Origin of the sequence: Devosia sp. ZW T5_3 (genome assembly GCF_044987315.1) — a bacterium.
Classification (GTDB): domain Bacteria; phylum Pseudomonadota; class Alphaproteobacteria; order Rhizobiales; family Devosiaceae; genus Devosia.
This window is the reverse complement of sequence record NZ_JBJDRE010000002.1, coordinates 56136-169597: the sequence shown is the minus strand read 5'-3', so window position 1 is coordinate 169597 and position 113462 is coordinate 56136. Positions and strand designations below refer to the sequence as shown.

The 113462-nt window shown below is 62.9% G+C and carries 101 protein-coding genes and 2 tRNA genes (2 of these 103 cut by a window edge); 48 read left to right on the top strand and 55 right to left on the bottom strand.

Annotated elements, in window-relative coordinates:
* The 5 genes from ACI3KW_RS03295 to ACI3KW_RS03275 all read right to left on the bottom strand — a co-directional run.
* Positions 1-615, bottom strand: the start of a protein-coding gene (locus tag ACI3KW_RS03295; RefSeq protein ID WP_404846920.1) for an FAD-dependent oxidoreductase. It extends 750 nt beyond the left edge of the window; 615 of the gene's 1365 nt are visible here — the first part of the coding sequence; its start codon is at positions 613-615; its stop codon lies beyond the left edge, outside the window.
* Between the two features lie 21 nt (positions 616-636).
* Positions 637-1374, bottom strand: a complete 738-nt coding sequence (locus tag ACI3KW_RS03290) for an ABC transporter permease (protein ID WP_404847040.1) — start codon at positions 1372-1374, stop codon at positions 637-639.
* An 86-nt stretch (positions 1375-1460) separates the two neighbouring features.
* On the bottom strand, positions 1461-2264 hold the full coding sequence (locus ACI3KW_RS03285; RefSeq protein WP_404846919.1) for an ABC transporter ATP-binding protein: 804 nt from the start codon (positions 2262-2264) through the stop codon (positions 1461-1463).
* Positions 2265-2266: 2 nt separating this feature from the next.
* Positions 2267-3301, bottom strand: coding sequence for an ABC transporter substrate-binding protein (locus tag ACI3KW_RS03280; RefSeq protein ID WP_404846918.1), 1035 nt, complete (start codon positions 3299-3301; stop codon positions 2267-2269).
* A gap of 162 nt (positions 3302-3463) precedes the next feature.
* Complete coding sequence (locus tag ACI3KW_RS03275) at positions 3464-4327, bottom strand: LysR family transcriptional regulator (RefSeq protein ID WP_404846917.1); 864 nt, start codon at positions 4325-4327, stop codon at positions 3464-3466.
* A 97-nt stretch (positions 4328-4424) separates the two neighbouring features.
* Here ACI3KW_RS03275 and ACI3KW_RS03270 point away from each other — a divergent pair, with 97 nt between their 5' ends.
* Both ACI3KW_RS03270 and ACI3KW_RS03265 read left to right on the top strand, forming a co-directional pair.
* Entirely contained in the window at positions 4425-5351 is a 927-nt protein-coding gene (locus tag ACI3KW_RS03270; protein ID WP_404846916.1) for a dihydrodipicolinate synthase family protein, read from the top strand.
* A complete protein-coding gene (locus ACI3KW_RS03265) occupies positions 5351-6664 on the top strand; it encodes an amidohydrolase family protein (RefSeq protein ID WP_404846915.1) in 1314 nt (437 codons plus the stop codon). Before ACI3KW_RS03270 ends, ACI3KW_RS03265 begins: the two co-directional genes overlap by 1 nt.
* Here ACI3KW_RS03265 and fdxA read toward each other — a convergent pair.
* Both fdxA and ACI3KW_RS03255 read right to left on the bottom strand, forming a co-directional pair.
* A complete protein-coding gene (gene fdxA / locus ACI3KW_RS03260; protein WP_404846914.1) occupies positions 6643-6975 on the bottom strand; it encodes a ferredoxin in 333 nt (110 codons plus the stop codon). The two genes, ACI3KW_RS03265 and fdxA, sit on opposite strands and share 22 nt — an antisense overlap.
* A 96-nt stretch (positions 6976-7071) precedes the next feature.
* On the bottom strand, positions 7072-8103 hold the full coding sequence (locus tag ACI3KW_RS03255) for an ATP-dependent DNA ligase (RefSeq protein ID WP_404846913.1): 1032 nt from the start codon (positions 8101-8103) through the stop codon (positions 7072-7074).
* A 99-nt stretch (positions 8104-8202) separates the two neighbouring features.
* Between ACI3KW_RS03255 and ACI3KW_RS03250 the strand changes: the two genes are divergently transcribed.
* The 10 genes from ACI3KW_RS03250 to ACI3KW_RS03205 all read left to right on the top strand — a co-directional run bounded on the left by ACI3KW_RS03250 (position 8203) and on the right by ACI3KW_RS03205 (position 18925).
* Complete coding sequence (locus ACI3KW_RS03250) at positions 8203-8424, top strand: KTSC domain-containing protein (protein WP_404846912.1); 222 nt, start codon at positions 8203-8205, stop codon at positions 8422-8424.
* Between the two features lie 56 nt (positions 8425-8480).
* On the top strand, positions 8481-9047 hold the full coding sequence (locus ACI3KW_RS03245) for a helix-turn-helix domain-containing protein (RefSeq protein WP_404846911.1): 567 nt from the start codon (positions 8481-8483) through the stop codon (positions 9045-9047).
* Positions 9048-9114: 67 nt separating this feature from the next.
* Positions 9115-10299 carry a glycine C-acetyltransferase gene (locus tag ACI3KW_RS03240; protein ID WP_404846910.1) on the top strand — a complete coding sequence of 395 codons (1185 nt, stop codon included), beginning with the start codon at positions 9115-9117 and terminating at the stop codon, positions 10297-10299.
* A complete protein-coding gene (tdh, locus tag ACI3KW_RS03235) occupies positions 10299-11321 on the top strand; it encodes an L-threonine 3-dehydrogenase (RefSeq protein WP_404846909.1) in 1023 nt (340 codons plus the stop codon). The genes ACI3KW_RS03240 and tdh overlap by 1 nt, the downstream gene beginning before the upstream one ends.
* Before the next feature lie 140 nt (positions 11322-11461).
* Positions 11462-13042 (top strand): ABC transporter substrate-binding protein, encoded by a 1581-nt coding sequence (locus ACI3KW_RS03230; protein WP_404846908.1) that lies wholly within the window; start codon positions 11462-11464, stop codon positions 13040-13042.
* Between the two features lie 61 nt (positions 13043-13103).
* Entirely contained in the window at positions 13104-14432 is a 1329-nt protein-coding gene (locus ACI3KW_RS03225) for an NAD(P)/FAD-dependent oxidoreductase (RefSeq protein ID WP_404846907.1), read from the top strand.
* Between the two features lie 47 nt (positions 14433-14479).
* The gene (locus tag ACI3KW_RS03220) at positions 14480-15502 is read left to right on the top strand and encodes an ABC transporter permease (protein ID WP_404846906.1); all 1023 of its coding nucleotides are present in this window, start codon (positions 14480-14482) and stop codon (positions 15500-15502) included.
* A complete protein-coding gene (locus ACI3KW_RS03215) occupies positions 15499-16329 on the top strand; it encodes an ABC transporter permease (RefSeq protein ID WP_404846905.1) in 831 nt (276 codons plus the stop codon). The genes ACI3KW_RS03220 and ACI3KW_RS03215 overlap by 4 nt, the downstream gene beginning before the upstream one ends.
* Positions 16322-17929: an ABC transporter ATP-binding protein gene (locus tag ACI3KW_RS03210; protein ID WP_404846904.1), complete on the top strand. Its 1608-nt coding sequence runs from the start codon at positions 16322-16324 to the stop codon at positions 17927-17929. Before ACI3KW_RS03215 ends, ACI3KW_RS03210 begins: the two co-directional genes overlap by 8 nt.
* Before the next feature lie 84 nt (positions 17930-18013).
* A complete protein-coding gene (locus tag ACI3KW_RS03205) occupies positions 18014-18925 on the top strand; it encodes a homocysteine S-methyltransferase family protein (protein ID WP_404846903.1) in 912 nt (303 codons plus the stop codon).
* A gap of 4 nt (positions 18926-18929) precedes the next feature.
* On the opposite strand, the gene ACI3KW_RS03200 is transcribed toward ACI3KW_RS03205, so the two are convergent.
* On the bottom strand, positions 18930-20114 hold the full coding sequence (locus tag ACI3KW_RS03200; RefSeq protein ID WP_404846902.1) for a M20 family metallopeptidase: 1185 nt from the start codon (positions 20112-20114) through the stop codon (positions 18930-18932).
* Between the two features lie 235 nt (positions 20115-20349).
* Here ACI3KW_RS03200 and ACI3KW_RS03195 point away from each other — a divergent pair, with 235 nt between their 5' ends.
* Positions 20350-22773, top strand: coding sequence for a beta-glucosidase H (locus ACI3KW_RS03195; RefSeq protein ID WP_404847039.1), 2424 nt, complete (start codon positions 20350-20352; stop codon positions 22771-22773).
* A 7-nt stretch (positions 22774-22780) separates the two neighbouring features.
* On the opposite strand, the gene ACI3KW_RS03190 is transcribed toward ACI3KW_RS03195, so the two are convergent.
* The gene (locus tag ACI3KW_RS03190) at positions 22781-23782 is read right to left on the bottom strand and encodes an NADP-dependent oxidoreductase (RefSeq protein WP_404846901.1); all 1002 of its coding nucleotides are present in this window, start codon (positions 23780-23782) and stop codon (positions 22781-22783) included.
* 109 nt (positions 23783-23891) lie between these two features.
* On the opposite strand from ACI3KW_RS03190, the gene ACI3KW_RS03185 reads away from it, so the two are divergent.
* On the top strand, positions 23892-24491 hold the full coding sequence (locus tag ACI3KW_RS03185) for a TetR/AcrR family transcriptional regulator (RefSeq protein ID WP_404846900.1): 600 nt from the start codon (positions 23892-23894) through the stop codon (positions 24489-24491).
* Positions 24488-25318, top strand: coding sequence for an alpha/beta fold hydrolase (locus tag ACI3KW_RS03180; protein ID WP_404846899.1), 831 nt, complete (start codon positions 24488-24490; stop codon positions 25316-25318). Before ACI3KW_RS03185 ends, ACI3KW_RS03180 begins: the two co-directional genes overlap by 4 nt.
* Positions 25319-25333: 15 nt before the next feature.
* Here the strand turns inward: ACI3KW_RS03180 and ACI3KW_RS03175 are convergent, their stop codons facing one another.
* From ACI3KW_RS03175 to ACI3KW_RS03165, 3 genes are all read right to left on the bottom strand, one after another.
* Positions 25334-26266, bottom strand: coding sequence for an MYG1 family protein (locus ACI3KW_RS03175; RefSeq protein WP_404846898.1), 933 nt, complete (start codon positions 26264-26266; stop codon positions 25334-25336).
* Positions 26267-26424: 158 nt separating this feature from the next.
* Positions 26425-27654, bottom strand: a complete 1230-nt coding sequence (locus ACI3KW_RS03170) for an acyl-CoA dehydrogenase family protein (RefSeq protein ID WP_404846897.1) — start codon at positions 27652-27654, stop codon at positions 26425-26427.
* A gap of 17 nt (positions 27655-27671) precedes the next feature.
* Entirely contained in the window at positions 27672-29288 is a 1617-nt protein-coding gene (locus ACI3KW_RS03165; RefSeq protein ID WP_404846896.1) for an ABC transporter substrate-binding protein, read from the bottom strand.
* A gap of 358 nt (positions 29289-29646) precedes the next feature.
* Between ACI3KW_RS03165 and ACI3KW_RS03160 the strand changes: the two genes are divergently transcribed.
* Genes ACI3KW_RS03160 through ACI3KW_RS03150 form a run of 3 tightly spaced genes read left to right on the top strand, consistent with a single transcriptional unit; the run spans position 29647 to position 31868 of the window.
* A complete protein-coding gene (locus tag ACI3KW_RS03160; RefSeq protein WP_404846895.1) occupies positions 29647-29796 on the top strand; it encodes a hypothetical protein in 150 nt (49 codons plus the stop codon).
* A 21-nt stretch (positions 29797-29817) separates the two neighbouring features.
* Positions 29818-30918, top strand: coding sequence for an LLM class flavin-dependent oxidoreductase (locus ACI3KW_RS03155; RefSeq protein WP_404846894.1), 1101 nt, complete (start codon positions 29818-29820; stop codon positions 30916-30918).
* Complete coding sequence (locus ACI3KW_RS03150; protein ID WP_404846893.1) at positions 30915-31868, top strand: amidohydrolase family protein; 954 nt, start codon at positions 30915-30917, stop codon at positions 31866-31868. Before ACI3KW_RS03155 ends, ACI3KW_RS03150 begins: the two co-directional genes overlap by 4 nt.
* Before the next feature lie 92 nt (positions 31869-31960).
* On the opposite strand, the gene ACI3KW_RS03145 is transcribed toward ACI3KW_RS03150, so the two are convergent.
* From ACI3KW_RS03145 to ACI3KW_RS03130, 4 genes are all read right to left on the bottom strand, one after another.
* The gene (locus tag ACI3KW_RS03145; protein ID WP_404846892.1) at positions 31961-33022 is read right to left on the bottom strand and encodes an aldo/keto reductase; all 1062 of its coding nucleotides are present in this window, start codon (positions 33020-33022) and stop codon (positions 31961-31963) included.
* 63 nt (positions 33023-33085) lie between these two features.
* A complete protein-coding gene (locus tag ACI3KW_RS03140; protein WP_404846891.1) occupies positions 33086-34840 on the bottom strand; it encodes an ABC transporter ATP-binding protein in 1755 nt (584 codons plus the stop codon).
* Positions 34837-35805, bottom strand: a complete 969-nt coding sequence (locus ACI3KW_RS03135) for an ABC transporter permease (protein WP_262167922.1) — start codon at positions 35803-35805, stop codon at positions 34837-34839. The genes ACI3KW_RS03140 and ACI3KW_RS03135 overlap by 4 nt, the downstream gene beginning before the upstream one ends.
* Positions 35805-36791, bottom strand: a complete 987-nt coding sequence (locus ACI3KW_RS03130; protein ID WP_113120353.1) for an ABC transporter permease — start codon at positions 36789-36791, stop codon at positions 35805-35807. The genes ACI3KW_RS03135 and ACI3KW_RS03130 overlap by 1 nt, the downstream gene beginning before the upstream one ends.
* Positions 36792-37119: 328 nt before the next feature.
* On the opposite strand from ACI3KW_RS03130, the gene ACI3KW_RS03125 reads away from it, so the two are divergent.
* From ACI3KW_RS03125 to ACI3KW_RS03085, 9 genes are all read left to right on the top strand, one after another.
* Positions 37120-38160: an ABC transporter substrate-binding protein gene (locus tag ACI3KW_RS03125; protein WP_404846890.1), complete on the top strand. Its 1041-nt coding sequence runs from the start codon at positions 37120-37122 to the stop codon at positions 38158-38160.
* A gap of 12 nt (positions 38161-38172) precedes the next feature.
* On the top strand, positions 38173-39399 hold the full coding sequence (locus ACI3KW_RS03120; protein WP_404846889.1) for an acyl-CoA dehydrogenase family protein: 1227 nt from the start codon (positions 38173-38175) through the stop codon (positions 39397-39399).
* 13 nt (positions 39400-39412) lie between these two features.
* Positions 39413-40438: an ABC transporter substrate-binding protein gene (locus ACI3KW_RS03115; RefSeq protein ID WP_404846888.1), complete on the top strand. Its 1026-nt coding sequence runs from the start codon at positions 39413-39415 to the stop codon at positions 40436-40438.
* Positions 40435-41304, top strand: a complete 870-nt coding sequence (locus tag ACI3KW_RS03110) for an NAD(P)H-binding protein (protein ID WP_404846887.1) — start codon at positions 40435-40437, stop codon at positions 41302-41304. Before ACI3KW_RS03115 ends, ACI3KW_RS03110 begins: the two co-directional genes overlap by 4 nt.
* A 32-nt stretch (positions 41305-41336) precedes the next feature.
* Positions 41337-41987: an NAD(P)-dependent oxidoreductase gene (locus ACI3KW_RS03105; RefSeq protein ID WP_404846886.1), complete on the top strand. Its 651-nt coding sequence runs from the start codon at positions 41337-41339 to the stop codon at positions 41985-41987.
* 158 nt (positions 41988-42145) lie between these two features.
* On the top strand, positions 42146-43237 hold the full coding sequence (locus ACI3KW_RS03100; protein WP_404846885.1) for a rhodanese-like domain-containing protein: 1092 nt from the start codon (positions 42146-42148) through the stop codon (positions 43235-43237).
* A gap of 91 nt (positions 43238-43328) precedes the next feature.
* A complete protein-coding gene (locus tag ACI3KW_RS03095) occupies positions 43329-44927 on the top strand; it encodes an ABC transporter substrate-binding protein (RefSeq protein WP_404846884.1) in 1599 nt (532 codons plus the stop codon).
* Positions 44928-45045: 118 nt separating this feature from the next.
* On the top strand, positions 45046-46299 hold the full coding sequence (locus ACI3KW_RS03090; protein WP_404846883.1) for an acyl-CoA dehydrogenase family protein: 1254 nt from the start codon (positions 45046-45048) through the stop codon (positions 46297-46299).
* A complete protein-coding gene (locus tag ACI3KW_RS03085) occupies positions 46296-47603 on the top strand; it encodes an NtaA/DmoA family FMN-dependent monooxygenase (RefSeq protein WP_404846882.1) in 1308 nt (435 codons plus the stop codon). The genes ACI3KW_RS03090 and ACI3KW_RS03085 overlap by 4 nt, the downstream gene beginning before the upstream one ends.
* Before the next feature lie 497 nt (positions 47604-48100).
* Here ACI3KW_RS03085 and ACI3KW_RS03080 read toward each other — a convergent pair whose 3' ends face one another.
* Genes ACI3KW_RS03080 through ACI3KW_RS03070 form a run of 3 tightly spaced genes read right to left on the bottom strand, consistent with a single transcriptional unit; the run spans position 48101 to position 51628 of the window.
* Positions 48101-48916 (bottom strand): alpha/beta hydrolase, encoded by an 816-nt coding sequence (locus tag ACI3KW_RS03080; RefSeq protein WP_404846881.1) that lies wholly within the window; start codon positions 48914-48916, stop codon positions 48101-48103.
* A 10-nt stretch (positions 48917-48926) separates the two neighbouring features.
* Positions 48927-50384 (bottom strand): NAD-dependent succinate-semialdehyde dehydrogenase, encoded by a 1458-nt coding sequence (locus tag ACI3KW_RS03075; protein ID WP_404846880.1) that lies wholly within the window; start codon positions 50382-50384, stop codon positions 48927-48929.
* Entirely contained in the window at positions 50381-51628 is a 1248-nt protein-coding gene (locus ACI3KW_RS03070; protein ID WP_404846879.1) for an iron-containing alcohol dehydrogenase, read from the bottom strand. The genes ACI3KW_RS03075 and ACI3KW_RS03070 overlap by 4 nt, the downstream gene beginning before the upstream one ends.
* Positions 51629-51803: 175 nt before the next feature.
* On the opposite strand from ACI3KW_RS03070, the gene ACI3KW_RS03065 reads away from it, so the two are divergent.
* Both ACI3KW_RS03065 and ACI3KW_RS03060 read left to right on the top strand, forming a co-directional pair.
* Positions 51804-52487, top strand: a complete 684-nt coding sequence (locus ACI3KW_RS03065) for a GntR family transcriptional regulator (protein ID WP_404847038.1) — start codon at positions 51804-51806, stop codon at positions 52485-52487.
* Between the two features lie 64 nt (positions 52488-52551).
* Positions 52552-53142: a DJ-1/PfpI family protein gene (locus tag ACI3KW_RS03060; protein ID WP_262167944.1), complete on the top strand. Its 591-nt coding sequence runs from the start codon at positions 52552-52554 to the stop codon at positions 53140-53142.
* Positions 53143-53225: 83 nt separating this feature from the next.
* On the opposite strand, the gene ACI3KW_RS03055 is transcribed toward ACI3KW_RS03060, so the two are convergent.
* The 10 genes from ACI3KW_RS03055 to ACI3KW_RS03010 all read right to left on the bottom strand — a co-directional run bounded on the left by ACI3KW_RS03055 (position 53226) and on the right by ACI3KW_RS03010 (position 62845).
* Entirely contained in the window at positions 53226-54080 is an 855-nt protein-coding gene (locus ACI3KW_RS03055) for a sugar phosphate isomerase/epimerase family protein (protein WP_404846878.1), read from the bottom strand.
* A complete protein-coding gene (locus ACI3KW_RS03050) occupies positions 54077-55210 on the bottom strand; it encodes a Gfo/Idh/MocA family protein (protein ID WP_404846877.1) in 1134 nt (377 codons plus the stop codon). Before ACI3KW_RS03050 ends, ACI3KW_RS03055 begins: the two co-directional genes overlap by 4 nt.
* A gap of 12 nt (positions 55211-55222) precedes the next feature.
* Positions 55223-56275 carry a TIM barrel protein gene (locus tag ACI3KW_RS03045; protein ID WP_404846876.1) on the bottom strand — a complete coding sequence of 351 codons (1053 nt, stop codon included), beginning with the start codon at positions 56273-56275 and terminating at the stop codon, positions 55223-55225.
* A 34-nt stretch (positions 56276-56309) separates the two neighbouring features.
* Positions 56310-57386, bottom strand: a complete 1077-nt coding sequence (locus tag ACI3KW_RS03040) for an ABC transporter ATP-binding protein (RefSeq protein WP_404846875.1) — start codon at positions 57384-57386, stop codon at positions 56310-56312.
* Entirely contained in the window at positions 57386-58495 is a 1110-nt protein-coding gene (locus tag ACI3KW_RS03035) for an ABC transporter ATP-binding protein (RefSeq protein ID WP_404846874.1), read from the bottom strand. The genes ACI3KW_RS03040 and ACI3KW_RS03035 overlap by 1 nt, the downstream gene beginning before the upstream one ends.
* The gene (locus tag ACI3KW_RS03030) at positions 58488-58739 is read right to left on the bottom strand and encodes a hypothetical protein (RefSeq protein ID WP_404846873.1); all 252 of its coding nucleotides are present in this window, start codon (positions 58737-58739) and stop codon (positions 58488-58490) included. Before ACI3KW_RS03030 ends, ACI3KW_RS03035 begins: the two co-directional genes overlap by 8 nt.
* Positions 58736-59695 (bottom strand): carbohydrate ABC transporter permease, encoded by a 960-nt coding sequence (locus ACI3KW_RS03025; protein WP_262167955.1) that lies wholly within the window; start codon positions 59693-59695, stop codon positions 58736-58738. Before ACI3KW_RS03025 ends, ACI3KW_RS03030 begins: the two co-directional genes overlap by 4 nt.
* Before the next feature lies 1 nt (position 59696).
* Complete coding sequence (locus tag ACI3KW_RS03020; protein ID WP_404846872.1) at positions 59697-60587, bottom strand: carbohydrate ABC transporter permease; 891 nt, start codon at positions 60585-60587, stop codon at positions 59697-59699.
* A 73-nt stretch (positions 60588-60660) separates the two neighbouring features.
* Positions 60661-61974 carry an ABC transporter substrate-binding protein gene (locus ACI3KW_RS03015; protein ID WP_404846871.1) on the bottom strand — a complete coding sequence of 438 codons (1314 nt, stop codon included), beginning with the start codon at positions 61972-61974 and terminating at the stop codon, positions 60661-60663.
* A gap of 205 nt (positions 61975-62179) precedes the next feature.
* The gene (locus ACI3KW_RS03010; protein WP_404847037.1) at positions 62180-62845 is read right to left on the bottom strand and encodes a TetR/AcrR family transcriptional regulator; all 666 of its coding nucleotides are present in this window, start codon (positions 62843-62845) and stop codon (positions 62180-62182) included.
* Between the two features lie 101 nt (positions 62846-62946).
* On the opposite strand from ACI3KW_RS03010, the gene ACI3KW_RS03005 reads away from it, so the two are divergent.
* The 3 genes from ACI3KW_RS03005 to ACI3KW_RS02995 are packed head-to-tail and all read left to right on the top strand — an operon-like array spanning position 62947 to position 65425.
* On the top strand, positions 62947-64143 hold the full coding sequence (locus ACI3KW_RS03005) for a Tm-1-like ATP-binding domain-containing protein (protein ID WP_404846870.1): 1197 nt from the start codon (positions 62947-62949) through the stop codon (positions 64141-64143).
* A gap of 10 nt (positions 64144-64153) precedes the next feature.
* Positions 64154-64996 (top strand): phosphoenolpyruvate hydrolase family protein, encoded by an 843-nt coding sequence (locus ACI3KW_RS03000; RefSeq protein ID WP_404846869.1) that lies wholly within the window; start codon positions 64154-64156, stop codon positions 64994-64996.
* A gap of 15 nt (positions 64997-65011) precedes the next feature.
* Positions 65012-65425 (top strand): cupin domain-containing protein, encoded by a 414-nt coding sequence (locus ACI3KW_RS02995; protein ID WP_404846868.1) that lies wholly within the window; start codon positions 65012-65014, stop codon positions 65423-65425.
* Between the two features lie 661 nt (positions 65426-66086).
* Here ACI3KW_RS02995 and ACI3KW_RS02990 read toward each other — a convergent pair.
* Positions 66087-66163, bottom strand: a tRNA-Asp gene (locus tag ACI3KW_RS02990).
* A 288-nt stretch (positions 66164-66451) separates the two neighbouring features.
* On the opposite strand from ACI3KW_RS02990, the gene ACI3KW_RS02985 reads away from it, so the two are divergent.
* On the top strand, positions 66452-69163 hold the full coding sequence (locus ACI3KW_RS02985; protein WP_404846867.1) for an autotransporter outer membrane beta-barrel domain-containing protein: 2712 nt from the start codon (positions 66452-66454) through the stop codon (positions 69161-69163).
* 6 nt (positions 69164-69169) lie between these two features.
* Here the strand turns inward: ACI3KW_RS02985 and ACI3KW_RS02980 are convergent.
* The 4 genes from ACI3KW_RS02980 to ACI3KW_RS02965 all read right to left on the bottom strand — a co-directional run bounded on the left by ACI3KW_RS02980 (position 69170) and on the right by ACI3KW_RS02965 (position 71663).
* Positions 69170-69245, bottom strand: a tRNA-Val gene (locus ACI3KW_RS02980).
* Positions 69246-69377: 132 nt separating this feature from the next.
* Positions 69378-69650, bottom strand: a complete 273-nt coding sequence (locus ACI3KW_RS02975; RefSeq protein WP_035096919.1) for an HU family DNA-binding protein — start codon at positions 69648-69650, stop codon at positions 69378-69380.
* 205 nt (positions 69651-69855) lie between these two features.
* On the bottom strand, positions 69856-71055 hold the full coding sequence (tet, locus tag ACI3KW_RS02970) for a Tet(A)/Tet(B)/Tet(C) family tetracycline efflux MFS transporter (RefSeq protein WP_113120320.1): 1200 nt from the start codon (positions 71053-71055) through the stop codon (positions 69856-69858).
* A gap of 191 nt (positions 71056-71246) precedes the next feature.
* A complete protein-coding gene (locus tag ACI3KW_RS02965; protein ID WP_404846866.1) occupies positions 71247-71663 on the bottom strand; it encodes a helix-turn-helix domain-containing protein in 417 nt (138 codons plus the stop codon).
* A 66-nt stretch (positions 71664-71729) separates the two neighbouring features.
* On the opposite strand from ACI3KW_RS02965, the gene ACI3KW_RS02960 reads away from it, so the two are divergent.
* Positions 71730-73127, top strand: coding sequence for an MFS transporter (locus ACI3KW_RS02960; protein ID WP_404846865.1), 1398 nt, complete (start codon positions 71730-71732; stop codon positions 73125-73127).
* Between the two features lie 59 nt (positions 73128-73186).
* Here ACI3KW_RS02960 and lon read toward each other — a convergent pair whose 3' ends face one another.
* Positions 73187-75619, bottom strand: coding sequence for an endopeptidase La (gene lon, locus ACI3KW_RS02955; RefSeq protein ID WP_404846864.1), 2433 nt, complete (start codon positions 75617-75619; stop codon positions 73187-73189).
* A gap of 438 nt (positions 75620-76057) precedes the next feature.
* Between lon and rocF the strand changes: the two genes are divergently transcribed.
* Positions 76058-77038, top strand: a complete 981-nt coding sequence (rocF, locus tag ACI3KW_RS02950; protein ID WP_404846863.1) for an arginase — start codon at positions 76058-76060, stop codon at positions 77036-77038.
* 58 nt (positions 77039-77096) lie between these two features.
* Here the strand turns inward: rocF and clpX are convergent, their stop codons facing one another.
* The 4 genes from clpX to ACI3KW_RS02930 all read right to left on the bottom strand — a co-directional run bounded on the left by clpX (position 77097) and on the right by ACI3KW_RS02930 (position 80168).
* The gene (gene clpX, locus ACI3KW_RS02945; protein WP_113120316.1) at positions 77097-78374 is read right to left on the bottom strand and encodes an ATP-dependent Clp protease ATP-binding subunit ClpX; all 1278 of its coding nucleotides are present in this window, start codon (positions 78372-78374) and stop codon (positions 77097-77099) included.
* A 174-nt stretch (positions 78375-78548) separates the two neighbouring features.
* Complete coding sequence (locus tag ACI3KW_RS02940) at positions 78549-79175, bottom strand: ATP-dependent Clp protease proteolytic subunit (protein ID WP_262167975.1); 627 nt, start codon at positions 79173-79175, stop codon at positions 78549-78551.
* A 243-nt stretch (positions 79176-79418) separates the two neighbouring features.
* Positions 79419-79649, bottom strand: a complete 231-nt coding sequence (locus ACI3KW_RS02935) for a hypothetical protein (protein WP_113120313.1) — start codon at positions 79647-79649, stop codon at positions 79419-79421.
* 123 nt (positions 79650-79772) lie between these two features.
* Positions 79773-80168, bottom strand: a complete 396-nt coding sequence (locus ACI3KW_RS02930) for a YciI family protein (protein WP_404846862.1) — start codon at positions 80166-80168, stop codon at positions 79773-79775.
* Between the two features lie 133 nt (positions 80169-80301).
* Here ACI3KW_RS02930 and ACI3KW_RS02925 point away from each other — a divergent pair, with 133 nt between their 5' ends.
* Positions 80302-81558 carry a cytochrome P450 gene (locus ACI3KW_RS02925; protein ID WP_404846861.1) on the top strand — a complete coding sequence of 419 codons (1257 nt, stop codon included), beginning with the start codon at positions 80302-80304 and terminating at the stop codon, positions 81556-81558.
* A gap of 17 nt (positions 81559-81575) precedes the next feature.
* Here the strand turns inward: ACI3KW_RS02925 and ampC are convergent, their stop codons facing one another.
* The 4 genes from ampC to ACI3KW_RS02905 form a co-directional block, all read right to left on the bottom strand.
* Positions 81576-82742, bottom strand: coding sequence for a class C beta-lactamase (gene ampC / locus ACI3KW_RS02920; protein WP_404846860.1), 1167 nt, complete (start codon positions 82740-82742; stop codon positions 81576-81578).
* A gap of 153 nt (positions 82743-82895) precedes the next feature.
* Positions 82896-83957 (bottom strand): tRNA preQ1(34) S-adenosylmethionine ribosyltransferase-isomerase QueA, encoded by a 1062-nt coding sequence (queA, locus tag ACI3KW_RS02915; protein ID WP_404846859.1) that lies wholly within the window; start codon positions 83955-83957, stop codon positions 82896-82898.
* A gap of 125 nt (positions 83958-84082) precedes the next feature.
* A complete protein-coding gene (locus ACI3KW_RS02910) occupies positions 84083-84634 on the bottom strand; it encodes a DUF1643 domain-containing protein (RefSeq protein WP_404846858.1) in 552 nt (183 codons plus the stop codon).
* On the bottom strand, positions 84631-85533 hold the full coding sequence (locus ACI3KW_RS02905; protein ID WP_404846857.1) for a bifunctional methylenetetrahydrofolate dehydrogenase/methenyltetrahydrofolate cyclohydrolase: 903 nt from the start codon (positions 85531-85533) through the stop codon (positions 84631-84633). The genes ACI3KW_RS02910 and ACI3KW_RS02905 overlap by 4 nt, the downstream gene beginning before the upstream one ends.
* 183 nt (positions 85534-85716) lie before the next feature.
* Between ACI3KW_RS02905 and ACI3KW_RS02900 the strand changes: the two genes are divergently transcribed.
* Together ACI3KW_RS02900 and ACI3KW_RS02895 are read left to right on the top strand one after the other, a co-directional pair.
* Positions 85717-86190, top strand: a complete 474-nt coding sequence (locus tag ACI3KW_RS02900) for a hypothetical protein (protein WP_404846856.1) — start codon at positions 85717-85719, stop codon at positions 86188-86190.
* A gap of 344 nt (positions 86191-86534) precedes the next feature.
* The gene (locus ACI3KW_RS02895) at positions 86535-88010 is read left to right on the top strand and encodes an AMP nucleosidase (RefSeq protein ID WP_404846855.1); all 1476 of its coding nucleotides are present in this window, start codon (positions 86535-86537) and stop codon (positions 88008-88010) included.
* A 232-nt stretch (positions 88011-88242) separates the two neighbouring features.
* Here the strand turns inward: ACI3KW_RS02895 and aqpZ are convergent, their stop codons facing one another.
* The 3 genes from aqpZ to ACI3KW_RS02880 all read right to left on the bottom strand — a co-directional run bounded on the left by aqpZ (position 88243) and on the right by ACI3KW_RS02880 (position 91800).
* Positions 88243-88968, bottom strand: coding sequence for an aquaporin Z (gene aqpZ, locus ACI3KW_RS02890; RefSeq protein WP_404846854.1), 726 nt, complete (start codon positions 88966-88968; stop codon positions 88243-88245).
* 122 nt (positions 88969-89090) lie between these two features.
* Complete coding sequence (gene eno / locus ACI3KW_RS02885; protein WP_262167995.1) at positions 89091-90368, bottom strand: phosphopyruvate hydratase; 1278 nt, start codon at positions 90366-90368, stop codon at positions 89091-89093.
* Between the two features lie 136 nt (positions 90369-90504).
* A complete protein-coding gene (locus ACI3KW_RS02880; protein ID WP_404846853.1) occupies positions 90505-91800 on the bottom strand; it encodes an MFS transporter in 1296 nt (431 codons plus the stop codon).
* A 280-nt stretch (positions 91801-92080) separates the two neighbouring features.
* On the opposite strand from ACI3KW_RS02880, the gene ACI3KW_RS02875 reads away from it, so the two are divergent.
* A complete protein-coding gene (locus tag ACI3KW_RS02875) occupies positions 92081-93280 on the top strand; it encodes a hypothetical protein (protein WP_404846852.1) in 1200 nt (399 codons plus the stop codon).
* Positions 93281-93332: 52 nt separating this feature from the next.
* On the top strand, positions 93333-94523 hold the full coding sequence (locus tag ACI3KW_RS02870; protein ID WP_404846851.1) for a GTP-binding protein: 1191 nt from the start codon (positions 93333-93335) through the stop codon (positions 94521-94523).
* Between the two features lie 54 nt (positions 94524-94577).
* Here ACI3KW_RS02870 and ACI3KW_RS02865 read toward each other — a convergent pair whose 3' ends face one another.
* The 5 genes from ACI3KW_RS02865 to ACI3KW_RS02845 form a co-directional block, all read right to left on the bottom strand.
* Positions 94578-95129 (bottom strand): YidB family protein, encoded by a 552-nt coding sequence (locus ACI3KW_RS02865; RefSeq protein WP_404846850.1) that lies wholly within the window; start codon positions 95127-95129, stop codon positions 94578-94580.
* Positions 95130-95153: 24 nt separating this feature from the next.
* A complete protein-coding gene (locus tag ACI3KW_RS02860; protein ID WP_113120494.1) occupies positions 95154-95405 on the bottom strand; it encodes a GlsB/YeaQ/YmgE family stress response membrane protein in 252 nt (83 codons plus the stop codon).
* A 144-nt stretch (positions 95406-95549) separates the two neighbouring features.
* Positions 95550-97055, bottom strand: coding sequence for a tripartite tricarboxylate transporter permease (locus ACI3KW_RS02855; protein ID WP_113120495.1), 1506 nt, complete (start codon positions 97053-97055; stop codon positions 95550-95552).
* A gap of 9 nt (positions 97056-97064) precedes the next feature.
* Entirely contained in the window at positions 97065-97526 is a 462-nt protein-coding gene (locus ACI3KW_RS02850; protein WP_404846849.1) for a tripartite tricarboxylate transporter TctB family protein, read from the bottom strand.
* A gap of 65 nt (positions 97527-97591) precedes the next feature.
* Positions 97592-98572 (bottom strand): tripartite tricarboxylate transporter substrate-binding protein, encoded by a 981-nt coding sequence (locus tag ACI3KW_RS02845; RefSeq protein ID WP_113120497.1) that lies wholly within the window; start codon positions 98570-98572, stop codon positions 97592-97594.
* A 209-nt stretch (positions 98573-98781) separates the two neighbouring features.
* Here ACI3KW_RS02845 and ACI3KW_RS02840 point away from each other — a divergent pair, with 209 nt between their 5' ends.
* From ACI3KW_RS02840 to ACI3KW_RS02805, 8 genes are all read left to right on the top strand, one after another.
* Complete coding sequence (locus tag ACI3KW_RS02840) at positions 98782-100635, top strand: ATP-binding protein (protein WP_404846848.1); 1854 nt, start codon at positions 98782-98784, stop codon at positions 100633-100635.
* Positions 100632-101984: a sigma-54-dependent transcriptional regulator gene (locus tag ACI3KW_RS02835; protein WP_404846847.1), complete on the top strand. Its 1353-nt coding sequence runs from the start codon at positions 100632-100634 to the stop codon at positions 101982-101984. The genes ACI3KW_RS02840 and ACI3KW_RS02835 overlap by 4 nt, the downstream gene beginning before the upstream one ends.
* A 210-nt stretch (positions 101985-102194) precedes the next feature.
* On the top strand, positions 102195-103688 hold the full coding sequence (locus ACI3KW_RS02830; RefSeq protein WP_404846846.1) for an ABC transporter substrate-binding protein: 1494 nt from the start codon (positions 102195-102197) through the stop codon (positions 103686-103688).
* Positions 103689-103879: 191 nt separating this feature from the next.
* Positions 103880-104881: an ABC transporter permease gene (locus ACI3KW_RS02825; RefSeq protein WP_404846845.1), complete on the top strand. Its 1002-nt coding sequence runs from the start codon at positions 103880-103882 to the stop codon at positions 104879-104881.
* Positions 104878-105726, top strand: coding sequence for an ABC transporter permease (locus ACI3KW_RS02820; RefSeq protein ID WP_404846844.1), 849 nt, complete (start codon positions 104878-104880; stop codon positions 105724-105726). The genes ACI3KW_RS02825 and ACI3KW_RS02820 overlap by 4 nt, the downstream gene beginning before the upstream one ends.
* The gene (locus ACI3KW_RS02815) at positions 105723-106532 is read left to right on the top strand and encodes an ATP-binding cassette domain-containing protein (protein ID WP_404846843.1); all 810 of its coding nucleotides are present in this window, start codon (positions 105723-105725) and stop codon (positions 106530-106532) included. Before ACI3KW_RS02820 ends, ACI3KW_RS02815 begins: the two co-directional genes overlap by 4 nt.
* Entirely contained in the window at positions 106529-107275 is a 747-nt protein-coding gene (locus ACI3KW_RS02810) for an ABC transporter ATP-binding protein (RefSeq protein WP_404846842.1), read from the top strand. Before ACI3KW_RS02815 ends, ACI3KW_RS02810 begins: the two co-directional genes overlap by 4 nt.
* Positions 107276-107289: 14 nt before the next feature.
* A complete protein-coding gene (locus ACI3KW_RS02805; RefSeq protein ID WP_404846841.1) occupies positions 107290-108081 on the top strand; it encodes a DUF1684 domain-containing protein in 792 nt (263 codons plus the stop codon).
* Between the two features lie 283 nt (positions 108082-108364).
* Here the strand turns inward: ACI3KW_RS02805 and ACI3KW_RS02800 are convergent, their stop codons facing one another.
* The 4 genes from ACI3KW_RS02800 to ACI3KW_RS02785 form a co-directional block, all read right to left on the bottom strand.
* Positions 108365-109186: an HpcH/HpaI aldolase/citrate lyase family protein gene (locus ACI3KW_RS02800; protein ID WP_404846840.1), complete on the bottom strand. Its 822-nt coding sequence runs from the start codon at positions 109184-109186 to the stop codon at positions 108365-108367.
* Positions 109183-110394 carry a CaiB/BaiF CoA transferase family protein gene (locus ACI3KW_RS02795; protein WP_404846839.1) on the bottom strand — a complete coding sequence of 404 codons (1212 nt, stop codon included), beginning with the start codon at positions 110392-110394 and terminating at the stop codon, positions 109183-109185. Before ACI3KW_RS02795 ends, ACI3KW_RS02800 begins: the two co-directional genes overlap by 4 nt.
* Complete coding sequence (locus tag ACI3KW_RS02790; RefSeq protein WP_404846838.1) at positions 110394-111452, bottom strand: ABC transporter ATP-binding protein; 1059 nt, start codon at positions 111450-111452, stop codon at positions 110394-110396. Before ACI3KW_RS02790 ends, ACI3KW_RS02795 begins: the two co-directional genes overlap by 1 nt.
* Positions 111453-111540: 88 nt before the next feature.
* A protein-coding gene (locus tag ACI3KW_RS02785; RefSeq protein ID WP_404846837.1) for an ADP-ribosylglycohydrolase family protein crosses the window boundary here: on the bottom strand, positions 111541-113462 show its 3' portion. The gene runs 178 nt beyond the window's last position; 1922 of the gene's 2100 nt are visible here — the last part of the coding sequence; the start codon falls outside the window, past its right edge — the gene reads right to left on this strand; its stop codon occupies positions 111541-111543.

The window sequence follows — 113462 nt, the reverse complement described above, 5'->3', positions numbered from 1 at the left end:
GGCGGCGACGTCGAGGTCGCCAGTCGTGTCGATGACGACACTGCCCATGATGGCCTCGAGCCCCGCCTTGGTCTGGCAGACCACGCCGGTGATCCGGCCGTCTTCGACAATGGCCGAGGAGAACCAGCTATGGAGGCGGATCTTGACCTTGGCGTCGGTCAGCAGGTCGTAGGAGGTTTGCTTGAAGGCGTCGGGATCGAAGGCGGCGGCATAACAGACCGGGTGCGGATTGGGATTGCTCTGGACGTGAAAATCGAACAGGCCCCAGCGCGCCCAGCGTTGCCAGGCTTCCGGCGTATCGCGGAATTCGATGGTGCGATCATTCTCGCTCGGCACCACGGCCAGACCCTTGCGCTCCATGCGCTCGATCATCTCGACGCAGATGCCTTTGACGGTGATTTCGGCGCCATTGATCATGTCATCGAGCACCAGAACCATGCCGCCGGCTGCAAGGCCACCGACATAGGGGTAGCGCTCCAGCAGGGTCACGCTGGCGCCGTTGCGGGCTGCCGAAATGGCCGCCGAGATGCCGGCTGGGCCGCCACCGACGACGACGACATCCGACCGATCCACGACATTGACCTGCCGGGACGGCAAAACGATTGGGGATTGCATGATGTAAATTCCTCCTCGCGCCTATTCGGACGCGGCCGGCTTCCACCGGACGATGCGGCTTTCCGCCAATGAAACGAGTGAGAACAGGAGCACGGCAAGCAATGCCGCGATCACCACGGTGGCGTAGAGCAATGCCGAGCGGAAATTGAAGGTGGCGTCGATAATGAGCGCCCCCAGCCCATAGGTGGACCCGATCCATTCGGCCACGATGGCACCCATGACGCAGCTGGTTGCGGCAATGCGCAGAGCTGCGAAGAGGAACGGCAGAGAGGCCGGAATGCGCACCTTCCAAAGGACCTCATTGGGACTAGCGGAGAGCACCCGCATCAGGTCCAGCATCGCTGGGCTGGCGGACTTGAGTCCCTGGACCATGTTCACCAGCGTTGGGAAAAAGCAGATCAGCGCCGCAATGATGATCTTGGGGGTGAGGCCATTGCCGAAGATGAGCACCAGGATCGGTGCCAGTGCGATAATCGGGATGGCCTTGACGAAGACCGCCAGCGGATAGACCGCCCGCTCTGCCGTGGGGCTATGCACGAACCAGATGGCCAACAGGATGGCAAAGAGGTTGCCGAACACAAAGCCCAGCGCGGCTTCGAGCATGGTGGGCTGGACATTGCGCCAGAGCGTGCCGGCATTTTCGTAAAGTGCCACGGCAATGGCCGTGGGACTGGGCGCCATGAAGGTGGGTACGTTGAAGACGGTTACGCCCACCTGCCAGACTATGAGCAGGCCGGTTGCGGTGAGAATGACCGGCATGCTGCGCTGCAGACCTTCGCCGAAGCGATGGATGAAGCCTTCGTTCGGCTCAACGCCGCTCGCGGCGGGGTTGGAGAGTGCGTCGGTCATAGACATTCCTCCAGCATCGAGCGCAGGCGCGCGGTGACGGTGATGAATTCGACGGTGTCGCGAATGGCCAAAGAGCGGCCGGTCGGGAAATCGACCTTCATGAAGTCCTTGACCCGGCCCGGATGCGCCTTGAGCATCAGCACGTGCTGGCCCAGAAACGCGGCCTCCGGGATGGAATGGGTCACGAAGACAATCGTGGTGCCCGTCTCCTGCCAGATGCGCAGCAGTTCTTCGTTGAGCTTGTCGCGGGTGATTTCGTCCAGCGCGCCGAATGGCTCGTCCATCAACAGGATGCGCGGTCTTGTCACCAGCGCCCGGGCAATGGCGACGCGCTGGCGCATGCCGCCGGAAAGCTCGTGCGGCAAAGCGTTTTCACGCCCGGCCAGGCCCACCATGGCCAGCAACTTGTGCGGGTCATCAAAGCTGGCGCCGTTTTTCTTGCCGACCTCGATCGGCAATCGCACATTGTCGATGACGCTGCGCCAGGGCAGCAAGGTGGCGTCCTGGAAAACGAAGGCGAAATCGCGGCCTTCGCGGGCTTGCCGGGGCGAGCGGCCCAGCACCGAAATATCGCCGCCGCTGGTCGGCACCAGATCGGCTATGGCCCGCAGCAAGGTGGATTTGCCGCAGCCCGAGGGCCCCAACATGGTGACGAAGCCGCCTTCGGGAATGTCGAGCGATACGTCGGACAGCGCGGTGACTTCGCCCCTGCCCTCGCCGAACCGCACGGAGACGTTTCGGATCGAGATTGCGGGATGGGTTGCGCCCGTTTCCAAATTCTGTTCCAGAGCTGCCAACATGGTCAGCTCACCGCCTTGCGCGCATCGACAGTGGCGTCGAGCACCGAGAAGGTGACGATGTCGTCGAGCGTGGGCACAGTGCCGGAGAATTGCCCCAGATCGGCGTAAGTCTTGATCTGTGCTTCCCAGAGCGCCCGGCTCATGGTGCCCCAGCCATCGGCCTTGGTGGTTTCACCGAAGGAATAATTGGACACCGCCTCGACCGCCAGCAGCTCGGGTGCGCGCTGCATGTTGGGATAGGCTTCCACCAGCATGTCCACGCCCTCTTCGTGGTTGTCGCGCACATAGGCCCAGCCCTTGGCGGCGGCCCGGGTGAAACGGGCGAGCACGTCGCCATGATTGGCGATCTGGTCGTCGGTGGCGAAATAGACATTGGCGTAGAGCTGCAGCCCCGCATCCCACAGCATCAGCTCGACGGCATCGGGGCCAAGGATCTGCATGGCTTCGACATTGGTGTTCCAGCCGGTCACCACATCGGCCTGGCCGGTGAGGAGCTGGTTCATGTCCGCGCCCATATTGACGATGGTGACCTGATCCTCGGCAATGCCATTGGCGGCCAGCAGCGCGCGCAGCAGGATGACGGCGGAGGGCTGGGTGGCGACCGTCTTGCCGATCATGTCCTGCGGCGTGCGGATCGGGTTCTTGCCCAGCGAAAAATAGGAGAAGGGGTGCTTCTGGTAACCCGCGAGGAATGCCTTGATGGGAATGCCGGCCGAGCGCGCCAGCATGATGGCCGGGCTGGAAGAAGTCAGGCCCAATTGCGACTGGCCGGCAGCGACGCCGGCAACGCCATCGATATTGGGACCGCCGGGAACGATTTCGAGCTCGACGCCTTCCTCGGCAAAGAAGCCCTTCTTGATGGCGGCGACTTCACCCAGAATGCCGTTGGAGGCGAGCCAGCCGAGCTGCATCCGCACCTTGGCGACATCCTGTGCCAGACCCGCCTGCACGCCGATCAGGCTATGGGTGGCGGCCATGCCCCCCAGCGCGGCGGTGCCAAGCACAAAACGGCGACGATTCATCGTAAAAATGGACATGAGCTGCGTTCCCTGTTGCAGTGTCCCCGGCTTTCCCTCTCCGGGTTGTCATCGCGACGTCACCGATGATGGCTCAGGATGCCGTTCTCAAGAAGTTCAAAAATTCGTGGTTTTAATTGCCGAAAAGGCAACGCTCGGAGCAATTTCTGCTTCGGTCGGGGATTAGCGCGCTGTCACGGCTTCGAGCAGCGCTTGTACGAGACGCTGACGCGGCGTACCGCGGCGCCAGACCAGGCCGACATTGCGCTTGGCGGTGATCTCTTCGAGCGGCAGCGCGACGATGTTGGGACAATTGGGCCAAGGCTTTGGCCAATCGGGCACGATGCCGACGCCCAGGCCCTGATCGACCATCACCGCAATGGCTTCGAGGGCGTCGAGCTCCACCAAGTCACGCGGCACGATGCCGGTGCGGCGAAGATAGATATCGACAAGGCGTCCGCCCCAGCTGGCTCTATTATAGCGCAGGAAGGGCTGGGTGCTCAGCAGATCGGCAATGCTGCGGGCGGCCAGTTCGCGATGCGCCAGCAGCACAAGCGGCTCGCGGCGGATGGTTTGCCACTGCATGGATTTGGGCATGACGAAAGGCGGCTGCACGACAATGGCCGCATCGAGCTCCCGGGTGCGGACCCGGTCGAACAGATCGGGGCTCGCGCCGGGCGCCAGGACCAGTTCGAGCCGGGGCGCCGATTGGCGCAGGCCGAGCAGCGTCGTGGGCATCATGCCGGTCAGGGCCGTGCTGATGCAGCCCAGCGTGAGGCGGCCGGCGGGCTGATCGGGCTGCGCCGCGATCTGCAGATTGGCGACCTCGCCCAGGATGCGCCGTGCCGGCTCAACCAGTGCGGCGCCGGCGCTGGTGGGACTAACGCGCCGGCCGGCCCGCGCCACCAATGGCACGCCGATCTCGGTTTCCAGGGCACGCATTCTCTGGCCAACCGCAGCGGCGGTGATGCCGAGGCGACGCGCTGCCTCCGCCATCGAGCCCTGCTCGACGACGCAGACGAAGGTTTCAAGGAATTGCGTGTCCATCAATAAACATTAGCTATCGTCTCAAGATATGGGAAGACAGTTTTACCAGCAGCGATATGTGTGGATACTGCGCCGCACCACTATCCGAGGAATGTCCATGTCCCTGTCCCCGCAAACCAATGGCGTCTACGCCATCGCCGCCACGCCCTTCCAACCCGATGGCGCACTCGACACCGCTTCGGTCGACAGGCTGACCGACTTCTATGTGCAGTCCGGCGCGACGGGGCTCACCATTCTGGGCATTATGGGCGAGGCGCCCAAGCTCGAGCCCGAGGAATCGCTGCAGATCACCCGGCAGGTGGTGGGCCGGGCCGGTGTGCCGGTCATTGTTGGCGTGTCGGCGCCCGGCTTTGCCGCCATGCGCTCGCTGGCGCGCAATGTGATGGACCTCGGCGCCGCCGGCGTCATGATCGCGCCGCCGCCTGCCCTGCGCACCGACGAGCAGATCATCACCTATTATGCGCAGGCGGTGGAAGCCATTGGCGAGGACATTCCGTTCGTCATTCAGGATTATCCGCTGACGCTGACCGTGGTGATGACGCCCAATGTCATCCGCACCATCGTCAACAATCATGCCTCCTGCGTCATGCTCAAGCACGAGGACTGGCCGGGGCTGGAAAAGATCAGTAAGCTGCGCGGCTTCCAGAAGGCCGGCGAAATGCGGGACATCTCGATCCTGTGTGGCAATGGCGGTCTGTTCCTCGATTTCGAAATGGAACGCGGCGCCGATGGCGCGATGACGGGTTATGCCTTCCCCGACATGCTGATTGATGTGGTCAGCATGCAGCAGCGCGGCGAGCGCGATGCGGCCCATGACCTGTTCGACGCCCATTTGCCGCTGATGCGTTATGAGCAGCAACAGGGCGTGGGGCTGGCGGTGCGCAAATATGTGCTGCAGAAGCGTGGCGCCATTGCCAGCGATGCCCAGCGCAAACCCGGCAGCAGCCTCACCGCCGCCGCCAAGGCCGAGATCGAGTATCTGCTGCAACGCCTCGCCCGCAAAGATCCGCGTGCAGCGCTGTAATGGCCGCGCGCATCGAGCGTGGGGATAACGGGCGCTGGATCATGCCGGCGCCCATCAATGCGCATGACCACGGCTATGGCATCAGGACGCTCGATTTCGGCGCATTGGACGATGCGCTGGAGCCCTGGATTCCACATATGCGGTTGCGGCCGCGCACCGATCCCTACCTTGAGGCGCTGGTCGGCTTTGCCCGCCTTGCCCGGCAGGGCGTGGGCGCGACGATGCATTGCCACAATTCGCTCAATGCCGACCGCCTGGTGGAAGAGGCACGGGCGGTCTGCAGGGCGGCGGGCGACGTGGGCATCAGGCTGGGGCTGAGCTGTCCTTTGCTCGATTTCGACGCCTGGGCCTATGACGGCGGGCCGGAGCGGTTGCGGGCCCATATGTCGGCGGATGAGTGGGAACTGGTCGGCGCAACGGCGCCGCGCTATCGGCCGATCGAGGAGCAGCTTGCGTCGGTGCGGGCTATCGTCGAAACTTGCTCGAGCGATATGGTCAATGTGCAATTGGGACCGATCGGGCCGCAATGGTGTTCGGACGCACCGCTCAAGGCGATCGCGGACCTGTCGGCGGAGACGGGCCTGCGCATTCATATGCATCTGCTGGAGAGCCCCCGGCAGCGGCGTTGGTTGGACCGTCGCTTTCCCCAGGGAGTGCTGACTTTTCTTGATGAAATCGGGTTTCTCTCGCCGCGCCTCAGCGTCGCGCATGGGGTGCAATTGCGGCCGGATGAATATGGCTTGATGATCGAGCGGGGCGTGCAGCTGGTGTCCAATCCATCCGCCAATCTGCGACTGCGCTCGGGCATTGCGCCGGTGGCGGAAGCGCGGCGCGCGGGGCTTGCGGTCGCGGTTGGACTCGACGGCACCGGGCTTGATGATGACCAGGACTGGTGGCGCGAGTTGCGGCTGTTCCACCTGCTGCATGACGGCGATGGGCTTGAGCCTGAGCTGACGCCGCAGGAAACCCTGGATCGGGTTTTTGCCGCCGGTCGAACCGTGCTTGGGCTATCAGGCGACGGCGATAAAGTCGAACTGGACAGAGCGGCGCTACTGGCCGATGCCATGTTCGACGACCTCGATCCCGCTGCGGTGATCCTGACGCGGGCGACCGGGCGGCACGTGGTCGCCATGAGCGTGGCGGGTCAAAGTGTCATCGAAGATGGCAAGTTGGTGCGGGTGGACTATGAGGCGGCCCGACGTGAATTGCGGCAACAGGCGCTACTGGATCGGTCGCGGCTTTTGGCGGAGCGGGACAAGGTTCGGATCTTGGTCGAGGCGACCCGCCGCTATTATGCCGATTGGGGCTGGTGAGCGGCCACGACCGGGTGGTCGAGCGCCGTCGAGCGCGATTTCTCCCAACCGCCGGGCGAGCCCATATTGGTCACTTCAGGACCGAAAAAGTCCCGGTTTACGGCGATATAGCCCTTCTTCGTTTCGGGGATATCGCCTTCCCAGGAAACGGCATCGACCGGACAGACCGACAGGCATAGGCCACAATTGATGCACTCGTCGGGGTGGATGTAGAACATCCGCCCACCCTCATAGATGCTGTCCACCGGACAAACCGAGGCGCAGGCGCCGTCCTTGATATCAATGCAGGTCTCGGTGATCACATAGGTCATGGCTTAGGTCTCCCCGAGCCATAATGGTCACGTCAGCCGTTCGATAAAAGCGCTGAATATCGTACGATCGATTGCCGAAATGGCAACGCAGGCGGGTCACGCCGCGCTCAGCGCCGCCTTGATGAGAGCGTCGGGCGCGATTGGGGCGGCGAGTTGATCGAAGGTGCAGCTTTGTGGCGCCTTGTCGGGCCGCCAGCGCAGGAAGCGTGTGCCGTGGCGAAAGCGGTCGCCGGTGATCTGGTCGTAGGAGACTTCAGCAACCAGTTCGAGCCGCAATGGCTCCCATTGGCTGGATCGCTCGGTGGACCAGCGGCTGGGGCCGCCCGGGGCTTTTCCGGTAAAGCCGGGTCCGCCTTTCAGGTCTTCGAGTTTTCTGGTCAGTGCCGGTTTGTCCTCGTTGGTGAAGGCCGAGGTGAAGCCGACATGATCGAGCTTCCCTTCCGCGTTGTAGAGCCCGAGCAATAGTGAGCCGACCAGCTTGCTGCCGGTGCCATAGCGGAAGCCGCCGACGACGCAATCGGCCGTGCGGATGCGCTTGATCTTGAGCATTGCGCGCTCGCCGCTGGCATAGGGCTCGTCCAGCCGCTTGGCGACGACGCCATCCAGCTCATGGGTCAATTCGGTGAACCAGCGTTTGGCGGCGTCGCGATCGATGGTAGCGGGTGAGAGGCGCAACCTGCCGCCGGACGGCAGGCCTGCTACGAACTCCTCAAGGGCCGACCGGCGGTCAGCCAAAGGTCGGTCGAGCCAACGCATTCTGCCCTGATGCAGCAGATCGAATACCACCAATATTGCCGGCGTGGCGGCAGCGAGTTTGCGCACCCGGCTCTCGGCTGGATGCAGGCGCTGCTGCAGGGCATCGAACGAAGCGACGTCGACGATGGGCACGATCAGCTCACCGTCGAGGATCAGGCGTTGCGCTGGCAGGCCGTGGACCAGGGTTATGATTTCGGGAAAATAGCGCCCCAGCGGTTTGCCCGACTTGCCCCAGAGTTCCACCGCGCCACCGTCCTTGACCGCAATGCAGCGAAAGCCGTCCCATTTGGGCTCGAATTGCCAGCCCTCCTCCTTCGGCAGGTCCGAAACCAGCCGTGCTTCCATTGGCGGGACAAATTCGAGGGCTGGCATGGTCCGATCTCCTTGTCGCCGGCTGCCCAACAGGCACTCGCCGGGCACCCTGATTGCAACCTTCCCGGAGCAATCCGGTTGCAATTGCAGGAGCAGCCCATGCCATCCACCATAATTCAAAAGAGCCAGTACGATCCCCAGACACGAGTACTCTCGATCTGGTTGGTGACGAATGGAAAGCGGTACGACTATCTGGACGTGCCGGCTGAAATTTATGATGCTTTCCGAGCAGCCTTTTCCAAGGGCCGGTTCTTCAATCGGCATATCCGATCCAGTTTCCCCGTTCGCGAGGGTGATATTGCTTCGCCTGCCAGGCACTAAAATAGTGGACACGCCGCCTCGATATCCGTCATATCGGAAACATAGCGAGGAGCGTGATGGTGAGTTCTAGCCCAAAGATCGGCCCGGTCATCCAGAGCGAGCGCAAGGCCAGACGGTTGACGCTTGAGGCACTGGCGGGGATGTCTGGGGTGTCGAAATCGATGCTGAGCCAGATCGAGCGCGGCGAGGCCAATCCCACTTTCGCGGTGCTGTGGAGCCTGACCCAAGCGCTGGGGCTGGAATTTTCCGACCTTATAGCGGGTGGCGCCACGGCCAATGAACATGACGTGATTGAAGTCACGCCTGCCCCGCATACGCCGGAGATCAGGAGCGGAGACGGGCTGTGCCGGCTCAAGATATTGAGCCCGCCAAGATTGGCAGGCCATACGGAATGGTATGCCGTCGAGATCGCGGCAGGCGGGCGGCTGGACAGCGAAGCCCACGCCAAGGGCGCGGTGGAGCATTTTACGGCCTGGACCGACGGCATCGTCATCAGGAGCGGCCGGGGTGAAGCGGACGTGAAGCGCGGCGAGACCGCGCGCTACCCTGCCGACGTGCCGCACACCATTTCGAATTCCGGAACCGAGACCGCTACGGGCCTGCTGGTTCTGCTCTATCGCTAGGCCCTAGAATTCCATTGTTGCGGCATTGATTCCGTTATATTGGAATATCCATCAGGAGGAGGTTCCATTGGATTCCGGTTTTCTCAAGCATCTGCAAGGCGAACTCGACGGCATAGCTGAGGCCGGCATGCTCAAGCGTGAGCGGCAAATCACCGGGCCACAGGGCGGCCGCATCGCGGTGGGCGATCGTACAATGGTCAATCTATGCGCCAATAATTATCTCGGCCTCGCTGATCACCCCGAGATTGCTGCCGCCGCGATCGAGGCCATCCAGCACTATGGTTTCGGCATGGCGTCGGTGCGCTTCATCTGCGGCACGCTGGACCTGCATCGCGAGCTTGAGCAGGCCACCGCAAAATTCCTCGGCAAGGACGATTCAATCCTCTTCGCCGCGTGTTTCGATGCCAATGGCGGGCTGTTTGAAAGCCTGCTCGGGCCGGAAGATGCCATTATTTCGGACGCCCTCAACCACGCTTCGATCATCGACGGCGTGCGCCTGTCCAAGGCCAAGCGCTACCGCTACGCCAGCAGCGACATGGACGACCTCGAGGATCAGCTGAAGCTGGCCGTGTTGGAGGGCAGCCGCTTCCGCCTGATCGTCACCGATGGCGTGTTCTCGATGGATGGCCATATCGCCAAGCTGGCCGAAATCCGAGCGCTCGCCGACAAATATGAAGCCATCATCGCGGTCGATGATTGCCACGCCACCGGGCATCTCGGACCCAAGGGCCGCGGCACGGGTGCGTTGACGGGTGCTGAGGTGGACATCATCACCGGCACGTTCGGCAAGACACTGGGCGGCGCCATGGGCGGTTTCATCGCCGGACCGCAACAGGCCATCGACCTGCTGCGGCAGCGGGCGCGGCCCTATCTCTTTTCCAACGCGCTGGCGCCGGCCGTGGCTGCCGGATCGTTGAAAGCGCTCGAGCTCGCCGACAAGGCCGATGATCTGCGTGCAACGCTGATGGCGCATACGAGGCGCTTCCGCGCTGGGCTTGCCGAAGCCGGGTTCGACCTGCTCGACGGCGAGACGCCCATCATTCCGGTGATGCTTGGCGAGGCGAGCAAGGCGCAGGATTTGGCCGCGGCGCTCGACAAGCGCGGCGTTTATGTTGCGGGCTTCTTTTTCCCGGTCGTGCCCAAGGGCAAGGCGCGCATTCGCACCCAGATGTCGGCGGCGCTGACCCAGGACGATGTGGACTTTGCCATCGGCGCCTTTGCCGAGGCTGGACGGGAATTGGGGATCATCTGATGAAAGCGCTCGTCAAGGCCAGGCCGGAACGCGGCATCTGGATGGAAGACCGGCCGATCCCCGAGATCGGGCCGGAGGATGTGCTAGTGAAGGTGCACAAGACCGGCATCTGCGGCACGGATATCCATATCTATAATTGGGATGAATGGGCGGCCAAGACCGTACCGGTGGGCCTGATCACCGGGCACGAATATGCCGGCGAAATCGCCGCCATCGGCGCCGATGTGCGCAACCTGAAGGTCGGCCAGCGCGTGTCCGGCGAGGGCCATGTGGTGGGGATGAAAAGCCGCGCCAGCCGGGCGGGCAAATTCCATCTCGACCCCGAAACCAAGGGCATTGGCGTCAACCTGCCGGGTGCCTTTGCCGAATTCGTGAAAATACCAGCATTCAACATCATTTCCCTGCCCGACGGCATCGATGACGAAATGGGCGCCATCCTCGATCCGCTCGGCAATGCCGTGCATACGGCGTTGGCCTTCGACATTGTGGGCGAAGACGTGCTGGTGACGGGCGCCGGTCCGATCGGCATTATGGGCGCCGCCGTGGCCCGCCATGTGGGCGCGCGTCGCGTCGTGATCACCGACGTCAATCCCGAGCGGCTGAAACTAGCGGCGGAAGTGGCCGATGTCGTACCGGTCAACATCGCCAATGAGGACCTGCGCGAGGTGATGTCTAGGCTCGGCATGAAGGAGGGCTTCGATGTCGGGCTGGAGATGAGCGGCTCGCCCGCGGCGCTGGACCAGATGATCGACCACATGGTGATGGGCGGACGCATCGCGCTACTGGGCGTGCCCGCACGGCCGTTCAACTTCGACCTGGGCAAGATCGTGTTCCGGATGATCACGCTGCGCGGCATTTATGGGCGGGAAATGTTCGAGACCTGGCACAAGATGCTGGCCATGCTGGAATCGGGGCTCGATGTCCGCAAGGTGATCACGCGCCGGATGAGTGCGGACGATTACGCCAAGGCGTTCGAGCTGGCCGCTGGTGGCGAAAAGGGCAAGATCGTTTTGGAGTGGTAGGCCGCCCTGCCCCACAAGTGCATTTTTTCCCGTCCATTTGCCAAAAGAGCATGGGTTTCCGTGCGCCCGGCTGTCACAAACAGTAGAAAGAACCAGGTCCGCGCTGGTCTGCTGCGGTTTTTCCCACGGGTGATAGGTTTATGACGAATTGGTCCGACTCTGGCGCGTTCGCGTCGACACGGCGTGACTTTCTGCGGTCTGCTGGCGCGCTGACGCTCGGCGCGGCGGCCAGCGGGCTGCTGTTGCCGGCCAGCGCGATGGCGCAGACGGCCACGCCGAAAAAAGGCGGTCATCTGATCCTGGGGCTCGACACGGCGTCCAGTTCCGATCGCCTGGACCCGGCCTATTACACCGAAGCCTACCTCTATACGGTCGGTTTCCAGCTCTACAACACAGTGCTGGAACTGGACGAAAGCGGCAAACTGGTGGGCGCCCTGGCCGAAAGCTGGGAAGCGACCAAGCCCGATGGCAGCGCCTGGGTGTTCAAGCTCAAGAAGGGCATTCAGTTCCACAATGGCAAGGAGCTGACCGCTGCCGACGTGGTCTATTCGCTCAACCACCATCGCGGCGAAGACAATCCTTCGGGCGGCAAGGGACAGCTGATCCCGGTTACCGACATTGTCGCCAGCGCGCCCTATGAGGTCACCATTACGCTCAATGCCGGCAATGCCGACTTCCCCTATGCGCTGGTCGACTACCACTTCGGCATCGGCCCCGATGGCGGCGATTTCGACAAGGGCGTGGGCACCGGCGCCTTCATCCTTGAAGACTTCCAGCCCGGCGTGCGGGCACTGACCAAGCGCAATCCGAACTACTGGCATCCCGACCGCGCCAATGTGGATTCGGTTGAAACCATTGCCATGAACGATACGACGGCGCGCGTGGCTGCGCTGATCAGCGGCTCGGCCCATATCATCAACCGCGTCGAGCCGCGCACGGTGGGGCTGCTGTCCTCGCGGCCGGGGATCAAGATTCACGGGGCCAAGGAGAACACCATGTTCACCTTCCCCATGCTGACCAATGTCGCCCCGTTCGATAATCCAGACCTGCGGCTGGCGCTCAAATATGCCATCGACCGAGAGGCTATCCAGCAGAGCCTGCTGGTCGGCACCGGGGCCATCGGCAATGACAATCCGATTGCTTCGTGGAACCCGTATTTCGCAGCTGATATTCCACAGCGCGCTTATGATCCCGAGCAGGCGGCGTTCCATTTCAAGAAATCGGGCTTTTCCGGCTCGCTGCCGCTGTCGGTTTCCGACAATGGTTTTCCCGGCTCCGCCGATGCGGCCCAGCTTTACCAGACCGCGGCTGCTGCAGCGGGCATCACCATCGATGTCAATCGCGTGCCCTCCGATGGCTATTGGGATGAAGTGTGGCTCAAGCACCCATTCTGCGCGTCCAATTGGTCGGTGCGCCCCACGGCGGATGCCATGCTCTCGCTGGTGTTCCAGTCCGACGCGCCATGGAATGAAACGGCCTGGAAGAACGAGAGTTTCGACAAGCTACTGGCGGCCGCGCGGGTCGAACTCGACGAGACCAAGCGCAAGCAGATCTATCACGATCTGCAGCTTCAGCTGGTGAACGAGGGCGGCGAGATCATTCCCGTCTTCGCCGATAACCTGTCCGGCGCGTCCGACAAGGTGGCCGGTTTCACCAATGTGCCGGGCGGCGGCGATCTGTCTGGCTATCGCGTAGCCGAAAAGGTCTGGCTCGAAGCCTGATCTGTTCCGGGCCTGGCGCAAAGTGCCGGGCCCTTCGTTCTCTCGCATTCAGGACTTTAAAATGGCGCCTCGTATCGTGCCGGTGGAAACGGACACGGCGCTGCCATCGGCTGCCGATGTCGTCATTATCGGCGGCGGCATTATCGGCATATCGACGGCGATGTTTCTGGCCGAACAGGGCCTGCGCGTCACTGTCTGCGAAAAGGGCGCGGTGGCGGGCGAGCAGTCCAGCCGCAATGCCGGCTGGGTGCGCCAGCAGGGCCGCGACCCGCGCGAAGTGGCGCTCTCCATGGTCAGCCTCGATCTCTGGCGCGGCATTGACGCACGCATTGGCGGCGATACCGGGTTTCGCCAATGCGGCAGCCTTTATGGGTTTCGTACGGAAGCCGAACTGAGCCGCTATGATGCCTGGGTCGCCAAAGCCAAAGAGTTGGGCCTTGCGAGCCAGGTGCTGGATCGCGACGGTGTTGCGGCAATAGCGCCGGGGTTGGAGCGGGACTATCCGATTGGCCTCTATACCGAAACCGATGGTCGCGCTGAACCGCAAAAGGCCGTGCCGGCGATCACCGCCTATGCGCGCCGACTTGGCGTCACCGTGCTTGAGAATTGCGCGGTACGGGCGGTCGAAAAAAGTGGCGCAGCGATCAGCGGTGTCGTGACCGAGCGTGGGTGCATTGTGGCTCCAAAGGTCGTGCTGGCGGGTGGCGCCTGGTCGAGCCTGTTCTGCCGCTCGCTTGGACTGCGGCTGCCCCAGCTTAAGGTAATCGTCTCCATGCAGCGCACCGAGGCGCTGGCCGCTGGTCCCGATGCGGCGATCTGGGTGCCGGGCATTTGCTCGCGCCGGCGCGACGATGGCGGCTACACGATCGAGAATGGCGGCAAATATGTTGCCGATATCGTGCCGGACAGCTTTCGCTTTCTGCTCGACTATCTCCCCACCGTGCGCCGTGAGGGCAAGGCGATGAGCCTGCGGCTGGGGCGCCGGTTCTTCAAGGAATTGGGCTACCTCACGCCCTGGGGCGCCGATGGCATCAGTCCGTTCGAGAAGGAACGCATTCTCGATCCATTACCCGATCCTGCCGTCATGGCCGCCGTGCCACGGCTGATGGCCGAGCAGATGCCGGTGTTTGCTGGGCTTGCTATTGCCGAGCAATGGGGCGGCTGTGTCGATGTCACGCCCGACGCCATTCCAGTGATTTCGCCGGTCGAGCAAGTGCCCGGCTTTTTCCTGTCGACCGGCTATTCCGGGCATGGCTTCGGGCTGGGGCTGGGCGCGGCGCGGCTGACGGCCGATCTGGTTTCGGGTCGTGCGCCGGTGGTTGATCCGCACGACTTCCGCTTCTCGCGCTTCAGCGAGAAGGGCGGCGTGCGTCTGGAAGGATTGCCTTGACCCGACCTACGCTGATAGCCCATGCGCCAGGATTTTGAGAGAGAGTGATGACCGACACGCCCCCGGTGGCCCCTATCCAAGGCGCGCCCTTAATCCCGGTTCGGCGTCGTCGCCCCTGCGGGCTGGCCTGCATGCTGATCCGGCGGGTGCTGATGGGGCTCGTCGTGCTCTGGGCCATTTCGGCGCTGATCTTTGCCGGCACGCAAATCCTGCCCGGTGATGTCGCCACCGCCATGCTCGGCCAGCAGGCCACGCCAGAGGCGGTCGAAGGCATCCGCAAGGAGCTTGGCCTCGAACGCCCTCCCGTCGTGCGCTATGTGGCCTGGCTCAGTGGTGTGTTGCACGGCGATCTGGGCCGCAGCACCAGCAATAAGCAGGACATCGCCACCAGCATTGCGCCGCGCCTGGCCAATACGATGTTCCTGGCGAGCGTCGCCGCCGCCATCGCCGTGCCGCTGGCCATCCTGCTCGGCCTCATCGCTGCCCGCTTCGCCGGCACCTTGGCCGACCGGGTGATCAATATCGTCACGCTGGCCGCCATATCGCTGCCCGAATTTTTCGCGGGCTATCTGCTTATCGCATTCTTCTCGATCACGCTGGGCTGGTTCCCCAGCGGCTCGACGGTTTCCGATGGTATGGGCTTGTGGCAGCGCCTTTCGGCCATTGCCCTACCCACTGCCACGCTGGTCATCGCCGTGCTCGGCCATATGATGCGCATGACTCGCGCAGCGCTGCTCAATGTCATGTCGGCGCCCTATATCGAAACCGCCGAACTCAAGGGCTTGTCCCCCTGGCGGGTGATCTGGAAACACGCTCTGCCCAATGCGCTGTCGCCCATTATCAATGTAGTGGCGCTCAACATGGCCTATCTCGTGGTTGGGGTCGTGGTGGTCGAGGTGATCTTTGTTTATCCCGGCATGGGCCAATACATGGTCGATCACGTCTCCAAGCGCGACGTGCCCGTGGTGCAGGCCTGTGGGCTGATTTTTGCGGCGGTCTATATTCTGCTCAACCTGGTCGCCGACATTGCTGCCGTCATTGCCAATCCGCGCCTGAGGCATCCGCGATGAACCGCAAGCTTCGTCCATCGCCACTGGTCGCGGTGGCCTTCCTCGTGCTGGCGCTCTTCATCGGCATTGCCGCCTTTGCGCCATGGGTCGCCCCCTATGATGTGTCCAAAGTGGTCGGCGGCGTGTGGGAACCGCCCTCGGCCATCGCTCTGCTCGGCACCGACAATCTGGGGCGTGACCTGCTCTCGCGCATCATCTGGGGTGCCCAGGTCACGCTGAGCATTGCCGCTCTCGCCACGCTTATCGCCTTTATCGTCGGGGTGGCGCTGGGGCTATTGGCTGCGATGCAGCGCGGCTGGGTGGATCAGGCACTTTCGCGTGGCAATGATCTGATGATGGCCATCCCCACGCTGATCTTCGCGCTGGTGGTTTTGGCCGTGCTGCCCAAGAATGTCGTCGTGCTGGTCCTCGTTATGGCCGCGCTCGATGCCACGCGCGTCTTCCGCGTCAGCCGCGCCGTCGCCACCGACATTGCCGTGCTTGACTACGTCGAAGTCGCCCGCATGCGCGGCGAGGGCTGGGGCTGGATCATGCTGCGCGAAATCCTGCCCAATGCGGCCGCGCCACTCCTCGCCGAATTCGGTATGCGCTTCGCGTTCGCGGTGCTGTTCCTGTCGACGCTCTCTTTCCTGGGCCTGGGCATCCAGCCACCCGTGGCCGATTGGGGGAGCCTCGTCAAAGAGAACAAGGATGGTCTGCTGTTTGGCATTTTTGCCGCGCTCATTCCCGGCGGCGCCATTGTCCTGCTGGCTGTCTCGGTCAATCTCATCGTGGACTGGGTGCTGACCCGGGCGGCGCACCTGCGCGGGGAGCTTGGCAATGGTTAGTGCCCTGCTCAGCGTCAGCGATCTCGTCATTGCGGCGGGCGAGACCATTCTGGTCGACAAGGTATCTTTCGACCTCGAACCGGGTCGCGTGCTCGGGCTGATCGGGGAATCGGGCGCCGGCAAATCCACTATTGGCCTTGCCGCCCTCGGCTATGGCCGCCGTGGCGTGCGAATTACCGCGGGCCGTGTGGTCCTCAACGGGCAGGACATCCTCCAGCTCGGCAAAGCCGGGGCACGCGACCTGCGCGGCGCAGCCGTGACCTATGTCGCCCAATCCGCCGCTGCCGCATTCAACCCCGCCCATCCACTGCTCGATCAGGTCATCGAAGCCAGCGTCTGGCACGGCATCATGAGCAAGGCTGACGCCATTGCGCGGGCAAAAAGCCTGTTCGCCATGCTCGACCTGCCCGATCCCGAGCATTTCGGGCAGCGCTATCCCCATCAGGTCTCGGGCGGCCAATTGCAACGCGCCATGACCGCCATGGCACTCTGCTCCAAGCCGCAATTGGTGGTGTTTGACGAGCCTACCACGGCGCTCGATGTCACGACGCAAATCGAAGTGCTGGCGGCTATCAAGCATGCCATCGCCACCACGCACACTGCCGCGCTCTATATCTCGCACGACCTTGCCGTCGTGGCGCAGATTGCCGATGACATTCTGGTGCTGCGCCACGGCAAGACGGTGGAATCCGGCACCAGCGAGCGCCTGTTCACCGCTCCCGCCGAGGATTACACCAAGCGCCTGATGTCGGTGCAATGGGCCGAAAAGGCCGTCGCTGCCAAACCGGCTGAACGGCTGCTCTCGGTCAACAATATCCATGCCGGTTATGCCTCAGGCGCGGACGTACTCGGCGATATCAGCCTTGATGTCGGCACTGCCGAAACCCTGGCCGTGGTCGGGGAATCCGGTTCGGGTAAATCGACCCTGGCGCGGGTGCTGATGGGCCTGCTGCCGGCACGGTCCGGCACCATCGCGTTTGAGGGCACCGAACTGGCCCCCGCGCTGGCCAAGCGCACGCGCGAGCAATTGCGCAATGTGCAGATGATCCACCAGATGCCCGATATTGCGCTCAATCCGCTGCAAACCGTTGGCACCACTATCGGGCGGCCGCTGGACTTTTATTTCGGCCTCAGCGCCAAGCAGAAGAGCCAGCGTGTCGCCGAGTTGCTCGACCAGATCGAACTGCCTGCCAGCATGCTCAGCCGCTATCCGGGCCAGCTTTCGGGCGGCCAGAAGCAGCGTGTGTGCATTGCCCGCGCATTGGCGGCCAAGCCGCGCCTCATCATCTGCGACGAGCCGACCTCGGCGCTCGATCCGCTGGTGGCAGAGGGCATTCTGGCGCTGCTGATGCAGATCCAGCGCGACACCGGCACGTCCTATCTGTTCATCACCCACGATATCGCCATCGTGCGCGCCATCGCCGATAGTGTGGCGGTGATGCATCGGGGCCGCGTGGTTCGCTATGGCCGCAAGGCCGAAGTGCTGTCGCCGCCCTTCGACGCCTATACCGCCCAATTGCTCGAATCCGTGCCGGAGATGAAAATCGGCTGGCTCGATGGCGTATTGCAACGCCGCCAGGCCAATCTGGCGCAGAGTTGAGCCCGTTGCTTTCGCTTGGCTCAATCACCATTTTCCCTATTCGCCGCGCTGCCGCGATACGACCCTTCTGGAAGGAAACCTAGCATGACACGACGCGGACTTCTCCTCGATGGCGGCATGGGGCGTGAGTTGGAGCGCATTGGCGCGCCGTTCCGCCAGCCTGAATGGTCGGCTTTGGCCCTGATGGAAGCGCCTGAGTTCGTCACCCAGGCGCATGCCGGCTATATCGAAGCGGGCGCGGATGTCATCACCACCAATAGCTATGCCGTGGTGCCCTTCCACATCGGTGAGGAGCGCTTTGCCGCCGATGGCAAAAGGCTCGCGGCGCTTGCCGGGCGCCTGGCGCGCGAAGCCGCTGACGCGGCCAAGGATCGCAAAGTGCTGGTCGCCGGATCGCTCCCGCCAGTGTTCGGCTCCTATCAGCCCGACCTGTTCAACCCGGAATTGGCCGGCGCCTATCTCGACGTGCTGGTTGGCGGCATGGCGCCGTTTGTCGATGTCTGGCTGGCCGAAACACAGAGCAGCTTGGCCGAAGCGCGCGCGGCTCACGCCGCGATCGCCAGCACCGGCCTGCCGTTCTGGATTTCCTTCACCCTGCGCGATGACGTTTCCCCCGCCGAAATGGGCGAACCCCAATTGCGCTCCGGGGAAACCGTGGTTGCCGCCGCGGAGCTGGCAGCGTCGCTGGGTGCCTCGGCCATGCTGTTCAATTGCAGCATGCCCGAAGTCATGACCGCCGCCATCGACGCGGCCTCCAAGACCTTTGCCCGCCTGGGTGTTGATCCCCAGATCGGCGTTTACGCCAATGCCTTCCCGTCCCAGCAGGACGACGAAGAGGCCAATGCCGTGGTCACCGAAATCCGCGACGACCTCAACCCGGTGGCCTATGACCAATGGGCCCAGCAATGGGCCAAGGCCGGCGCCAGCATTATCGGCGGCTGCTGCGGCATCGGCACCGAGCATATCCACACGCTCGGCAAGCACCGCACCTGGTAGAGCGCTAGGCCAGCAGCTTCGCCGCAGCCAGCGACAAGGCCACCACACCCAGCCCGATCGAGCGTTCGTCGGGCTGGTAATCGGAATTGTGCAATCTGTCGTCGCGTCCCTCCTGGGACGCGCCGATACCCAATTGGAACGCCGGCACCCTCTCCCCGATCAGGGCGAAATCCTCGGCGCCCAGCGACGCCCTGCCCTGCTGCACCACATCGCCATAATGCTCGCGGATCGCTGCCATGGTGGTTTCAAGGATATGCGTATCGCTGACCAGCGAGGGCACGCCGCGCACATAGCTGATCTCGCATTCGACCCGCAGCGATGCCTCCAGCCCCTGACATTGCCGCCGCAACGCTGCCTCAATTAGATTGCGCGAGTGCTTGTCCTGGGTTCGCACCGTGCCGCGCAGCATGCAGGAATCGGGAATGATATTATGGGTATCCCCGGCCTGGATCGCGCCGATGGTCAATACGGCCGGATGCATCGGATCGACCTCACGGGACACGATGGTTTGCAGCTGCAGCACCAGATGCGCCGCTGCAACAATCGGGTCCACCGTCTGATGCGGCCGTGCCGCATGGCCCGAAGACCCGCGAATGACTATGTCGAATTCGTCCGAGGAACCGTTGGTGATCCCGGTCACGAAACTGAAGGTCCCGGTCGCCTCATCAGGGTGATTGTGGAAGCCGAGCGCCATATCGACGCCCTCCAGCACGCCATCGGCAATCATCGCCGCCGCGCCGCTTTCCGAGGTTTCCTCGGCTGGCTGGAACATCAGCTTGATGCGGCCCGAAAGCTGGGGCGCGACCTGCTTGAGCACCGCGCCAATTCCGATCAGCGTGGCGGTATGCAGATCATGCCCGCAGGCATGCATGCGTCCGGCAATGGTTGAGGCGTAAGGCAGGCCGGTCTGCTCGTGAATGGGCAGCGCATCCATATCGGCGCGGATCAACAGAGTCGGCCCCGGCCGGCCGCCTTCGATCACCCCGACCACGCCGGTTCGCCCGATCCCGGTCTGGTGGATGATCCCCAGCCGGGCCAATTCCCGCGCGACTGTCGCGCTGGTGCGCACTTCCTCGAAGGCCGTCTCGGGGTGGGCATGAATATCGCGCCGGATCTCGATCAGCCGCGGCTCCTCATCGGCCGCAATCTTTTCGACCAGACCTGCCAGGTCGTTGAAACCACCACTCACGATTCGATCCTCATCACACAAGCGCGGCATGTCGTAACGATTGGCGCCGCGTTTGACGAGTGCGCGCGATGCTGACCGGAACCTGCCGGAACTTTGCAAAAGCGTTGCTGGTATCGATCTTCCGGCGGCATCGTCGGCCACGTATAAGGCCGGGGATGGATCGTGCAGATGCACCCAAGGCGTCGGGGAGAATATTTTGAGCAATTCCGAACGGATCGAGCAGCTGCTGGCCGCCATGACGCTGGAGGAGAAGGTTTCCCTGCTTTCCGGTGAGGATTTCTGGAGTGTGCCGGCCGTTGAGCGCCTCAATATCGGTAAGCTGCGCGTTACGGACGGCCCCAATGGCGCGCGTGGCGGCGGTTCGCTGATCGGCGGGGTGAAGTCGGCCAGTTTCCCGGTGGGCATCGCCCTGGGCTCAACATGGAATGTGCCGCTGCTCGAAGAGATCGGCGCGGCGCTGGCCGACGAGGTCAAGTCCAAAGGCGCGCATATGCTGCTGGCGCCTACGGTGAACATCCACCGCTCGGTGACCAATGGCCGCAATTTCGAGTGCTATTCGGAGGATCCATTCCTCACCGCCGAACTGGCCGTGGGCTATATCAAGGGACTGCAGAGCCAGGGGATCGGCGCCACGATCAAGCATTTCGTGGGCAATGAAAGCGAGATCGAGCGCACCACCATTTCAAGCGAAGTGGGCGAGCGGGCGCTGCGCGAAATCTATCTCATTCCCTTCGAGGCGGCGGTGAAGAAGGCCGGAACCTGGGGCGTCATGAGTTCCTATAACCGGCTCAACGGCACCTATACCTCGGAGCATAACTGGCTGCTGGGCACCGTGTTGCGCGATGAATGGGGCTATGATGGCATCGTCATGTCCGACTGGTTCGGCAGCCATTCCACGGCCGAGACGGTAATTGCCGGGCTGGACCTGGAAATGCCCGGTCCCACCCGCGACCGCGGCCAGAAACTGGTGGATGCGGTCAATGCCGGCAGCGTCGATGCGGCGATCGTGGACCAGCGGGTGCGGGCCATGCTGCGGCTGATGGAGTGCGTCGGCTCGCTCGATGATCACCGCCCGCATGCCGAACGCGCCGATGACCGGCCGGAAACCCGTGCACTCATCCGCCGGGCTGGGGCCGAGGCCGCCGTGCTGCTCAAGAATAACGGGATGCTGCCGCTGGCCGGTGAAGGCAAGATCGCCGTGATCGGCCCCAATGCCAGGACCGCGCAGATCATGGGCGGCGGCAGCGCCCAGCTCAACGCGCATTATCGCATTTCGCCCTGGCAAGGGCTGGTTTCGGCCCTTGGCGAAGAGCGACTGAGCTACGCGCAGGGCTGCACCAATGAGCGTTTCCAGCCGGTGCTGCGCGGGGATTTCACCGTCGAATATTTCGACAACGAAAAACTGGCGGGCACCCCGGTGCACATCGGCACGCAGGAAGAAGCGCAGGCCTTCTGGATCGGCAATGTGGGCGACGGCAAGGTCGACCCGCTGCATTTCTCGGCACGGATCACGGGCCAGTTCAACCCCGAGGTGAGCGGCGAGCATCGCGTGGGCATCTATTCGGCCGGCTTCGCCAAGGTGTTTGTCGATGGCAAGCTGATTGCCGACGCCTGGACCGACTGGAGCAAGGGCCGCACCTTCTTTGAGGAAGGCTCTGACGAAGTCATCGGCTCGGTGACCCTGGAGGCCGGACGCAGCTATGAAGTGGTGATCGAATTTGCCACCAAGGCATTCGCCACGCTGGGCCTTGCCGCCTTTGCCTGCGGCATTGGATATCCCTTGGGCGACGAGGCCATTGCCGAGGCAGTGCTGGCGGCGCGCGACGCCGATGTCGCATTGGTCTTTATCGGCCGCAATGGCGAGTGGGATACCGAAGGCAGCGACCTGCTGTCGATCGAGTTGCCGGGACGGCAGAACGAGCTGGTGGCGGCGGTGGCCCAGGCCAATCCAAACACCATCGTCGTGCTGCAGACCGGCGGACCGGTGGAAATGCCTTGGATCGGTTCGGTCGCGGCAGTGTTGCAGGCCTGGTACCCTGGGCAGGAAGCCGGCAATGCCATCGCCGATGTGCTGACGGGCGTCGCCGAACCCGGTGGGCGCCTGCCCCAGACCTTCCCGGTTCGCTGGGCCGACAATCCGGCGCATAGCCAGGACCGCGAAGTCTATCCGGGGCTCGAGGGCAAGGTCCGCTATGAGGAAGGTATCTTCGTGGGCTATCGCCATTATGACCGGCTGGGCTTGACGCCACTATTCCCCTTTGGCTTCGGGCTGAGCTACACCAGTTTCACGCTGTCCGACCTTGTGGTGGACGATAGCCGGTTCGAGAGCGATGGCGAGGTCAATGTGAGCCTCGCCGTGACCAATAGTGGATCGCGGACCGGCTCGGCCGTCATCCAGCTTTATGTCGGTGACGAGGTCTCGTCCGAATCCCGCCCGGCCAAGGAACTCAAGGCATTCCACAAGGTGCAACTGGCGCCGGGCGAAACCGGCAAGGTGACCCTGAAACTTGACGCCCGCAGTTTCGCCTATTTTAGCGAGACCGGCCACCACTGGGTGGTGGAAGCTGGCGCATTCACGCTGCGGGCGGGCCTATCCTCTGCCGACCTGCCGCTGAGCGCCAGCGTGGAGCGGAAGACACCAATGGTGTTGCAGGTTTAGGTAGCGCCTACCTGACCTTGATGACCACCTTGCCCTTGGCACGACCCTGTCCGATATAGGCCAGCGCCTCGTTGGTCTGTTCGAACGGGAAGACGCCATCGATCACCGGGCGGATGATGCCGGCCTCGATGAGCGCCGTGATTTGAGCCAATTGTGCGCCATTACCGGCCATGAACAGGAAAGAATAGCGGAGACCGGCGCGCTTGGCTTGCCGCCGGATGCCGGCGCTAAGCAGGCGCAGGACCAGTTTCAGCAGCGGGTTCAGATGTTTTTCGCGGGCGAATTCGGGATCGGGCGGGCCGGAGATCGACACTGCGGCGCCACCGGGCTTCAGTACTCGCAGCGACTTTTCAAGCGTCTTGCTATCCTGGCTGTTGAGGACGACGTCATAGTCCGAAAGCACCTGCTCGAAGTCATCCTTGCGGTAATCGACGACGGTATCGGCACCGAGGCTTTTGACCAGATCGGCATTGGCCGCGCTGGTCGTGGTGGCAATTGTTGCGCCCAGATGCTTTGCCAATTGAATGGCGAAGGTGCCAACGCCGCCTGAACCGGCCTGAATGAAAACCTTCTGGCCTTTGCGAAGGCCCGCCCGTTCGACCAGCGCCTGCCACGCGGTCAGCCCCACCAGCGGAATGGAGGCGGCCTCTTCCATGTTGAGGTTTTTTGGCTTTAGCGCCACGTCCGCCTCGTCCATGGCGATATATTCGGCGAACGTGCCGATCCGCCCATCGCGCGGCCGGGCATAGACTTCATCACCCACATTGAATTTTTTGACCTTTGCACCCACGCGGATGATCACCCCGGCCACGTCATGGCCGACGATGAAGGGCGGCTTATAGGGCACGATGAGCTTGAATTCCCCGTCTCGCAGCATGGAATCCAACTGGTTCAAACTGGCGGCATGGACCTGCACCAGCACGTCATTCGGCCCGACCTGCGGCTCTGGGACATCGCCAAGCCGGAGGGGAGCTTTCTTGGCATAGCGATCAACGATGAAGGCTTTCATTTTCGTGGCTTTCCGAAATGTAACGAGCCCCATCGGGTTCGCCGCTATTGTATTACGCTCATTTAGTAATATTATGATCATATTGCAATAGTCGATCCAAGGAGATCCCATGCGTTACGAGAAGGGCCGAAAAGACGCGTCGCGCCAGCGGATCATGGATGTAGCGACGGAGAAGTTCCGCTCGGAGGGCATTGCTGCATCAGGGCTTGCCGGCATCATGAACGCGGCGGGGCTGACCAATGGTGCGTTTTACCCCCACTTCCCGTCCAAGGCGGCGCTGGTGCGCGAAACCCTCGCGGCAGCGCTCACGGGTCAGTCGGATCAGACGCGCGACCTGCTGGAGGCCGGCGGGGTGTCATTGGCCATCGACGCATATCTCTCGCCCGACCACCGCGACAATCCGGGCACCGGATGCGCTTCGGCTGCGCTGTTGCCGGAAATCGCGCGCGAGCCTGCCGAGACACGCCAGGTTTATACCGAGCATGTCCTGAAGCTCATCCGCCTCGTCGCGGCACAGCTTCCAGGCGATGCCAGCGAGCGCGAAGATGTGGCCTTTGGCATTTTTGCGACCCTGATCGGCGCGCTTGAGCTGTCGCGCGCCGTGGAGGAGGCCGAACTCTCGGACCGCATTCTTGTCGCTGGTGCGGCGGCGGCAAAGCAAATGCTCGCGCCCCATCAAGGCCAGCCAGCCAAGGACAAATTGTCATGAAGCATCAGGACGTACCGACCAGCACGATCAATGTCGGCGGCACGATATTCGCTTATCGGGAGCTCGGACCCAAGACAGGCGTGCCGGTGATCTTTCTCACCCATCTGACGGCGGTTCTGGACAATTGGGACCCGAGGGTGGTCGATGGCATCGCGGCAAAACGCCATGTCATCACCTTCGACAATCGCGGGGTCGGCGCATCGGCGGGCAAGGTTCCCGATACGATCGAGGCCATGGCCCGCGACGCGATCGCCTTCATCCGGGCGCTCGGCTTCACGCAGATCGATCTGCTGGGGCTTTCGCTGGGCGGCTTCATCACCCAGAAAATTGTGCAGCTGGAGCCGCAGCTCGTTCGCAAAATCATTCTGGCGGGCACCGGGCCAGCCGGCGGCAGCGGCATCGACAAGGTGACCCAGATCACCATCTTGGACATGGTCCGCGCCGCATTGACCTTCAAGGATCCCAAGAACTACCTGTTCTTTACGCAGACCCCCAATGGCAAGAAGGCGGCGAGCGCGTTCCTGCAGCGCTTGAAGGAGCGGACCGCCAATCGCGATAAAGCCATCTCGCTTGGCGCCTTCTACCGGCAGCTCAAGGCCGTGCATGCCTTTGGACTGGAGCGGCCCGCCGATTTATCGCGAGTGCTGCACCCTGTGCTCGTGGTGAATGGCGATCAGGATCGGATGGTGCCCACCAGCAACTCGATCGACATGGCAAAGCGCTTTCCCAATGCCGAACTGGTTCTCTATGCAGATGGCGGGCACACGGCGATTTTCCAGTATCACGAGGCATTCGTGAACAAGGCGCTGGAATTCCTCGAGGCCTAGCGATGTGACTTTGCCTCAGCTGGCGATGGCTTCCAGGGCGCCCGCCTCCCGCACCGCAACCTCGGCCATGGCCAGAGCCGCTTCGCGGGTCTTGGCGGCGGCGATGAAGCGGCCATTGTGGCAGAAGCTCGCGCCGGCCACGCCGCAGGCAGCTTCGAGATCGCCATTGGTCAAGCCGGCCCAGGCGGCCGGCAGATCTGCCCGCACTTCAAAGCCTTCATCGGCCTGCCGGATCGTGGTGAGGCACCAATCCTTGTCGCGCGGATGCACGACGAATAGCAGGTGATCGGCACCGGCCTTCACGATAGCGGGACGGAACGGCATGCCCATGGGCAGTTCCAGTACACGCCCCTGCCCTGCGGTCTCGATGGCCCGCTCCACCAACGCCTCGGCCCGCAACTTTGCAGCGCTCCGGGCTATTCTGGCTTCAACGAAACTGCGGGCAATGGCGAGGGCGGCGTGGAAGCTGCGATCCTCGGCCTCGGGGTCAGTCTCGTCAAAAACCGGTTTGAGGGTTTCTAGCAAGGCTGGCAAGGTTAGCCCCGCCAGCGGCCCCGATGGGCTCAGCGCACCATTGTCCACCAGATCGATCGGCAGCACGAAGCTGCCGTCGAACGCCGCATGCACCACTTCGATATGGGCCTCAGGAAGGCCTGAAGCGGCAAGATAATCGCGGCCGAAATGCTTCCAGATCAGGCCAAACGAGGAATAAGGCTGACCATCCTCGCGTAGCGGAGCGCCGCGCTGATGGTGATCGAATATCTGCGCCGCTGCATCATAGGCGCCGCCCACATCATAAATGACGCGATCGGCTCCGGCCGTGATCCACTCCGGCGCCCGGCTGCGGACCAGCCGCGCCTGCGGAAAAAGCCGGGTCAGGATGACGCTGGACAGCAATTCATCGGCATGGAAGCCACCGGAATGGGTGACGAGGAAATCTGGAATCATGCCGGAATGCGCCTTGTGTTCGCGGAGGGGCCGCTTGTGCTGCGCACCAGATAGCGTTGCAGGCGCCGAGCGGCAATGTGCAGCCGGCACTTTTCTCGCCTCAGTTCGGGAGAAGCCCCTGCGAAAGACAAGCAGGCCTGGCCAGATCCGTATGAGCGCTAGAAGACCTTGCCTTCCTTGAGGTGGGTCGTCGTGCCGTTCAGCAGGTAATCGCCGACGATGCGGGATTTGTGCAGCAGCGGATTGTGATTGAGCACGGTGCGGATATTGCGCCAGTGGCGATCGAAATTGTATTTGCGCGAGGTGACCGAGCCGCCACCCAGTTCGAACATGCGCTCGGCAGTGCGAGGGCCGAGCTGGCCCAATACGATCTGCACCCGTGCCGTGGTGAGCGCGCTGGCGAGCAGCGACGCTTCGATCTGGGCCTCGTCATTCGTCGCGAAGGCCGCGACGGTGTGATCGAGGGCGCGAGCGCCTTCGGCCAGCAGGGCATCGATAGCCAGGGAATTGGCGGCGATCTCGCCGATTACCTGTTGCACGAAATGGTCTTGGCGGGCGGTTTCCGCCATGCTGTGGGCGGCCGAACGGGCCTGCTTGCGCACATAATCCAGGCCATCGGCGAGCACATTGCGCACGGCGCCGCCGGCGCTGGCCGCCAGGTGAAGCTGACGGAGCGTCGAGCAGTGACGACCGACGAGGTTTTCGAGGCTGCGGCGGGCGAATTCGTGCGGGAACACTTCGACATTGTCGAGGATGACGCCGCCGCTAGCGGTGAGGCGCTGGCCCATACCGTCCCAATCGTCCAGAATCTGAATGCCCGGACGATCGACCGGCAGCAGCACACCAACAATCTGTCCGCCTTCATCGAGTGCGCTGAACGAGGCGAAATCGGCAAAGGCCGTGCCGGTGGCGTACCATTTTCGGCCATTGAGGCGGAAGCTGTCGCCCTGGCGAACAATGGTAGTGGTAACCTCTCCCGGCCGGGCCGTGCCCTGTTCGGTATGGGCGCCGGCAAACAGCTTGCCGGCCAGGATCAGCTCGATGGCCCCGGCGTCCCGCTGGGTGGGCGCGCTGAGGACGACGTTCTCGACATAGTTGAAATGCGAACGCAGTGCATGGGCGACATTGGAGTCGGCCGCACCAATGGCAGCGATCAGTTCGATATAGTCGACCACCGAGCCGCCCGGCCCGCCCAGCGCGACTGGAACGCGCAGCGCGCTGAGCCCTGAGTCCCGGAACAGGCGGAAAGCCTCGAATGGCAATTGCCGGTCGAGATCGCGCTGGGCCGCACCCTTGGCGATCTCGGCCACCAAGGCCGGCACTCGCGACAGCAATTCCTCACGCGAGGGCCGGGGTTGGATTGGGCGTTCTTTGAGGAGGGAGGTCATGGTTCAGCGCGCCCCGATCATTGCTGCAGCCAGATATCGGCGCCGTTGCTCCATAGGTCTTCGACGCCGACCTTCAGGTTTTGCACGCGCTTGTCGTAGATGGTGAGCACGGCGGGCGTGACGATATCGAGCGTGGGCAGATCTTCCACCACGATGCGCTGGAACTGGTTGAACAGCTCGACGCGCTTGGCCTGATCAACCTCGACCGCCGCCGCTTCGAGCAGGCGATCGACTTCGGGGTTGGAATATTTCGAGCCATTGGTGAAGGGCACGCCGGGCTTGAAATTCTTGGACCAGTAGAGGCGCTGGATGCCCACGGTGGGATCATAAAGATTGCTCATGCCCTCGATGGCGATGTCGAAATCGCGATCGGTGAACACGCGCTTGACGAAAGTGGCGAAATCCTGCGTGCGCAGCTCGACCTGGATGCCGACCTTGGCGAGGGCTTGGGCGAAATATTCGGCGGTCTGCTTGGGCGGGCCCGAGGGCTGGGTCGGGTCGATGAACAGCTTGAAGCGCCAGCCATCGGCGCCCTTGGGATAGCCGGCCTCGTCGAGCAGGGCATCGGCCTTGGCCGGATCGAACGCGTATTTGGGCAGATCGGGCGTGAAGAAGCGGGTGAGATCAGGGCTGACCGGGCCATCAAGGCGGGTGGCGTAGCCGAGATAGATGGTGTTGACGATGAAGTCCTTGTCCACCGCATGGGCAATGGCGTGGCGCACCTTGATATCGGCCAGATAGGGATTTTCGAGATTGAATTCGGCGCGGGCAATGCTGGGCGAATAAGGCGCAGGGCGGGTATCGACCACCAGGTTCGGATTGGCCTTGAGGCGCTCGACATCGGTCAGCGGAATATTGGTGGTCGAAACCTGAACTTCGCCGGTTTCGATGGCAGCGACGGCAGCGGCCGGATCGATGATGAAGCGGAAGATGATCTGGTCGAGATGGGGCTTGGGAGCGCCCCAATAATTCTCGTTACGGGTGAACAGGGCATGGCTGCCGCGCACCCACTCGACGAATTTATAGGGTCCGGTGCCGATCGGCGCCGCATTGTGCGGGTTCTCGGGAATATTGGTGCCTTCATAGAGATGCTTGGGCACGATCGGCGCTTCGAAGCTGGCAAAGGCGCTGAGCAGGAATGGCGCGGGCTTGGAGAGGATCAGCTCGACCTCGTTGGGTGCCAGCACATTGGCCTGTTCGACCGAGGCAAAGGTGGCGCGACCGCGGGGATGATGCTCCTTGAGCGCCAGGATGGAGAAGGCGACGTCTTCGGCGGTGAAATCCTCGCCATCATGCCATTTCACGCCCTCGCGCAGCTTGAACCAATAGCGCAGGCCATCCTCGGCGACGGTCCATTCGGTGGCCAGCAGCGGCTGCGGATTGAAATCCTCGTCATAGGTCAAAAGGCTCTCGGTGGCCTTGCCGCTGATGTAATAGGCGGCGCCGGCGCTATGGGCGATGAGCACCAGCACGGGAGGCTCGGTGCCGATATTGATGGAGATGCTGCCGCCCTGCACGGGCTCGCTCTGTGCAAAGGACGGCCCGGACCAGGCAGTGACCGCCGCGATGGCGGCCGTGGACAGCAGGAACGCGCGGCGAGTGAGCGGCAATATGCGCGGGTTGCGGATCGACATCAGAAGTATTCCCCGTTGATGCGGCCTGGCTCAGGCACGGGCCGCAGATGATCTTGGCCACCCAAATCGGGGAGGCGGCTTAAAGCATATAATCTCTAGTAATTTAATCGAGATACTAGATTGCTGCCGTTTCCATGCCGGAGAAAAAGCGCGGGTGCGACGCGGCACCTGGGGAGAATAATATGGCGGCGAGGCGTGCCGAGGCGGGGTTGGCGACCCGAGGCACCACGCGCCGTTCAGGCGAAAGATTTTCTGCGTCCTGGCAGAGTGCCGAAATGCCGCTCCGCGTCGGCGTCCGAAAACGCAATCGACAATCTCTATCAATTGAATAGACTTAATCCAGCATGAGGTGAAACCTATGACTGTGATCGAAACCGGCAAATCGCGCATCGCGATCAATCCCCGCATTGTCATGCGCAGAAAGGCTGCCGAACTGCTGGTGCTGGCCGGCACGAGCCTGGCCTTTATCTTCGCGCTCGCCATCGCCTTCGGCTTCATCAGCGGCTGAGCCAATCTCCAGGAGCTTCCAATGGCATCCGAATTTATCGGTCACACTTCCAATCGCGAGGGCTCCGACATCGTGCCCACGAGCGGCCCGGTGATCGACAAGACCTATATCCGCAATCACGTGCAGGCGGCGGAGGCGGCCGGGATCGACCGGTTGCTGATCGGGCAGTTTGCGCAATGGCCGGATAACAACCAGATCGCCGCCTATGTGTTCGGCCAGACCGAGCGGATCGGCGCCCTGCTCGCGCATCGCCCGGGCCTGATGGCGCCGACGCTGGGCGCGCGGCAATTGGCGACGCTGGACCAGTTTTCCGAGGGCCGGGTCTGGGTCCACATCATCACCGGCGGCTCCGATGCCGATCAGGCGCGGGACGGCGATTTCGAGGATCACGACACCCGCTATGCCCGCACCGACGAATATATCGAGGTACTCAAGAGGGTCTGGGAGAGCGACGCTCCGTTCGACCATGAGGGGCGGTTCTACAAGTTCAAGGGCGCTTTCAGCCAGGTAAAGCCGTTCCAGAAGCCGCGCATTCCGATTTCGTTCGGCGGCTCATCGGACGCGGCCATCGCGGTAGCCGGCAAGCATGCCGATATCTATGCGCTATGGGGCGAACCGCTCGATGGCACGCGCGAAACCATTGCCAAGGTGCGCGCCGCCGCCATTGCCAATGGCCGCGATCCCAATGCCATCCGCTTCACCCTGGCCTTCCGCACCATTGTCGCCGATACCGAGGACCAGGCCTGGTCCAACGCCGCCGATATCCTCGAAAAGGTCAAGGCTGGCGTGGCGCGGCAGGCGGGCGGCAATGGCGAGAAGCTGCCCGCCAATGTCGGATCGGTCCGCCTGCGGGAAGCGGCCAAGCGCGGCAAGGTGCTCGACAAGCGGCTATGGACCGAAGTGGCCGAAGCCAGCGGCGCGGGCGGCAATTCCACCGCTTTGGTCGGCAACCCCGAACAGGTGGCCGAAGCCATGCTCGACTATTACGATGCCGGCATTTCCAACTTCCTGGTGCGCGGCTTTTATCCCACCGCCGACACGGTGACCTATGGCCGCGATGTCGTGCCGCTGGTCAAGGCCGGCATTGCCGAACGCGAAGCAAGGAAGGTTGCCGCAGAATGAGTACGCCGCTCGACATCGTCGATATCCATACCCATCTCTGGCCACCCGCCTGGGGCCCGGGCGGTAAATATGCCAAGCCCGCCGGTTCGTTCTCGCCCGAGATCTACCGCAAGATCACGACACCGGCGGCGCTGGTCGATGAATTCAAGGCGGCCAGGGTGTCGCTGGCAGTGGTCACAGCGACTATCGAAAGCCTGTTCGGCGCCGAGGGCCCGGTGGATTTCGGCGCTATCGCCGAGGCCAATGACTGGCTTGCGAGCCTGGTCGCGACCGAGCCGTCGCTGGCAGCCTTCGCCGTCACTGACGTGTTTGCGGGCGAGGCAGGTGCGCGGGAAGCCGAACGGGCCATCGTCGATTTGGGGCTCTCTGGCCTCGTCATCGATTCCTCGCGTGGGGGTAAGTTCCTGGCCGACCCATCGGCCCGGCCGACGCTCGAGGTTGCGGCGCGTCACCGCGTGCCAGTCTTCGTGCATCCGGTGGCCCATCCCAATTCCGATGTGCTGATCGCCGGGGCCGGCATGCTGGGCAATTCGCTGGGCCGCGGCTTGATGAATGGGGTGGCATTCCTCTCCGTCATCCAGTCGTCCATTCTCGACGACCTGCCCGATCTGCATCTGGTGTTCGCGACGCTGGGCCTGGGCGGTATCGTGCAGGCGGCGCGTGGTGGCATCTATGGTCGCACAGAGCGGCAGCGGCAACCGCGCCCCAATATCTATTTCGACACGATGGGCGCCGATCCGGCCATCGTGCGCCTGCTGGTGGGCTTCTTTGGCGCCGAGCGCGTGCTGGCCGGCACCGATTGGCCGATCCTGCCGGCGCTGCAGGCGGAAAGCCTGGGCGCCAACCTTGCCGAAGCCGGTCTGAACGAAGCCGAGCAGCGGCTGGTCGCCGGTGGCAATGCGCGGCGCCTCCTGGCCCTGCGCAAGACGCAGGCGCAGGCCGCCGAATAAGCGGATAGTTCGCAGTTTCGCGCCGGCAAGGCAGCATAGCAAAAAGGCCCGCGGATTGCTCCGCGGGCCTTTCATATTCATACGTTTGGCGCTTACGCGACCTTCTGGATCCGGCTCAGGGGAATGACCTGGGCGGTGCCGGCGGCGGAGCGGGCGACGCGGCCTTCAACGGGGTGGCCCGGATCGGTGAAGCCGGGCGTCGAGGGATGGCCGGTGGCCACCAGGCGATCGACCAGCGCTTCATCTTCGGCATCGAGCTTGACGTCGAGCGCCCGGATATAGCCATCCCACTGCTCTTCGGTGCGCGGACCGGCAATGGCCGAGGTGATGAGCTGGTTGTTCAGCACCCAGGCCAGCGCGAAATCGGCGGCGGCGATGCCCTTGGCTTCGGCGTGGGCGGCAACTTGCTTCGCGATGGCGATGGATTCCTCGCGGAACTCCACGTCGTGCATGCGTTTGTCGCCGCGGCCGGCACGGGTGTCGGCGCCAGGCGCCTCGCCGATATTGTATTTGCCCGTCAGGATGCCGCGCGCCAGCGGGCTATAGGAGACATTGCCCAGGCCATTGCCCACGGCGGCCGGCAATTGCTCGGCCTCGGCGGTGCGATTGACGATGTTGTAGAGCGGCTGGCTGGCGATCGGGCGGTCAATGCCGAGCTGGTCGGCCAGATGGGCCACTTCGGCAATGCGCCAGCCGCGGAAGTTCGAGACGCCGAAATAGCGCAGCTTGCCGGCCTTGATCAGGTCGGCGATCGCCCGCACCGGTTCTTCCAGCGAGGCGTCGAACACGGCGCGGTGAAAATAGATGATGTCGATATAATCGGTCTTCAGATTGCGCAGGCTGTTCTCGACCGTTTCGAAGACCCATTTGCGCGAATAGCCGCCCTTATTGGGCTTATCGCTGCGGGAATTGACGAATTTGGTGGCCACGACCCAATCGTCGCGATTGGCCTTGATCCCTTGGCCGACGACCTGCTCGGACTTACCGTCGTGATAGACATCGGCGGTGTCGATGAAATTGATGCCTTGGTCGCGCGCCTTGTCGATGATGCGGAACGCAACATCGTCGGGTGTCTGGTTGCCAAACATCATACTGCCGAGGGTGATTGGCGACACCTTGAGGGCGCTGCGCCCGAGGTAACGGTAGTCGACCATTGCTATTCTCCGTAAGCTAAGCGACGCGGCTGCGTCTTGTGAGGATAGAAGCGAAATCTGCCGTTAAGTGGCGGCGAGTTCGCGTGCTGCACGCGGATGGGCCACGCGGGCGCCACCCTTGTCATTGGCCGCGGCGATCAGCGCGCGGGTATAGTCGGTTTTCGGCGACCGCCAGATGGTCCTGTGGTCGCTCTCCTCGACGATCCGGGCATCCTTCATCACGATCACCCGGTCCGAAATGTATTGGACCACGGCGAGATCGTGCGAGATGAAGAGATAGGATAGACCCAGCGAGGTCTTGAGGTCGACCAGCAGATTGAGAATCTGGGCCTGGATCGAGACGTCGAGCGCCGATACCGGTTCGTCGCAGATGACGAGCGACGGCCGCAGGATCAGCGCGCGGGCAATGCCGATGCGCTGGCGTTGCCCGCCGGAAAATTCATGCGGATAGCGATCGGCGACATTTGACGGCAGGCGGACATGCTCGAAGGTTTCGTTGAGGCGGCGGCGGCGTTCCGCAGCGTCCCTGACGCCGTGCACGATCAGTGGCGCCTCGAGGATGTCGCGGATGGTCTTGCGCGGGTTGAGCGAGCCAAACGGATCCTGGAAGATCATCTGCAGGTCGCGCCGCACCGGCTGCAGCTGATTGGGCGAGAGCGCGGTAATGTCCCGCCCCTGGAAGACGATGCTGCCCTGCTGGGTGTTGACCAAGCGCATGATAGCCTTGGAAAGGGTCGACTTGCCGCTGCCGGATTCGCCCACAATGCCGAGGGTTTCGCCCTTGGCGAGGGTCAGCGAGACATTGTCGAGTGCCCGATTGGCGCGCTGTCTGGTCTGGTAGGTCACCGAGAGGTCGCGCACGGCCAGCAGCGGTTCGGCAGTGGCAGGCGTTGTTGGCAGGCGTTTCGCCGGCGGCTTCACGTCGTAGACATTGCGGCCATCAGCGCCGCGCGCCACGCGCACCTCGGCGAGCGACTGGGCGGAGTAATGCACCTCCTCGTCGAGCCGGATCGAAGCTTGCGTCAGGCCACTCGTATAGGGATGCCGGCCAGGCCGGAACAGGTCGGGCGTCGCCAGCTCTTCCAGCTTGTCGCCGTGATACATGACCACGACCCGATCGCTCCAACGCGACACCAGGCCCAGATCGTGGGTGATGAGCAGCAGGCCCATGGACAGCTTGTGGCGCAATTCATCGAGCAGTTCGAGAATCTGCGCCTGGATCGTGGCGTCGAGTGCGGTGGTGGGCTCGTCAGCGATGAGCAGCTTGGGCTTGCAGGCAACGGCCATGGCGATCATCACGCGCTGGCGCTGGCCACCAGAGAGCTGATGGGGGAAATCATCGACGCGTTTGGCCGGCTCGGGGATTTTCACCAGATCAAGCAGTTCGATGGCCCGTTCGCGCGCCGCCTTGTGCGACAGTTTTTCATGCAGGCGCAACACTTCGACGATCTGGTTGCCGATGCTCGCCACCGGATTGAGCGAGGTCATCGGCTCCTGAAAGATCATGGCGATGTCGCGGCCGCGCACCTTGCGCATGTCACGTTCGGAGAGGGCCAGCAGGTCCTGGCCTTCGAAACTGATGCGGCCATTGGGAATGCGGGCATTGCGCGGCAGCAGGCGCATCAGCGCCAGGGCGCTCAGCGATTTGCCGGAGCCGGATTCGCCCACCACGGCCAGCGTCTCGCCGCGGTCGATGTGAAAGTTCAGCCGTTTGACCGGATCGGTTGTGCCGAAGCGGATGGTGAGATCTTCGACGTCCAGCAGGCGGCTGGTATTGGCCGGGCGGGATTGCGCTAGTGTCGGGGTGATCGCGTTCATGCCCGTTCCTCCGAAAAGCGTGGATTGAGGGCGTCGTTGAGGCCATCGCCGATCAGGTTGAGCGCCAGCACGGTGAAGACGATGGCGAGACCCGGCAGCAACGTCAGATACCAGGCGGTGCGGATCAGCTCACGGCCGCTGCCGATCATCGAACCCCAACTGACCACGTTTGGATCACCCAGCCCCATGAAGCTCAGCGCCGATTCCATCAGGATGGCCGTTGCCACCATGACCGAGGCGGTGACGATCAGGGGCGGCAGGGCATTAGGCAGCACTTCCTGGAAGATGATGCGCGCATTGCCGAAGCCCAGGCTGCGGGCGGCCATGACGTAATCCTTCTCGCGGATGGCGCGGAATTCGGCACGGGTCAGGCGCGCCACCATGGGCCAGCTGACAATGGCGATGGCGATGGTGACGGTCAGTGCGGAGGGCTGGAGGATGGCCACCAGCACGACAAGCAGGACGAAGTTCGGCAGCGTCTGGAAGATCTCGATGATGCGCACCAAAACGTCATCGACCCAGCCGCCGAAATAGCCGGCAGTTGCCCCGACCAGTACGCCGACGGTGAGGCCCAGCGCGGTGGCGGCAAGCCCCACGAACAGGGAAATGCGCGAGCCGTGGACGATGCCGGCCAGCACGTCGCGGCCCATGGAATCGCTGCCCAGGGGATAGGCGGCGTCCTGCCCGGGCCACAGGAAAGGCTTGGTCACCATGCCCAGCGGATCGCCGGGGAAGATAAGGGGGGCAATCAGCGCGATGACGACCATGATGCCCAGAAAGACCAGGCCGAATAGCGCGTTGGGATTGCGCAGGAACAGCCGGAGTTCACGCCAGCCGGCCGGGACGGTAACGGTGGCAGTGAGCGTGGTGCGTGCATCGGGGGCCCGCAGATTGTGCCATTCGGGCTTGGCCGGGGCCTCCGGCCTGGCCGGAACGGCGCCAACGCCGAGATCGGTCGTGGACATCAGTGTTCTCCAATCCGTGGGTCGAGCCAGGTCTGCAGCAGGTCCACCACCGCATTGGCGAAAATTACCAGCAGCGAGGACAGCAACAGAATGCCCAGCAGAACCGTGTAGTCGCGACCCATCACGGCCTCGAAGGCGAGACGGCCCAGACCCGGCCAGCTATAGACCGTCTCCACCACCACAGCCCCGCCCAGCATACCGCCGATATGCATGCCGGCCATGGTGGTGATGGGAATGAGCGCGTTGCGCAACACGTGGCGCAGTGTCACCGCAACGGGCGAAAGCCCCTTGGCGTAGGCGGTGCGAACGAAGTCCTGGCTGCGGACCTCCAGCATGGCGGCGCGGGTCAAACGGGCGTAGATGGCGACGTAAAACAGCGCCAGCGAAGTAGCCGGCAGCACCATATAGCGCGCCTTGTCGACAATGGCGGCCCAACCTGTGAGGTTGGAGCCGATGGTCCCTGCCCCGCCGCTGGGCAGCCAGCCCAGCGTTACCGAGAACAGCACGATCAGCATCAGGCCGATCCAGAAGCCGGGAATGGAATAAAACAGCAGCGAGAAGATCGACAGCAACCGGTCCGGCAGACGGCCGGCGAAGAAGGACATGACCGAGCCCAGGGCGAGGCCGATCAGGATGGCGATGGCCAGCGCCATAGCCATCAGGGTCAGCGTGCCCGGCAGGCGCTGGCCGATCAGGTCCATGACCGGCATGCCATAGCGCGGCGAAAAACCGAGGCTGAAATGGGCAAGATTGTTGAGATAATTGGCGAGCTGGACCAACACGGGATTGTCGAGCCCGAAGCGGGTCCGCAATGCCGCCATGGATTCTGCGGTGGCAGACCCCGCCTCGCCCGCCATCACGTCGGCCGCGTCGCCAGGGGCCAACTGCAGCAGGAAGAAGTTGAGGATGATGATCCCCAGAACGGTGGGGATCGCCTGCAACAACGTTCGCCGCAACGATCGGGCGGTTCTGGCCAGCGCTGACATAAGCAAGCTCTCTTGATGTGCTTCGAATGGCCGGGAACGGCCGGTTGCTGCGACAAGCCGGGGCGGTTCGCAGCTCCTGAATTTTATTGTTGACTAACTTTATAGGCTTTGTCAAACGTGTTTCAGAAAATCCATCCTGTCATTACGGCTTTTCAGGAACTAGCTTCCTCAATCAGGCGAATATGATCTTCTGTAAGCAAGTTTTTGCCAATCCAAGGATGGGTGAGCAATTTTCAACTCTCTGCACTGCAGGGCTTGGAAAATGCTCTTCCGGCTGGATTGAGACGCAGCGGCCGGTAGCGACGGCCATCACCGACGGAGAGGCATGATGACGCTCAAGAATGCAATTTCGGAAATCTGGTACACGCGCTGCCCGGTGCCCACTCCGGTAGGACTCGCGGTGCAACTAGGCCTGCTTGATGAGACCTTTGCGCGCGAAGGCATCAAGCTCAACTCGATCATCGACAGCAAGGATCGCGCCGTTCGGTCCAGCCATTTCGATCACCACTTGAGCTATTCCTTCCGTCACGGCGGCAATGTGCCGCCGATCCGCGCCCGTTCGGAAGGCAACCCAACCCGGCTGGTCGGCATCACGTGGACCGACGAATTCCAGGCCATCATCACCCTGCCTGAGACCGGCATCAAGACAACCAAGGACCTCGTCGGCCGCCGCTTCGGCGTGGCGCGCCGCCCGGAGGGCATTGTCGATTTCATGCATGCGACCGCGCTCAAGGGACTGGTTTCGGCGCTATCGCTGGAAGGGCTCTCGCACAAACAAGTCGAGATCGTCGATATCCATCTGACCGATTCCGTGCTGGACGGGCGCGAGGGGCCGCAGCTCTATGGTCTGCGCAATCGCCAAGCTTATGGCGCCGAAATCGCGGCGCTGCTGCGCGGCGAGGTCGATGCAATTTATGTGAAGGGTACGCCGGGCATCAGCGTGGCGAACCTGTTTGCTACCCATACCGTGGCCGAGTTCGGTTTCCATCCCGATCCAAAGATCCGCATTAATTCTGGCTCGCCCCGGGTTCTGACTGTTGACGAGCGCCTCGCCGAGGACCGGCCGGACCTCGTCACCAAGCTGATCGGCACGCTGCAGCGGGCCAGTGCCTGGGCTGAAACGCATCCCGACGACGTGCGTCGCTTCGTGGCCAGGGAAGTTGGAGCCTCCGAGGAAGTGGTCGCGGCCGCCAACGGCCCCGAGCTGCATCGCCATCTCGGCATCGGGCTTGAGCCCGAACTCATCGACGCCATCGGCCACTACAAGGATTTCCTGCATGAATGGGGGTTCCTCAAGGCCAATTTCGACATCAACGACTGGGTCGATCGCCGCCCCTATGACGCGCTCGACGCCCGCGCTGTCGCCTGAACGGAGCCTGCCATGACCACGGATTTCGCGCCCTACCTGGAACAGGCCGAGCAACTGGGCAAACGGTTTGCCCTGACCGCCCGGCATTATGACGAAACCGGCGATTTTCCTTTCGCCAATTTCGATGCGCTCTATGAGGCGGGTCTGTTGGGTCTGGTGACAGCCACCGAGCATGGCGGGCTGGGCGGTGGGTTGAGCGAGGCGCTGACGGTGGTTTCGTCCGTGGCGCGAGGCGAACCCTCCACCGCCCTGGTGCTGGCCATGCATTACAGCCAGCACTATTCCATCCGCGCTTCGGGCAAGTGGCCGGACCACTTGATCGAGCGGGTGACCAAGGCCAATCGCGACGGGGTGGCGCTGCTCAATGCCGCTCAGGTCGAGCCTCGCGTCGGCTCGCCCTCGCATGGCTCGCCACCCGAGACCATCGCCCGCAAGGTGGGCAATCAGTGGCGCATCACGGGCCACAAGACCTATGCCACCGGCATTCCGCTGCTGAAATGGGTTGCCGTGCTCGCCATCACCGACGAGCCCGAGCCACGTCTTGGCTCGTTCCTGGTGCCGACCGATGCCGATGGCATTCGCGTCGAGAAGACCTGGAATGCCACCGGCATGCGCGCCACCAACAGCGATGACCTCATCCTCGACGATGTTGCGATCCCACTTGAAGACGTTATTGACATCGCCCCGGCCAGCGAAGGGCTCAGGCGCGATGAACGTCAGGGTGCCTGGTATTTTTCGCTGGTGCCGGCGATCTATGATGGCGCGGCGCGTGGGGCCCGCGACTGGCTGATCGAATTCACCACGACCCGCGCCCCGGCAAGCCTGGGCGCACCACTATCCACCCTGCCCCGCATTCAGGATGGGTTGGGTCAGATCGAAGTCTGGCTCACCACCAACCGGCGCCTGCTGCGATCGATCGCCGAGGATTATGACAGCGGGCGTCCATTCGGCCCCGACGCCGCGGCGGTCAAGCATGTGGTGATCGAGAATGCCATCGCGGCGACGACGCTGGCGCTCGATCTGGGCGGCAATCCCGGCATCAGCCGCGACAATCCGCTGGAGCGGCACCATCGCGATGCCCTCTCCGGCAAGGCGCATGCGCCGCAGAACAACATGATCCGCATCATTCTGGCCAAGGCGGCATTGGGCCGGCACGCCGCGGCAGGCACCTCGCCGCTTGAGCCCGTTCCGGTGCGCACGCACCAGCCACCCCGCCTCGCCGTCGTCGGCAGCGCGTGATCGGAGCCCCCTGATGAGCCAATCGGTCTGGTATACCCGCTGCCCCGCGCCTACCCCGCTTTCCATCGCCTACCAGCTCGGCTGGGTGGAACAACACTTCAAGGAGGCGGGTGTCGGCGTCCGCTCGATCCGCGATAGCAAGGAGCCGGCGGTGCGGGAGAGCCATTTCACCCATGCGCTGGATTTCTCGTTCCGCCAGGGCGGCAATATTCCTCCGCTCTGGGCCCGTTCGGGCGGGCGGGAAACGCGAGTCGTTGGCGTAACCACAACCGACGAATTCCAGGCCATCATCGCCCTGCCCGGTTCCGGTATCGCCAAAGGCAGCGACCTCAGGGGCCGCCGCATTGGCGTGCCGCGCAAGCCGGGCGAGCGCATCGATTTCCAGCGCGCCACCGCGCTCAAGGGCATTGTCTCCGCGCTTTCGCTCGAGGGGCTGTCTCACACCGATGTGGAACTGGTCTATCTCGACAGCCCGGAAGCCAGTTTGATCGAGACCGGCAATGCGGCCTTCCTCGGTCTCAAACGCCGCTATCCCTATGGCGAAGAGCTGCTAGCCTTGGCCAGCGGCCGGATCGACGCCTTTTTCGTCAAGGGCGCCGAGGGACTGGTGCTGGCCAACCATATTGGCGCAGTCGTCGTGTCCGAATTCGGCTTCCATCCCGATCCGCGCATTCGCGTCAACAATGGCACGCCGCGTCCGCTGACAGTCGATGCGCTCTTTCTCGAGCAGCGCCCGGACCTCGTGGCTGATCTCGTCGCCATTGTCGGCCGCGTTGCTGACTGGGCGGAGGCCCATCCGCATGATGCGGTACGACTGATCGCCAACGAGATCGGTGTCGGCGAGGACGCCGTCTGGGCCGCCAACGGGCCAGATGTGCATCGCCATCTTGCTCTGACCTTGGATGACGAGCAGGCAGTGGCCTTCGCCCATTTCAAGACCTTCCTGCTCGAATGGGGCTTTATCCCGACTGATTTCGACGTGGCAGGCTGGTTCGCCCCGGCTCCCCTGGAGGCGGCCACACGCCGCAACGCGGCATGAGCGTCCCGATCCTGGTGACCGGGGCCACCGGGCGGTTGGGTCAATTGGTAACCGCAAGGTTGCTGGAACAGAGCCAGCGTGTCCGGGTCTTCACCCGGAGGCCCGAAACGGCACGGGCCTTGTTCGGCGCCAGGGTCGAGATTGCCCCAGGCGATTTCGCCGATCGGGATTCGTTGCATAAAGCGCTGGCCGGCACCCGCAAGCTTTTCCTGCTGTCCCCGATCAGCGAAAGGTTGGCCGAGGAACAGATCGCCGCGGCCGGCGCCGCCGCCATTGAGGGCGGCTCGCGCATCGTCAAGATTTCGGGGTCCGACTGGACCATCGATCCGCCCGGCGTCTCGATTTCGGGCGACGCCCATGCGGCGGTCGAATGGCATCTACGCGGCCTCAATATCGAACATGTCTGCATCCGTCCCAATGCCTGGATGCAGGTCGCACTCCTCAACACGATCAGGCAGGCTATGACCCGCCAGGTGCTCAATGCGCGACATGGCACAGCCCGCGTCGCCTATATCGACGCCCGCGACATTGCCGATGTGGCCGTGCATCAATTGCTGGCGCCACGAGTCGCGGACAAGCCGCTGATCATCACCGGCAGCGAAGCCGTTTCGATCCGCGATATCGCCGGGATTCTGGCGCGCGTTTTGCACCGGCCGATCGGAGTTGCCGAGACTTCGGGAAGCGTCGCACCGCTGCTGGGTGATGGGTTCGAGCATCGCGCCGTTGCCCAGTTCGGTACGCTGATCGCCGCTGGTCGGGCGGCCACGGTAACCCGCGTAGTGCCCGAACTGCTCGGCCATGCGCCACGCACGGTCAAAGCCTTCATCACCGAACATTTCGCCGCCGACGCGGCGCTTGCAGGCTAGCGGTTCGCGGCCGAATTAGAGAAAGACCCATCATGTCCATCGTCGTCTTCGGCGCATCCGGCAATATCGGCAGCAATATCCGCAAGGAGGCGTTGTCGCGAGGCCATCGCGTTACCGCGGTTACCCGCTCGGCCAAGCTGGCGCCGGAGCCTAACCTGACGGCGCTTTCGGCCGATATCGCCAGTGCCGACGATGTTGCGAAGATCGCCGCCGGCCACGACGCGGTGGTCAGTGCCTATAGCCCGGGCCTGCGCAACTATTCTGCGGAAGACGCAGCCGAGTTGATCCGCAAGGCGCATGATGGCTTGTTCGCGGGCGTCAAGCAGGCAGGCGTCAAGCGACTGATCATCGTGGGTGGCGTGGGGAGCCTCGAGGCCAGTCCGGGCGTCGATGTGGTCGATAGCGATTTCTACCCGGCCGGCCACAAGGCGCATACTTTGCGCAATCGCGAAATCCTGCGCAGCCTCAAGCGGGGCGAGCATGACCTGGACTGGACCTATGTGTCGCCGCCGCTCACCATCAAACCTGGCGCGCGCACCGGGCGCTTTCGGCTCGGCGGCGATCAATTGCTGCGCGACGATGACGGCGAAAGCCGGATTTCGGAAGCCGACTTCGCCATCGCCGTGCTCGATGCGCTGGAGCAGAACACCTTCATCCGCCAGCGTTTTACCGCGGCGTATTAAGCGTAGGTCTAGCGCAATTGATCGGGACTTTCCGGGTCAATGACGAAATGCACGTTGCGCCGAAAGGCTTGCTTTCCGTGACTGACAGAAAATCATTCTTTTGAATTCCGTCAAGTAGCCGGATGCTCGAGGCAGCATTTGACCACAGGAGCTCCGGCATGACCCATCGCACGATCAGCAAGCAGACCCTTATCGACTGGCTCGACGATGGCGCCGAATTGGCAGTCCTCGACATTCGCCCCGCCGCTGATGTCGGTTACGCCTCGCCGCTTTTCGCCACCAATCTACCGGCCGACCGGCTCGACGCCGAAATCGACCGCTTCATCCCGCGCCGCGTCGTGCGCACGGTACTGGTCGATGACGGCAAGGGCACGGCCCAAGCCGCCGTCGCCCGCCTCGCCGCTGCCGGATGGAGCAATATCCAGGCCCTTGAAGGCGGCATTCCCGCCTGGATCGAAGGTGGCCTCGACAATCTGCCAACTTTCGACATTCCCGGCGTCCCCTTCGTCACCAAGGTCCGCGACGAAAAGGGCACCCCGGTCGTCACCGCCACCGAACTCCAGGCCCTGCGCGACAAGGGCGAAGACGTAATCGTGCTCGATAGCCGCACGCTGCCCGAATACACCAGGGAGCACGTCCCCGGCGCCGTCAGCGTCCCCGGCGCCGAACTGGTCCTGCGCTTCAAGGATCTGGTCCCCTCGGCCAGCACCAAAGTTCTGGTCTCCTGTGCCGGCCTGCCCCGCGCCATCCTCGGCGCCCAGACGCTGATCGATGCCGGCGTGCCCAATTTCGTCGCCTATCTCGATGACGGCACCAAGGGCTGGACCAATGCGGGCCTCAAGCTCGAAATCGGCAAAACCGCCGCCTATGGCGAGGCCAGCGACACGGCCAGGCAATTCGCCGCCGGGCATATCGAAACCCTCTCCAAGCACGATAGCCTGCTCTATATCGATCAGGCCAATGCCGACGCCTGGGTGAGCGACAAGAACCGCACCACCTACTTCCTCGATGTCCGCACCCCCGAAGAGTTCGCCGCCGCCCATCTGCCGCGCTCGATTTCCTCCGAAGGCGGCCAATTGCTCGGCGTCGCCTATCGCACCATCGCCGTGCGCGGCGCCCGCGTCATCCTGGTCGATGACCTGCTCGGCGTCCGCGCCAAGACCGTCGCCCATTGGCTCCAACGCCGCGGCTACGAAATCGCCATCCTGCTGCACGATTTCAAAGAAGCCAAACTCAGCGCCGTCGCCTGACCCCTGCCGCAAGAATTGCTTTGCCCAACCGCAAAGCAATTCTTCCTCGCGCGTCGGCCGCTACCCTTACGTCCCTCCCGGAGATTTCCCCATGTCCTCGCTCTGGACACCCCGCCGGCGCCATTTCCTCGGCCTATCCGCAGCCGCCCTCGGCGCCGGCCTGCTGGCCCGCCCCACCCTCGCCCAATCGCCCCAGCATGGCGGCACGCTCGTGCTGCTATCCGGCAGCGAGCCGCCGACCCTCACCGGCATCGTGCATACGGGCGTCACCGATTTCACCGGCAAGCACAGCGAAGGCCTGCTGACCTATGATTTCGATCTCAACCCATTGCCGCTGCTGGCCACGAGCTGGGATGTCGCGCCCGACGGGCTGACCTACACATTCGGCCTGCGCCCCAATGTCAAATGGCATGACGGCCAACCCTTCGCCGCCGCCGACGTTGCCTTCTCGCTCGCTGCGATCAAGGACGGCCACCCGCGCGGCCGCGTCACCTTCGCCGCCGTCTCCGATATCCAGACTCCCGACGATCTGACCGTCATCCTCAAGCTCGCCAAGCCAGCCCCATACCTGCTGACCGCCTTGGGTTCGTCGGAAACCCCCATCGTGCCACGCCACCTCTACGAAGGCACCAAGGTCGATGAAAATCCGCATAACAATGCCCCGGTCGGCACCGGCCCCTTTATCTTCAAGGAATGGGTGCGCGGCAGCCATGTCGAGTTCGTCCGCAACGAAAATTATTGGGATGCGCCAAGGCCCTATCTCGATCGCCTGATCATCCGCTTCATCACTGACCCGGCCGCTCGCGCCATCGCGCTGGAAACCGGCGAGGTCCATATCGGCGCCAGCACACCTATTCCGCTCAGCGATCTGGCCCGCTTCGAAACCCTGCCCAATATCGCCATCGAGCGGCGCGGCTATGGTTACAAGAACAACCTCTCGCGCATCGAATTCAACTTCGAACACCCCTTCTTCAAGGATGTGCGCGTTCGCCAGGCCTTCGCGCATACCATCGACAAATCGGTCATCCACCAGACCGTCAATTACGGCTATGGCTCGGTGATCGAGGGCCCCATCGTCCCCTCACTCGCCAAATATTTCGTCCCCAACCTCAAGACCTACGCCATCGACACGGCCAAGGCCGAAACCCTGCTTGATGCCGCAGGCTTCCCGCGCGGCGCCGACGGCATCCGCCAGCGCATCACGCTCGATCCGCTCGGCGGGCAGGACCTCTACAAACGCGGCGGCGAATATATCAAGCAGGCCCTGGCCAAGGTTGGCGTCGAGGTCTCGCTGCGCTCGCAGGATTTCGCCACCTATATCAAGCGCGTCTATACCGATCGCGATTTCGATTTCACCTATCACGGCATGAGCAATCTGTTCGATCCCACCGTGGGCGTGCAGCGCCTCTACTGGAGCAAGAACTTCAAGCCCGGCATCCCCTTCACCAACGGCTCCGGCTACAACAGCCCCGCCGCCGATGCCCTGCTGGAAGCCGCCGCCATAGAAACCGATCCGGCCACCCGCTTCCAGCAATTTGCCGATTTCCAGGCACAAATCCTCGAAGATCTGCCCGACATCAACGTCGTCAGTTCCCCTGACCTCACCCTCTACGACAAGCGCGTCGCCGACCATACGACCGGCGCCGAAGGCATCGCTGGGGGCCTCGCCTACGCCCACTTCACCGCCTGACTCAGGCGGGAAGAATTCCTTTGCCCAGCGCAAAGGAATTCTTTCTCGCGCGTCGCGCAAAGCCTGACATTGTTTACCAGCCGCGCGGCTTGCCGCCGGCGCATCCCGGATCATTGCCATGACCAATATCAGCCAAGCCTGGGGCGCCGGCCCATCCGACCGCTTCGAAACCCTCGCCGCGCCATTCCGCCCCATCTTCGCGCGTATTCGCGAGCGGGCGGTGACCCGCGATGTCGAACGCATCCTGCCGCACGAGGAGATCGGCTGGCTGCGCGATGCCGGATTTTCAACGCTCCGCCTGCCCGTGGAGCATGACGGCCTGGGTTTCACGCTACCGGAACTTTTTGGCCTGCTGATCGAGCTTTCCGAAGCCGACCCCAACATCACCAATGCCTTTCGCAGCCATCTCGGCTTCACCGAGGACGTGCTGAACGCGCCCGCCAGCCCGTGGCGCGATGCCTGGCTCAAGCATCTGGGCAACCGCGAGATTATCGGCAGCGGCTTTTCCGAGCTTGGCGAAGGCAAGATCGGCACCTGGTCGACGCGGCTGGTGCGCCACGGCAACGGCTGGTTGCTCAATGGCGAGAAATATTACACCACCGGCTCGCTTTATGCCGACTGGATCACGCTGGGCGCGGCCGATGGTGAGGGCAATCCTATCGGCGCGCTGGTGCCGACCGGCGCGGAGGGCGTCGAAATCCTCGATGACTGGGATGGGTTCGGGCAGGCGCTCAGCGCCAGCGGCACGGCGCGGTTCAAGGACGTGGCCATCAGCGATGACCTGTTGAAACCCACCGCCCTGCGCTTTCCCTATTCCGGCGGCTTCTTCCAACTCGTGCATCTGGCGAGCCTGGCCGGAATTGGCCGGGCAGCGGCGGGCGACCTGTCGCGCCACGTGGCTGAACGCAAGCGCGTTTATGGCCGGGGGAATGCTGCACGGACAGCCCAGGACCCGCAGGCGCTGCAAGTGGTCGGCAAGGTGCGCGGTGCGGCCTATGCCGTTGGAGCCATTACCCTTAAGGCGGCCGAAGCGTTGCAGCGCTCCTATCAAGCCCACCAATCCGGCGACGCCGATGCGAGAGCCGAGGCCGACCGCAATGCCGATCTCGAGGTCAGCCAATCGGTGACGGTGGTCACCAGTCTCATTCTCGACGCCAGCACCATCCTGTTCGATGCATTGGGCGCCTCGGCGGCCAAGCGCAGCCACGGGCTGGACCGACACTGGCGCAATGCACGCACCATCGCCTCGCACAATCCCCGCATCTACCACGATCGCGTTGTCGGCGACTTCGCCGTCAATGGCACCACGCCCGCCCCGCATGGCGGCATCGGCGTGGCCGATACCACGCAGCAAGCGAAAGCAATCGCATGACCACGACGACACGCCGGCTCAATCTCAATGTCGGCATCAACACTACCGGCTATCTCGGCAATGCCTGGAAATATCGGACCGGTACCAAGCACGACATCAACGACCCGGACTATTACCGGCGGCTCACCGAACTCGCCCATCAGGGTGTGTTCGATGCGGTGTTCTTTTCCGATCATCCGGCGCTCGCCACCGATCCGAACGGGCGACCCTTCCACACTATCGACCCGCTGATCCTGAGCACGGCGCTGGCTGCGCAAGTGCCCGATATCGGCTTCGTCGTGACTATGTCGTCAAGCTACAATTCGCCGTTCAATCTGGCGCGGCGGACGCAGTCGACCGACATTATTTCCGGCGGTCGCCTGATCATCAATATCGTCTCCTCGTTCAATCCGGCCGTCGCCGCCAATTTCGGTAGCGAGCCGCTGCCGCCCCGGGCTGCGCGCTACGCCAGAGCTTCGGAATTCCTCGACGTAGCCAAAAAACTCTGGGCCAGTTGGGATCCGGCGGGCGAGGGCGAGGTGCCGCCCGAGCGCTTCTGGGATGCGTCGAGCGCCCATGCCATCGATCATGAGGGCGAGTATTTCACCATCAAGGGCCCCCTCAATGTGCCGCGCGGGCCGCAGGGCCATCCGGTAATCGCCCAGGCCGGCGCCTCCGAGGGCGGCATCGACCTGGCGGCCCGGCACGGCGAGATCATCTATTGCAACATACTGTCGCGTCCAGCCGGACGCGCCTTCGGCAAGAAGGTGAAGGACCGGGCGATCGCTTTGGGTCGCGACCCCGCCGGTATCCGCATTGTGCCCGGGCTCGTCGTTATCTTGGGCGAAACGCGTGAGGAGGCCCTGCGCAAACACGAATTGTTCAGCGGCGCCGGCTCCGAGGACGGGCTGCTGGCGCGCTTTGCCAAGGAGAACGGCATTGATCCGGCCGATTTTGATCCCGATGCGGTGCTTGATGGGGCAAATTTCATCCCCGACCAGAACCGCCTGATGGCAGTCGGCATGGGTCTGGGTCTGTCGGAATTGCTGACCCACGAAAAGCTCACCGCCCGCCAGGCCGTGCGGCGTTCGGAGGGGCACCATCGCCTGCTGTTGGGCACGCCGGAGGAAGTCGCCGACGCGATCATCGATTTCTGGGCCGACGGCACGGTGGATGGCTACACCCTGCAGCCGCCCCGCGCGCCGGACGATATTGCCGAATTCGTCGAAAAGGTCATACCGATCTTGCAGGACCGCGGCGTTTATCCGCGCAGCTATGAGGGCAAGACCATCCGCGACCGCTACGGCCTGCCCTACCCGGCCTAACCTGCGACAAAATCCGGGCCTCTGCGCGCTAATCGGCCAGCATCATGCCGGGGAGGCTGCTGAACCACGTATTCAGACATCGCAGGCCTCAGCGTACAGCGAAGCCCCTCGCTCGACCGACCTCCCCCAAGGTGCGAGGCTGATTACTTCACCTATTTGCCCGACAACGCCCTGTGCGAAGCCTAGGGATGCACGGCTGTATCAACGTGCTATACGCATTTTGCCGGACTCGGCCTATCCACCGGTCCGGCATCCCTATGATCACAATTTCGTCTGGCAAAGGGGCCGGGCGTTTTCCCAACCCAGACGGAGTTTGTGGAAGTCTCAATCTTTCGCTTTCGCCGAGGAAACCATGCCACGCACCAAGCTTACCGGCCAAGAAATCGTCCAGCCGTAGAAACGAATCCTGCGGCGGCGGCATGACGGCTTGCGTTGATTGGCGCACTCGAGTTCCCAAATGCGTTTGCAGGAAGGAACGCAGGCGAGGGGGCGCGGCGTCAGGATTTGCTGGCAACTATTTTGGTCAACTCGATACCGGCCAGCGAATTTGAATCGCCCAGATCGCGAACGCTGTCCATGTGATGCCGCCCCACGATCAGGCGGAACGAGACGTCGAGCCCTTGGCGGCCGAGGCGCCTGGTGAACGCGCCGGCCTGATCGTGAAAGGGTGGTGTTTCGCGTGAGCCGACCAATACTGAAACGCTCGTCCTGGTATCATAGGTCTGGCGCAGCGGCGAGAAGCGGCGCACTTCCTCGTCGGTGAGGGCGATCTCGGCTTGCAGGAATGACTTCTGCAACGGCGCCAGGTCATAGAGCCCGCCCAGCAGCAGCGCGGCCTGGATGCCCGATGGGGCGCCGGAGCGGAACAACATGGAAGCAAGCTGGGCCCCGGCCGAATGGCCGCTGACCGTGAAGCGGGACGGATCGCCGCCGAAGCCGCCGATATTGTCCAGGACCCATTGCTTGGCCCGGCCAACCTGATCAACGATCGTGGCCATCCGCACGCCCGGCATCAGCCCATAGTCCACGATGACCGCGATAGCGCCCGCCTCGGTCACCGTCTCGGCGACGAGCGAATAGTCCCGCTTGGAAAACATGCGCCAATAGCCACCATGAATGAACATGTGGACCGGCAGAGGACCGCTCGCTCCGGGCGGCACGAAGATATCCAGCGTTTCTGAGAGGCCGTTGCCATAACCCGCTTCGCTCATCGGCAGGCGCTCACGCGCCGCAGCACTGCGCGACACGATATCGGCGACGACCAGGTCGAAATCTGGCTGATGTCCACGTATTCGGAAGGGATCTTTCTCCATCTCGGCCTCTCTAGAAGCTCGTGGCGATGTATTTCGCCTCCATAAACTCGGCGATGCCATGATGCTGTCCGCCTTCGCGGCCCAGGCCACTCTGCTTGACACCTCCGAACGGCGCGGCAGGGTCGGAAACCAGTCCCCGGTTAAGGCCGATCATGCCGGCCTCGACCCTGCCCGCAACCCGCAGACCGCGGCCGACATCGCCGGTGTAGATGTAGGCCGCAAGGCCGTATTCGGTGTCATTGGCGCGGGCGATGACCTCGTCCTCGGTCTCAAAGCGCGAGACCGGCGCCACCGGGCCAAAGATTTCCTCCGATGCCATGTCAGCATCCTGCGGCACCTCGGTCAGCACCGTGGGTTGATAGAAAAAGCCGCGCTGGTTCGGGATCTGGCCACCGCATATGATTTGGGCGCCACGCTTGACCGCGTCCGCGACCAGGCGGTCGATCTTGTCGACGGCTTTTTTGGTGATCATCGGGCCGCAATCGGTCGCCGCGTCATAGCCGGCGCCGATCTTGAGGGCCTGCATGCGTCCGGCAAGCCCGGCGACAAATGCGTCATGGATGCCCGATTGCACATAGATGCGGTTCGCGGCGGTGCAGGCCTCCCCCGCATTGCGCATCTTGGCGATCATCGCGCCATCAAGGGCGGCGTTCAGGTCCGCGTCGTCGAACACGATGAATGGCGCATTACCGCCCAATTCCATGGCGCAGGAAATGACGTGCTTGGAGGCTTCGGCGAGGAGCGCACGGCCGACACCGGTCGAGCCGGTGAACGACAGCTTGCGTACACGGGGGTCGGCAAGGATAGCGGCGGTTAGCGGGCCGGGTGTAGTTGTGGTGATGACGTTGACGACGCCGGGTGGCACCCCCGCTTCTTCGTAGATGGCGGCAAGGGCGAAAGCCGTCAGTGGCGTCTCGGACGCCGGTTTGAGGATGACCGTACATCCCGCTGCGAGCGCCGGCGCGATCTTGCGCGTTGCCATGGCAGCGGGGAAGTTCCACGGCGTGATGAGCAGGCAGATGCCGATGGGCTGGTAGTCGACAATGATCCTGTTGGTTCCGGCCGGGGCGGTTCCAAACTCGCCAGTGATGCGGACGGCCTCTTCCGCATTCCAGCGGAAGAACTCGGCCGCATAAGCAACCTCGCCGCGAGCGTCGCGGAGCGCCTTGCCATTTTCCATCGAAATGAGCGTGGCGAGCATCTCGGCTCGCTCGGTCATCAGTTCGAAACAGCGACGCAGGATTTCGGAACGTTTGCGCGGGGCGGTATTGCGCCAGCCCTCGGCGGCGAGCGCGGCCGCTTCGACCGCCGCGCTTGCGTCTTCAAGCGTGGCGTCGGGAACGGAGGCGAGGACCATCTCCGTGGACGGATCGACAACGTCGATAACCTTGCCGCCTTGGGCGGGCCGCCATTGACCGTTGATGTAAAGCCCCTTTGCGCAGGCCTGGATATCGGGCGCGGTAGTCATGGTGCAGTTCCGTTCTGCTGGGCCGCCGCGGCTGCGAAATCGCCGTCATATGCGGCCTGGATCAGGCCGGTCATGGCGGCAAGATCAATGGGGCGGGGATTGTTCTTTATGAGCCGCTCGATGCCGATCGCCTGCTGAGCCGTCCACTCGATTTTATCGCTTTGCAGCCCGAGTTCCGACAGCGTGCGCGGAATCTTGATGGCGGCAAATATCCGCGTCACCGCGTCAATAGCAGCCTGGGCGTTCTCGCCGTCGCTCCTGCCTTGGGTGGCCAGCCCGAGTGCAGACGCCACTTGAGCCAGTTCTGGTGTGCATGCAGGTCTATTGTAGGTCATCACATAGGGCAGCAGCGCCGCTACCCCCAGGCCATGCGCGGTGTGCGTCAATGCGCCGAGTGGATACTGGATGGCATGCGCCGCCGCCGTGCCGGCCGTACCGAATGCGCAGCCTGCCGCGGTTGCCGCCATCATCACATCGGCCCGCACGTCCTCATTGCCGCCATCGGTGAACGCCGTGACCAGGCTCCGGCCGAGCAGCTTGATCGCCAGAAGCGCGAAATGATCGGTGAATGCGGATTTGCCGACAAAGACATGGCGTTGCGCCAAGTCCGCAGCGGGCTCACGACGGAGCGCGGTAAAGGCCTCGATCGCGTGCGTCAGCGCGTCGGCGCCGGCGATGGCGGTCAGCCCCGCGGGGCAGGAATAGGTCAGTTCAGGATCGCAGATTGCGGCTGTCGAGATCAGGTATGGGCTCGATATCCCCACCTTCAGCGTCCGCTCGGGGTCAGAGATCACGGCGACGGGCGTCACCTCCGAGCCAGTTCCGGCAGTCGTCGGCACCAGGATGACTGGCAACACCGGTCCCGGAACCTTGAACTCCCCGTAATAGTCCTGGAGCCGGCCGCCATGCGTGAGCAACAGGGCCGAGCATTTGGCAAAGTCGAGGCATGAACCGCCGCCGATGCCGATGACCATATCGGGGGCGAACTCCCTCGCCTGCTCGGCGCCTTCAGCTACGCTGTCGCGCGGTACGTCCGGCAAAATCGTGTCTTGGACAAGAATTTCGATGGAGGCGGCGCGCAGGCTGTCCATCATCACGGTGAACACCGGCGTGGCGGCAAAGCGTTCATCGGTACAGACCAACGCTCGTCTGCCGGTGCGCGCCGCAACACTGGCAAGGGCAGAGCGCTGGCCTTTGCCGAACAGGACTTCGCGCGGAATACGCAGGACGCCGTAGAGGGACATCACAGCCGCTCCTCGCGTCTACATCTGGCGATTTCCGCCTGCACAAACTGCCCCTGAAACCAGCCCAAGATCCCCTCCCCGGTGACCCATACATCAAATCCTATAGGATATAGCATTGCTTGCTGTCGAGTCTCGTGCTAGCAGTTTTTTCGATGAACGGCGGTATTTCCATCTGATGGCTACGAGCGACATACACGGCGAAAACACTGCACTGGCGCGCCCCGCGAGCCTGGCGGGCGGGGTATACGAAGCTATTTTCGCGCAACTGATGTCACTGAAGATTGCGCCGGGAGCGCGCATCACCGTCGATAGTCTGGTGCGCGAAATGAACGTGTCGCAAACCCCGATCCGCGAGGCGTTGGGGCGCCTTGAGGGTGAGGGCCTCGTGCTCAGAACCCACCTCGTGGGATACCGCGCGACGCCGCAGATCACCCGCAACGGTTTCGACGAACTTTATGAACTCAGGCTCGCGCTCGAGCCGGACGCCGCCGCCAAGACTGCAGCCGGCATGGACGATGCCCGCCTGTCAGCAATGCGAACCCTGGCAAGCGGCATGGCTGGGAACGCTGGCGCTGACGAGCAATTGCGCTATTCGGATTTCGCGCGGCAGGATGCCGAGTTTCATGATCGCGTTCTCCAGTTTGCCGGTAACGGCCTGATCCGCGAGACGCTGCGCCTGCAGCATGCCCACTTCCACATCTTCAGGCTGATGTTTCACTGGCGGGTGACCGCTGAGGCGCTCGACGAACACGATGCGATCATGACCGCGTTCGAGCAGCGTTCGCCAGAGGCGGCGCGCGAAGCGATGCGTCGGCACATCATCAATTCAAGGGCTCGGCTGTTGCCGGCCTTCGACTAATTCAAATCTGCGGATGAACAAGACAAGCGAGTGGTACTCGCTGGGACAACAAGGAGGAATTGTTATGCCCGCCAAGAAAATCTTGATGCTCACCGGTGAGTTCACCGAGGAATACGAAATCTTTGTCTATCAGAAGGGCATGGAGGCGGTGGGCCACACGGTCCATGTCGTTTGCCCCGACAAGAAGGCAGGTGATCGCATCAAGACCTCCCTGCACGATTTCGAGGGTGACCAGACCTATACCGAAAAGCCCGGTCACTATGCCGACATCAATAAGACGTTCTCGGAAGCCGAGGCCCAGGTGGCCCAGTATGACGCCGTCTACTGCGCCGGCGGCCGTGGCCCGGAATATATCCGTACCGACAAGCGCATCCAGGCGCTTGTTCGCCATTTCCATGAGACGAACAAGCCGATCTTCACGATCTGCCATGGCGTTCAAATCCTCATCGCCGTCGACGGCGTGGTGCGGGGCAAGCGCGTGGCGGCCCTGGCGGCGTGCGAACCCGAAGTGACGCTTGCGGGTGGCACCTATGTCGACCTGTCGCCCACCGACTCGCTGATCGACGGGACCATGGTGTCGGCCAAGGGCTGGACGGCCCTAGGCGCCTTCATGCGCGATTGCCTCAAGGTTCTGGGCACCGAGATCAAACTCTGAGCTGTGCTCTCAAAGAAAAGCTCCCCCACAATGTGGGGAGTTTTGTCATGTAGCCACCGGACGGAGGGTGCGACCAGTTTGGGTCAGGCCGCGTCCCAACCATCGCGCATAAGGCGATAGCCTTTGCGATAAACGTCCTCGGGTGTCTCGAAGAGCGGACGCCAGATTTTCGTCGCCGCGGCAAGATCGGGCAGCGCCGAACCGAAGGATTCGATGGTCATCCAGCGATCGTAGCCGGCTGACTTGAGCGCCTTGAATACCGACGCGAAGTCGATGTGGCCGGCGCCCGGAACCCCGCGATTGTTCTCCGAAATGTGGACGTGATTGATCTGCCCGAACGTCGTGGGGATGACATCGACTATCGAATCTTCTTCGATATTGAAATGGAACGTGTCGTAGAGGTAGCCGACATTGGCGGCGCCGACCCGCTTGATGAGGTCCGCGGCCTGGGCGGCCGTGTTGAGGAAATAGCACTCGAAGCGGTTGAGCGGCTCGACCGATATCTCGATGCCGGATTTGGCCGCATAGACGCCGGCCCGTTTCAACACCTCGGCGACGCGATCGATCTCCCCGGGCTGCGGACCCCGGCCGGTGAACTGGCCGAGCGGCTGATGAAAGGGGCCGGCAAACATCGTGCCCCCGAGCGCCTCGGTGCAGTCAGTCAGCCATTTAAGGTGGCCCAGGGCCCCTTCCCGCTCGGCTGCATCGGCGCTGACCGCGCTTTTGCCGCTACCCGGCATGATGCCGACGCCCTGCCCGACCAGACCGATATCCCTCAGGCGTTGCCCCAGCTTGCGGAAATGCTCTGGATCCCCCTCGAACATCGGAACCTCGACCCCGTCATAGCCGGTGGCCTTGAGGTCTTCGATGATGGCCATGTGCTCATCGGTGACGTGCGTGGCCCATAGCAGCAGGTTGAAGCCGAGCTTGACGCTCAAAGCTGCACCCACTTGCCCGACGTGCCCGAGGCGATGATCGCGTCACAGATGCGGTTGGTTTCGAGCGCGTCGCGGAAGGTCGGCGCGGCCGGCTTGCTGGTCCTCAGCCCGTCGAGGAAATCGGCCACCTGGTGGGTGAAGCTGTGCTCATAGCCGATGATGAGGCCCGGCACCCACCACTTGCCCAGATAGGGGTGATCGCCATCGGTCACCAGAATATTGGTCCAGCCCCGCTGCGCGCCTTCGACGCTGTGGTCGAAAAATTGCACGCGGTTCAGGTCGTGCAGATCCCAGGCCAGCGAGCCCTTCTCGCCATTGATCTCGAGCGTGTAGCCTGCCTTGTGGCCGCGGGCATAGCGCGTCGATTCAAACGTGCCAAGCGAGCCATTGCCGAAGCGCGCCAGCACTGCCGCCGCATCGTCGATGCCCACCGCTTGCTTCTTGCCGGTCTCGGCGTGCATGCGCTCCTTGATGAAGGTCTCGGTCATGGCGGTCAGCGAGGTGATGCCGCCATTGATCCAGATCGCAGTATCGAGGCAATGCGCCAGCAGATCGCCGGTAACGCCGGACCCTGCCGCCTCGACATCGAGCCGCCATGTCGCGGCACCGCCCTGCGGCACGTCCGGTGAGATGGTCCAGTCCTGGAGGAATTTCGCGCGGTAGTGGAATATCTGGCCGAGCCTGCCGGCCTCGACCATGTTCTTGATCAGGCTCACCGCCGGCACGCGGCGGTAATTGTACCAGACCATATTGGGCACGCTGGCCTGCTCCACCGCATCCACCATCGGCTTGCCTTCGGCCTCTGTGCGCGCCAGCGGCTTTTCGCAGAGCACCATCTTGCCAGCCTTGGCAGCGGCGATGGCGATTTCAGCGTGCAGGTCGTTGGGCACGCAGATATCGATCGCGTCGATATCCCGGCGCTCGATCATCGCCCGCCAGTCGCTCTCCTGGCTCTCATAGCCCCATTGTTCGGCAAAATGGCGGAGCTTGGAGACGTTACGGGCCGCGGCCGCCTTCAGCACCGGGCGATAGCCAGTGTCGAAGAAGTGCGAGACATTGGCCCAGGCATTGGAATGGGCGCGGGCCATGAAGCCATAGCCCACCATGCCCACATTGAGTTGCTTGGTCATCAGGTCGCCCTCCTATTCGCGCCAGCCGTGCGAGTCACGCACCTGCACCATCTGGCCCAGGATTTTGTTCCAGGTTTCCTGCGACTCCATCACGGCGTTGGGGAACATGCAGCCATCCCAGCAGATGTGACGCATCGTCTTGGTCAGTTCACCCTTTTCGTCCCGCAGCCAGTAGCCGGCATGCTTGACGACATCGAGCCGACCATTGGGGTCGTCGACCTGGCAATGGCGGCCGGTCTTTTCATGATCGCCCGACCCGAACGTGGTGCCGTCATTCTGGGCGACGTGGAAATCGAGCGTCCATGGACGGAGCGCGTCGGCGACCTTCTTGTAGGCCGCGTCGAGGGCCGCCTTGTCGGCCCAGTCGAAATCGGGCGGCAGAATACGATCCTTCTCGGCGTTGGCACCGAGCACGAACAGCATCGAATGCGCCATGTCGGCCTGGTAGCCGACGACGCCGGGCATGCCGACCATTTCGAGCAGCTTCACATTCTCGCGCCACGAATGCATGCCGCCCCAGCAAATCTCACCTTCGGCAACGATGAATTCGCCATGGGCCTGCGCAATCCTGCCCGCTTCCCGGAAAGTGTCGGCGATCTTGCGTGTATTGCCCTCGGGGTCCTGGTCCCATGCCTCGACGCCGGTCGAACTGTCGACGCGGATGCCGCCACTCGGGCGAATGCCGATTTCACGCATCCACTGCCCGATCTGGCAGGCTTTTTCCACCTGACTGAGGAAACGCTTCACCTCGTCGGCATCCCCCATTGCCGAGCCGCCGCCAGCCCCGCCCCAGATGGGAGCGACGAATGAGCCGACCTCGAGGCCGAAGCTGGCAATATGGTCGGAGACGCGCTTGATGTCGTCCCGGCTGGAATCGATCGAGATATGCGGATCGGCAAGCCACAGGTCGACACCGTCAAACTTCTGGCCGCCGGCTTCGGCGCCGGCGGTCAGCTTGAGGAGTGCGTCGAGAGCAATGATCGGCTCTGAATCCGGGGCGCCCTTGCCGACCACGCCGGGCCAAGTTGCATTGTGCAGCTTGGGATAGCTGTTATTGGATGCCATGCTACTCCTCCCAGAGTATGTGCGGCCACCCTTTTCAGGCAGCGTTGTGCGCCAGGTTCATGCCCGAGCTTGCATCAAAGAAGATGACCTTTTCCGGGTCCCAGGTGAAGCGCACATCTTCATTGACCTGAAGATGGGCCTGCTTGGGCACCGTTGCATGGAAGAACTTGTCGTCGACACGCAGCGTGATGATCTTTTCCACGCCGTGGTTCTCGATGTCCTGTACGCGCGCCGCCACGGGTGCCCCGCTTTCGAGATGCAGGTCCTCCGGGCGCACGCCAAACAGCAGCGGCCGTCCTTCCCCGGCGCCCGCCTTGGCGACCCCGAGCGGCAGGCGGGCTCCGATAGCGCTGGCCGCGTCGCCTGAAACCTGACCATCGATGAGATTCATCGGCGGCGAGCCGACAGCCCGGGCGACGAATGTGTTGACCGGGTTGTTGTAGATTTCATAGGGGGTGCCGACCTGGATGAGCTGGCCGTCGGTGAGCACGCCGATCTTGTCGCCCATGGACATGGCCTCGACCTGGTCATGCGTCACGAACAGGAAGGTGGCGCCCAGATTGACCTGCAGGCTCTTCAGCTCGGTGCGAAGGACTTCGCGCAGCTTGGCGTCGAGTGCCGAAAGCGGCTCGTCCATCAGGAACAGCCGCGGCTTGCGCACGATCGCGCGGCCAATAGAGACGCGCTGCATCTCGCCACCTGACAGGCGATCCGTCTTGCGATCCAGAAGATGCTCGATGCGCAGCGTTTTTGCGACACGGGCGATTTGCGCATCGATCTCGACTTGCGGGGTTTTGCGGATCGGCGACTTGAGGGGAAAAGCCAGGTTTTCCCGCACGGTATAGCGTGGGTAGAGCGAATATTGCTGGAGGACCAGAGCGACGTCGCGTTCGGCGGCACCCCAGTCGTTCACTTCCACTCCGTCGATGAACACCTGACCGGAATCGGGTTTCTCGAGACCAGCGACGACACGCAACGTGGTCGTCTTGCCCGCACCGGTTTGGCCGAGCAGCACGAAGAACTCGCCATCGGCGACCTCGAGGCTGAGGTCCTTGAGGGCGGTATGGGTGCCAAAAGTCTTGGTGATATTCCTGAGCTGAATATTGGCCATCAGAACCTCACTCCCAACGAGCTGCCGGATGTTACGTCAAAGAAGTGCGCCTGCGCGGGATCGATGCGTGCCCATACCTTCTGGCCGGGCGCACTGACAAAAGCGCTCTTGGTGCGCGCACGCAGAATGCCGTCGCCAACCTTGAGGTCGACAATGTCATGGGAGCCAAGCGGCTCGATAATGCCGGCAACCAGTTCGACATAGCCGTCCTTGGCATCGCGCGAAATCAGGACGCCCTCGGGCCGCACGCCGAGCATCAACTTGTCTTTCTGGGCGTTGGCTGCACTCAGTTTTCCGGAGAGTTCGGCGGGGAAATCGAAGGCAACGGCGGTGCCGTCGAGGCCGACCTGCACCCGCCCTGCCGCTTCGCGGATATCGGCGGTTTTCATGTTCATCACCGGACTGCCCACGAATTGCGCGACAAACATGTTCGCCGGGTATTCGTAGACATCGGCCGGCGTGCCCAATTGCTGCAGGATGCCTTCATGCATAACCACGATGCGGTCGGCGAGCGCCATGGCCTCCACCTGATCATGCGTCACATAGATCGATGTGGAGCCGTTCTCGACGTGAAGCCGCTTCAGCTCGACGCGCATGGTCTCGCGCAGCTTGGCATCGAGCGAGCCGATCGGCTCGTCGAGCAGGATGCCTTTGGGGCGGCGGACCAGCGACCGGCCAATCGCCACGCGCTGCATGTCTCCACCCGACAATGCCGATGGGCGGCGCTTGAGCAGGTGGTTGATCCCGAGCGATCCGGCCACCGACTTCACCGTGGTGTCGATTTCCGCGCGGTTCATCCGCACGGCTCGCAATGGGAAGGCCATGTTCTCATATACGGTCAAATGCGGGTAGAGGGCGTAGTTCTGGAACACGAAGGCCACGTCGCGTTCCGCCGCACGCAGGGTCTGCACCGGCTTGCCATCGATCAGGATATCACCTGAATCGATGTCCTCAAGACCCGCAATGGCCCGCAGGGTCGTCGTCTTGCCGCAGCCCGATGGGCCCAGGAACACGACGAACTCCTTGTCCTTGACGGTCAGGCTGACATCGCGAATGACGTGCACCGGCCCGAAATGCTTGTCGACGTTACGAAGTTCTATCTCAGCCATGACCGGCCCCCGTCTTTACGGTCTGCGACAGGGTCACCGGTCCGGTGTCGTCCTCATCCATGCGCTCGACTGGCGGCGCAATATGCACGGACACGTTGAAGGCAATGAGCCCTATCAGCATGACGAGAACGCTCCAGCTGTGCAGGAACGCCACCCACGGCTGACAGAGGAACAGGATGCCCAAAATGCTGACCACGATCGAGGCCGGCCCGAGGAACTTCTGATTGAATACAGCAATGTTCATTTGCGGATTGCACCAAAGCTCATGCCGCGCAGCAGATGGTTGCGGAGCAGGAAGGTAAATATGGCGACAGGCAGCAGGAACAGCACCGTGCCGGCGGCGATGACGGTCCAGTCCTGCAGTCCGGTCCCGACCTGGCTGGGAATGAACGGCGGGGCGGTCTGCGCCCGGCGATTGGAAAGGATCAGCGCGAAGGCGTATTCGTTCCAGGCCGTGATGAAGCAGAACACAGCCGTTGCGGCGATGCCGGTTGCCGCTTCGGGCAGGACGATCTTGAAGAAGGCCTGCATGCGCGTGTAACCGTCGACCAGCGCGGCTTCCTCGTATTCCTTGGGAATCTCGTCGATGAACCCCTTCATCAGCCACACGGCAAAAGACACGTTGAACGCGGTGTAGAGGATGATGAGGCCGATATGGGTGTCGTTGAGCCCGACCGCCCGGTACATCAGGAACATCGGGATGGCGACGACCACCGGCGGCAGCATGCGGGTCGAGAGAATGAAGAACAGCAGATCGGCCTCTCCCTTGACCCTGAAACGCGAGAAGCCGTAGGCAGTGATCGTGCCGAGGGACACCGCGAGAAGCGTCGAGGTGATCGCGATGATCAGCGAGTTCGCGAAGCGACTGGGATAGGCCGAGAACACCACGTCGCCATTGCCGTCGCGGGCGAGCCGCTCGCCGCCATCGAGAACCAGCTTTTCCCACCAGGGAGCAGCTTCATAGACCTCGGGCGTCACCGGCGCGGTCAGTTGTGCGCGCTTGGTGAATAGTTTGACGAACGGGGTGATCTGCGGCTCGAACACCACGGTGGGCGGCACCGACGTCGCCAGCACCAGTGGCTTGAACGCCGTCGTGGTGATCCAATAGATCGGCGACAGGAAGATCAGCGTGATAACGATGACCGCGCCGATGGCGATGCGGTTGCCCAGACGCCCGGCGCGCGTTGAAACGATGGCCATTCTAGCGCTCCTTCGCCTTGTTGAGATACTTGACGTAGATATTGGTGATGCACAGCACCATGATCAGGATGATATAGGCGAGGGCCGATGCGGGGCCGGTCTGCCACTGCTGGAAGGCCATCTTGTAAAGGCGCGACGAAATCAGCTCGGCCTGCGGCTGGCCGGTCATGACGAAGGCGATGTCGAACGTCTTGAAGGCCTCCATGGTGCGAAAGATCACTGCAATAAGCAGGATCGGCGCGACCAGCGGCAGCGTGACGCGGAAGAAGGTGTAGAACCGCCCGGCACGGTCGATCGAAGCTGCCTCATAGAGGTGCTTGGGCACGGCGCTGAGGCCCGCCAGCGACAGCAGCATGACAAAGGGTGACCACATCCAGATATCGGTAATGGCCACCGAATAGAGTGCCAGGTTCGGATCGGTCAGCCAGGCAACCTTGCCCAGGCCCAGCGCATGGTTGAGAATGCCCCAGGACGGATCGTAGATCAGCTTCCAGAACAGGCCCACGACCACCGGCGACAGCATCATCGGCAGCAATAGCAGGGTTGTCAGCAGCCCCTTGCCCGGAATGGGCCGGTTGAGCAAAAGCGCCAGACCAAAGCCGACGATAAACTGGCCGGTCACGGAGACGACCACATACCAGAGCGTTGTCGCAAAACTGCGCCAGATCACCGGATCGGCCAGCACGTCCACATAGTTCTTGAGCCCGACGAAATTGACCGGATCCTTGCTTGAGGCGCGAAAATCGGTGAACGAAAATCCAAGCGAATAGAGCAATGGAAAGACGTTGAAGATGATAAGAAACGCTACGGTCGGAATGACGAACAGGTTTCTGATGGTGATGTCGCTCCACCCCCGCGCGGCGGCGCGTGAGTTCGAACTGAGCGGTGTCATCATGTGATTCAATGCACGATCCCCCGGTTAAAATGCCCGGGGAGGCAGTGCCTCCCCGGGCAAAAATTTGTGACTATTCGGCTGGATAGCCGGCTGTCTTGAGGGTTTCGACCCAGGTCGCCGCGAGCTTGTCGAGGGTTTCCTGCGCCGTGCCGTTGCCGTTCACGACATATTCGAACAGCCCCTGCTGGCCCTCATCGAGCAGCTCGGCATATTCAGGCAAAGCCCAGAAGTCGCGGACCTTGAACATCGTCTCGTAGAATGCCTTGTTGTAGGGGGTGGCATTCTGGAACTCGTCCGACTTCAGGATCGCGGCCGAAGCCGTGTAGCCGCCAAGTTCGGCCCAGCGCTTCTGGGTCTCGTCCTTGACCAGCCAGTCGAGGAACTTCATCGCCTCGTCCTGGTTCTGGCTATACGAGATGAGCGAAATGCCCTGGCCACCGAGAGCGGCAAAGTCATCCCCACGCGGGCCGGGCGGGTTGGCGAAGAAGCCCATATTGGCGGCATGTGGATTGGTCGCTTCGTTAAGTAGCGAGGGGAAGAACGCAAAGAAGTTCATGCCCATTGCCACCTGGCCCTGCGCAATCGCCGTGTTCACTTCGGCGAAGAACGCATTGCCCCAGCCCGGAGGGCCGAAACCGAAGAGCTTGCGGTAGTCCTCAAGGCCCTCAACGGATTCCGGCGAGTTCAGCAGTCCGCTCACCTTGTAGCTGGCATAGTCGCCGAGCGAGCCGCCATAGGAGAAGATGAAGTTCTCGACGCCCATCATGAGAGCATCGCCCGTGGGCTGGGTATAAATCGCGGCGCCGTAACGGTTCTCGGCGGGGCGGTTGAAGAACTCCGCGATGTCCAAAATCTGCTTCATGGTGGTGGGCACGGCAAGGTCGTAGCGGTACTTGGCCTTGAAGTTGCTCATCTCGGTGGGGTCTTCGAACCAATCCTTGCGATAGGCCCAACCGACGGCGTCGCCTTCGAGCGGCACCGACCAGTAATGGCCCGAGCTATCTGGGTATTCGGAATAGAACTTCATGGTCGCCGGAGCCATGGCTTCGGTCAGGTTGTGCTTTTTGACGAAGTCGGTGAGTTCCACATAATGGCCACCGGTCGAGGCCGCCCCTAGGAATTGGCTGTCGCCGACCACGAGATCATAGGCCGAGCCCTGAGCGTTGAGTTCAGTGAACAGCTTGGTCTGAAAGTCTGGCCAGGGAACCGTATCGACGGTAACCGTCACGCCGGTCTCGGCCTGATATTCATTCACGAGTTCCTGCAGATAATTTGCAGGGTCCCATTCGGCCCACAGAATGGTGAGTTCCTGAGCCTGTGCGGAAACCGCACCTATCGTCATCAAGCTTGCACCGGCCAACAGACCGGCAATGGTCTTGCGCATAGTTTCATCTCCTCCCTCGGGATGCACTGTCTCGCTGCTAGCGAGAATTTTGCTGCGTAATGATCAGGCACTACGACAAGACGACCCCTCCCTAAGTCGTGCTTCCGCCTCCTCAGTCTCCGGCGGCGTCGAAGCCCGACTATTATTGTCGGTTGCCTCTCCCCCGCCCTTCGCACTGGCCACGCCGCCTTTGGCGGTCATTGGCTCAGCGCGGCTTCTTTTCTCCCGCGGCCTCTGCTTCGGCCGCGTTGACCAGAGCCAGGGCCGCCCATTGCGCGACAGCCTCTGCCTCCGCTGCGGCCAGCCCCCAGATATCCCGCAGGACGATGATCACCTCGACGCCAAAGACCAGCGACAAGGCCTGTGACAGCCGCAGCCGCTGTGCGCGCGACAGCGCGTCCTCCATCGGCTTGGTGGCCCGCATCAACAGGTCGACACGATGGCCACGCGTAAACTGCGGCTCGGCGCCCAGCGTCCCCACCTGCCGCCGCGCCCACTGGTCCAGCGAGAGCTTGAGGGCGGCCTTAAACGTTGCCTCGAATTCGTTGATCCGCGGCATCGATGAGGCCAGCAGATCCTTCACCCTGGCGCGGGCGTCGTTCTCGTCCGTTTTCCAGTCAAGGATCGGCCCGAGGGCCTCATCGACAACTGCGTGGACAAGCACGGCCTGGCTCGGGAAATACCGATAGGCCGTTGCGCGTGAGACCCCTGCCGCCTCGGCCACTTCACTGACCGAAGGCGTGGCGCCCGATTGCATGAGGGCCGTGGCGGATTGGAGCATGAGCCGGCGAGTGCGTGCCCTTGGCCCGCGCTCCGTCGCCTCCCCCTTTTTCGCGTCGGCCGTTTTGGCTCGTTGACGTAAGACTGGCATACCAATATGATACATGCATCTCATTTTTGAGCAATAGCCGAAAACTTGCAGGAACAATAACGGCACGACGCTCCATCAAGAGGGCCAGGGCGGGGGAACGAATGGGCCATATCTTGGTGGTGGGCACCGCCGACACGAAAGGCGAAGAGCTCGCCTATCTGGCGTCATGCGTGCGCTCCGCAGGCGGGCATGCACTGGTCATCAATGTTGGTACGCGGGCTCCAACCATCGCGGTCGATATTGCAGCAACCACCGTCGCCGCTGCCCATCCGCAAGGCATAACCGCCGTTTTGGGGAGCGACGACCGGGGCACCGCGGTGGCGGCCATGGGCGAGGCTTTCGCGCGCTATGTTGCGGGCCGTTCCGACATTGCGGGCATGGTGGGCATCGGCGGCGGCGGCGGCACATCGATCGTGACGCAGGGTATGCGGCAATTGCCGCTCGGCATTCCAAAGCTGATGGTATCGACGCTCGCGTCGGGCGACGTTTCGGGCTTTGTCGGCGTGTCGGACATCGTCATGATGCCGGCTATCACGGATATGGCTGGCCTCAACCGACTAAGCCGCAGCATTCTCAACAATGCGGGCCAGGCGATCGCGGCGATGGTGGCTCACCCAGTTGAGCAGGCCCAAAACAAGCCGGCTTTGGGGCTCACGATGTTCGGCGTCACCACGCCTTGCGTGACTGCCATCGCCGCGCAGTTGCGCGACGATTACGACTGCCTGATCTTTCATGCCACCGGCACCGGCGGACGCACAGTGGAAAAGCTCGCCGATAGTGGCCTGCTGCATGGCATGCTGGACATTACCACGACTGAGGTCTGCGACCTGTTGTTCGGCGGCGTCCTACCGGCGACCGAGGACCGGTTCGGTGCCATCGCCCGCACCAGACTGCCCTGCGTGATGTCGGTCGGCGCCGTGGATATGATCAATTTCTGGGCACCCGAGACAATGCCGGCCCACTATGCCGGCCGGCGCATCTACCGGCACAATCCCAATGTCACGCTGATGCGCACGACGGTGGAAGAGAACGTCGAAATTGGCCGCTGGATCGGCGACAGGCTGAACCAGTGCCAGGGCCCGGTGCATATGCTGCTACCCCAGAATGGTGTGTCGACGCTCGATATCGAAGGCGGCGCGTTCTGGGACCCGGCGGCGGATGCGGCCCTGTTTGATGCGCTGGAGCAGACCGTCCACCACACAGCGAGCCGCCGCGTTACGCGTCTGCCGTTCCACATCAATGCCCCTGAATTTGCCGATGCGGCCGTTCGCTCGTTTCGCGAGATTTCCCCCAACTAAGAGAGCCTTTATGCCCGTCATCGACCGCAAAACCATCCTTGCCAATTTCCGCTCGATGATCGAGGCCGGTGTGCCCATCATCGGTGGTGGCGCGGGAACGGGCATTTCCGCCAAGGCGGAGGAAGCCGGCGGCATCGATCTCATCATCATCTATAATTCGGGCCGATATCGCATGGCGGGCCGAGGCTCCGCAGCCGGACTGCTCGCCTATGGCAATGCCAATGAGATCGTCAAGGAGATGGCGGTCGAAGTGCTCCCGGTCGTCAAGACCACGCCCGTGCTTGCCGGGGTCAACGGCACCGACCCGTTCATCCTGATCCCCCGCTTCCTTGCCGAACTCAAGGAGATGGGTTTCTCGGGCGTGCAGAACTTCCCCACCATCGGGCTATTCGACGGGTTGATGCGGCAGAGTTTTGAAGAAACCGGCATGAGCTACCAGCTCGAAGTCGACATGATTGCTGAAGCGCACAAGCTGGACCTGCTGACCACGCCCTATGTGTTCAACCCTGCCGAGGCCACAGCCATGGTCAATGCCGGCGCCGACATCATCGTGGCCCATATGGGCGTGACCACCGGCGGCACCATCGGCGCAACGTCGGCCAAGTCGCTCGACGATTGCGTCGGCGAGATCCAGGCCATCGCCGATGCGGCACGCAGGGCGCGCAGCGACATCATCGTGCTGTGCCATGGCGGGCCGATCTCGATGCCGGAGGACGCCCGCTATATTCTGGAACGCTGCCCAACCTGCCACGGCTTTTATGGCGCCAGTTCGATGGAACGCCTGCCGGCAGAGACCGCAATAAAGGCGCAGGCAGAGGCCTTCAAGAACCTGCGGACTGGAACACCAGCCTGAACGGAAGGATCACCCATGACCAAGCCGAACTATTTCGTCTACCCCAAGGACGTCGAGGCCTTTGGCTTCGATTGGGGGCAGCTGTCGCTGACGATCGGCCCCGATACCAATGGCGCGTCGCGTTTCTCGGGCGGCGTTGTAAACCTGCCGAGCGGTCAGGGGCACACGCGTCACAATCATCCGGGGGCCGAAGAGATCATTTTCGTCATAGCGGGCGAAGGCCAGCAGATGGTGGAAGACGAGCTTGGCAATCCGATCATTGCCGAGGTTCGGCCCGGCTGCACCATATATGTGCCTGAAAGCCGCTTTCATTCCACCAAGAACACCGGCGGCGGCCCCATGCAGCTTTTCGTGGTCTACTCGCCGTCCGGTCCCGAACGCGCGCTGAGGGAACTCCCCGACTTCCGCATCATTCCCCCAGGAACCTGACGGCGAGCCTGAGCAAAACGTCAATTCTCGGTAGCCCTCTTGCCACGCACCAGCGATATGCAAACGAGCGATCTTCAGCAGCTCTGGTCTGCCCGCTCCGGCCCTCGCACGCAATGCCAAGCTGTGCTGTGGCGCCGCTCGAGGCTGAAAGTCCGGCAATGTCAGCATCGACCGTCGGAGGAGCTCTGAGCAGGCGGTCAGCGTTCGTGCTTCAGGGCATACTTGGCTCAGCTTGGCGTGGAGCTCCACGGTGATGCGCCGATTTTCGGAATCGTTCGGGCCAGCCATATAGCAAAGGCACGTCGGTCGATGATTTCCGAGATGTTCGTTACGCAGAATTTGGCGAACGGCGAAACCCTTGGCCTCGACTTCCGCCGCTAAGAAGCAGTTGAGGCCATTGTCGGTGGCAGAACTGCCGAGGCTCTGTCTCACACTGTGGGAACACCCTGAGTGCATCTAATACGCTGTTTGCAACATACGTGCCCGTTAATGCCGAGACGATTCGTTCCGTCATCGAGGCGCGCAGGCGGGGCCGGACCAAACTGCGGCAACAGAACGCATCACGACCAAAAGTGGGAACACGCCGCGGAAACGAGTGGGAACTGGCCATCAAGCCCGGCGCCACCATTCCAAGGTCTTCAATCATATGAAGGGGAAAGGGTGGCGCGAGAGACGGGGCTCGAACCCGCGACCTCCGGCGTGACAGGCCGGCGCTCTAACCAACTGAGCTACTCCCGCAGCGGCAAACTCGACTTGTCTGCGCAACGTGGGGTCGATGTACCCAGCCCCCCATGTGAAGTCAAGCGGCGAAAACCGCCTTTCTTGAAGAAGTTTCAGTGGCCTGTGGGAAACTTTCAAACCGGGGCGTTTCGCGGCCAGGCCGGGCCTCCCCGCTACCTATGGCCTTGGCAGTACTAATTATTAACGCAGCGCAAACTCCAGGTAGTCACTCACGCGGAAGTGAGCCTATGATGGCTCCTGCGAGACGATTCAAAGTTCCCGGCGTTAAAACTGCGGAGGCCAGCATTGTTTTTCAAGCCGAATTTCAAGCACCAACTCATTGTATTTTCAACAATTTCTAGCTCACTACTGCTGGGCAGCGCCGGCAGCGCCACGGCGGCCTGCGTATTTGTCGTCACAGCGGGAGACGACACCTATGTGTGCGACTCCGGTACCTCTGCCGGCTTCTTCGATCCCGGTGGCAATAATAGTTTGACGCTGCCCGCCGGCGGCACTGGCGTCATTACCAGTACGGTTTCCTTCGGTGCGGGCGCCGACTCCGTGACGATCCGCTCGGGCACGACTGCGAGCATCGAACAGGGCAGCGGCATTGACCATTTTGAAATGAGCGGCGGCACGGTTGCGGCCCTGCAGCAAGGCGATGGCTACGACACCTTCCTGATGACCGGCGGCACGATCACGGGCGCTTTTGTCGACGGCGACTATGCCGAGCAGAGCGGCGGCACCATTGGCCGTGTCGACATGAAGCTTGCTGACAACTTTTATTATCTCAGCGGCGGGCAGATTCTGGGCAATCTGGTCACCGGCTTTGGCCTCGACACTATCGTGGTGTCCGGCGGCGCTATCGGGGGCAATATCAGCACCAGCGGTGGCAATGACGTGATCCGAGTGTCGGGCGGCTCCATTGAGGGAGAGATTCGCGCCAGTTTCGGCAATGATACCTTCGACTGGACCGGCGGCGCTATTTTCAACAACGTATTGATGGGCGCCGATTCCGATGTGGCGACGCTTGGCAATCTGAGCGCGGCCACCATTGCGGCTGCCGGCAACATCGATGGCGGCGAAGGCGCCGCAGCCGGCGCGCCTGTTGCCAGCGACACGCTCAAATTCGAGAACAGCTCCGCCATCAATGACGGTCAGTTCATCAATTGGGAGACCATCCAGCTCAACAATGGCTCGCGCCTCAGCCTGAGCGACAATCTGGTGCTCGGCGATGCGACCAGCCTGACCGGCCGGCTCGACATTGATTCGAGCAGCTATCTGATTGCCAGCGGCGCCGCCAATATCGCCCCCGCCGTGGCCGGTTCGCGGGTTCAGGTCAACAATGCCGGCGTCATCCAGATGACGCAGCTTGGCGCGCCCAGCCCGACCGATACCCTGACGATCCAGGGCAATTACACCGGCATCGGCGGCTCGATATTGCTCGATACCTATCTGGGTGTGGATGGGGCGCCCTCGGATAAACTCATCATCTCCGGTGGGCTGGCTAACGGTCTTACCGGTATTGGCATCGTCAATGCCGGCGGGCCCGGTGGCGGCACCACGGGCAGCGGCATCATGGTCGTGCAGGCGACGAATGGCGGTAGCACGGCCGTCAACGCCTTCGTGCTCGACCGCGCCGTTGCGGCGGGCGCCTACGAATATTTCCTGTTCCGCGGTGGCGTTGCGGCAGGCGAAGAGCAGAACTGGTATCTGCGCTCGCAACTGCTGCCGGTTCCCGTGCCCCCTCCTCCGCCGCCTGAGCCCGTGGCGCCCGTAGCGCCCGGCGCGATCAACCCAGGCGAGACCCCGGTAGCCCCTGTGCTGCCCACGGCCCCGGTCGATCCGGCGCCGGATCCGGAAGCTCCCGCTGTGGTGCCGCCGCCTGCGGCCACACCCGAGCCTTTGCCGACAGCGCCTGAGGACGGCCCGCTGCCTCCGGGCTCGCCGCCGCCGGCAACGCCGACAATGCCGGCTCTGACGTCGGCAGGATACGCCATCGTTGCACCAACCAGCCACGCGACCTTGCCGGACGCCTCGCTGCTCCTGGCGGGTGGTGTCGTGCCGCTCTACCGCATCGAGGCGGCCAATTACGCGGCGCTGCAGCCATCGGCCTATCTGCTGGCGATCGAATCGCTGTCCACCTTCCATAATCGCCGCGGCGAGCAGGCCTATCTGCCCAATGCGGATAGCGAAAAGCGCAATGCCTGGTTCCGGGCGCTGGGCAGCTCGGTGACGGCGGGCTGGTCGGGCACCGTGGCGCCGAGCTTCGATGGCACCATTGGCGGCTTCCAGGCCGGCACTGATCTCTATTCGGTGGTGGGCGAGGATGGCTCGACCACGCAGGCCGGCGTCTTTGCGGGTTATTCGCATATGAGCGGGGATCTGCGGGGCTTTGCCCTGGGCTGGGCCAATTATGACACGGGCACGCTGGGCCTGGGCGCGGCGTCGGTTGGCGCCTATGCCACCCGGCTCAATGAAGACGGCTTCTACCTCGATGGCGTGCTGATGGCGTCCTATTACACCGGCGACGTCACCTCGACGCGCGGCGTGGGCATCGATGTCGATGGCTACGGCCTCACGGGCTCCATCGAGGCGGGCTATCCCATTGCCCTGGGCGGCGGCTGGGCTATCGAGCCGCAGGCACAGGCCATCGTGCACTATGCCAATTTCGGCGATGCCAGCGATCCGTTCGCCGATATCAGCTTTGACAGCAGCACCATGCTGACGGGGCGGCTCGGCGCACGGCTCTATAACCGCATCGAGACCGAAAATGGCTTCATCCAGCCCGAACTGACCGCCAATCTCTGGCAGAACCTGGGTGACTTCACCACGCGGCTCGACAATGACGTGCTGGCCACCTCGGGCGATTCGACCGTGCTTGAAATCGGCGCGGGGGTGACCGGGGAGCTCAACGACAAGTTCAGCTATTTCGCCAATGCCAGCTATTCGTTCGACGTGGCCGGCGGCGATCGCTCCGGCGTCACCGCACGGGTCGGGCTGCAACTAAAATGGTAAGGGGAATGGTGGGCGATGACGGACTCGAACCGCCGACATCCTCGGTGTAAACGAGGCGCTCTACCAACTGAGCTAATCGCCCGCTGGCCCACTGGGCCGGCGTAAGGCGCCCTGATTAGGGCGGGATGTGCCGCCCGTCAACTGGCAGCAGCAAAAGAATTGGCCCCGGCGCAATGCGCACGGGGCCGATCACTAAAGCGAACTTTCGTTCTTATTAGTTGATCGCGTCCTTCAGGCCCTTGCCGGGCTTGAACTTGGCCTGGTTGGAGGCCGGGATGCTGATCTCTGCACCGGTCGCAGGGTTGCGGCCCGTGGATGCCTTGCGCTGCGACACCGCAAAGGTGCCGAAGCCGACGAGGCGGACTTCTTCGCCAGCCTTGAGCGAGCCGGTGATTGCCTCGAACACTGCGTCAACCGCTTCGGCGGCCTGTGCCTTGGTGATCGTCGCCTTGTCGGCAACAACGCCAACCAGATCGTTTTTGTTCATAGCGTTTCCTCACAGTGAATGCCCGCCCTCTGTGGCGAACCAATCGCCGCAACCCTTTTGCGATTCTGCATGAAAGGCAAGGAATTCCGGGCGTTTTGACGTGCCAGACGGTGCAAAACCGTTATTGGACCGGAAAAATCGCCCCGGCAAGTCCGGTTTACCCGGTTTTGCCCCGTTTTCCGGGCTTTGCCGGCGGTTTTCCGCCCTATTCCGCGCTTAGTGGAACCGGCCGGTGCGTGCGCCGGATTCCAAGCATCAATGGCAGCGCCAACAGATAGATGCCCGCGCCGACAATCCAGGTGAGGCCCGGCCAGCCGCCGCGCAGCTGGAAATAGACGAAGCTGAAAAACAGCGGGCCGAATACCGCAGCCAGGCTCACCAGGCTCGCCAAAACGCCCTGCAACTGCCCTTGCTTGTCCGGGCCGACCTGGGTCGTGGCCAGCGATTGCAGTGCCGGCATGCCGATGCCGCCCAGCGCAAAGAGCGGCGCCAGCGCGAAGAGCACCCAGCCCTGGGTGGCCATGCCCAGAATCACCAGCGCCGTCAGCTCGCATGCCATGCCGACCACCAGCGCCCAGCGCTCGCCTAGGCGAGCCACTGCCGGGCCGGTGAGGAAGGCCTGTGCGCCGGCGTGGAACACGCCGAACGCACCCAGCGACAGGCCGATCATCATGCCGTTCCACTTGAAGCTGTCCTCGCCGAACAGCGCCCAGATCGTGCCGTACATGGTGCCGACGAAATTCATGATGACGAAGATGGCCATCAGCGGAATCAGTGCCTTGAAGGTCAGCGCCCATTTCAGCGGCTTGAATGGATTGAGCGTATCGAGATCGAACCTGGCGCCGGGCGTGCCGGGCCGCGATTCGGGCAGCACGAACAGCGCCAGCGCGAAGTTCACCCCATTCAGCAGCGCCGCCGCAATGAAGGGCGCCCGCACCCAGAAATCGCCGAGTACGCCACCCAGCACCGGACCGATGATGAAGCCGATGCCGAACATGGCATGAAACAGGCCGAACCGCCTGGCGCGCTCCTCTTCGCTGGAAATGTCGGTGATATAGGCGGTCGCCACGGCCATATTGGCGCTGGTAATGCCCGAAATGGCCCGCCCCAGGACCAGCATCCACAGCTGCGGCGCAAAGGCCATGATCAGGTAATCGATCGCGGCACCCGCCAATGAGACCAGCAGGACCGGGCGGCGACCAAAGCGGTCGCTCAATACGCCCAGGACCGGCGAAAACAGGAACTGGCACGCCGCATAAAGCGCCAGCATCAAGCCAAGCAGCGTCGCCACCTCGCTGACATGGCCGACATCGCGCAGCAGCGCCGGCAGGATCGGGAAAATCAGCCCGATGCCGACCGCATCCAAAGTGACGGCGGCAAGAATGACGACGAGTGCCTTGTTCAAGGTCTTGGCTCCATGGCTTCACCCACCGCGCCGGGACCACAGGGGTCCGGCCCTCCGGGCAGGCACATTGATGTAACTGCTTCACGAGGACGTTACAAGAGCGCGTACATGCTTTGTTCTTGGGTGTCCGAGCGGCCAGCAATTCTGCGCGTCCGTGCTGACAGAGTTTGGCAGCAGCAAAGCCCGCCACTTCACGCGCGGTGGCGCCCACCCCTCTTGTGCGCGGATGCCAGGCGCAGCAATTGCTGGAACTTGGGACAGGCCATGTGATTTTCCGCCGGGCACTCGGCAACGTGCCGCAGCGCATCCCTCAACGTCGCCAGGCCACGGATCTGCCTGTCGATAGCCTCCGCGCGCTGCTGCAGCTCCGCGCGCGGCAGCTCTGGAGCGCCATTGGCGTTGAACATGCCCTTGATCTCATCGAGCGAGAAGCCGGCCGCTTTCCCAAGGGCAATCAACGACAGTTGCGTTACGGTTTCCGGCTCGTACTGGCGACGCAGGCCGCGCCGCGACACCGGCGCGATGAGGCCGACTTCCTCGTAATAGCGGAGGGCCGAGGCCGGCACGCCGCTGCGTTCCGACAAAACGCCGATGTCGAGCAGTTTCACTCTTGACCTCAAGTTGACTTGAAGTGGGATTGTAGCGCCCGCTTCACCCTGCCTCAAGAGGAACCTATGCAATCCGGGCCCCACCGAACCGCTACACCTGCCACGCTGATCACCCTGGCCGGCGCCACATTGCTCGCGTCGCTGGGCATCAGCATCGCCACCATTGCCTTGCCGACGCTGGCGCTGAGCTTCCCGTCCACCCTGGGGGAGCTGCAATGGGTGATCCTGGCCTACCTGCTCTCGATGACCGTGACGATCGTGTCCGCCGGCCGCTTCGGCGATCTGCTTGGTCACCGCCGTGTGCTGCTGGCGGGGCTGGCGGTGTTCGCTCTTGCGTCGGCGCTGTGTGCCGCCAGTCCGAACCTTGGGCTGCTGATCGCGGCGCGTGCCCTGCAGGGCGTGGGCGGCGCCATCATCACCGCCTTGCCGATGTCCATTGCGCGCGACGTGGTGCGCGAAGACCGTATGGGCGCGGCTATGGGGCTGCTGGCCGCCATGTCGGCGGTCGGCACGGCGCTCGGCCCCTCGCTGGGCGGCATAGTAATGGCAAGCCTTGGCTGGCAGGCAGCATTCGGCCTGTTGGGGCTGGGGGGCGCGGCGATCCTGCTCCTGGCACTGCGGGCGCTGCCGGCAAGCCTGCCTCGCATGCCAAGGCCGCAGATGGACTGGGCCGGCGCCATGCTCCTGAGCTTGACGCTGGGGCTTTATGCTCTTGCCGCTACCGGAGCGGGCCTTGCCGCGCCATGGAATGGCGCTGTGCTGCTCGTGCCCGCGGCCGTGGCATTGTTCGCCTTTATCCGCGTTCAGCAGCGCTCGCCCTATCCCCTGGTGCCGCTGGCGCTGTTGCGTGATCGGGCGATCGGGGTGGGTCTGGGCATGAACGTGCTGTTGGGCACCGTCATGATGTCCACTCTCGTGGTCGGGCCGTTCTTTTTGAGTTTCGCGCTGGGATTGGATGGAACACTGACCGGCCTGGTCATGGCCGTGGGCCCGGCGACTGCAGCACTTGCCGGTGCGCCGGCGGGGCGCATCGTCGACCGCCTGGGTACAAGGCGCGGGCTGCTGCTCGGGCTCGCCGAGACGATTGTGGGCTTTCTGCTGCTTGCTTTCCTGCCGCGATGGACGGGCATGGCGGGCTATGTCGGCGCGTTGATCGTGTTGACGCCCGGCTTCCAGCTGTTTCTGGCGGCAAACAATGCCGCGGTCATGGTTGCGGCGCCCGCTGCCCAGCGCGGTGTATTGTCGGGGCTGCTTGGCCTGTCCCGCAATTTGGGCCTGTTGACCGGCGCGTCGCTGATGGCGACGATATTCACCGCTCTGGTGGGCACCGGCCAGATCGCGCAGGCAGCGCCCGCCAGCATCGGCACGGCATTCACCGCGAGCTTTCTCATTTCTGCGGGCCTCGTAGCGCTGGCCATGGCATTGGCGCTGCTCGGCCGGCGCCGCGTTGCAGTTGCCTCGTAAGCAATAAAAAACGGCGGCCCTCGCGGACCGCCGTTCATTTTTATCGCTCGCGAAGCCGCTTAGTGCGGCAGGCCGGTCGTTGCGTCTTCCACGGCTTCCACCGTGGTCGAGACGGCGGGAGTGGCCTCATCGAAGTTCCACTCGATCGGCTCAGGCTGGCGCACCAGGGCGCGCTTGATCACCTGGTCCATCTTGGAGACCGGCACGATTTCCATGCCTTCCTTGACGATGTCCGGGATCTCAGCGAGATCGCGCACATTTTCTTCGGGGATCAGCACAGTCTTGATGCCACCACGGAGGGCCGCAAGCAGCTTCTCCTTGAGGCCGCCGATGGGCAGCACCCTGCCCCGCAGCGTGATCTCGCCCGTCATGGCGACATCGTTGCGCACCGGAATGCCCGTCATCACCGAGACGATAGCAGTGGCCAGACCGATACCGGCCGACGGGCCATCCTTGGGGGTGGCGCCTTCGGGCAGGTGGACGTGGATGTCACGCGTGTCGAACATCGGCGGCTTAATGCCGAAATCGATCGAACGCGAGCGCACATAGGCGGTCGCAGCCGTCAGCGATTCCTTCATCACTTCCTTGATGTTGCCGGTGACCGTCATGCGGCCCTTGCCCGGCGTCATCACGCCTTCAATGGTCAGCAGCTCGCCACCAACCGAGGTCCAAGCCAGACCGGTCACCAGACCAACCTGGGATTCGGCCTCGATCTCGCCGTGCTTATAGATGTCGGCGCCGAGATACTTGGTCAGCTTGTCTTCGTCGATCACGATCGACTTGACCTTGGTCTTGACGATCTCGGCCACAGCCTTGCGCATCAGCTTGCTGATTTCGCGCTTGAGGTTACGCACGCCCGCTTCACGGGTGTAGCGCTGGATCAAGGCGGTCAGCATCTCGTCGGACAAGACGAACTCGCCATGGGCAAGCCCGTTTTCCTTGAGCGTCTCCGGGATCAGGTGCTGCTTGGCGATCGCATGCTTCTCCTGCTCGGTGTAACCCGACAGGCGAATGATCTCCATGCGGTCCATCAGCGGGCCGGGGATGTTCAGGGTGTTCGAGGTCGTCACGAACATCACGTCGCTAAGGTCATAATCGACCTCGAGATAGTGATCGGCAAAGGTGTGGTTCTGCTCGGGGTCGAGCACTTCGAGAAGTGCCGAGCTCGGATCGCCACGGAAGTCCTGGCCCATCTTGTCGATTTCATCGAGCAGGAAGAGCGGGTTGGACTTGCCGACCTTCTTGAGCGACTGGATCACCTTGCCGGGCATGGAGCCGATATAGGTGCGGCGGTGACCGCGGATTTCGGCTTCGTCACGGACGCCGCCGAGCGCCATGCGCACGAACTCACGGCCAGTCGCCTTGGCGATCGACTTGCCGAGCGAGGTCTTGCCGACACCCGGAGGGCCGACGAGGCACAGGATCGGGCCTTTGAGCGAGCCGGTACGGCCCTGCACAGCCAGATATTCAAGGATGCGTTCCTTGACCTTCTCAAGGCCATAGTGATCCTCGTCCAGAACCTTTTCGGCCAGGGCCAGGTCACGCTTGACCTTGCTCTTCTTGCCCCAGGGCAGGCCGAGCAGCGTATCGAGATAGTTCCGAACCACAGTGGCTTCCGCCGACATCGGGCTCATGGTCTTGAGCTTCTTGAGTTCGCCCTCGGCCTTGAGCTTGGCTTCCTTGGAAAGCTTGGTCTTGGCGATGCGCTCCTCGATCTCTGCGATCTCGTTGGAGCCTTCTTCGCCGTCGCCCAGTTCCTTCTGGATCGCCTTCATCTGCTCGTTGAGATAGTACTCGCGCTGCGTCTTCTCCATCTGCCGCTTGACGCGGCTGCGGATGCGCTTTTCCACCTGCAGGACACCGATTTCGCCTTCCATCAGGCCAAGAATCTTCTGGAAACGCTCGATGACCGAAACGGTCGAGAGCAGATCTTCCTTCTCGTTGATCTTGATGACCAGGTGGCTGGCAATGGTGTCAGCGAGCTTGGAGTGATTTTCGATCTGCCCGACGGCGGCCACGACCTCGGCCGAGATCTTCTTGTTGAGCTTCACATAGCTCTCGAACTCGGTCTGGGCCGAACGCGCCATGGCCTCGACCTCGGTCGGGTCTTCGACCGGCTCGGGCAGCACGGAAGCCTCGGCTTCAAAATAGTCCACGGTCTGCAGGTAGCGATCGATGGTCGCGCGGTTCAGGCCCTCAACCAGCACCTTGACGGTGCCGTCGGGGAGCTTGAGCAATTGCAGCACGGTGGCAATGGTGCCGGTCTCGAAAATCTGGTCCGGGGTCGGATCATCGTCCTGCGCATTCTTCTGGGTCACCACCAGAATGTGCTTGTCGTCACGCATGACTTCTTCGAGCGCCTTGACCGATTTCTCGCGGCCGACGAATAGCGGCACGATCATGCCGGGGAAAACGACGATGTCGCGCAGGGGCAGAACTGGGTACACCCGGTCCCGGCTCGCATCGCCAGTGGCGGGATTGACGTCCGTCATCTCGTATCCTTTCCGGGGCGCGCGGGAGGAAGGAGAGGATGCGCGCCCGTTATAGACAGCTCCAACATCGATGTTGGGCTGATTCCCGTTAATAAATAGGTTCGCCTATGGAGGCCGCAAGTCAACCTTTGCAGAAATGTCACGGTTAACTTGTGAACGCACAGGAGATATGCGGCTGGCCCCGGAAACACCGGTGTGCCTTGGCTGCAAGGTGGGTGTGGCGAAGCGGTTCCTATGCTTTCCCACCCACGGGGGCATTCCGGCGCAGGCCGGAATCCGGGGTCCGTGGTGCCCAACACGCATCGAGCGTCGGGGTGACCTTCAGCATGGATTCCGGCCTGCGCCGGAATGACATCGAGGTTGTTTAAATTGCGGTGGCAGACCACCTTGTCCGCACCCCATATCGGCATCATGATCCCTGTACACAAGGACCCCAGCATGACCACACGCCCGCGCCGCATCGATCTTCTGGGCATAGCCACGGCCGCCGGCGCTTCGGTGCGCGGCGCCGGCATGGGACCTGAGGCCTTGCGGGTGGCCGGGCTGATCGAGGCGCTCGTGGATCTGGGCCATGACGTGGCTGATTTCGGCGACCTGCGCCGTCCGCACACCCTGCCCGGCACCAGCCCTGCCAGCTGGCGCCTGCCGGACGAGCGGCGCGCCGATGTGCTCGACCTGGCTGCACGCTCCAGCGACCAAGGACTCGATATTCTGAAGGCGGGTCACTTTCCGGTGTTCCTGGGCGGCGATCACTCGATTGCCATGGGTACCGTGTCCGCCGTAGCGCGCCATTGCGCTGATAGCGGCAAGCCGGTCTTTGTGTTGTGGATCGATGCGCATGCCGATTTCAACACGCCCATCACCTCCCCCAGCGGCAATTTGCATGGCATGCCGCTGGCTCTGCTCTGTGGTGAGGAAGAATTCGACGCGGAGTATCGCGGGCCTTGGCTGGGCCGGATCGATCCGAAAAACGTCGCGGTGATCGGCGCCCGCTCCATCGATCGCGAGGAACGCCGGCTATTGGCGGCGCGGGGTGTCGACACCATCGACATGCGGCGGATCGACGAAATGGGCGTGGTCGCGCTGATGCGTGGTTTCCTCGACAAGGTAAAGGCCGCTGGCGGGCATTTGCATGTCAGCCTTGATGTCGACGCCATGGACCCCTCCATCGCCCCAGGCGGTGGCACGCTGGTCCCTGGCGGGCTCAGCTATCGCGAGGCGCACCTGATCATGGAGATGCTGCACGATAGCGGCACTGTAGGCTCGCTGGACGTGGTGGAACTCAATCCCTTCCTCGACCATGGCGGCAAGAGCGCAACCCTGCTGGTGGACCTTGTTGCGAGCCTGTTCGGCCGGCAGATCATGGGCGAAGAGCCGGGACCGGTAGCATTCGTCACCGAGGGCGAGATCGAGGGGTAAGCCCCAAACAAAAACGCCGGGCTCAGTGCCCGGCGTTTTCAATTCAGACTGGAAAAACTCACGCCGTTGCGGGCGCTTCGTCCTTCTTGCGCTCGGAATAGATGTAGAGCGGACGGACGTCCTTGCCGCGCACAACATCTTCCGAAATCACCACTTCTTCCACGCCTTCGAGCGAAGGCAGGTCGTACATGGTGTCGAGCAGAATGGCTTCCATGATCGAGCGCAGGCCGCGGGCGCCGGTCTTGCGCTCGATTGCCTTCTCGGCGATGGCCTTGAGGGCATCCTCGTGGAAGGTCAGTTCGACCTCTTCCATCTGGAACAGGCGCTGATACTGGCGGACCAGTGCGTTCTTGGGCGCGGTCAGGATTTCGATCAGAGCGGCGATGTCGAGGTCTTCGAGCGTCGCCAGCACCGGCAGACGGCCGATGAATTCGGGGATCAGCCCGAACCGCACCAGATCTTCCGGGGCCACATCGGCAAGAACCTGGCCGACGCGACGGTCATTGGGGTCCTTGACGGTGGCCGCAAAGCCGATGCCCGAGCCTTCGCCACGCGCCGAGATGATCTTCTCAAGCCCGGCAAAGGCGCCGCCGCAGATGAACAGGATATTGGTCGTGTCCACCTGCAGGAATTCCTGCTGCGGATGCTTGCGGCCGCCCTGGGGCGGAACCGAAGCCACGGTGCCTTCCATGATCTTCAGCAGTGCCTGCTGCACGCCTTCACCCGAAACGTCACGAGTGATGGACGGGTTGTCGGACTTACGGCTGATCTTGTCGACTTCGTCGATATAGACGATGCCGCGCTGCGCCTTTTCGACATTGTAATCGGCCGACTGCAGCAGCTTGAGGATAATGTTCTCGACGTCCTCGCCGACATAGCCCGCCTCGGTCAACGTGGTCGCGTCGGCCATGGTGAAGGGTACGTCGAGGATGCGCGCCAGCGTCTGGGCCAGCAGGGTCTTGCCCGAACCGGTTGGCCCGATCAGCAGGATGTTCGACTTGGAAAGCTCGATATCCTGGTTCTTGCTGGAATGGTGCAGGCGCTTGTAGTGATTGTGGACGGCCACGGAGAGCACGCGCTTGGCGCGATACTGGCCGATAACGTAGTCGTCGAGCACCTTGCAGATTTCTGCGGGTGTCGGCACGCCATCGGAGGACTTGACCATGGAGGTCTTGTTCTCTTCGCGGATGATGTCCATGCAGAGCTCGACGCATTCATCGCAGATGAACACGGTCGGCCCGGCGATCAGCTTGCGAACCTCATGCTGGGATTTCCCGCAGAACGAGCAGTAAAGCGTGTTCTTGGAGGATTCGCCGTTCGTTGTCTCTTTGGACATCTAGTTACTCCCGGGGGCGCGAAACCCCCAAAATTCAGCGGTACCAACGACGGTAACGCCCGAGGCCTAAAGAAAGTCTAAGCCGAACCGACCTTAAAGGCCGATCCGGCTGTGTGCAATTGCACTCACGTCACAGTCAACGCAGTGTCACCAAACGCTGTTAACAGCGGGAACTCAGCTGCCTTCCGGAACGGCGCGCTTTTCAAACACGCTATCGATGAGGCCAAAGGTCTTGGCTTCTTCGGGGCTGAGGAAGCGATCGCGCTCCAGAGCGCTCTCAACTTCTTCATAAGTGCGGCCAGTGTGCTTCTCATAAATCTGATTAAGACGACGCTTCAAGCCCTCGACTTCCTTGGCATGAATCATGATGTCGGTAACCTGACCCTGATAGCCGCCGGAAGGCTGGTGGACCATGATGCGCGAGTTTGGCAGGCTGGTACGCATACCCGCTTCACCGGCTGCAAGCAGGAGCGAACCCATGGACGCGGCCTGCCCCATCACCATCGTGGCGACGGCCGGACGGATGAATTGCATGGTGTCGTAGATCGACAGGCCAGCCGTCACCACGCCGCCAGGCGAATTGATATAGAGCGCAATTTCCTTTTTCGGGTTCTCTGATTCGAGGAACAAAAGCTGGGCCACGATCAGGCTCGCCATGTTGTCCTCGACCACGCCGGTCACGAAAATGATGCGCTCGCGCAGGAGGCGCGAATAGATATCGAAGGCGCGCTCGCCTCGATTGGACTGCTCGACCACCATGGGAACGAGCGTATTCATGTAGATATCGTGCGGATCTCGCATGTGATGCCCCTTTGCTGCGCCGGGTCGCGTGGATACCGGGCATGCCATCTTCGGTTGGAACATTTCTGCCGGACCAGGACATCCAGGGCCCGGCGGAAATGTCGAAATTTCGAATCAGCGCGACTGGCCGATTGCAGACGATGCCGCCTTAATGTGCGGTAAAGCCAGAGATAGGCGGCAATGGGGCGCGCTTCAATAGGGCGCGCCCAGCTTGTGACGGCAAGGTGAATGGGCGGACGACCATCAGGCCGAGAAACTGACCGCCACGCCCTTCTTCTTGAAGTAGGACTGCATGATCTTGCGGCCCTGCCGGTTGGATTGCGCCAGCTTGGCGGGCTCGAACACGGCTTCCTTGGCGCCTTCGGCCGCCATGGCTGCTTTGAGCGCCGCGATGTGGGCGTCCAGCTCGTCATTGTTGTTCTTGATCGAGGTGTAGATATTCTCGATGGCTTGGCTCAGGGTCAGGTCGCTCACGGCAAGGTCCTTGGTCGCTTTTGTGCTTTCAAGACATGATTAGCGCCCGCTTGCCAAGCCTTTTCGGCGCATTTTGAGGAGTGGGCAAGCCAAATGATCGCCCACTCCCGCGGCGTTCCGGGCCTAGGCAGGGTTGAAATCGGGCCGGGCCTGACCTGTTTCGCTGTGACGATGCGCCTCCATCAGCGGCCGGATGACGACCCGGGAATGGGCGGCGATGGGATCATCGTCGAACAGGGACACGGCCTCGGCCATATCCTTGGCCTCGATCAGCAGGAAGCCGCCGATGACCTCCTTGGCCTCGGCATAAGGTCCATCCATCACCGACATCGTCATGCGCTGGCGCCGGTCGATACTGGCTTCTCCAGCTTCGGCCAGGGGCGAGGCGATCAGCAGGTGGCCCCCGCTCCGCAGCTTGTGGTCGTGCTCGATAGTGGCGTCGTCGACGCGACGCATCTCATCCGGGGTGAGATCGGCAAAGGCATCGGGGGCAAAATAGACAAGGCAGAGAAATTTCATGATCGGTCTCCCGTGATTGAACATCACCCCGACGAGCGGCAAATCGTCAACTCGACTATTTTTCTGCTTGTTACCGCACGATTGTCAGTCCGTTATATCCGGCATTGATTTCCCCTACCCGGTTACCGCATTCATGGCCGCCATTGTCCAGCTCAAGCCTGTCGAAAACGTCCCCCAGCATCGTCGAAGCGGTGCCGATCCCCGCGATCCCGCGTTTTATCAGAATCCCTATGCCTTCTATGATCGCCTGCATGCGAGCGACCCAACCTTCTTCTGGGACGAATATGGCCATTGGTGCTTCGCCGGTTTCAAGCAGGTCAGCGCATTGCTGCGCGACAAACGGTTCGGCCGCGAAATCCTGCATGTGGCGACGCGCGAAGAGCTTGGGATGCCAGATCCCAAGCTGCATACGCAGGCGTTCGATCTGACTGAGAAATACTCGCTGCTGAACCTGGAGCCGCCCGGCCATACCCGCCTGCGCACCTTGGTCAACCGGGCCTTCGTGTCGCGCCATGTCGAGCAGTTGCGCCCCAGAATTATCAAACTGGCCAATGAATTGATCGATGGTTTTGAAGGTCAGGATGAGGTTGATCTGATCAAGGCCTTTGCTGCGCCGATGCCTGCCATCATCATTGCCGAGATGCTGGGGCTCTCTGCCGAGGCGCCGCCGAAACTGCTCAATTGGTCCAACCGCATGGTGGCCATGTATATGTTCGGTGTCAGCCACGACACCGAGCTCGATGCCAATGATGCCGCGCAGGACTTCATGGATTATCTGCAGCTGGCGATTGCCGAGCGCCGCAAGCAGCCGCGCGAAGACCTGCTGACCCATATGCTGACCGCCGAGCAAAATGGCGAGCGACTGAGCGACGAGGAGGTGATGTCGACCGCCATTCTGCTACTCAATGCCGGACATGAAGCCACCGTTCACACCACCGGCAACGGCGTGAAATCGATCCTTGAAAGCGGCATCGACCCGGCGACACTGTTCACCAGCGACGAGCAGGCTGCGGCGACGGCGGAGGAGTGCCTGCGCTTTGACGCGCCGCTCCATATGTTCACGCGCTATGCGCTGAGCGACCTCGAATATGAGGGCGTCCATCTGCGCAAGGGCGATGTGATCGGCCTGATGCTGGGCGCCGCCAACCGGGACCCTGCCCGCTTCGCCAATGCCAATAGCTTCGATCCCTTCCGTACAGACGGCGCCAATGTCAGCTTCGGCGCCGGCATTCATTTCTGCATCGGCGCGCCACTAGCCCGCATCGAACTTCAGGTCGCGTTCAGCGAACTGTTCCGGCGGCTGCCGAAACTGCGGATCGCGCAGCAGCCGCAATATAACAATGTCTTTCACTTCCACGGCTTGGAGAAGCTGATGGTGCGCTGGCGCTAGGCCAACGCACCAATCGCCTAGTCCACCGCCTCAGCCAATTGCTCAAGCACGGCATGGGTCGCGGTAATTCGCGCAGGAATGGGGAAGTTCTTGTTGGCAAGCATGACCACGCCGATCTTGCTGTCAGGGACGAACGCCACATAGGCGCCGAAGCCGTTGGTGGAGCCGGTCTTGTTGAACAGCGCCGGCCCCTCCGGAGCGGCCGGCGGAACAAGGGCCTCGGCTGGATTTGGCTTCATGGCCATGTCGGACGAGTTCCCGGCCAACAGGCGCTCAAGCGACACCGGGAACGGATACTGCTCCCAGCCTAACCCCTGCACCATCTCCCCGACCTGGAAATAACCAATATGCGTGCCTTCGACGGCGCGCTGCACCAGCGGCGCCAAGGTGTCGGGCGCAATATTGGCCTCGACGAAGCGCATCATATCGGCTGTCGAAGATTTCACTCCATAAGCCTCCGCCGCCAGCCAGCCCGGATTAACGCGTGTGGGCTTGCCGTCCTTGTTATAGCCCCAGGCGTAGCGCGCCATCGCTGCCTCGGGCACCTCGATGTAGGTATCCTCCAGGCCCAGTCGCGGAAACATCTCGGTTTCCATCAAATGGGCAAAGTCGTCGTTCAGCGCCAACGCGGTGAGATGGCCGAACAGCCCGATACTGGGATTGGAATAGCGCCGTTGCTCGCCCGGCGTAGCGTCGGCCGTCCATTGCTGAAAATAGCTTTCCATCCCGCCGGCCCCATTGGGGAACTGCAACGGCAATCCGCCGGCCGTATAGGTCGCCAGATGCAGCAGGCTCGCCTTGTCGATCGCTGCGCCGTCAAGCTCGGGCAGGTATTTGGATGGGTGATCGTCCAGCGCGAGCCGGTCAAGAGCGTCGGCATAGGCGCCCAGCGTTGCCGTAAAAGTCTTGCTGACCGAACCAAGCTCGAACAGCGTGTTCTCCGTCACCGGCGCGCCGGTATCCTTGGCCGCCGCACCGTAATTGAAGAAATATTGTTGGCCACCGACACTCACGCCGACGGCAATGCCGGGAACGCCGTGCTGCTCAAGCAGCGGCCGGAACGCTGCATCCACTGCCGCCGCGATGGCGGCGGGTGGTTCCGCAGCGAACACGGCGATAGACGAGAGGCAGGTCGTGACGGCGGCCAGCGCGAGAGGCGCGGCTATCCTATTGGTAATAAACAATTTACTTTCTCCCGGACGGACAGATTTGAGCGTCGGGAGCAAGCCGCGCCAATGTGGCGGCAGTGGGACTTAGCGAGCTCCGATGAACGCCAATACCGCCGAATCCACAGGGTGGCGACGCCTCTGGCTAGGGAGCATGATGCCAGGACGCATTCACTCCGCCCGGATCAGCAGGGACGAATCCCCGTACGAATAAAACCGATATCCGTTGGCGATGGCATGCTCATAGGCGCGGCGCATCGTGTCCATGCCGGCAAAGGCGCTGACCAGCATGAAGAGGGTGGATTTGGGCAGGTGGAAATTGGTCATCAGCACGTCCACGGCGGCGAAGCGGAAGCCGGGGGTGATGAAGATATCGGTGTCGCCGCTGAAAGGGCGCAGCGTGCCGGCGGCGCGGGCGGCGGTTTCGAGCAGGCGCAGGCTCGTGGTGCCGACGGCGACGATGCGCCCGCCCAGGGCTTTTTTGGCCAGAATGCGTTCGACCGTCGCAGAATCGATCTCGCCCCATTCGGCATGCATGACGTGATCGTCGGTGTCGTCCGCCTTCATGGGGAGGAAGGTCCCTGCCCCCACATGCAGCGTCACGCGCTCGATGGTGACGCCGTGGTCGCTCAATTGCTGGAGCAGGCTTTCAGTGAAATGCAGCCCAGCCGTGGGCGCCGCGACCGCACCATCTTCGGCGGCATAGACGGTCTGGTAATCGACCTTGTCGCGTTCTTCGATGCCGCGCTTGGCCCCGATATAGGGCGGCAGCGGCATGGCGCCGTGGGCTTTGATGGCTTCGTCGAGCTGGGCGCCGCCGAGATCGAATTCGAGCGTTACCTCGCCGGTATCGCCCTTGCCGGCGACGCGGGCGGTGAGCGCATCGGCCTGGCCATTGCCCAGTTCAAGCTGGTCGAGCACAGCAAGGCGCTTGGCCGGGCGAGCGAAGGCGCGCCAAGTGTGGGCGTCAACGCGCTTATGGAGATTAAAGGACACCGAGGCGCGGTTTTCGCCGCGGATGCGGCTGCCGCGCAGCTCGGCGGGCAGCACGCGGGTGTCGTTGACCACCAGCACGTCGCCGGGATGCAGCAGCGTCAACAGGTCAGGAATATGGCGATCGCTGAGGCCATGGATTGGATCGACCACCAGCAGGCGCGCACTATCACGCGGCTCGGCCGGATGCAGGGCAATCAGCTGCTCGGGCAGCTCGAAGTCAAAATCGGAAACACGCATGGCGGCTCACTAGCATGAGTGGGCGGGCGGGGGAATGTGACGTATCAGAACGCCCGGCCCGCGACGTCGTAGTTTGCCAGAGTGACACGGTGGGGATAAGGATTGGTGCCAGGACGAAGCGCTCCCTACCCCTCGAACCGCACCAGTGGCGTGTCCAGTCGCAAATATAACGGATGTTTGGGGCTGCCATCGGCATTGGTGCCGAAGCACCAGAGTTCGGTGCCGTCGGCCTTCAGCGCCTCGACAATTGCCTTGCCGGCCGGCGCCAGTGCCTTGTTGAGCTTGCCGTGGCAGAGCACGACGAAATCGGCCTCTGCTGCCGCCGCGCGGATGGCGGGCAGGTTCGCGTCCGACACCGCCACAACGCCCGGCGCCAGCAGCATTTTGGGATCGGTGGCGCGGTAATCGCCGACATTGGCTTTCGCCATGGCCGAATAGCCCTCGCGCTGGGCGAAGGTCCATTCGCGGGCGCAGGTGGGATCGTTGACCGTGGCGTCGGCGGTGCTCGGATTCATGCCGATGAACAGGATATAGCGCTTGGGGAAGGTCTCCCCGGTCCAGCGGCGCATCAGTTGGCGATAGCGGCCGTCGGCGCTGAAGGTGGCGTCGCCCTTGACGCCAGCCATCAGCGGCAGGCGTACCTTGCCGCCGGGATCGTGACCGGCTCCGTCACTCATGCGGTCAGATCGCTCGGAGGCACGAGGCCATTGATCAGCGAGGCCGTGGTGACGGTGTTGGCGAGCAGGCACGCAATGGTCATCGGGCCGACGCCGCCGGGAACGGGCGTGATCGCACCGGCCAGTGCGGCGGCTTCGGCATAGGCGACGTCGCCGAGCAAGCGCGTCTTGCCTTCGCCGCGCTCCGGCGCGGGAATGCGGTTGATGCCGACATCGATGACGGTAGCGCCCGGCTTGATCCAGTCGCCCTTGATCATCTCCGGACGACCGACGGCAGCGATGACGATATCGGCCTGGCGCACGATGCCCGGCAGGTCGCGGGTGCGGGAATGGGCCATGGTGACGGTGCAGTTCTCGCGCAGCAGCAATTGCGCGACCGGCTTGCCGACCAGGTTGGAGCGTCCAACCACCACGGCGTGGAGGCCCGACAGGTCGCCCAACGTGTCGCGCAGCAGCATCAGGCAGCCCAGCGGCGTGCAGGAGACGGGTCCGGGCAGGCCGATGGCCAGCTTGCCGACGCTGGCGGGGGTGAAGCAATCGACATCCTTGGCCGGATCGATGGTCTCGATGATCTTCTTGGGATCGATCTGGTCGGGCACCGGCAATTGCACGAGAATGCCGTGAATGGCCGGATCGGCATTGAGCTTACGCACCAGCGCCAGCACTTCGGCTTCGCTGGCGGTTTCGGGCAGCTCGTATTTTTCCGAATGCATGCCCATTTCGACGGTCTGCTTGGCCTTTTGGGCCACATAGACCTGGCTGCCGGGGTCGTAGCCAACAATGACGACGGCCAGACCCGGGGTAATGCCGTGTTCGGCCTTGAGGCGCGCCACGTGACCGGCAATGCGGGCGCGCAGGCCTTCGGCATAGCTTTTTCCGTCGATGATCTTGGCGGTCATGGTCGCTCCTCGTGAAATAATCGGCTGGGCCTGCACGTTTGGTTCACTGCAATAGGAAATGCCGCCCGCTTCGTCCATCCCCCGCAGCCGCCCGAGCTTGACGGGGAGCACTCGCCGTAGCCATGCTGGGCTCAGGCGCGAGACTCGACGCCATTTTCGGCGTGCGCCTCAGGAGGGATGAGCATGTTGAAACGTATTGTCGTAGCTATTCTGCTTTGTCTGACCATGTTCGCGCCGAGCGGCGGTGCTTTCGCCCAGGCCGAACCGCGCGTCATCGTGCCCGACCATCCGGGCGGAGCTGCGTTTGGCGGCTGCTATCGCGTCAATACGCGGCTCTATGGCCCATATCGGCTGACATTCTGCCTGCAGCAGCGCGGCGTCTACCAGATTACCGGCGGCGGCGTGACCTGCAATGGGCGGCTCGACTGGCGCGTGTCGGGACGCGATATCAATGTGCAATTGCGGCGCACCTCGTGCGGCAATGGCGTGGCCTGGAGTGCCGATCGTATGACGTGCCGCAGTGCTGGCCTGCTGGGCGGGATCATCGGCTTCGTCATCGTGCCGGGCATTCCTAACATCGGGACGCTGCGCTGCACCTATAGCCCCACCGTGCCGCAATACCGGCCGGTGACCTTCACCGCGCGGCGCTATAGCTGAGCCACAAAAATTTGGGCTGCGACGACATCTCTGTCATCGCAGCCCTATGGAACGTCAGCCTGCCGCGCTGTTGAGGGCTTGGGGGACAAGCGGCCTGCGCAACATTCCTCGCTCACCGGTTTTGCATGGGTCGTTTGCCGTGCCGATGAACTGGGTAAAAGATGGGAGCCAAATGCGGCAAGAAAAGCCCCCTTCACTCGGTTGTGAGAATATTTGTGGAACGGGCCACCGGTTGCCCCATGGCCGCGAAGCTGTCATGCCAGAAGACTAGGCATTGCACGACCAAACAGCGATTCCGCTAGACGGCTCGGCCCAATCCGGGGCCGGCAAACCGAGAGACGCAGATGACCACGATCAGCCCGCCCCGCCTCGAAAAGCAGTCCTTTACCGACCCGGAAAAAGCCTGGGCTCATCTGGCGGAAATCTATCACCGCAATACCAGCTTCATCCGCGAGCATTTGAGCGCGCTGGCCAAGGGCGTGGTGCCGGAGGGGCGCGTGCGCGCGTGCTATCCGCAGGTGGAAGTGCGCTCCACCAGCTTCGGCAAGGGCGAGAGCACCCTGCCCTATGGTTATCTGCATACACCCGGTATCTATCGTACGACGGTGACGGCGCCGGACCTGTTCCGCACCTATTTCCAGGAGCAGTTCACCGTCATCCTCAAGAACCATGGCGGCACGATCGATATCGGGGAGTCGGATACGCCGATCCCGCTGCATTTCGCGGTCGCCGCCAATGAGCGGATCGATGGGGAAGCGCTCAACGCGCTCAATATTCCGCTGCGCGATGTGTTCGACGCGCCGGACCTGAACAATACCGACGACGAAATCGCCAATGGCACTTTCGTGCCGCCCAAGGGCGGACCCTACCCGCTATCGGCGTTTACCGCGCCGCGAGTCGATTATTCGCTGTTCCGGCTGAGCCATTATACGGGCACCGATGCCGCGCATTTCCAGAACTTCGTGATTTTCACTAATTACCAGTTCTATATCGACGAATTCTGCCGCGTGGCCAAAGAGCATATGCGGAGTGGCCACGCCCATTACGAGAGCTTTATCGAGCCGGGCAATGTGATTACCGACAATGCCTTGCGCGGCGGCGGCATCAATGGCACGGCCCCGGTCCGCTCGCCCCAGATGCCGGCCTATCACCTGACGGCGGCGCGCGGCCGCGGCATCACCATGGTCAATATCGGCGTCGGCCCATCGAATGCCAAAACCATCACTGATCATATTGCCGTGCTGCGGCCTCATGCCTGGATCATGCTGGGGCATTGCGCGGGCCTGCGCAATTCTCAGGAACTTGGCGATTATGTGCTGGCGCATGCCTATGTGCGTGAGGATCACGTGCTCGATGCCGATCTGCCGGTTTCGGTGCCCATTCCCGCGCTGGCCGAAGTGCAGGTGGCGCTTGAGCAGGCGGTGGAAGAGATCACCCAGACCGAAGGCCTCGAGACCAAGCGCATCATGCGCACCGGCACCGTCGCGACCTTCGACAACCGCAATTGGGAATTGCGTGACCAGGTGGAAATCACCCGGCAGTTGAGCCAGTCGCGTGCCGTGGCACTGGACATGGAGAGCGCGACCATTGCCGCCAATGGCTTCCGGTTCCGCGTGCCTTATGGGACGCTGTTGTGTGTGTCGGATAAGCCGCTGCATGGGGAACTGAAGCTGCCCGGCATGGCGTCGGACTTCTACCGCACGCAGGTGAACCGGCATTTGCAGATCGGGCTGCGGGCGATGGAGATCTTGCGGGATCAGCCGGCGGAACGGTTGCATTCGCGCAAGCTGCGCAGTTTCGCGGAGACGGCGTTTCAGTAGGGGCGCGCTCGCGCTTCATCTCGCCACCACCACGGTGTCATTCCGGCGCAGGCCGGAAATCCATGTTCGTGGCGGGCCGCATCCATCCAGCGGCGGGATGGTCTTCAGCATGGATTCCGGCCCGCGCCGGAAAGACTCGGTAGGTGGAATGATATCGTGGAAACAAAAAAGCCCGGCATCGCTGCCGGGCTTTTTTCATTTGGATTGCCCGGCGAGCCGGGCAAATAGTTAGCTAGACAGCCTTCGCCTTGAGCGTGGCACTTGCCGTTGCTTCGGATGGGCTGAGCAGGGTCTTCCAGATGATCGCGCCCAGCGCGGCGCCCGCCAGCGGCGCGACGATGAATAGCCATACCTGGCTCAATGCCCCGCTTTGCGCGAAGATGGCAGCCGCGATGGAGCGGGCGGGATTGACCGAGGTATTGGTCACCGGGATCGAGATCAGGTGGATCAGCGTCAGGGCCAGGCCGATAGCGATCGGCGCGAAGCCGGCCGGGGCCAGTTTGGACGTGGAACCCAGGATGACGATGAGGAAGAAGGCGGTCAGCACCACCTCTGCCACCAGCGCCGCGAGCAAGCCATAGCCGCCTGGTGACAGGGCATCATAGCCATTGGAAGCGAAGCCGCCGGCGACAAAGCCGGGCGCGCCGCTGGCGATAACGAACAACACCGCTGCGCCGAGGATCCCGCCAACCAATTGGGCGATCCAGTACGGCACCAGGTCCTTGTAGTCGAACCGACCGGCTATTGCCAAACCGAGCGATACGGCCGGGTTAAAATGGCCGCCGGAAATCCCCCCGACGGCATAAGCCATGGTCAATACTGTCAGACCAAAGGCCAGAGACACGCCAACAAAGCCAATACCAACCTCCGGAAACCCTGCTGCAAGCACGGCCGCCCCGCAGCCGCCGAAAACCAGCCAGAATGTACCGAATGCTTCTGCAGAAAGTCGCTGGATCATTTTGAGCCCTCCTCATCAATCCTGTGAGAATGGTACTCGCGATTCTGGGTGTCAGTATCGAACAAAATCAAGGGGCCGGCGCGATGTACTCGCGCCGGCCCCTGTTTGTCTGGTCTTGTCGCTTAGCGGCCCTTGACGACCGAGAAGCCGGCATACTTGGCGGAGGCGCCAAGCTGCTCTTCGATGCGAATAAGCTGGTTGTACTTGGCCAGACGATCCGAACGGCTGAGCGAGCCGGTCTTGATCTGCCCGCAGTTCAGCGCCACGGCCAGATCGGCAATGGTGGAATCCTCGGTTTCGCCCGAGCGATGCGACATCACCGAAGTATAGCCGGCGCGATGCGCGGTATCGACGGCATTCAGCGTTTCGGAGAGCGAGCCGATCTGGTTGACCTTGACCAGGATGGAATTGGCAACGCCCATCTTGATGCCCGAGACGAGGCGCTCGGTGTTGGTGACGAACAGATCGTCGCCCACCAGCTGCACCTTTTTGCCGATGGCGTCGGTCAGGGCCTTCCAGCCCTCCCAATCGTCTTCGGCCATGCCGTCTTCGATGGTGATGATGGGGTAGCGCGCAGCCAGGTCGGCGAGGAAAGCGACGTTTTCGTCGGAGGAGAGCGACTTGCCCTCGCCGACCATCTCGTACTTGCCGCCCTTGTAATATTCGGTGGCAGCGCAATCGAGGCCAAGGAAAATGTCCTCGCCCGGACGATAGCCGGCCTTTTCGATCGAGCGCATGATGAAGCCCAGCGCGTCTTCGGCAGAACCGAGGTTCGGCGCGAAACCACCCTCGTCGCCCACATTGGTATTGTGGCCTTCGGCCGATAGGCCCTTCTTGAGCGTGTGGAAGATTTCCGAACCGATGCGGACGGCATCGGCCAGGTTTTCTGCGCCGGCGGGCAGGATCATGAATTCCTGCATGTCGATCGGATTGTCGGCATGCTCGCCGCCATTGATGATGTTCATCATCGGCACGGGCAGGACATGAGCGTTGGGGCCGCCGATATAGCGGTAGAACGGCAGCTCGCTCGACTCGGCAGCGGCCTTGGCCACGGCCAGCGAGACGCCCAGGATGGCATTGGCGCCGAGGCGCGACTTGTTGGGGGTGCCGTCCAGCTCGATCATGGCCTGATCGACAGCCAGCTGGTCCAGCGCATCCATGCCCTGGATTTCGTCAAAGATGGCGGTGTTGACGTTCTCGACGGCCTGCAGCACGCCCTTGCCATTGTATTTCTTGCCGCCATCACGCAGCTCGACGGCTTCATGCGCGCCGGTCGAAGCGCCCGAGGGGACCGCAGCGCGGCCGAAGCTGCCATCGTCGAGCACCACATCGACTTCGACGGTCGGATTACCGCGGCTGTCATAGATCTGGCGGCCTTGGACGTGGATGATTGACGACATAGAAAGCCCTCTCCCGTTTGGGTTTGCTCGATATGGCCGCTTTCCTAGACGCAGAGTGTGACAAGGGAAAGGGGGCGCGCATAAAATATCGTGCGGCGGGTGTGGCGAGGCTGGGGTGCCAGCCTCGCCTCTCGTATCAATCCGGTGTCTGCCGAATGAAGCCGAAAGCCAGCAGCGTGATCACCGCGGCCAGGATCATGTAATAGCCCACGGCATGCAGACCGAAATTGGTCGCCAGGTAAGTTGCGGCATAGGGCGCCAGCGAGGCGCCGAAAATACCGCCCAGATTGAAGGTCAGCGACGCGCCGGTATAGCGCACGGCCGTGGGGAATGGCGCGGCAAGGGCCGTGCCCAGCGGGCCATAGGTCAGGCCCATCAGCGCGAGACCGATGCACAGGAAGCCCAGCACGCCTACGACATTGCCCGAGCCGAACAGCGGCGCGATCAGCAGGCCGAAAATGGCGATCGAGAGCGACACGCCCACCATGACCCGGCGCATGCCGAAACGATCGGCCAATACGGCCGAGATCGGGATGAACAGGCCGAAGAACACCACGCCAACCATCTGCAGGATGAGGAATTCTTCGCGGCTATAGCCCAGCGCCGAGGTGCCCCAGCTCAGCGAGAACACCGTCATCAGATAGAACAGCACGAAGGTGGCGAGCGCCGCCATGGTGCCGAGCAGCAGGCTCATCTTGTGGTGCTTGAACACATCGAGGAACGGCACTTCGACGCGTTCGGCCTTTTCGACGGCGCGAGCGAATTCGGGCGTCTCGGTGATCTTGAGGCGGATGAACAGGCCGAAAATCACCAGCAGCGCGCTGGCGAGGAACGGCACGCGCCAACCCCAGCTCATGAAGGTCTCTTCACCCATGAAATGGGCGAGCACGAGGAAAATCGTGGTGGCGAAGAAGAAGCCGACCGGCGCGCCCAATTGCGGGAACATGCCATACCAGGCCCTCTTGCCCTCAGGCGCATTCTCGGTGGCGAGCAGCACGGCGCCGCCCCATTCCCCGCCCAGGCCAAGCCCCTGCCCCAGCCGGCACAAAGCCAGCAGCAGCGGCGCCATCACGCCGATCTGTCCGTAAGTCGGCAACACGCCGATCAGCACGGTCGAAATACCCATGGTCAGCAAAGCCGCGACTAGCGTGGCCTTGCGGCCGATCTTGTCGCCGAAATGGCCGAAGAACGCCGCGCCAATCGGGCGCGCGAAAAAGGCGATGGCGAAGGTGGCGAGCGAGGAGAGCAGCGCCGACGTGTCATCGCCCGCCGGGAAGAACAGATGCGGGAATACGATCACCGCAGCGGTGGCGTAGATATAGAAGTCGAAAAATTCGATGGTCGTGCCGATCATGCTCGCGGCGAGGATGCGGCGGGCGGAATTGGGCGGTGGCACGGCGATGCCGCTGGCGGCATCCGTGGCGATAGTCATGGCGATATCCTGGCGCGCTTGAATGCTGGGCCGAGCATGGCGGCCGGCAAATCTCGCGGGCGCCCGAACGATCATTGCCAGCCCGGCAGAGAACCGGACAGCCGGGGTGTACCGCAGGGTACGGTTCACATCAAGATCAAATGTGCCGGGGATTAGGAGCGGGCTCTTGGGGATGCCTGGGTGCACAATCCCCAAAAATCTGCACCAGTCGGCTTGCTAACGTAATAACATTACATCTAGAGTCCAAAACGTAATGTAATAACATATGGATATATCGCCCATGCGCTATCCTGCCCTTCTCGCCTGCACGGCCCTGACCTTGATGGCCGGTGCCGGCCCAGGCTTTGCCGACGACGTCACCGCCTGGCGCCTGTTTGTCGCCGACCATGCCGCAGCCAAGGTCACCGCGATCGATCTGGGCACCCACGCCACGCTCGACACTTTTGTGCTGGAAAGCCCCGGCGTGCTCTACACCACGCCCAGCAACCAGGCGGTCTATGCCGTGCAAGGGGCGGCCAATCTGGTGTCGGCCATCAGCAGCGGCATCGAAATCGAAGATCATGGCGATCACGGCGATATTCATGTCGCGGCGCCAGCGGCCATTGCCGCCGCTGTTCCGGGCGAAAAGCCGGTGCATTTCGTCGAGCATCATGGCGAGATCGCCCTGTTCTACGATGGCGAAGGTGTGGCGCGGCTGGTTTCGGAGCAGGATTGGCTGGACGGCAATGCCGATTTGGCTATCCGCGAAATCGACACCGGCGCACCCCATCATGGCGTCGCCATTCCGTGGGGCAAGTATACGCTCGCCACCGATTTTGCGCCCAATGGTGAGACCACCCGTCCGCAGGGTGTCTTTGTCTATGACGCGCAGAATGCCAAGGTGGGCGACCTCTACGAATGCCCGCTGCTGCATGGAGAGGCGACGTCGGGCAATATCACCGCCATTGCCTGCGCCACGGGGCTACTGATTGCCACCGGCTCGGGCGCGCCCGAGATCACGCACCTGCCCTATCCGGCGAGCCTGCCCGAGGGCAATGTTTCGACGCTGCTGGGCGGGGTTGGGCTGCAATATTTCCTGGGCAATTACGGGCCCGACAAGGTCGTGCTGATCGATCCGACCGAGGCCGACGCCTTCCGCCTGATCGAATTGCCGACGCGCCGCGTGCATTTTGCCGTGGATCCGCAGCAGCCCAAATTTGCTTACATCTTCACCGAGGATGGCAAGCTGCATCAGCTCAATGTGCTGTCGGGCCAGATCGCCAAATCGATCACGCTCACCGAGCCCTATTCCATGGATGGCGAGTGGAGCCTGCCGCGGCCCCGCATTGCGGTGGCGGGCAATGAGATCGCGGTCACCGATCCGCTCAAGGGCCTGGTGCACATCGTGGATGCCAGCACGTTCGAGCTGGATCGCGACATTCCGGTCGAGGGCCTGCCCTACAATATCGTCGCCATCGGCGGCTCGGGCGCGACGCACTGACCAAAATCCCGGCCACCTTGCGGGGTGGCCGTTTCCATTCAGGTGACCCCAAATGAACCGCCTCTCCGTAACGGTCCTGTCCGGCTTTCTTGGCGCCGGCAAGACGACGCTTCTCAATCACATCCTCAACAATCGCGAAGGGCGGCGCGTTGCCGTCATCGTCAACGACATGAGCGAGGTCAATATCGACGCCACGCTTGTGCGCGAGGGCGGCGCCAATCTGTCGCGCACCGATGAACAACTCGTCGAAATGAGCAATGGCTGCATCTGCTGCACGCTGCGCGGCGACCTGCTCAAGGAAGTCACCAAGCTGGCCGAAGCCGGGCGCTTCGATTACCTGCTGATCGAATCCACCGGCATTTCCGAGCCGCTGCCGGTTGCGGCCACTTTCGATTTCCGCGACGAAAACGGCGTCAGCCTCTCCGACATCACCCGGCTCGACACCATGGTGACCGTGGTCGATTGCGCCAATCTGCTGCGGGATTACGGCTCGGTGGATTTCCTGCGTGACCGTGGGCAGACCATGGGGCCGGAGGATGAGCGCGCTTTGGTCGATCTATTGGTCGAGCAGATCGAGTTTGCCGATGTCATCGTGCTCAATAAGGTGTCGATCGCGAGTGCCGACGATCTCGTTGCAGCGCGAACCGTCATCAAGGCGCTCAATCCGGTGGCGCGGGTGATCGAAACTGATTTCTCCGATGTGCCGCTGGATCAGGTGCTCGATACCGGACTGTTCAGCCTGGAAGCCGCCGAGCAGAACCCGCTTTGGTTCAAGGAACTCAATGGCTTCACCGAGCATATTCCGGAAACGCTTGAATATGGCATACGCTCATTCGTCTATCGGGCGCGGCGGCCGTTCAACCCCATGCTGCTGAACAGCTTCATCGCCAAAAGCTGGGCCGGCGTTATTCGCTCCAAGGGCTTTTTCTGGCTGGCGACGCGACCCGATCTGGTCGGCGAACTCAGCCAGGCCGGCGCATTGGTGCGCACCAGCCGCCGCGGCATGTGGTGGGCGGCTGTGCCGAAAACCCGCTGGCCGGACGATGCCGACTGGCGCGCATCGATGGCGCCCTATCTCGATGCGGAATGGGGCGACCGGCGGCAGGAAATCGTCTTTATTGGCGCCGGCGACATGGACGAGGCCGCTATCAGGCGCGACCTCGACGCCTGCCTGATCCCGGCCAAGGGTTTTACCCCGACCGCCTGGCAAGATTTGCGCGATCCGTTTCCCGCCTGGTCCTGAAAACAGAGCGGCCGGGACGTTACCACCCCGGCCGCTCTTGCAATGCGCGATGCATCAAACCAGGTGGCTGGCTTCCTGCTCGGTCGGGATCCGGCCGTTCGGGGTCAGCTTGTTAACCGCATCGGGCAGGGTCTTGGCCAAGCGATCGAGCAATTCCTGCTTGCTGAGGCCGGTTTGCCGGGTCAGCGTATCGATGGTATCGGCGCCCAGCGTCTGCTCGAGTCTATTGGGGTCAATCTCCTCATTATCGCCGTCCTGCACCCAGCTTTGCGCCTTGGCGCCCTGCCCGCTATTGTTGAAGCGGTCGACGAGATCGCCCAGGCCGCCGCTGAGCACGCTGCCCAGCCCACCGGCGCCAGCCGCGCCGCCAAGCATACCGCCCAGATTGCCCAGCATGCCCTCGAGTCCGCCGCCTGCACCGGGCGTGGTGCCGGCCTGTGGATTTCCCACACCGGTCTGCCCGTTGCCGAGCCGCCCGCCATCACCGGCGCCGGTCTGGCCATTGCCCAAGCCGCCGAGCAATTCGCCCAGCTTGTCCCTGTTCTGAAAACCTGCCACGGCCAGCAGGCCTAGCAGCGCAACCATTGACGGCATTCCCTTGGCCATGGCGGCCTCCTTTATGTTGAGCGCTTAGCGGCGCCGAGCGACAAGTCCCCAGACAAACAACACGATGATGGCGCCGACGACCGCACCGATCAGCCCCGCGCCTTCGCCCGGCGCATACCAGCCCAGGGCTTGCCCAAGATAGGAAGCAACGAAGGCACCGACGATGCCCAAAATGGTGGTCAGAATGAAGCCCGACGGCTCATTGCTGCCCGGCATGATGAACTTGGCGATGACGCCCGCGATGAACCCGATAATGATCGTCCAGATGATACCCATGACTGACTGTCCCTAGTTGAAGGTGATCAGCAACGCGCCGTGCGCCTGGCAGTTCCCTTTTCCGTGTAAAGGCAAGGCCATGGACGAATAAAACCCGCCGGCGCTGGGCCGGCGGGTTGAATAGCGAATCCGCGATGCCGCGCCTCAATCGTCTTCGACGAACACTTCCTTGCGCTTGCGCCGGATCGAGGGGAGCACGGCGATGATCACCGCGAGCAGTGCCAGACCCAGCAAGGTTGCCGAAATCGGGCGCTCGAGGAACACCATCGGATCGCCGCGCGAAATGATCATGGCGCGGCGCAGATGTTCTTCCAGCAGCGGTCCCAGCACGAAGCCGAGCAGCAGCGGCGCCGGCTCGCAGCCGAAGCGGATCAGCACATAGCCGACCACCCCGAAAAAGCCGATGGCGAACACGTCGTAGATGTTCTGGTTGATCGAGAAACACCCGATACAGGCGAACAGCACGATGGCGGGGAACAGCGCCCGATATGGGATCGAGAGCATCTTCACCCACAGCCCGATCAGCGGCAGGTTGAGCAGCACCAGCAACACATTGCCGATCCACATCGAGGCGATGATGCCCCAGAACAAAGCCGGCTGGTCGTTGATGACATTGGGGCCGGGCGTGATGCCCTGCAGGATAAACGCCCCCACCATCAACGCCATCACCGGGTGCGCCGGAATGCCCAGCGTCATCAGCGGAATGAACGAGGTCTGCGCGGCGGCATTATTGGCCGATTCCGGACCAGCCACGCCTTCGATGGCGCCATGTCCGAATTCCTCGGGCGTCTTGGAGAGACGTTTTTCCGCCGAATAGGAGGCGAACGAAGCAAGGATATGCCCACCACCCGGCAAGATGCCGAGCACCGAACCCAGGGCCGTGCCGCGCACGACCGGCGCCGCAATGCGCTTGAAGTCGTCCTTGCTGAGCCACAGGTTCTTGACGGCCTTGACCATCACGTCGCGGCCCTTCTCGTTTTCGAGATTGCGCAGGATTTCGGCGACGCCGAACACGCCCACGGCGAGCGAAACGAAATTGAGCCCCGAATAGAGTTCGCGAATGCCCAGGGTGAAACGCGGTTGGCCGGTATAGATGTCCTGCCCCACCATGCCCAGCAGCAGGCCCAGCACGATCATCGCCAGCGCCTTGAGGATGGAGCCGTGCGCCAGCGCGATGGAGACCAGCAGACCCAGCACGATCAGGGCGAAATATTCCGGCGCCCCAAAATTGAGCGCAGCTCGCGCAAGGGGCGGCGCGAAGAAAGCGAGCAGCAACGTGCCAACCGTGCCGGCAAAGAACGAGCCCAGCGCTGCGGTCGCCAAAGCCGGGCCCGCCCGGCCCTGCTTGGCCATTTGGTAGCCGTCGATGGCGGTGACCGCCGACGAGCTTTCACCCGGCAGGTTGATCAGGATTGCGGTGGTTGAGCCGCCATATTGCGCACCGTAATAGATGCCTGCCAGCATGATCAGCGCCGTCGCAGGCGACAGCGAAAAGGTGATGGGCAGCAGCATGGCGATGGTTGCCGTCGGCCCGATGCCGGGCAAGACGCCGACCAGGGTGCCCAGCAGCACGCCGATGAAGCAGTAGAAGATGTTGATGGGGTCGAGGGCGACCGAAAAGCCGAGCCCAAGTGAAGCAATAATGTCCATGATGGGTTCCTACTGCCCGAGCCAGGGTCCGAACATCGGCACGCTCATGCCGAGGCCGACGACGAAGATCAGCGTGCACATCACCGTCAGCGCCACCGCCAGGATGATGGAAAACAGCGGCGAATTGAGCCGGCTGGCCATGGCAGCGCCAAACGAGCCGATCAGCACCACCGGCACGAAGCCCAGCCCGCGAATGGTCAGCCCGAAAAACACGATGACGCCGATGATCAGCGCCATGCCCCGCCAAGTTGGCGCCAATGGCTTTTCCGCATCGGGCTTTTTCCAGCCGCTGGCGGCAACGCCGAGCCCCAGCGCCACCAGCACGCTGCCCAGCAGCAGCGGCATGAAACCGGGCCCCATGCGAAACGCCGTGCCGGTCTCGTAATTGAGCGCCTCGATGGCGAAATAGGCGCCCGCCGCGACAAAGATGCCGCCCGACACGAGGTCCTTGGTCGAAAAATTGGAAACCATAGCTGCCTCCTCCCCTGTTCTTTGTCGCCTCCGCGGCCCGAAGGACGCGGAGGCGCGCACTCGGTTTAGTCGGCGTAAACGCCCGCAGCTTCGATGACTGCGCGCCACAGCTCGATCTGGCTGGCCAGCATCTGCGTCAGTGCGGCCGGAGTGGCCTCTTCGGCGGTCACCGGCACGGTGCCCAGTTCGGCAAAGCGGCTCACCACGGTCTCATTGGTCAGCGCCTTCTGCAGCGAGGCTTCAAGCTTGGCGATGATGGCCGCGTCGGTGCCGGCGGGGGCATAGAGCCCGTGCCACACGCCGATCTCGATATCGAGGCCGCCTTCCTTGAGCGTGGGCAGATCAGGCAGGTTCTGCAGGCGGGTCAGCGTGGTCACGCCATAGGCCTTGACCTCGCCGGCCTGGATCTGGCTGGTCGTATTGGTGGTCTGGTCGCAGATCATGTCGATCTGGCCGCCGATAATGTCGGTCATGGCCGGGCCGGCGCCCTGATAGGGCACGGTGGTCATCTGGGTATCGAGCGCATCCATCAGCAGCATGCCGCAGAGCTGGCTGGCCGAACCGATGCCGGCATTGGCATAGGTGACGTTCTCGCCATTGGCCTTGATATAGGCAGTCAGCTCGGCCAGCGTGTTCGGCTCGAAATCCTTGCGGGCCACCAGCGTCATGGGCACGGCGGTGATCAGCCCGATCGGGGCAAAGTCGGTGACCGGGTCATAAGGCAGGCTGCGATAGAGGCTCGGCGCGGTGGACATGCCGATATGGTGCAGCAGCAGCGTGTAGCCGTCATTGGGGGCAACCGCCACCTGGCCGGCGCCGAGCGTGCCACCGGCGCCGCCCACATTCTGGATCACCACCTGCTGGCCCAGATCATTGCTCATCACTTCGGCAACGAGGCGGGCGACGGTATCGGTCGGACCGCCGGCGGAGAACGGCACCACGACGGTGATCGGCTTGGTGGGGTAGTCCTGCGCCATGGCGGTGCCCGTCAGGCTCGCGCCCGTCAGCATCAGGCCGGCGGCAAGGGACAGCATTGTCTTGTTCATTTTGGTTCCTCCCGAAAGATCAGCGCTCCTCGCGCATCCCTCCCTAAGCAGCTTCCGTGCCAGATCGTTCAAACCCTTGCATTGCAAGCATATCACCAATGCAGCAACGCAGTAGCATGAAGCATTTCAGGCAATTTCTTGCCAGCAGATGATGCCGACTTGGCAAAAATCCGCCAATGGCATAGGACCAATCGTGGAGGATCTGCACGATGGCTGGCCGGACACTGCCTTTGTCGCCCTATCAGCGCCTGTTGATCGCGGTCGGCTGCGCCGTTGTGCTGCTGGCCTCGTGCCTGGTCGCCTATGAAATCGCGCTGCAAAGCGGCATCGCCGCGGCCCACGATACCAGCGAGCGGCGCCTGCAGATTTTCGATCGCATGCTCGAAGCCAATATAGAGCGCTATCACTTTTTGCCCACGACGCTCGCCCAGGCCTCGGAAATCCGCGACGTGCTGGCGCACCCCGAAGACGACGCGCTGCGCGCCCGCGCCAATGGCTTTTTGTCGAATATGGGCGGCACCGCCGCAGCCGAGGAACTGTTCATCGTCGATGTGAACGGCCGCTCCATCGCCGCCAGCAATTGGTGGACGCACCAATCCATGGTGGGCCGCCATTATGCCGAACGCCCCTATTTCCAGGAGGCCATGTTCGACGGCGCCGCCAAATACTACGCCGTCGGCATCACCACGGGCGTGCCGGGCTATTTCATCGCCAACCGCATTGACGGTCCCGATGGTCCGCTGGGCGTCGCCGTGGTCAAGATCAATCTGGGCGAGATCGAAGCCGTGTGGTGGCGCTCGGGCGAGCTGATCGGCATTTTCGACAGCAATGATGTCGGCATTCTCTCCACCCGCCCCGATTGGCGCTATCGCACGCTGGTCGACACCCACCCTACCGGCCTCGAAACCCTGGCGCGCGACCAGCGCTATCTCGGCGTCGCCATCAATGGCCAGGGGATCGTGCAATCGATCGAGCCTTGGCGCGGCACCGAACTGGCCGTGCTGCGCAGCGGCGATAGCGAGATCAATGGCGAGTTCCTGGTCGATCGGCTGCGCATGCCTTTGCATGGCTGGCGCCTGCTGTCCTTCGTGCCGCTGGGGCCGATTTCCAACTGGGCCTGGACCGCGACATTCTTTGTCGGCGTTGCGGTCGGCGCCATCCTGCTGGCGGCCATGTTGTTCATGCAGCGCCAGCGCCTGATCCGCGCCCGCCTCGAGGATCACGACCAGCTCGAGCAGCGTGTGCTGCTGCGCACCAGCGAATTGCAGGAAGCCAATAGCCGGCTCGCCGGCGAAATCGTCGAACGTCAGGAAGCCGAAAAAGCCCGCCAGGCCGCCCAGCAAGGCCTGGTGCAGGCCGCCAAGCTCGCCACCCTCGGCCAGGCTCTGGCCGGTGTCGCCCACGAAGTCAGTCAGCCCATCGCCGCCCTGCGCACCCAGACCGCCAGCGCCAAGCTCTTGGCGCGCGGGAAAGTTCCCGAGCTTGCGGATCTGTTCGGCAGCATGGAAGGCGTGATCGGCCGGCTAGTGGCGCTGACCGGGCACCTCAAGACCTTCGCGCGCAAGGAAACCGAAATCTCGATCCAGAGCGATGTCGTCCACATCGCCCACAATGCCATCGAGCTGGCCAACCATTTCCGCGAAGACCCCAGCCTCACCATCACCCTCGACGCGCCGCCGCATGCCCTCATCGTCACCGGCAACCCGGTTCATATCGAGCAGGTCCTGGTCAATCTTATCTCCAATGCCGCCGACGCCATGGCGGGGCTCGAAGACGCCACGATAAAGATCACCGCGCGCGATATGGGCCAGAACGCCGTCATCAGCGTTGCCGACAACGGCACCGGCATCGATCCGGCCATCATCGACACCCTGTTCGACCCCTTCGTCACCACCAAGGAACCCGGCCGGGGCCTTGGCCTCGGCCTCTCCATTTCCTATGGCCTGATCCGCGAAATGGGCGGCCGGCTTGAGGTTGAAAGCCGCCAAGGCGAGGGCGCGACCTTCACCATCACCCTGCCCCTCGCTGAGATCACCACGCCCCAAATCAGAGACTTCGCATGACAAGCAAAACATCGGTGATGATCGTCGAGGACGAGGGCATTGTCCGCAACGCGCTCGATCAATGGCTCAATCTGTCGGGCTTTGCCGTTACCACTGTCGGCAGCGCCCGCGAAGCCATGACGCGCCTGGGCGACGCCCAGCCCGAAGTGGTCATATCCGACGTGCGCATGCCCTCGGTTTCGGGCCTCGACCTGCTCGCCCAGATCCGCGACAAGGACCCCACCACCTCGGTCATCCTGATCACCGCCCATGGCGACGTGCCCATGGCCGTCAAAGCGATCCGCGACGGCGCCTATGATTTCCTGCAAAAGCCCTATGAGCCCGAACAGCTCGTCAGCGTCATCGAGCGCGCCGCCGAACAGGCCCGCGTCCGCCGTGAATTGGTCAATCTGCGCCGCCGGCTCGATGGTGGCGCAGCCGAATTGTCCAATCGCTTCATCGGCTCCTCCCCCGTGATGGAAGATTTGCGCCAGCTCATTCTCGACGTCGCCGCCATCGACACCGACGTCATCATTCTGGGCGAAACCGGCACCGGCAAGGAAGTCGTCGCCCGCGCCCTCCACGATTTCTCTCCGCGCTCGGCCGCCCCCTTCGTCGCCGTCAATTGCGCCGCCATCCCCGCCGAGCTGATCGAAAGCGAATTGTTCGGCCACGAAGCCGGCGCCTTCACCGGCAGCGCCGGCCCGCGCATCGGCAAGTTCGAATTCGCCAATGGCGGCACGCTATTGCTCGACGAAATCGAATCCATGCCCCTGCTCGCCCAGGCCAAGGTGCTGCGCGTCATTCAGGAGCGCACAGTCGAACGCGTCGGCTCCAACCGCCAGATCCCGCTCGATCTGCGCATCATCGCCGCCACCAAGGTCGATCTGCTCGACGAAGCCGAAGCCGGCCGCTTCCGCGCCGATCTGCATTATCGCCTCAATACCGCAAGTATCGCCGTCCCCCCGCTGCGCCAGCGCGGCGAAGATGCCTTGCTGCTGTTCCACTATTTCCTCGAGTTGGCGCAGAAGCGCTTCAACCGCCCCTCCCAGCCGCTCCACCCCGCCGATATCGAGGCCCTGTCGCGCTATGCCTGGCCGGGCAATGTGCGGGAACTGAAAACCGTGGCCGATAAATTTGCCCTCGGCCTCTCCAGCGCCAATTATTCCATCCAGAGCGCCATCGGCATCAAGCCCGGCACACCGGACGAGAGCCTCAACCTCGCCGATCGGTTGGCGCAATATGAGCGCAGCATCATCGAGGCCGAACTGCGCAAGCACGACAATTCCATCGCCGACACCGCCGACGCGCTGGGCGTCCCCCGCCGGACGCTGAGCGAAAAGATGACGCGGCTGGGCGTACGGCGCTAGGACAAGTGAAGCGGTTTACATCGCCAATGGCGCGGTGTTGGAATAGCTTTCCCGAAATGCGGCCGCTATCCGAAAGGCATTTCGATCCAAATGCGCAGCAAGCATGGATAGACTACTGATCTCATAGAGTTTTCTGGCCCCAAGCGATATGTCTTTTACCAGATGGCGCTGACCCCAAGGGCAGGCCGACACATAAGGAGCTTTCCAGCCATGTCCCCTATTTCGCGCCGCACTCTGCTGGTCGCTACCCTGCTCGCCAGCGTTGCCTTTGCCCCGGCGGCTTTCGCCCAGGATTTCGATGCCAATGCCACCATCCGCATCGGCTCGCTCTACGAACCGCAGAACCTCGACAACACGGCCGGCGCCGGCCAGGGCATCAACGAAGCCTTCAACGGCAATGTCTACGAAGCCCTGTTCCAGCTCACCGATGCCGGTAGCGTCGAGCCGGCCCTGGCCGCCGATTATACCGTCAGCGACGATGGCTTGACCTATACCTTCACCCTCAAGGACGGCGTCACCTTCCATTCGGGCGATCCGCTCACCGCTGCCGATGTGAAATACTCCATCGAGCGCGTCACCGCCGAAACCTCGAAAAGTTCACGCAAGAAGAGCCTCTCGACCATCACCGCCATCGACACCCCCGACGACAAGACCGTGGTGATCACCCTCTCGGCTCGCTCGATCTCCCTGCCCTACAATCTGAGCTATGTCTGGATCGTCAACGACAAAGCCGCAGACATCACCGCCACCGAAGACGGCACCGGCCCCTATACGCTCGAAGAGTGGCGCCGCGGTTCGGCCCTCGCGCTGGCCCGTTTCGACGGCTATTGGGGCACGGCTCCCAGCAATGGCGAGGCGATCTACACCTATTTCACCGACGCCACCGCGCTCAACAATGCGCTACTGACCAATGCCGTCGACGTCATCACCTCGGTGCAGAGCCCGGATTCGCTGGCCCAATTCGCCGGCAACCCGGCCTACACCGTCACCGAAGGCGCCTCCACCACCAAGGAACTGCTCGCCTATAACGACCGCGTCGCCCCCTTCGACAACGTCAAGGTGCGCAAGGCCCTCGCCCGCGCCGTTGACAAGGCCAAGCTGCTCAACTCGATCTGGGGTGATTACGGCACGCTGATCGGCTCCTTCGTGCCCCCCACCGATCCCTGGTATGTCGATCTCACGGGCGTCGATGCCTATGACCCCGACAGTGCCAAGGCTCTGCTGGCCGAAGCCGGCTATCCCGATGGCTTCACCTTCACCCTCGACACCCCCGATTACGATCCGCACCCGCTGGTCGCCCAGTTCCTGCAGACCGAATTGGCCAAGGTTGGCGTCACGGTGAACATCAACATCATCACCGCCAATGAGTGGTACACAAAGATCTACCAGGAGCACAATTTCGAGGCGACGCTGCAAGAGCACGTCAACCACCGCGACATCGTCTTCTACGGCAATCCCGACTTCTACTGGGGCTACAACAACCCCGAAGTGGTCAAGCTGATCGCCGATTCCGAAGCCGCCAGCTCCATCGACGAGCAGACCGCCAAGCTCACCGAAGCCAACAAGATCATTGCCGAGGATGCTGCCAGCAACTGGCTCTACCTCTATCCGCAGATCGTGGTTTCCGCCGCCAATGTCACCGGCTATCCGATCAATGGACTGAACTCGCAGTTCTTCGCCTATGGGATCAAGAAGGCGAACTAAGCGGCTGAATACGCAAAAACCACCGCGTCTCCCTCGGGCTTGACCCGAGGGCCATTCCCAACTCGGCACAAGCGACGAAGGACCCTCGGGTCGGGCCCGAGGGAGACGCGGTGGGCGGTGATGCTTCAGGGCATCGGCTTGGCAGCAGGTATGTGTCAACGCCACGAACGCGTGTGGCCCACCTTCCCCCAATGCGCTACCCTGCCCCAACTGACTCGGAGGCCATCCCCATTCTCGCTTACACACTGCGCCGCTCGGTCATTCTCATCGCGTCCCTGCTGATCGCGGCAATCGTGCTGTTCGTCCTGCTGCGCCTGCTGCCGGGTGATCCAGCCAATGCCCTGCTCGGCGTCGGCGCTACCGAGGCCCAGATCGCCGCCGCCCGCAGCCAGGTCGGCTCCGATCAGCCGCTTTACAGCCAATTCATCTCCTTCATCGGCAATCTCGCCCGCTTTGACCTCGGCACCTCCTTCGTCAGCCGCGCCTCCGTCATCGGCGAAATCGGCAACCGCATGTCGGTCACCCTGCCGCTGACCTTTCTCGGCTTCCTGCTCGCTTTGGCCCTCGCCATCCCCCTCGGCATCATCGCCGCCGTCCGCTCCGATCGCTGGTATGGCGGCCTGATTTCGGTGGTCTCCCAGCTCGGCGTCGCCATCCCCGTCTTCTGGGTCGGCATCCTCCTGGTGACGCTCTTCGCCATCAATCTGCGCCTATTGCCCTCGGGCGGCTTCCCCCTGCGCGGCTGGACCAATTTCGGCGAAGCCGCCACCGCCATGATCCTGCCCGTCCTCACCATTGCCCTCGTCATGGCCGCCTCGGTCCTGCGCTATGTCCGTGCTGCCACGCTCGACGTGCTCGGCAGCGACTATTTGCGCACCGCCCGCGCCCTCGGCTCGTCCTTCCCCGAGGCCCTGATCCGCCACGGCCTGCGCAACGGCGCCGTCCCGGTCATCTCCATTCTGGGCATCGAACTCGCCAGCACATTCCTCGGCGCCGTCGTCATCGAACGCGTCTTCAGCTTGCCGGGCCTGGGCTCCATGCTCCTCCTCGCCATCCAGCAACGCGACTATCCCAACGTGCAGGGCGTGCTCTTCATCTCCACTCTCCTCGTCCTGCTGATCGGCTTTGCCGCCGACCTGTTGCAGCGCTTCATCGACCCGCGCCTGCGCGACCGTGGAGCCGGCACGCCATGACCACGCTGGACATCGTCACCCCCAAGCGCCGCAGCTATGGCTCACTCACCCTCTGGGCGGGCCTGGCGCTCGTGGGCATCCACATCGCCATCGGCCTGCTCACCCTCGTCTGGACGCCCTACGACCCCACCGGCATGAGCGGCGGGCGCCTCGAAGCCCCGTCATGGCTGCACTGGGCCGGCACCGACCGGCTCGGCCGCGATTTCCTCACCCAGATCATGATCGGCTCGCGCATCGCCCTGATCGTGGGCACCGGCGCGGTCGCCATCGGCGTGCTCATCGGCGTCACTCTGGGCATTCTCGCCGCCTTCGCCAGCAAACTGCTCGACGACGCCCTCGCCGCCACGCTCGATATCCTCATCGCCTTCCCGACCCTGCTGATCGCCATGCTGGTGGTCGCCGCCAGCGACACGGCGAACCTGGCCTCCGCCATCATCGCCATCGGCATCGCGCTCTCGGCCATCGTCGCCCGCCTGACCCGCATTCTCGCCAAACGCGTCCTGCTGATGGATTACATCACCGCCGCCCGCACCTCCGGCTCCTCCTGGCCCGCTATCGTCTTCGGCCATATCCTGCCCAATATCTGGCCGACCCTATCGGTCAATTTCGCCCTACAATTCGGCCTCGCCGTCATCGCTGAAGCATCTCTCTCCTATCTCGGCCTCGGCGCGCCACCGCCCAATGCCTCCTGGGGCCGCCTGCTGCAGGAAGCCCAGGGCACTGTCTACACCGCCCCCATCGGCGCCATCGCCCCCGGCATTGCGCTGGTTTCCCTGGTCATCGGCATCAACCTCCTCGCGGATGGCCTGCGCGACAGCATCGACCCCACAAGGCGCGCCCGATGACCGCTCTTCTCGCCATCACCGGCCTCACCCTCAAAACCAGCGCCACCACGCTGGTCGACAACCTCAACCTGATCATCGCCCCCGGCGAACGGCTGGGCCTGATTGGCGAATCCGGCTCCGGCAAATCCCTCACCGCCATGGCCGCCACGGGCCTACTGCCTCCCAGCATCAAAGCCAGTGGCTCCATCACCCTCGCCGGCCAGCAGATCATCGGCACCCCCGACCACCAGCTCAATCACCTGCGCGGCACCGCCGTCGCCGTGGTCTTTCAGGAGCCGCTGACCGCCCTCGACCCACTCATGCGCATCGGCCGCCAGATCGCCGAGCCCCTGCAACGCCGCGCCGCTCGCGACGGCAATTCGCTCTCCGGCGCCGCCCTCGATAAAGCCATTCTCGACCTCATGGCCGATGTTGCCCTGCCCGATCCCCAGCACATCGCTCACGCCTATCCGCACGAAATCTCCGGCGGCCAGCGCCAGCGCGTCGCCATCGCCATGGCCCTCGCCTGCCGCCCCGATCTGCTGATTGCCGACGAGCCCACCACCGCGCTCGATGTCACCACTCAGGCCGAAATCCTGCGGCTGCTCGATGGTCTGGTGCGCCAGCGCAACATGGCCCTGCTGTTCATCAGCCACGATCTCCCCGTGGTGGCCGGCATTGTCGACCGCGTCGCCGTGCTGCGCCGCGGTGTCATCGTCGAAACCGGCCCCGTGGCCGAAATTTTCGTCCGCCCGCAACACGATTACACCGCCACCCTGGTCGCCGCCGCCCACGCCTTCGACGCCGCTTTGGGAGCCCAGCCATGAGCCTCCTCAGCGTCCAGGGCGTCACCTTCGGCTACAATGCCAGCAAACGCGTGCTCGACGGCGTCTCCCTCACCATCGAGCCCGGCGACAGCATTGGCCTGGTCGGGGAATCCGGCTCCGGCAAAACCACCCTGCTCCGCCTGTTGCTCGGCCTGACCCGCCCCTCAACCGGCAGCATCACCTTCAACGACACCCCGCTCGATCCGCGCAGCGCCCGCTTCATGCGCGACTATCGCCGCCAGGTGCAGGTGGTCTTTCAAGACCCCTATTCCTCCCTCGACCCGCGCCAGACCGTGCTCTCCATCGTCTCCGAGCCCCTGCGCGCCCTCCGCATTCCCGGCGATCACCGCCAGCTGGTGTCAGATGCCCTCGCCTCGGTCGGCCTCGAACGCACTATCCTGAGCCGTTACCCGCACGAATTCTCCGGCGGCCAGCGCCAGCGCATCGCCATTGCGCGCGCCATCGTCGCCGGGCCCAGCCTGCTGCTGGCCGACGAAGCCGTCAGCGCGCTTGATCTGTCCACCCGCATCCGCATCGTCGACCTGCTCAAAAGCCTCAGCGAGCAGATGACGCTGGTCTTCGTCTCGCACGATCTGGGCGTCGTCGCCGCCCTCTGTGAAAGAATCGTCATTCTCGAAAAAGGCCGGATCGTCGAAGCCGGCGCCACCGCCTCTATTCTTGCCAATCCGCAACACCCATATACGCAGCGGCTGCTCAGCAGCGTGCCGCGCATGCCCGCCTGAAGGAATTTTTTGCCATGTCCGATTATCTCGCCGCCCTCGACGCCTGGAAGGCCAAGCGCCTCGCCAATCTCACCGCTTCCGATGGCTGGCTCAACATTATCGGCCGCTTCTGGCTGGCCGAAGGCACCGTCACCGTCGGCACCGCCGCGGATAACGACATCGTCCTCTCGGCCGGCCCCGCCCATGTCGGCGCGATCACGCAAGCTCCTGACGGCAAGGTCACCTATACCCCTGCCGATGGCGGTGCCCCGCAAACCATCAAACTCGACAAGCACCATCCGCCGCGCTTCACCGCTGGCTCCCTGCTGCTCGAAATCACCACGCTCAATGGCGAAAACGCCCTGCGCATCCGCGACACCACCTCGCCCGAGCCCGCCCGCTTCCCCGGCATCGATTATTTCCCCGCCCAGCCCGAATGGCGCATCGTGGCCGATTGGGTGCCCTTCGCCATCCCCAAGGGTATGACGGTGGACACGACCAAATCCATCCCCACCGATATCGAAGCCACCCACAAGGCCGTCTTCACCCATGACGGCCAGACCTACGAGCTGATCGCCACCCACGGCACGCCGCAATCGCCGCAATTCGTGCTGCGCGACCCAACGTCGAAGGATTCCACCTACCCCGCCTCGCGCTTCCTCTATGGCGAAGAGGTCACCGACAAAACCATCGTGCTGGACTTCAACAAAGCCATCAACCCACCCTGCGCCTTCACCGAACACGCCGTCTGCCCGCTCCCCCCACCGGAAAACGTGCTGCCGTTCCGCATCGAAGCCGGCGAGAAGCGCCTGAAGGACAGCCACTAGGCCGACCAGCCACGACCTCGTCCTTCGACAAGCTCAGGATGAGGTCTACTGGGAGGCAATGCTTGAGTAGACCTCATGGTGAGCCCGTCGAACCACGAGGTCGTGCCCCGGCGCTGCCGTTGATGGACTTCGCCGCTGACGCAACTGCCTCCATTCATCGTTATCACCCGGCTCGTCCGGGTGATCCATCCCTCAGCGAGCGCGACGAAAATGGATTGCCCGGACAAGCCGGGCAATGACGATAGGGGTGGTTCTGTGACAACGAGGACAGTTGGATCGGGCGCTACCCCCCCAAAATCCCCCGCGCCCGCGCAATCACCGGCGCATCCACCATCTTTCCATCCACCACAAACGCGCCCTCATTGCGCGCCGCGGCCGCAATTACCCGTCGCGCCCAATCCAGCTCATCCGCACTCGGCGCAAATGCCGCATTGAGCGCCGCCACCACCGACGGATGCACACAGCTCGCCCCATCAAACCCATGCATCCGCGCCTCGCGCGCCGCCTCTGCCAAAGCCTCGGTGTCAGCATAATCCGCCGTCGATCGCAGCAGCCCAAATGACAGCCGCCCCTCGGCCTTGGCCGCGTAATGCACCATCAGCTTGGGAAATTTCAGCACTTCCGGCACGGGCTGAGCCCCCAGCAAAAACGCCAAATCTTCCCCGCCCGTACTCAGCGCCATCACCCGTGGTCCCCGCGCAATCGCCCGCGCATCCAGCACCGCCGCCGGGCTCTCGATCAACGGCACAAAAACCATCTCCTCCCGCCGCAGCGCTACTTCCAGCGGATGCAAATGCGCCGCCAGTTCGCGCAGCGTCTCCGCGTGCTCCACCTTGGGCACATACAGCCCAAACGCCCCCGCCCGGCACGCCGCCTCCGCGTCTCCCAGCATCAGCGCCGGATCGGCATTGATCCGTACGAACACCTTGGCCCCTTTGCGCCCCACTGACGGCACCGCCTCAGCCAGCTGCGTCCGCGCAGCAGCCTTGTCAGCCGCCACCACCGCGTCCTCGAGGTCCAGAATAACCGCATCAGCCCCGCGCTCATGCGCCTTGGCGATGAACCGCTCCGAACTCGCCGGCACATAGAGCAGCGAGCGGATCATGCCCCCGTCTCCATCGCCGCCGCGATCTGCCCTTCATCGAGCCCAGCCTCGCCCAAAACCTCGCGCGTATGCTCGCCCAGCCCCGGCGCCGGTCGCCGCCAAATGCCCGGCGTGCCCGACATGCGCGGCACGACATTATGCATCGGCAGCGTGCCGAATTCGGCATCCTCGACATCAACGATGATTTCGCGCTCATCGAAATGCGGGTCCGCCATCGCATCGGCAATATTGAAGATCGGCCCCACGGTCGCCCCCGATTTGCGCATGATATCAAGCGCCTCGGCGCTGTTCCGCCCAGCAAACCATCCGCCAATCGCTTCGTCCACCAGCGCGCGGTTCTTCACCCGGTCCGAATTACTGGCAAAGCGCGGATCGTCATTCATGTCCCCGCGCCCGATAATCTCGAAAATCCGCCGCGCTACCGCCGGCGTCGAGCCCGACAGCGCCAGATATTTCCCGTCGGCACAGCGATAAACATTGCGCGGCGAGGCCGTGTTGGACGCACTCCCCACCCGCTGCTTGATCTTGCCGGTCACCGCATGAATGGCCGCCTCCGGCCCCAACACCGAAAACATCGGCTCCAGCAGCGACAGATCGATCACCTGGCCCCGCGCCCGCCCCTGTTGCCGCGCATAAAGCGCCATGGTCGTGGCCGACGCGCCATAAATCCCGGCAATCATATCGGCCAGCGCCAGCGGTGGCAGCACCGGTTCCCGATCGGGAAATCCCGTCCGATCCGCAAACCCGCTCATCGCCTCGACAATCGTACCAAAGCCCGGCAATTGGGCATAAGGCCCGGTCTGCCCAAAGCCCGAAATCCGCGCAATGATCAGATCGGGATTGCGTTCAAGCAGCGCCTCCGGTGCCAGCCCCATCGCCTCAAGCGTGCCCGGCCGATAATTCTCGATGAACACATCGGCCCCGTCGACCAGCGCCCACAGCGCCGCCATGGCCGGCCCATGCCTCAAATTCAGCGCCACCGAGCGCTTGTTGCGCCCATAGGTCTTCCAGAACAGGGAATGCCCGTCATCCTTCCAGTCCCGCAGGGGATCGCCATCATGCCCCTCGATCTTGATGACATCCGCCCCAAAATCCGCCAGTTGCAGGCTCAGCATATTGCCCGCCATCAGGCGTGAAAGATCAAGCACGCGGATGCCGTCGAGAGGCCCGATGGCCGCGGGATCGAATGTTTTGGCCGGACCGTGCATCAGCGCAGCCGCAATCCGCTGTTCTTGTCAAAAATCAACAGCCGCGGCGGATCAATATGGAGGTGGATTTTCTCATCCGGGCTCAACAGCCCATGATCCCGCACCACGATGGAAATATCCTCATCCCCAATCCGCGCCAGCACTTCCTGCGCGTCACCAGTCGGCTCCACCACCACCACATTGGCCGGCACGCCAACATCCGCCAGCGTGATATGCTGCGGCCGCACGCCATAAACGATCTGCGTTCCCACCGGCACATCCAGCGCCGTCCCCAATGGCAGCTTCGTGCCATTCTTCAGCGCCACATCCGTGCCGCCCTGATAAACCGCCTCGAACAGATTGATCTCGGGCGAGCCGATAAAGCTCGCCACGAACAGGTTCACCGGATTGTTGTAGAGCTCCAGCGGCGCCCCGGCCTGCTCGATCTTGCCGCCATTCAGCACCACGATCTTGTCGGCCATGGTCATGGCCTCGGTCTGATCATGTGTCACATAAATCGTGGTCTTGCCCAGTCGCTGATGCAGCCGCTTGATCTCGCCGCGCATCTTCACCCGCAGCTTGGCATCGAGGTTCGATAGCGGCTCATCGAACAAAAACGCCCGCGGATTGCGCACGATCGCCCGCCCCATGGCCACACGCTGGCGCTGCCCGCCGGACAGCTCGCGCGGCAACCGGTCGATCAGCTTTTCCAGCCCCAGAATCTCCGCCGCCTCGTCCACCCGCTTCTTGATTTCAGCTTTTGGCGTGCCGGCGAGCTTGAGCGCAAAGCTCATATTGTCGGCCACCTTCATATGCGGATAGAGCGCATAATTCTGGAACACCATGGCCAGGTCCCGCTCCTTGGCCGGCATATTGTTCACCACCTTGCCGCCAATGGTGATCTGTCCGGAGGTGATGTCCTCAAGCCCGGCAATCATGCGCAGCAAGGTCGATTTCCCGCATCCCGAGGGACCAACCAGCACAACAAATTCGCCATTGCCCATTTCAAGAGAAATATCATTGAGCACAGTAACTTGCCCATAAGACTTTCCAACGCGCTTGAGCTCGATTTCAGACATTCTGGTCTCCTCCGAGGGGAACGCACGACGCGCTCCACCCCCACCATGTCATTCCCGCGAAAGCGGGAACCTCTGTTTCACTTGCGGCTTATGCCGTCTCGACGATCTCAATCCGGCCAACGCCAATCCGCCCCGCGCTCGCGAGCCGAATGCCCGTCATGCCATAAGCGTAACTCGCGTCCACCGCCTCGATCAGCGCCTTGCCATCGACGGCAAAGCTCAGCTGGTCACCCTTGAGCGTAAACTCAAACGAATAGCTCTTGCCGGTCTCGACCTTGAACGGCGCCCGCGCCAGCACGGTGCTGCCGAAATCCTCCTTGAGGATCACGACCTCATCGCCGTCGAACCCGGCCGCATAGAACCGCCCCGTGCCCTGCACCCGCGCCGTCACCAGCTGCGAAATGCCCGACAGGCGCTGCACATCGGCCGTCACGCTCAGGTCCCGCGCATAATAATGCCCGGTCCACAGATCAGCGTCCGTCGCCGTATGCCCCTGAATGCGGTCACCCGACTTAGTCCAGTGCCCCCGGTTCCAGGTGAAGCGCGTGATGGAGCCCAGCTCCTGCACCTCCCGCGCCGGCTCGATCACCGTCTTGCCCGCCCCGCCGATCTGGAAATCAGCCAGGAACAGCCGCCCCAGGAATTTCAGCCGACCGAAATATTCGATGGAGATACCCACCTCGTCGATCGCCTCATCGCCTTCCGGCACCACAAAGCTGATCTCCTGCCAGCCCTCGGCCGATGGCACATGCCAGGCGCCCGTCTCCTCGATGGCCCCGCTCATCGTCCGGCGGATATAGGGCGCAATCCGCAGATTGCCGTCACCATTCCACGGATCGAGCCACACCTTGAAGCTCACCGTCTGCCCGGCATCCAGCACCGGCGAGAACATCGGCCGATAACGCTCATCGTCAAAATCGGCCCGGCGGTAGAATGGCTTCCAGAATACCCGACCGCCCTGCCCGCGCTCCAACCGGTCGAGCTGGATTTCCAGCGACCCGCGCGAATCTTCGGTATGCCGCTCCGTCCCGCCCTTGAGCGTGATCTGGTTGAACCCCTCGGTGCGGAAACCATGTGTCGCCCCCGGCAGATCGAAATCGAACCGCACCCCACGCCGCGTCATGTCTTCCAGCCACAGCGCCGGAACATCACGCCCCGCCAATTGCAGCGCCAGCACCGTCAATTCCCGCGCAAAGCTCGGGATATCGACAATGTTGATCGAGCCCACAATGCCCGACGCCACCAGGAAATCGTTGATCGGCTTGCGATACTTGTCCCAGCCCGGCTGCAACCCCTCGAACGTGCCGACAATCGCGCCCGCATTGCCCGCATTACAGTCCGTATCCCAGCCCGCCATGGTCGCAATCTCGACCGTGCGCGGCAGGTCGCCCTTGCCATAAAGGATCGACATGATGGTCACACCCGCATTGGGAATGATGTGGCAAACGCCCGGGTAGCGGTCATAGCCCCACTCGGCCGTCAGCATGTCGCGGCAAGCGCGCCAGTCATCCGGGTTAGCCTTGTGGAAGTCGATCACCGCCTGGCAAACCCGCGCATAGGTCGAGCCGGCATCGATCGTCTCCATCGCCGTGGCGATGATCTCGTCAATCGAGCTAGCCTCAAACGCCGCCGCAATTGCCGCCGCGCAGAACCGCGCGCCATTGAGCCCGTCGCCGTCATGCGCCACCGATGCCGCCATGGCCGACATATCGGCCGCCTTCTGCGGATTGCCCGGGTTCACCCAGCCCCAACTATCGATGAAAATCTGCCCGCCGATCTGCTCGGCCACAGTCGTGCCATTCTGCGTGATCGAGCCAGATTGCGGCGCCGGAATGCCCGCCCGCAGGTTCCGATAAGCCGTGTGCTCGGTCGAAACGCCAAACCCGCCCCACCAATACATGCCATGCTCTTCGGCGGCATAATTGAGCCAGGTCTTGCCGACATCGGCCGCGGTCGCGTTCAGCCCATAATCGCGCAGCGCGCGGATGAAATAGACCGGACCATTGGTGT

Coding starts and splice junctions, on each gene's coding strand:
- ACI3KW_RS03085 (WP_404846882.1), top strand. CDS start 46,296: ATGACCACGACGACACGCCGGCTCAATCTCAATGTCGGCATCAACACT.
- ACI3KW_RS03115 (WP_404846888.1), top strand. CDS start 39,413: ATGAGCCAATCGGTCTGGTATACCCGCTGCCCCGCGCCTACCCCGCTT.
- aqpZ (WP_404846854.1), bottom strand. CDS start 88,968: ATGATCCAGCGACTTTCTGCAGAAGCATTCGGTACATTCTGGCTGGTT.
- ACI3KW_RS03215 (WP_404846905.1), top strand. CDS start 15,499: ATGAACCGCAAGCTTCGTCCATCGCCACTGGTCGCGGTGGCCTTCCTC.
- ACI3KW_RS03065 (WP_404847038.1), top strand. CDS start 51,804: ATGGCTACGAGCGACATACACGGCGAAAACACTGCACTGGCGCGCCCC.
- ACI3KW_RS03050 (WP_404846877.1), bottom strand. CDS start 55,210: ATGACCAAGCAACTCAATGTGGGCATGGTGGGCTATGGCTTCATGGCC.
- ACI3KW_RS03230 (WP_404846908.1), top strand. CDS start 11,462: ATGACGAATTGGTCCGACTCTGGCGCGTTCGCGTCGACACGGCGTGAC.
- lon (WP_404846864.1), bottom strand. CDS start 75,619: ATGACGGACGTCAATCCCGCCACTGGCGATGCGAGCCGGGACCGGGTG.
- ACI3KW_RS03245 (WP_404846911.1), top strand. CDS start 8,481: ATGGTGAGTTCTAGCCCAAAGATCGGCCCGGTCATCCAGAGCGAGCGC.
- ACI3KW_RS03165 (WP_404846896.1), bottom strand. CDS start 29,288: ATGTCGATCCGCAACCCGCGCATATTGCCGCTCACTCGCCGCGCGTTC.
- ACI3KW_RS03210 (WP_404846904.1), top strand. CDS start 16,322: ATGGTTAGTGCCCTGCTCAGCGTCAGCGATCTCGTCATTGCGGCGGGC.
- ACI3KW_RS02925 (WP_404846861.1), top strand. CDS start 80,302: ATGGCCGCCATTGTCCAGCTCAAGCCTGTCGAAAACGTCCCCCAGCAT.
- ACI3KW_RS03035 (WP_404846874.1), bottom strand. CDS start 58,495: ATGGCTGAGATAGAACTTCGTAACGTCGACAAGCATTTCGGGCCGGTG.
- queA (WP_404846859.1), bottom strand. CDS start 83,957: ATGCGTGTTTCCGATTTTGACTTCGAGCTGCCCGAGCAGCTGATTGCC.
- ACI3KW_RS02975 (WP_035096919.1), bottom strand. CDS start 69,650: ATGAACAAAAACGATCTGGTTGGCGTTGTTGCCGACAAGGCGACGATC.
- clpX (WP_113120316.1), bottom strand. CDS start 78,374: ATGTCCAAAGAGACAACGAACGGCGAATCCTCCAAGAACACGCTTTAC.
- ACI3KW_RS02860 (WP_113120494.1), bottom strand. CDS start 95,405: ATGGGTATCATCTGGACGATCATTATCGGGTTCATCGCGGGCGTCATC.
- ACI3KW_RS02855 (WP_113120495.1), bottom strand. CDS start 97,055: ATGGACATTATTGCTTCACTTGGGCTCGGCTTTTCGGTCGCCCTCGAC.
- ACI3KW_RS02865 (WP_404846850.1), bottom strand. CDS start 95,129: ATGGCCAAGGGAATGCCGTCAATGGTTGCGCTGCTAGGCCTGCTGGCC.
- ACI3KW_RS02880 (WP_404846853.1), bottom strand. CDS start 91,800: ATGACTATCGCCACGGATGCCGCCAGCGGCATCGCCGTGCCACCGCCC.
- ACI3KW_RS03225 (WP_404846907.1), top strand. CDS start 13,104: ATGGCGCCTCGTATCGTGCCGGTGGAAACGGACACGGCGCTGCCATCG.
- rocF (WP_404846863.1), top strand. CDS start 76,058: ATGACCACACGCCCGCGCCGCATCGATCTTCTGGGCATAGCCACGGCC.
- ACI3KW_RS03185 (WP_404846900.1), top strand. CDS start 23,892: ATGCGTTACGAGAAGGGCCGAAAAGACGCGTCGCGCCAGCGGATCATG.
- ACI3KW_RS03110 (WP_404846887.1), top strand. CDS start 40,435: ATGAGCGTCCCGATCCTGGTGACCGGGGCCACCGGGCGGTTGGGTCAA.
- ACI3KW_RS02960 (WP_404846865.1), top strand. CDS start 71,730: ATGCAATCCGGGCCCCACCGAACCGCTACACCTGCCACGCTGATCACC.
- ACI3KW_RS03005 (WP_404846870.1), top strand. CDS start 62,947: ATGGGCCATATCTTGGTGGTGGGCACCGCCGACACGAAAGGCGAAGAG.
- ACI3KW_RS03125 (WP_404846890.1), top strand. CDS start 37,120: ATGACGCTCAAGAATGCAATTTCGGAAATCTGGTACACGCGCTGCCCG.
- ACI3KW_RS02795 (WP_404846839.1), bottom strand. CDS start 110,394: ATGCACGGTCCGGCCAAAACATTCGATCCCGCGGCCATCGGGCCTCTC.
- ACI3KW_RS03080 (WP_404846881.1), bottom strand. CDS start 48,916: ATGGAGAAAGATCCCTTCCGAATACGTGGACATCAGCCAGATTTCGAC.
- ACI3KW_RS03175 (WP_404846898.1), bottom strand. CDS start 26,266: ATGATTCCAGATTTCCTCGTCACCCATTCCGGTGGCTTCCATGCCGAT.
- ACI3KW_RS03070 (WP_404846879.1), bottom strand. CDS start 51,628: ATGTCCCTCTACGGCGTCCTGCGTATTCCGCGCGAAGTCCTGTTCGGC.
- ACI3KW_RS03090 (WP_404846883.1), top strand. CDS start 45,046: ATGACCAATATCAGCCAAGCCTGGGGCGCCGGCCCATCCGACCGCTTC.
- ACI3KW_RS03155 (WP_404846894.1), top strand. CDS start 29,818: ATGGCATCCGAATTTATCGGTCACACTTCCAATCGCGAGGGCTCCGAC.
- ACI3KW_RS03170 (WP_404846897.1), bottom strand. CDS start 27,654: ATGACCTCCCTCCTCAAAGAACGCCCAATCCAACCCCGGCCCTCGCGT.
- ACI3KW_RS02805 (WP_404846841.1), top strand. CDS start 107,290: ATGTCCGATTATCTCGCCGCCCTCGACGCCTGGAAGGCCAAGCGCCTC.
- ACI3KW_RS03025 (WP_262167955.1), bottom strand. CDS start 59,695: ATGGCCATCGTTTCAACGCGCGCCGGGCGTCTGGGCAACCGCATCGCC.
- eno (WP_262167995.1), bottom strand. CDS start 90,368: ATGTCGTCAATCATCCACGTCCAAGGCCGCCAGATCTATGACAGCCGC.
- ACI3KW_RS03135 (WP_262167922.1), bottom strand. CDS start 35,805: ATGTCCACGACCGATCTCGGCGTTGGCGCCGTTCCGGCCAGGCCGGAG.
- ACI3KW_RS03265 (WP_404846915.1), top strand. CDS start 5,351: ATGGCCGCGCGCATCGAGCGTGGGGATAACGGGCGCTGGATCATGCCG.
- ACI3KW_RS02995 (WP_404846868.1), top strand. CDS start 65,012: ATGACCAAGCCGAACTATTTCGTCTACCCCAAGGACGTCGAGGCCTTT.
- ACI3KW_RS03015 (WP_404846871.1), bottom strand. CDS start 61,974: ATGCGCAAGACCATTGCCGGTCTGTTGGCCGGTGCAAGCTTGATGACG.
- ACI3KW_RS03145 (WP_404846892.1), bottom strand. CDS start 33,022: ATGGTCGACTACCGTTACCTCGGGCGCAGCGCCCTCAAGGTGTCGCCA.
- ACI3KW_RS02850 (WP_404846849.1), bottom strand. CDS start 97,526: ATGGTTTCCAATTTTTCGACCAAGGACCTCGTGTCGGGCGGCATCTTT.
- ACI3KW_RS03010 (WP_404847037.1), bottom strand. CDS start 62,845: ATGCCAGTCTTACGTCAACGAGCCAAAACGGCCGACGCGAAAAAGGGG.
- ACI3KW_RS03060 (WP_262167944.1), top strand. CDS start 52,552: ATGCCCGCCAAGAAAATCTTGATGCTCACCGGTGAGTTCACCGAGGAA.
- ACI3KW_RS03255 (WP_404846913.1), bottom strand. CDS start 8,103: ATGCCAGCCCTCGAATTTGTCCCGCCAATGGAAGCACGGCTGGTTTCG.
- ACI3KW_RS03020 (WP_404846872.1), bottom strand. CDS start 60,587: ATGACACCGCTCAGTTCGAACTCACGCGCCGCCGCGCGGGGGTGGAGC.
- ACI3KW_RS02930 (WP_404846862.1), bottom strand. CDS start 80,168: ATGAAATTTCTCTGCCTTGTCTATTTTGCCCCCGATGCCTTTGCCGAT.
- ACI3KW_RS03105 (WP_404846886.1), top strand. CDS start 41,337: ATGTCCATCGTCGTCTTCGGCGCATCCGGCAATATCGGCAGCAATATC.
- ACI3KW_RS03030 (WP_404846873.1), bottom strand. CDS start 58,739: ATGAACATTGCTGTATTCAATCAGAAGTTCCTCGGGCCGGCCTCGATC.
- ACI3KW_RS03275 (WP_404846917.1), bottom strand. CDS start 4,327: ATGGACACGCAATTCCTTGAAACCTTCGTCTGCGTCGTCGAGCAGGGC.
- ACI3KW_RS02800 (WP_404846840.1), bottom strand. CDS start 109,186: ATGATCCGCTCGCTGCTCTATGTGCCGGCGAGTTCGGAGCGGTTCATC.
- ACI3KW_RS02815 (WP_404846843.1), top strand. CDS start 105,723: ATGACCGCTCTTCTCGCCATCACCGGCCTCACCCTCAAAACCAGCGCC.
- ACI3KW_RS03220 (WP_404846906.1), top strand. CDS start 14,480: ATGACCGACACGCCCCCGGTGGCCCCTATCCAAGGCGCGCCCTTAATC.
- ACI3KW_RS02830 (WP_404846846.1), top strand. CDS start 102,195: ATGTCCCCTATTTCGCGCCGCACTCTGCTGGTCGCTACCCTGCTCGCC.
- ACI3KW_RS02870 (WP_404846851.1), top strand. CDS start 93,333: ATGAACCGCCTCTCCGTAACGGTCCTGTCCGGCTTTCTTGGCGCCGGC.
- ACI3KW_RS03100 (WP_404846885.1), top strand. CDS start 42,146: ATGACCCATCGCACGATCAGCAAGCAGACCCTTATCGACTGGCTCGAC.
- ACI3KW_RS02845 (WP_113120497.1), bottom strand. CDS start 98,572: ATGAACAAGACAATGCTGTCCCTTGCCGCCGGCCTGATGCTGACGGGC.
- ACI3KW_RS02895 (WP_404846855.1), top strand. CDS start 86,535: ATGACCACGATCAGCCCGCCCCGCCTCGAAAAGCAGTCCTTTACCGAC.
- ACI3KW_RS02835 (WP_404846847.1), top strand. CDS start 100,632: ATGACAAGCAAAACATCGGTGATGATCGTCGAGGACGAGGGCATTGTC.
- ACI3KW_RS03205 (WP_404846903.1), top strand. CDS start 18,014: ATGACACGACGCGGACTTCTCCTCGATGGCGGCATGGGGCGTGAGTTG.
- ACI3KW_RS02840 (WP_404846848.1), top strand. CDS start 98,782: ATGGCTGGCCGGACACTGCCTTTGTCGCCCTATCAGCGCCTGTTGATC.
- ACI3KW_RS03045 (WP_404846876.1), bottom strand. CDS start 56,275: ATGGCATCCAATAACAGCTATCCCAAGCTGCACAATGCAACTTGGCCC.
- ACI3KW_RS03075 (WP_404846880.1), bottom strand. CDS start 50,384: ATGACTACCGCGCCCGATATCCAGGCCTGCGCAAAGGGGCTTTACATC.
- ACI3KW_RS03160 (WP_404846895.1), top strand. CDS start 29,647: ATGACTGTGATCGAAACCGGCAAATCGCGCATCGCGATCAATCCCCGC.
- ACI3KW_RS02810 (WP_404846842.1), top strand. CDS start 106,529: ATGAGCCTCCTCAGCGTCCAGGGCGTCACCTTCGGCTACAATGCCAGC.
- ACI3KW_RS02875 (WP_404846852.1), top strand. CDS start 92,081: ATGCGCTATCCTGCCCTTCTCGCCTGCACGGCCCTGACCTTGATGGCC.
- tdh (WP_404846909.1), top strand. CDS start 10,299: ATGAAAGCGCTCGTCAAGGCCAGGCCGGAACGCGGCATCTGGATGGAA.
- ACI3KW_RS02820 (WP_404846844.1), top strand. CDS start 104,878: ATGACCACGCTGGACATCGTCACCCCCAAGCGCCGCAGCTATGGCTCA.
- ACI3KW_RS02790 (WP_404846838.1), bottom strand. CDS start 111,452: ATGTCTGAAATCGAGCTCAAGCGCGTTGGAAAGTCTTATGGGCAAGTT.
- ACI3KW_RS03290 (WP_404847040.1), bottom strand. CDS start 1,374: ATGCCGGTCATTCTCACCGCAACCGGCCTGCTCATAGTCTGGCAGGTG.
- ACI3KW_RS03120 (WP_404846889.1), top strand. CDS start 38,173: ATGACCACGGATTTCGCGCCCTACCTGGAACAGGCCGAGCAACTGGGC.
- ACI3KW_RS03195 (WP_404847039.1), top strand. CDS start 20,350: ATGACGCTGGAGGAGAAGGTTTCCCTGCTTTCCGGTGAGGATTTCTGG.
- ACI3KW_RS03130 (WP_113120353.1), bottom strand. CDS start 36,791: ATGTCAGCGCTGGCCAGAACCGCCCGATCGTTGCGGCGAACGTTGTTG.
- ACI3KW_RS03140 (WP_404846891.1), bottom strand. CDS start 34,840: ATGAACGCGATCACCCCGACACTAGCGCAATCCCGCCCGGCCAATACC.
- ACI3KW_RS02910 (WP_404846858.1), bottom strand. CDS start 84,634: ATGAGTGACGGAGCCGGTCACGATCCCGGCGGCAAGGTACGCCTGCCG.
- ACI3KW_RS03285 (WP_404846919.1), bottom strand. CDS start 2,264: ATGTTGGCAGCTCTGGAACAGAATTTGGAAACGGGCGCAACCCATCCC.
- ACI3KW_RS02900 (WP_404846856.1), top strand. CDS start 85,717: ATGTTGAAACGTATTGTCGTAGCTATTCTGCTTTGTCTGACCATGTTC.
- ACI3KW_RS02905 (WP_404846857.1), bottom strand. CDS start 85,533: ATGACCGCCAAGATCATCGACGGAAAAAGCTATGCCGAAGGCCTGCGC.
- ACI3KW_RS03280 (WP_404846918.1), bottom strand. CDS start 3,301: ATGTCCATTTTTACGATGAATCGTCGCCGTTTTGTGCTTGGCACCGCC.
- fdxA (WP_404846914.1), bottom strand. CDS start 6,975: ATGACCTATGTGATCACCGAGACCTGCATTGATATCAAGGACGGCGCC.
- ACI3KW_RS02940 (WP_262167975.1), bottom strand. CDS start 79,175: ATGCGAGATCCGCACGATATCTACATGAATACGCTCGTTCCCATGGTG.
- ACI3KW_RS03190 (WP_404846901.1), bottom strand. CDS start 23,782: ATGAAAGCCTTCATCGTTGATCGCTATGCCAAGAAAGCTCCCCTCCGG.
- ACI3KW_RS03250 (WP_404846912.1), top strand. CDS start 8,203: ATGCCATCCACCATAATTCAAAAGAGCCAGTACGATCCCCAGACACGA.
- ACI3KW_RS03095 (WP_404846884.1), top strand. CDS start 43,329: ATGTCCTCGCTCTGGACACCCCGCCGGCGCCATTTCCTCGGCCTATCC.
- ACI3KW_RS03150 (WP_404846893.1), top strand. CDS start 30,915: ATGAGTACGCCGCTCGACATCGTCGATATCCATACCCATCTCTGGCCA.
- ACI3KW_RS03040 (WP_404846875.1), bottom strand. CDS start 57,386: ATGGCCAATATTCAGCTCAGGAATATCACCAAGACTTTTGGCACCCAT.
- ACI3KW_RS03000 (WP_404846869.1), top strand. CDS start 64,154: ATGCCCGTCATCGACCGCAAAACCATCCTTGCCAATTTCCGCTCGATG.
- ACI3KW_RS02825 (WP_404846845.1), top strand. CDS start 103,880: ATGCGCTACCCTGCCCCAACTGACTCGGAGGCCATCCCCATTCTCGCT.
- ACI3KW_RS03180 (WP_404846899.1), top strand. CDS start 24,488: ATGAAGCATCAGGACGTACCGACCAGCACGATCAATGTCGGCGGCACG.
- ACI3KW_RS03270 (WP_404846916.1), top strand. CDS start 4,425: ATGTCCCTGTCCCCGCAAACCAATGGCGTCTACGCCATCGCCGCCACG.